Genomic DNA, 115,343 nt, shown 5'->3' with positions numbered 1-115,343 from the left:
CCGGGACAGGTCGTTCACCGGCTTACGCAGCCCCTGCAGTACCGGGCCGATCGCCACCGCGCCCGCGCTGCGCTGCACCGCCTTGTAGGTGTTGTTGCCGGTGTTCAGGTCGGGGAAGACGAAAACGGTTGCGCGACCGGCTACTTCGGAATTCGGGAGCTTCGCGCTCGCGACCGTGGGCTCGATCGCCGCGTCGTACTGAATCGGCCCCTCCACCAGCAGCTGGGGCGCGCGCTCGTGCACGAGCGCGGTCGCGGTGCGAACCTTGTCCACATCCACGCCGCTGCCGGACTCCCCCGTCGAATACGACAGCATCGCCACCCGCGGCGAGATACCGAACTGCTGGGCGGTGCGCGCCGAGGAGATCGCGATGTCGGCGAGCTGTTCGGAGGTCGGATCGGGCACCACCGCGCAGTCGCCGTAGGCCAGTACCCGGTCGGCCAGGCACATCAGGAACACACTGGATACCGTCGAGACGCCGGGCTCGGTCTTGATGATCTCGAAGGAGGGCCGGATGGTGTGCGCGGTGGTGTGCGCCGCGCCGGACACCATACCGTGGGCGATCCCCCGGTGGACCATCATCGTGCCGAAATACGAGATATCGGTGAGGTATTCGCGCGCCCGATCCTCGGTCATCCCCTTGTGCGCGCGCAGGGCCGCGTACTCCTTGGCGAATTCGTCACGCAGACTGGATGTCTCGGGATTCAGCACCTCGGCGTCGGCGATGTCGACGCCGAGTTCGGCCGCCCGCCCCCGCACCGCCGCCTCGTCACCGAGGATGGTCAGATCGGCGATCTTGCGCTGCAGCACCCGCCCCGCCGCGCGCAGAATCCGGTCGTCACCGCCCTCGGGCAGCACGATGCGCCGCCGATCCGAGCGGGCCCGCTCGATCAGCTGATATTCGAACATCTGCGGCGTCACCACCGAAGGGATCTGAACCTCGATGCGCTGCAACAGTTTCTGCGCGTCCACCCGCTGTTCCATCAGCGCCAGCGCGGTATCCACCTTGCGGATACTCGACAGCGACACCCGGCCGCGAGTGCGGGCGGCGACCGCGGTGTCGAAGGTGCCCAGCTGGGTGGTGAGAATCGGCAGTTTCGGTTTCAGGCCCGCGATCAGCCGCGCGATCGACGGGTGCGGCAGCATGCCGCCGTTCATGATGATTCCGGCCAGCGACGGAAAACCCTCGGCCTCATGGGCATTCACCAGGCTCAGCAGCGCGTCGGAGCGATCGCCCGGTACGATCACCGCGTCCCCGTCGGACAGGCGCTCGAGGATGTGTTCCGCGGTCATCCCGCCGACCATGACGTGCAACGCCTCGCGCTGCATCAATTCCGGGTCGCCGGAATATATTTCGCCGTCGATGGCCTCGCACAGCTCGGCGATGGTCGGCGCGGTCAGCAGTGGCACCTCCGGCAGCGTCCAGGACGGCACGCCGACGACCCGCAGCGCCGCGGCGACCTCGTCGAGCGCCTCGGGATCGCAGCGGTTGGCGATGATCGCGACCAGCTGGGCGTGTTCGTGACCGAGTTCGCCCGCACACACCTCGGCCAGTTCGGTGACCTGCTCGGGCGTGCGTTCGGACCCGCGCAGCACCAGCACCACGGGTGCGCCGAGATTGGCCGCGATGCGCGCGTTGTAGCGCAGTTCGCTCGGGCTGGCCACATCGGTGTAGTCGCTGCCGACGATCACCACCGCGTCGCACACCTTGGCGACGTCGTGGAAGCGCATGACGATATCGCTGATGGCCGCGTCCGGATCGGCGTGCACCTGTTCGTAGCCGACGCCGATCGCCTGCTCGTAGTCGATATCGGCGGTGCTGTGCTCGAGCAGCAGCTCGAGAATGTAGTCGCGCTGCGTGGTCGAGCGGCTGATCGGCCGGAACACCCCGACCCGTGCGGTGGTCGCGCAGAGCATCTGCAGCACCCCGAGCGCCACCGTCGACTTCCCGGTATCCCCCTCGGGGGAGGCGATGTACACGGTGGACGGTGCGATCTCGGCCATGACCGCGAGCTTAACGAGCACACGTGCCGGATTCGCCCCTCGCGCGGCAAACTACTGGAAAATCACACTCCCGCGTAGTGGAGAACTGCCTGTTCACACATTTCCGGCGTTCCGACCTGTGCAGTCGGCCTCGCCGGGTGGTTCGGCGGCTCTAGAATCCGTCCATGACCGCACCGTTTCCGGATCGCTCATGGGGTTCGCGGACCGGCCTGCTCGGCCGCACGGTGAGCGCGTTCGCGGCGACCGGCGCTGGATCCGCGCTGGTCCGCGCACTCGGCCCGCTGGACCGCAGAGTCCTCGAACGCACCGCGGGCCGGTACACGGCGCTGGGGCCGGTCGGTGCGCCCGTCCTGCTGCTCAGCACGACCGGGCGCAGATCCGGGCAGCCGCGCACCACCGCGTTGCTCTACGCACACGCCGGGGACGTGCTGTATCTGGTCGGCAGCAATTTCGGCGGCGAACGTCATCCGGCCTGGACCGCGAACCTGCTGGCCCACCCCGAAGCCGTGATAACCATTGCGGGAGAACGGATTCCGGTCCGCGCGGAAATTCTGCACGACGCCGAGCGCAAAGCCGAGGTCTACGCGCGGTTCGAGCAGATCTCCCAGGCGTACACCGCATACCGCGACCGGACCGCCCGGGAACTGCGCATCTTCGCGGTCCGCCGGCGCTGACCCCGCCCGGCTGCCGCTCGGCGGCGGCAGCCGGACCGAGCAGTTACAGCGCCCGCAACCGCGGGGCCAGGTCGCGCTCGAACAGCTCCAGGAAACGGCGCTGGTCGTGCCCGGGGGCGTGGAATACCAGGTGGTTCAGGCCCGCATCGATGTACGGCTTGATCAGCTCGACCGTCTCGTCGGGATCGCTGGCCACGATCCACCGCTTGGCGATCTGCTCGATCGGCAGGGCGTCGGCGGCGGCCTCCATCTCGATCGGATCGGTGATGTCGTGCTTCTGTTCCGCGGTCAGCGACAGCGGGGCCCAGAAACGCGTATTCTGCAGCGCCAGTTCGGGATCGGTGTCATAGGAGATCTTGATCTCGATCATCCGGTCGATGTCCTCGGCGGTGCGCCCGGCCTTGGCCGCGCCCTCGCGCACCGCGGGCATCAGCTTCTCGGTGTACAGGTCCATCCCCTTGCCCGAGGTGCAGATGAAACCGTCGCCCGCGCGACCGGCGTAGCGGGCCACCAGCGGGCCGCCCGCGGCGACGTACACCGGGATGCCGCCCTTGGGCACGTCGTAGATCGAGGCGCCCACGGTGTGGTAGTATTCGCCCTCGAAGGTGACCCGGTCACCGGTCCACAGCGCGCGCATCAGGTCGACCGACTCGCGCAGCCGCGCGAAACGCTCCTTGAACTCCGGCCATTCGCCCTTGTACCCGGTCGCGATCTCGTTCAGCGCCTCGCCCGAACCCACGCCGAGCATGATCCGGTCCGGGTACAGGCAGCCCATCGTCGCGAACGCCTGGGCGACCACCGCGGGGTTGTAGCGGAAGGTCGGGGTGAGCACCGAGGTGCCCAGTTGGATCCGCTCGGTGCGTTCACCGACCGCGGTCATCCACGCCAGCGAGAACGGCGCGTGGCCGCCCTCGTGCCGCCACGGCTGGAAGTGATCGCTCACCGTCGCGCTGTCCAAGCCGTGCTCCTCGGCCGCGACCGCCAGCTCGACCAGCTCCCGGGGGCCGAACTGTTCCGCCGACGCCTTGTATCCGAGCTTCAGATCACTCACTGCGTCCACTCCTTCACCGTTGCCGACAGTCCCGTCGACTCTGTGCAGCGCCGAACGGGTGTGCCACATTCCACAGCACCCCGTCATGTGGGGCCTTCTTCGACCATAGTCAGCTCCGAACAGGTCTGTGTGAACGGTCGCACCTTCACACAACGCCCCCACCGGAAACCTCGATAGCCCACAATGTGCTCGTGACTGCCGACGACGAACCGATCCTGTCCTACCTGACCGATATGGACGGGGTCCTGGTGCACGAGGACCACCCGATCCCCGGCGCCGACAAGTTTCTGCAAGAACTGCAGGCCAATGACATTCCCTTTCTCGTGCTCACCAATAATTCGATCCGCACTCCGCGCGATCTGCAGGCCCGGTTGCGGCACAGCGGCCTGAACATCCCGGAGGAGGCGATCTGGACCTCCGCGCTGGCCACCGCGACATTCCTGAGCGAACAGCGTCCCGGCGGCACCGCGTACGTCGTCGGCGAATCCGGCCTGACCACCGCGCTGCACGAGATCGGCTACGTGCTGACCGACAGCGATCCGGACTACGTCGTCCTCGGCGAGACCCGCACCTACTCGTTCGAGGCGATCACCACCGCGATCCGGCTGGTCGAGCGGGGTGCGCGATTCATCGCCACCAACCCCGACGCCACCGGTCCCTCGCGCGAGGGAGTGCTGCCCGCGACCGGTTCGGTGGCCGCGCTGATCACCCGCGCCACCGGACGCGATCCGTACTACGTCGGGAAACCGAATCCGCTGATGATGCGTTCTGCGCTGCGCCGGATCGGCGCGCATTCGCAATCCACAGTGATGATCGGCGACCGGATGGACACCGATGTCATCGCCGGGCTGGAGGCGGGGATGCGCACGATCCTGGTCACCTCCGGGATCTCCACCCGTGAATCGGTCGAGCAGTATCCCTATCGGCCGACCGTCGTATTCGATTCGGTCTCGGAACTGGTTGGGCGAACGGCGAATCCGTTCGCCCCCTGAGTTCGGGCCGGGTGGCGGTTCAGCCGCGCTGCGAGGCCGGGGACCAGCCCTCCTCGGCCGCCTCGGCCACGCCGCCACCGTCTTTCACGCCATAGACGATCTCCACCGCACCGGCGTCCAGCGTCCGGGAACCCTTCAGTTCCAGGCCCGTCTCGACGCTCAGCGCATCGGTCAGGCGCAGGCCGCCGCCCAGCAGGAAGGGCAGCACGACCAGGTGGAGTTCGTCCAGCGCACCGAGTTCCCGGAACGTCTCGATCGTGCGCGGACCGCCGACGAGGTGGACGTCGCCGCCGCGATTGGCCGCCCGCAACGTCTCCAGCAGGCGGACCGGATCACTGTCGACCGTCACATGCTCGGACGTACCGGCCGGACGTTCCGATGCCAGCACGAACACCCGCAGATCGGGCCACGGCCAGAAGTCGTTGCTCAGAGCGGGTTCGAAGGTGGTGTGTCCCATGAGCGCCGCCTCGCAGGACTTCAGGAATTCCGCGACGCCGTGGCTGCCGTGCCCGTGCGCGGGATCCACCACCTGCGGCGGCCAGCCGTTGGGCGTACTGACATAGCCGTCGGCGCTCATGCACAAGCGAGCCTTGATTCGCATCCGATTACCTTCCCTGCGTTGTGGTTACAGGTAGGACGATGCGCGATCGCGAAAATCATCGCCCAGCCGGGGAATCGGCGAGCAGTCCCCGGCCGCGACGCTCAGCCCAGCGCCTGATCCAGATCGCCGAGCAGATCCTCGACATCCTCGAGTCCGACGGAGATACGCAGTACGCCGTCGGTGATCCCCACGGCCGCACGGCCTTCCGCCCCCATCGCGCGGTGCGTGGTGGTCGCCGGATGGGTGATCAGCGTCTTGGCATCGCCCAGATTGTTGGAGATGTCGATGATGCGCAGCCGGTTCAGCACCTCGAACGCGCGCTTCTTCGCCTCGGCCGGGTTGGCGGCGAGTTCGAAGGTGACGACGGTACCGCCGCCGCTCATCTGCTGCCGTGCCAGCTCGTGCTGCGGATGTGATTGCAGGAAGGGGTATTTCACCCACGACACCGCCGGCCGCTGTTCCAGGAATTCGGCGATCTCGTGCGCCGCCCGCACCGAGTGACGCACCCGCAGCGGCATGGTCTCGAGTCCCTTGAGCAGCGTCCACGCGTTGAACGGGCTCAGCGCCGGACCGGTGTGCCGCATGAGATTCTTCACCGGGCCGCCGATGTACTCGGCCTCGCCGAGGATCGCACCGCCCAGCACCCGGCCCTGACCGTCGATGTGCTTGGTGCCGGAGTACACGACCACATCCGCGCCCAGGTCCAGACTCCGCTGCAGCAGCGGAGTGGCGAAGACGTTGTCCAGCACCACTTTCGCGCCCGCGGCGTGCGCGAGCTCGGAGACCCGGCGGACATCGACCAGGGTCTGCATCGGATTCGAGGGCGTCTCGAAGAAGACCGCCGCGGTCGGCACGGACAGCGCCTGCTCCCACTGGCTCAGGTCCTCACCGTCGACGAAGACCGTCTCCACGCCCCAGCGCGGCAGGATCTCGTTGCACACGACGAAGCAGGAGCCGAACAGGCTGCGCGCGGCGACCAGCCGATCGCCGTTGCCCAGCAGTGCGCCCAGCGCGGTGAACACCGCGGACATGCCGCTCGCGGTCGCGAAACAGGCCTGCGCGCCCTCGAGCAGCCGCATCCGCTCCTCGAACATGGCCACGGTCGGATTCCCGTAGCGCGAATACACGAAATGCTCGATGTCGCCGGTGAACGACGCCTCGGCCGCCTCCGCGCTGGCGTAGACGAAACCCGAGGACAGGTACAGCGCCTCGGAGGTCTCCTCGAACCCCGAGCGGCGCAGGCCGCCTCGCACGCCCAGGGTCGCCGGGCCGACTCCCTCGGGCAGCGGTTTGTCGAATGCGCCGCCGGTGATCACGACTGTCTCCAGGGCAGGCCCTCGGCGCGCCAGCCCGCGCCGCCGCGATGTCCGTCGGCGTCCAGCGGACCCTCGAAACCGGCCAGGACGTTGTAGGAGGGCGTGAATCCGGCCGCGGTCGACGCCGTCGCGGCACCGATGGACCGCTGCCCGGACCGGCACAGGAAGATCACCGGAGCATCGCTGTCGGCCGAGCGGCCGGCCAGTGCCTGCTTCAGCTGGTCGACGAACCCGGCGTTGCGCTCGCCGGCGCTGTCGACCCATTCGATCAGGGTCGTCGGCCGGTCGATCGCACTGGTGTCCGGCACCCCGACGAACCGCCATTCGGCCTCGGTGCGCACATCCACCAGAACCGCATCGGGATTGTCGCGCAACAGATCCCATGCCTGCTGGACAGTGATGTCACCCGCGTAACTCACTTGCTGAACCTCCTCGAAGAATCCGCACTTGCCACGCCTGTTCGGCGCGGCCAGGTCGTCACCCGGAGCACCCCACCGCGGAGGAGGGTTGCCGACCAGCGAGCCGGGGCCTAGCGCTGGTACTCATGACCTGGAAAAGAGATTGCCCGGCCGCACACCCGCCTGTCAAACCCCGTCCGGCAGGACGACGACCGGCCCGGCCCGGCAACGAACCCGTCGGCGGCGACGAACCAGCGAAATCGGCGACCGCCGACACGTCGACAACACCCCGTAGCGAAGCCGGAGCGGAGCGGAGGCAATCCAACACGGTTCGCGGCCCGTCTCGCCGGTCGCACGCGTGGCGGCAATCCAACACCGAGGCAATCAAGCACTGCAGACGAACCAGTCGTTGCCCGATTGGGTGAGGTTCCAGGTGGAGGTGCTCTGGTGGCCGTCCACCGAGCTGGTCACTGTGACTTTGGCGCGTGTGCCGTTCGCGGTGGGGTCGGTCATCCGGACGATCTCGATCTTCTTCCCGGCCGCGTCCGGGCCCAGCGGGGAGTGCGCGGGGTCGAAACCGCCGCATTCGGTGGCGGCGCGGCGCGCGAGGTCGGTACCGCTCTGAGCGGTGGCGAAATCTCGGATCGCGGTGGCCAGACGGTCGGAAGTTGTGACATTCTTCTCAGCCGGCCGCAGCATTCCGGCTATCACCACACCGCCGATCACCAGCAGCGCGATCACCGCGGCGGCGATGAACGGCACCGGCGAGCGGACCGCGTCGTTCTGGTCGATCCGGGTCGCGGCGGCGGTTTCCGAGTCACTCATAACTCGATCATCCCTGGTAGGGGGCGAGGTTCCCGCGCGCACCCCGGATCGGCGGCAGATGCCGGGCACATCGGCCATAGCAGTCACCGATAGAATCGCCTCCAGCCCCGGCTGCGGTCGGCGCGACGGATCCCCCGAGCGGCAATGACGCAGCATCGATCGGTATGAAGGATCGGCCGGACGATCCGGACCTACGTCAACTTAGCCTAAGCTAAGAAAGACGGCTGAGAATATGACGACACAGATTTCGACCAAAGGGTGCGCAGAAGAATGACCGAAACCAGTGCAGAGTCGAAGGGTGAGGTGGGCCCCGCCTCCGCGTCCGACGCGCGCCCGCTTCGCATCGCGATCGTCGGCGCCGGACCGGCCGGAATCTACGCCGCCGACGCCCTGATGAAGTCCGACGCCGAGGTGAGCATCGACCTGTACGAGCGCATGCCCGCGCCGTTCGGCCTGATCCGCTACGGTGTCGCGCCCGATCACCCGCGGATCAAGGGCATCGTCACCGCACTGCACAAGGTCCTGGACAAACCGCAGGTGCGCCTGCTCGGCAACATCGACTACGGCACCGACATCACCCTGGCCGACCTGCGCCGCTTCTACGACGCGGTGATCTTCTCCACCGGCGCCAACGCCGACCGCGCCCTGGGCGTCCCCGGCATCGACCTGGACGGCAGCTACGGCGCCGCGGACTTCGTGTCCTGGTACGACGGGCACCCCGACGTGCCGCGCTCCTGGCCGCTGGACGCGGAGAAGGTCGCCGTCCTGGGCGTGGGCAACGTCGCCCTGGACGTCGCGCGCGTGCTCGCCAAGACCGGTGACGAACTGCTGCCCACCGAGATCCCGCCGAATGTCTACGCGGGCCTCAAGGCCAACAAGGCCGTCGAGGTGCACGTCTTCGGCCGCCGCGGACCGGCCCAGGCCAAGTTCACCCCGCTCGAGCTGCGCGAACTGGATCACTCGCCGAATATCGAGGTCATCGTGGACCCCGAGGACATCGATTACGACGAGGGCTCCGAGGCGGCGCGGCGGCACTCCAAGCAGGTCGACATGGTCTGCAACACCATCGAGCAGTGGGCGATACGCGACGTCGGCTCGCGCCCGCACAAGCTGTTCCTGCACTTTTTCGAATCCCCCGCCGAACTCGTCGGCGAGAACGGCAAGGTCACCGGCCTGCGCACCGAGCGCACCCAGCTCGACGGCACCGGAAACGTCAAGGGCACCGGCGTATTCCGCGACTGGGACGTGCAAGCGGTGTACCGCGCCGTGGGCTACCTGTCGCAGAACATCCCGCAGCTGCCGTTCGACGACCAGGCCGGCACCGTGCCCAACGAGGCCGGCCGCGTGCTGATCGACGAGAGCGCCGACGACGGCGCGCGCTACCTGCCCGCCACCTACGTCACCGGCTGGATCAAGCGCGGCCCGGTCGGCCTCATCGGCCACACCAAGGGCGACGCCAACGAAACCATCGCCTGCCTGCTCGACGACGCCGCCGGATTCACCCCCGCCCCCGAACCCGAACTCGACGCGGTCACCGACTTCCTGGAGAGCAAGGGCATCCCGTTCACCACCTGGGCCGGCTGGTACCGCCTCGACGCCCACGAACGCGCCCTCGGCGAACCCCAGGGCCGCGAACGCGTCAAGGTCGTCGAACGCGAAGATATGCTCCGCGCCAGCGAGCCACACAAGGGCTGATGGGGCATGCTGAATCTGTGTTCGACGCCCATGTCCATCTGATCGATCCGCGGTTCCCGCTGATCGAGAACGAAGGTTACCTCCCGCCGCTGTTCACCGTCGCCGACTATCGAAAGCGTATGTCGCGCTTCGATATCGACGGCGGCGCCGTGGTGAGCGGGTCGTTCCAGGGGACCGATCAGGAGTTCCTGCGCGCCGCGCTGGCCGAGCTCGGGGACAACTGGGTCGGGGTCACCAATCTGGACCCGGGCGTCTCCGATACGGAGATCGTGGAGTTGAGCAAGGCCGGAGTGCGGGCGCTGCGGTTCAACCTCAAGCGGACCGCGGGGGATATCGTCGAGCTGACCATGCTGGCGTTGCGGGTGTACGAACTCGCGCGCTGGCATGTGGAGCTGTACATCGACGGGTCCATGCTGGGCTCGCTCGAGCCGGTGATCAGCAAGTTGCCCGCGCTGTCCATCGACCACATGGGCATGTCCGACGAATGCCTGCCGTACCTGCTCAATCTCGTCGACCGCGGCGCGAAGGTGAAGGCGTCCGGATTCGGCCGGGTGTCGATGGACGTGCGCGCGGCGCTGCACCGGATCCACACCGTCAACCCGACCGCCTTGATGTTCGGCTCGGATCTGCCCGGCACCCGCGCCGGACGCCCGTTCCGCGACAGCGATGTCGAGCTGATCGGCGAGGTCATCGGTTCCGATGTGCACTTGGTCCTGGAGGACAACGCGCGCGCGTTCTACGGACTTCCGGTCAAGTCCCGCCCGATGGAAGCCGCCCCGCCGACCAAACCCCTGCCGGCGATCCAATCCCCCACCCTGCGCCTGAAGCCGTAATTTCGGCCCTCGCTTCGCTGCGGCGGGCCGTATCTTTGGCCTCCGCTTCGCTCCGGCGGGGCCGGGGCCCTATTAACCCCGGTCCTTCCCTCCTCCGCTCAGTCGCTGCGCTCCTTCGTTCCGTCAGTCCAGGACCGGGGCGGGCCCCGGCCTTGAAGTTGGTGTTGCCCGGGGTGGGCGGAACTGGGCGATGCGAGTTCATCCGGCCGCAAGCACACGGCATGGCACGGGCTCCAGCGGGACGCTCAGTTCGGCGGATGCTGGATCAGGTGGTTCGCGGCGGCGAGGCCGACGCGGTAGGCGTTCTCGACCGAGATCGCGAAGCCGGTGTAGGTGGCGTTCAGCAGGGCGGTGACCGAACCTCCCGCCGGCGGCTGATCGAAGTCGCTGGCGGTCCGCAGGTCGACGTAGCGGTTCAGTTTTCCGGCTCGGGCCAGGGCCGCGGCGGTGGCGTTGTCCTCCATCTGGGTGGTGCAGTAATCGGCCTTACCGCCGGTTTGCAGGCCGACGATGTACGCGGTCTGGGCCGAGGACGCCGCGCCGGAGAAGAAGTTGTCGCCGGTGGCGCTGTCGCATTCGGCGACGAAGGGTTTGTCGTGGCCGGTCTGCGCCGGGTAGGCGGCCCGCACCGAGGCCAGACCGGGATCGTCGGCCAGTGCGACATCCTTGGTGCTGCGGTACACATCGTCCACGAGTGCGCCGTTCAGCTGGTACGCCTGGGTCACCGGCTTGTCCGAATCACTCAGCGGCAGATAGCCGTTGGGCGTACTCGGATCGTCCTGCGCCAGGATGTGATGTCCCAGATCGACATCGACGACCCAGTGCGCCCACGCGGCGAATCCGAGCGTTCCGGCGGCCGGCGGCGTCCCGCCGATACCCGCGGTGATGAAATACGCCTTGTCCAGGTTCAGTTCCGGGCTCGCGAGCATGGCCGAGACCGACAGCGCGGCATTGACCTTGCCCTCGCCGGTCACCATCATGCAGAGTCCGGAATCGTTGCAGCGCACCGGATTTCGAACACCGGGCAGGGCGGCTTCGCGGGTCCACCGCTGCCGGTCCAGCCACGGTTTGGCCTCCGGGCCGAACATGGTGACGACCATGGCCCGCACCGTGATCGGCTGCTCGGCATGGGATGCGCAGCCCGCCGCGGCGAGCGTGAGCGCGAGTATCGATATCAGCGTGCCGACCGTTCTGGTGATCACCCGGAGTCCCCTCGTCGAACAATGCGTGCAGACAAGAGATAGCGCATGCCCGGGGGTGGCACGTCGATATCGATGCAACACGTGTTGATCGGCACCGCGCCGGGCGCACGCGCCACCCACGTGACGCGCCCCACGGAGAGGTCTTATTGTCGGTATGTCAACATCGGCGGCCGACGCCGGTGCGAGGAACGACGAGTGAGGTAATCCGTGAGCACTTCATCCACCCCCGCACAGGGCCCGCTCGCGGGCATCCGGGTTGTCGAACTGGCCGGCATCGGCCCCGGCCCGCACGCGGCACTGCTCCTGGCCGATCTGGGCGCGGACGTGGTGCGGGTACAGCGCCCCGGCATGCTGCCCGGATTCATGGAGCGTCCGCAATGGCGCGGCCGGACCATCGTCGAGGCCAACCTCAAGGATCCCGCCGACATCGAAAAGGTGCTCGGCCTCGTCGACAAGGCCGACGTGCTGCTCGAGGGTTTCCGCCCCGGCGTCACCGAACGCATGGGCCTGGGCCCGGACGTCGCGCAGCAGCGCAATCCGCGCCTGATCTACGGCCGCATGACCGGCTGGGGCCAGTACGGCCCGATGGCCGATCGCGCCGGGCACGACATCAACTACATCTCGCTGACCGGCGTTTTGCACGCCATCGGCCACAAGGGTGAGCGGCCGGTGCCGCCGCTGAACATGGTCGGCGATTTCGGCGGTGGTTCGATGTTCCTGGTGTTCGGCGTGCTCGCCGCCCTGGTGGAACGCCAGAACTCCGGCAAGGGCCAGGTCATCGACGCCGCGATGGTCGACGGCGCACTGGCGCTGTCGCACATGATCTGGGGGATGAAGGGCGTGGGCCTGTGGTCCGACGAACGCGGCTCCAACCTGCTCGACACCGGGATGGCCTTCTACGACACCTACGAGACCTCCGACGGCAGGTACATGGCGGTCGGCTGTATCGAGCCGCAGTTCTACGCCGAATTCCTGTCCGGGCTCGGGATCGACCCCGCGGGCCTGCCCAACCAGCTCGACCCGGCCGGGCAGGACCAGCTGCGCAAGCTGTTCGCCGAGAAGTTCAAAACGCGCACCCGCGATGAGTGGACCGAGGTCTTCACCGGCACCGACGCCTGCTGCACACCCGTACTGACCATGTCCGAGGCCGAGCAGAACGAGCACATCGCCGCGCGCACCGGTCTGGTCGAGATCGACGGCGTCGTGCAGCACGCACCCGCACCCCGGTTCTCCCGCACCCCGGGCGCGGTGCCGACCCCGCCGCCGTCCGAGGGCACCCCGATCGAACAGGTGTGGGCGGACTGAGCCGCTGCCGGCGAGGCTGTCCGCACCGGACGCCCTCGCCGGGATTCCGCTGCGAAATCGCGGACCGATTCGTAGTATTCGATCGAGGTTTCCGAACTGCTTGCCGCCGTGCGGGGTTCACCCGCCACGCGCGGAATCATGAGGCACTAAAGTAAGTTCCATGGCTCGGAACTGGCCGATGATCGAGCGCGGCAGCGAATTGGAGTTGTTACGCGCCGCCCTCACCGGCACCGAATTCGTCGGAGCAGTACTCACCGGCGACGCGGGAGTCGGCAAGACCACCCTGGCCAGGCAGGTCGCCACCACGATCGGCGGCAACATCCGGTGGGTCGCCGGAACCGAGTCCGCGCGCAGCATTCCGCTCGGGGTCTTCGCGCACATGGTCGGCGTGTACACCGCGCACGATCCGGTGACGTTCATGGCCGCGGCGCGCGAGGCGCTGCTGGCCGACGGGCACACCATCATCGGCGTCGACGACGCGCATCTGCTCGATCAGCTTTCCGCGACACTGCTGCTGCAACTGGCCATCGACAAGGCCGCGCACATCGTCTGCACCGTGCGCAGCGGCGTCACCGTGCCCGACGCGGTGACCTCGCTGTGGAAGGACGGGCATCTGCTGCGAATCGACCTGTCCCCCTTCACCGAACGACAGAGCGTCGAACTGGTCGAATCCATGCTCGGCGGCCAGCTCGAGGGTTTCACCGCGAATCTGATGTGGGAGTCCTCGGGCGGTAACGCGCTGTTCCTGCGGCATCTGGTGGAGGGTGCGCTGGAGGCGGGCACGCTGCGTCAGGTCAACGGCGTGTGGCAGTTGCGCGGACGCGCGGCGGTCACCTCGGAATTGGCGGCGCTGCTGGAGGATCGGGTCGAGCAACTGCCCGACGAGGTGCTTCGGGTGCTGGAACTGCTGACCTTCTGCGAGCCGATCGACCTGGACGTGATGGCCGAGCTGACCGGCGAGGAAGCGGTGGAGAACGCCGAATCGCGCGGGGTCATCCGGATCGTCGAGAACGGCCATCAACTGCTGGTGCGGTACAACCACCCGCTGTTCGGCGAGGTCATCCGGCGGCGGCTGGGTATCGCCTCGGCGCGTCGATTACGGGGGCGGCTGTACTCCTCGCTGAAGGAGCGTCCGGTCAAATCGGCCTCCGATCGCATCCGGCTCGCCGAATTGGCCTTGGACAGCGACCGTTCCGCGGATCTGGAACTGTTCGAGGCCGCCGCCGAGGATGCCATCGGCCTGGCCAACATCCCGCTCGGCGAGCGGTTCGCGCGCGCCGCGGTGGAACGTCGCGGCGGTGTCGAGGCCGCGGACCTGCTGGCCCGCGCACTGCTGTGGCAGGGGCATCGGATCGAGGCCGAACGCACCCTGGCCAGTTTCGACGCCGATCAACTCGACGAGGTGCAGCTCGCGCGCTGGGGTAGTACGCGCGTCGCGAACCTGTTGTGGGCCATGGGCGATGCCGATCGCGCCGACGAGGTGCTGGCCCTGGTCCGGAGCAAGGTGCGCCATCCGAAGATCCAATTGACGTTGCAGGGCTTGGCTTCCGCGTGCGCGGTGAACGAGAACCGTTTGCAGGACGCGTTCGTCGACGCCGACAACGTCATGTCGACGCCGCGGGCGCCCTCGTGGGCGGTGTGGTGGTCGGCGTTCGGCGGCGGATTGTCGCTGGCGCTGATGGGTCGCGGTGAGGCCGCGCGCGCCTATGCCGCGCGGGGGCACGAGGTGGAGTCCGACATCGATGGGCTGAACCGGTTCATGTCCACTCATGCCGAGGTGCTCGCACTCACCTTGACCGGCGACCTGACGGCCGCACGCCGTTGCGCCACAGCGTATTTCGGCTATTCCGCGCCCGGCCAGTATCTCGCCTGGGGGTTGTCGAAGATCCTGCAGGGCACTGTCGACGTCGCGCAGGGCCGGTTCCTGGACGGGGTGGAGAATCTCGAGCAGGCGCTGGCCGCGTTGACCGCGGAGGGCGCGGCGGCATGGATGTTCCCGGCGAGAATCCGCCTGGCCGAAGCGTATTCGGCGTTGGGCCGGGCCGCGGAGGCCGCCGACACCATCGCCGCGGCGATCGCCCGGGGCGGGCGGCACAGCGCGGTGTACGAACCGCAGCTCGAGATCGCGCGGGCCTGGCAGGCCGCCGCCGAGGGCACCGTGACCCCGGCCGTGCGGCTGGCCATCGGTGCGGCCGACGCCGCCGCGCGATCGAATCAGCATGCGATCGAGGCGATGGCGTTGCACACCGCGGCGCGGTTCGGCGACCACAGCGTCGCGGGGCGGCTGGCCGATCTGGCCGCCCGCATCGATGGGCGGCTGGTGCAGGTGCAGGCTCGGCACGCGGTCGCGGTCGCCTCGCACGACGGGCCCGGATTGGACGCTGCCGCAGCCGAATTCGAGGAGATCGGCGCGTTGCTGTCGGCGGCCGACGCCGCCGCGCAGGCCGCCTCGGCACATGAGCGTTCCGGGGATCGGCGGCGGCTGCTGGAATCGGCCGCGGCGGCGAACCGGCTCGCCGCGGCCTGCGGCGGGGCGGGAACGCCGGCCCTGCGCCAGTCCGCGCAGCCGCTGCCGCTGACCGCACGCGAACGCGAGATCGCGAATCTGGTCGCGGCCGGACTGAGCAACCGGCAGATCGCCGATCGGCTGACCGTCTCGGTGCGGACCGTCGAAGGTCATCTCTACCGCGCCTGCATCAAGATGGATGTGACCGATCGGGAGGCGCTCGCCGACCTGATGCGCGGCGAGCCGCCGAGCGGCAAACAGCGCAATTAACCTCTCGCACCACAAACTCCGCCTGATAGATATGTTTTCCGTCGAATAATCCTCGTTTCGTGTGCGTCTGCAATTATCGATTTGCCATCGGTGGTTATCGGGAAGTTATCCTCGCCGGACATGCGACGCCGCAGGTTGTCGCCCGGATCCACACCGTTCCCGGGGGGATCCGTCGCTCGTCCGAGATATTCGAAGGTGGGGGGTGTTCGACGTGGCACGTCGTTTCGCGGTGAATTCCGGTGCTCGGCGGCGCGCGCTCGCGCTGGGGGCGATTCCGCTGGCGCTGGCGGTTGGTTGCTCGTCCGGCGGGCACGCTCCGGACCCTGGCCCGGCGGGATCCGGGCCCAGCGCGTCGAGCGGCCCGGTCGTCCCGGACCAGCTCGGGCCCGCGAACCCACCGCGGACCGGCACCCCCGATGATCTGCGCGCTCCCGTGGCGGGCAGTTCACCGCAACCCGGGGTGGTCGCTCTCGGCGCACCGGACAAACCGTCGGCCGGATCTGCGCAGCCCGGCGTGACCCTTGTTCCCATACCGCTACACGCGCTGATCGGTCCGGTCCCGCACCACGCGATCCCGCGAAACTTCCGCCCGATCCCGGATACCGAAGCGGCCCCGGCGATCGAACTCGGGACGCTGCACGCGCCGGCGCCCGTGGTTCCGGTCGCGCCGATCGCGCCACCGCCGCGCACCCTGCGCGTGGGCACGTTCAGCACCCCGGTCCCGGATGATGTTCCCGATGCCGTGCTGACCCCGGCGAACATCGTCGCCGCCGATACCGAGGCCACCATTGCGACGGGCCTGAACTCGGTCGGCGTCAACGCGAGTCGATCGGACAAGATCGCCGGTCTGACGATCGCCGGAGCCGCGGTCGGCGCGGCCGTGGGGGCCACCACCCTCGGTGTGCCCGCCGCTGTCGCCGGCGCGATACCGGGCGCGATCGCCGGGGCCGGCGTCGGCGCGGTCGCGGGCGGATTCGTCGGCGGCGCAGCCGGAACCGCCGCACCCGCCGTGGGCACTGTCGCCGGGGCGGCCGCGGGTGCGGCGATCGGCGCGGGCCTCGGCGCCGCGGCGGGTGCGGCGGCAGGGGCAGCCGCGGTCGGCGTACCGGCTGCCCTCGTCGGTGGTATCGCAGGTGGAATCGTCTGCGGCGCAGCCGGTTCCGCCTTCGGCGCGGCGGTCTGACCACACGTGCGGGCTCGGCCCGGCGGTATCGCGCACGTGGTCGCCACCGGCCGCCGCGCATCCGGAATCGGCCACATCGCAGGTTTGACGGTGGCGGACAACGGGTATGGCCCCTCGGCCGATCGCCGATTACGATGCTGTTCGGGCGACCCGCCGGTGCGTCACCCATCTGTCAGATCACTCGAAGGTGGTGTCGTGACTCGTCGTCGCAAGGTATCGATCGGTCTCGCAACCGGATTGGCCGCAGCCGCGAGTGCGGCGCTGATGGCGTTCGCCGGTATCGCCCTGGCCGAGCCGCTGAAGGTGCAGCCGGGGGTGACCGCACCCACCCCCATGGCTCCCTCGCCCCCACCGCCTTCCGCGACCGATGAACCGGCCCAATTGCATTCGGCCACACCCCAGACCCACTCCGAGGCGCCCAGTCGCCGCACCCCCAAACCCACCCAAACCCCCGCCCCGCAACCGCGCGAGGTGCATATCGGCGACCTGAACGCTCCGGTCCCGAACATCGTCCCGGACGCGGTGGTCGACGGCGTCAACCACACCAACCAGGACCTGCGGAACATCATCAAGCCCACCCCCACTCCGCAACCCCGCCACTAGGAATCCAGCCTCACCAGCCGTCCCCGGGCGAACCCGAGCGGTCGACTGCAACCACGCGGGATGCCGTTCCCCTCCCGGGCGAAAGGCGCCTACTGCCAACGAGTACCAACGCGGACCGGAAGCAGGCACCGGCCCCATCCTGGTGAGCCCGAAGCCGGTCGCGACGCCGAACGACTCTGCCCGCCGCGAATCCACACCGAAGCTCGACAAACCTTCTCGGCGACTTTCACCGAGCGGTCTACGGCGTGGAGCGGCCCCTTCCGGACCGCCGCCGGGAAAACCGCGGCGAAAGTCGCCGTAGCGGTCGTCATCCCCGGGGTCGCCCGGGCAACCTTGACCGGGGACTGGATGCGGCGTCCACGACCGCGCAGCGACCTGGGAGCCGGTGCGAGCAGCAACGGACAGCGGTGCGGGCAGCGGCGGACTCGGGCGCAGGCAGCCACGGGCTCCGCGGCCAGCAGCAGCGGGCATCGGCGCGAGCGCGGCGGCCAGCAGCAGGCAGCGGTGCAAGCGCGGCGGGCAGCGGCTTGGCCGCGGTACGAGCGCGGCGGGCAGCGGCGGACTCGGGCGCAGGCAGCCACGGGCTCCGCGGCGGGCAGCAGCGGGCATCAAGTGCGGGCGTGGCCAGCAGTGGCTGGCAAGCGGTCCGAGCGCGGCGGCCAGCAGCGCCTGGCAGCGGTGCGAGCGCAGCGGGCAGCGGTTGGCTGCGGTGCGGGCGCGGCGGGGCTGTGGAGCGAGAGCGCGGGGGTTCGTGGCCGAGGTTGGTAGCGGATCGGGCCATGGCGAGACGCATCGGTGACGAGCAGACGGAATCGCCTGGGTGGCGACTCCGAAAAGCCCTGCGGCACAACGTTTCAGAACAGTGTCGGTTCTCCGAAGCCCGGGGTGCGTTCGATTTCCAGGAGATGGGCCTTGGTGGTGATCCCGCCGGGGGCCGAGAAGCCGTGGAGGGCGTGGTCGGCGGCCAGAACGCGGTGGCAGGGGATGATCAGGGGAATGTTGTTCTGGCCCAGGGCCTGACCGACGGCCTGGGCCGCGCCGGGGGCGCCGATACGCTGGGCGACCTGGCCGTAGGTGAGCGTGTGGCCAGGGTCGATGGCCCTGGTCACGCCGTAGACCGCGCGGTGGAAATCGGGCAGGTCGGTGTGGTCCACCTCGATCCAGCGCAGATCGTCGAGGGCGCCGTCGAGGTGGGCGCGGACGGCCGCGATGACCTGGGCCGCCGTGACGTCCGGCTCGGCCTCCCGGACGCCGCCACGCAGCACTCGACCGCGGGTGACGTCCGGAGTGGCCTCGGGCAGCTGAAACCGCAGCACACCGATACCGGTCCAGGCGATGGCGCAGACACCGATAGCGGTATCGAAGAGCGCTGCCGAGGGCGAGCGGTCCGAGGCGGGCATACCGTCAGTCTGCCCGAGGGTACCGACAAGTTCCGAAATAGCAGTCCAGTTATTAGAACTGGACTGCCCGGCGAAATACGCGGCGACGACCGACGACGTGCGTCTTCGACCCTGCCCCGCACTCGCGACGTGACTCGGCCGCGACCAGATCCGCGTACTGCCGCTGATCGTCCCGGAACGACAGCGACCAGTCCGCCATCGGCGCATGCGGCCGATAACGCTCGAGCAGTCCGGCGGCACGCCCGCCACCGCGGGGTGCGAATCGATACGCGATCACCGCGAAGGCCGCGACGACCAGCACTGAGGCGAGAAAGGTGACCATGTCAGCAATGATCCGACCAGCTGGACTTGAATCAAATATCCAGAAGGCCGATACTGGACTGCATGGCAATTCGGGTGATCAGCGCCGCCACCCTGACCCGCGATCTGGGTCGCTGGCGGCACGACGAGAACGGTGACAAACGCGCGGCCCGCCCCGCGTATCTCGCTCTCGCGGAAAGTATTCGGCTGCTGATCCACGACGGTCGCGCGCCCCTGGGCGTGGCTTTGCCCAGCGAACGCGATCTGGCCACCACCCTGAGTGTGAGCAGAACCACGGTCACCTCCGCGTACGCCCTGCTGCGCGAACACGGCTACCTGATCAGCCGGCAGGGTTCGCGCAGTACGGTCGCCCTGCCGCCGAGCGTCGCGCACGACGGCGCGAAGCCCGCGCGCAGCATCCTGGCGCTGATGTCGCCGAATCAGGTGCCGACGATCGATCTGACCTATGCCGCGATGTCCGCCCCGCCCGAGATGAACGAGGCGTATTCGACCGCGCTACAAGGCATTCCGATCTATCTCGGCACACACGGCATGGATCCGGTGGGCGTTCCGCCGTTGCGCGAGGCGCTGGCCCGCCGCTACACTGAACGCGGCCTGCCCACCGAACCGGATCAGATCCTGGTCACCCTCGGCGCCCAGCACGGTCTGCGCCTGCTGCTCAACGTCCTGACCGCACCGGCCGAGCGCGTCCTGATCGATCATCCGACCTACCCCAACGCCATCGAGGCGATCCGCGATGTCGGCGCGCGCCCGGTCCCGGTGCCGCTGCTGCCGGAACATCCCGAGGCGGGCTGGGACCTGGACGGAATCCGCAGTGCCGCAAGGCAAACCGCGGCCAGCGCGGCATATCTGCTGCCCGACTTCAACAACCCGACCGGCCTGCTGATGAGCGCGGGCGACCGCGCCGAACTCGCCGCCATCGCGCGCGACACCCGGATGACGGTGATCGTCGACGAATCCATGGTGGATCTGCAGCTCGACGGCGAGAGTCCGCCTCCGGTGGCGGCATTCGCACGCGGCTCGGAGATCGTGACGATCGGTTCGGCCTCGAAATCCTTCTGGGGCGGTCTGCGCGTCGGCTGGATCCGCGCCGCGCCGTCGCTGATCACCAAACTGCTCGGCATCCGCTCCACCGTCGATCTGGGCACACCGGTGATGGATCAGCTGGCCACGGTGCATCTGCTCGACCATGCGGACACCATCCTCGAGCACCGCCGCGACCAGCTCCGCGGCCGCCGCACCACTCTACTCGACGCCATGGCCCAGGAACTGCCGGATTGGCGCGCGGTCCCCGCGACCGGCGGCATGTCGCTGTGGGTGCAGCTGCCCACACCGGTCTCCTCGGCCCTGGCCGCGGTCGCACCCAACCACGGCGTGCTGCTCGCGGCCGGACCGCGCTTCGGCGTCCAGGGCGCGTTCGAGCGCTTCCTGCGCATCCCGTTCACCCGCGACGAATCCGACCTGCGGCTCGCCGTGAAATCCATCGCGGACGCCTACTCCACACTCACCCCGCACGCCGCGGAACCGTTGGCGCCCATCACCTATTACTGACCACGCAACGAAAAACCGCACACCGTCCGGCATTTCCGGACGAAGTGCGGCTCAACGCGTGGGGGCGATCAGGATTCGCCGTTCGAGTCCTGCTCCGCGGGCTCGGGCGCGGCATGATCGGGAATGCCGGGATTGGGGTCCCGGGACAGGTCGATCAGGTGGTGGCGCTCGGCGCCCTCGGGGGCCGCGTGGCGCCCTTGGCTCTGCTGCTCCTGGCTCATCGTGTGCTCTCCCTCCAGTTTTCGGACATCAGCACCTTATCCCGGACGATTTCGGATAGGCGGAGCGCCCAATCACCCGGGCGGAGTGCCTAACTCAGGATGTCGTGCCGGACGATGGTCTCGTCCCGGCCCGGCCCGACGCCGATGCACGAGATGCGCGCACCGGACAACTCCTCGAGCCGCTCGACGTAGGCACGGGCGTTGGCGGGCAGGTCCTCGAACGTGCGCGCGTGCGAGATGTCCTCCCACCAGCCGGGCATCTGTTCGTAGATCGGCTTGGCGTGGTGGAATTCGGTCTGTGTGGTCGGCATCTGTTCCACGCGCTCGCCATCGATCTCGTAGGCGACGCAGATCGGCACCTGGTCCAGGCTCGACAGCACGTCGAGTTTGGTGAGGAAGTAGTCGGTGATGCCGTTGACCCGGGTCGCGTAACGCCCGATGACCGCGTCGAACCAGCCGGTGCGGCGCGCGCGTCCGGTGGTCACGCCGACCTCGCCACCGGTCTTGGCCAGATATTCGCCGGACTGGTCGAACAGCTCGGTCGGGAACGGTCCCGAGCCGACGCGCGTGGTGTACGCCTTGAGAATGCCCAGCACCGTGGTGATCTTGTTCGGCCCGATGCCCGAACCCACCGCCGCACCGCCCGCGGTCGGGTTCGACGACGTCACGTACGGATACGTGCCGTGGTCGACGTCCAGCAGCGTGCCCTGCGAACCTTCCAGCAGGACGGTCTGACCGCGTTCCAGCGCCTCGTTCAGCAGCAGCCGGGTATCGCTGATCCGATGTTTGAAGCCCTCGGCCTGTCCGAGCACCTCCTCGACCACCTGCTGCGGATCGAGCGCACGGCGGTTGTAGATCTTCACCAGCACCTGGTTCTTGAACTCGAGTGCGGCCTCGACCTTCTGGGTGAGGATCTTCTCGTCCAGCACGTCGGCCACCCGCACGCCCACCCGGGCGACCTTGTCCTGATAGCACGGCCCGATTCCGCGACCCGTGGTGCCGATCTTCTTGTTGCCCAGGAAGCGTTCGGTGACCTTATCGATGGCCACGTGGTACGGCATGATCAGGTGCGCGTCGGCCGAGAGCAGCAGGCGCGAGGTGTCCACGCCGCGCTCCTCGATTCCGGCCAGCTCGTCGAGCAGGACGCCCGGATCGACCACGACGCCGTTGCCGATGACATTCGTGACGCCCGGCGTCAGAATTCCCGACGGGATCAGGTGCAACGCGAAATTGTCCCCATTGGGCAGGACCACGGTGTGCCCGGCGTTGTTGCCGCCCTGGTACCGCACCACCCAGTCGACCCGGCCGCCGAGCAGATCGGTAGCTTTGCCCTTGCCCTCGTCGCCCCATTGGGCGCCGATCAGGACGATTGCCGGCATGTGGAGTCTCCTACGGTTTCGACGCGCAGCGACAACGCTGCATCCATTGGGCGATGTGGGCGGGCCCTACGTTGTTACGCAGGCTGCCGCCTCCGGGCCTGACGCACACACCGCCGGGGCTACCTGCCGTTTGTCGAGGCGGTGGCCGGGAGGACAGTCTAATGGATGGCACCCGCGCGCCCCGATGAGCACGACGCCGACTGGCACACCACACATGGAGCGGGACTATCGTTGCTCGGGAGGCGGGCTGTTCGGGGTTCGCCCGAGCGCAACGAGGTCGAGCATGGTGTCGGTTCCGAGGAGGGTGTTCCGCAGTTGAGTACCCACGTTCTCCGCTGCAACGGCGCCCCGGTTCCGATTGCGCTCGCATCTCTTCCGATGACACAGACCTCGGCCATTCCCGATCCGGCCCGCATCGATGAACTGTTGCCGGTGCTCGCCGCGGACAGTCTGCCCCGGCTGATCGTGCTCGGTGAGGACGCCGGTCTGGCCGCGGTGCTCACCCATCTGCTGCGGACCGAGCGCCTGCACGTCGAGATCGGGTACGTGCCGGTGGATCGCACCTACGGCTCGCGCGCCTACCAGACCGGCACCGGTTCCGCGGCGGCAGAGCGGGCGCTGGAGGGTAAGCCGCAGGAGACTCCGCTGATCCGCGACGACACCGGCAAGGTGCTGGTCGGCCGGGCCACCGTGACCGGACCGGGCGGATCCCGGCTGGAGGGCGAGGCGTACGCCGACGAGGTGCGGTTGTTCTCGGGAACCGTCGCGGCACTGAACATCTCGCCCACACTGGATATGCCGGGCGCCCGCGCGACGGCGGTGCGCCGATTCCGCCGGCGGCGCTGGGTGGCCGGGCGCGCGATCCAGTTGGGTACCCCGGGCGCGGTGGTGACCCGCGACGGAATCGCCGACGACCGGACCGTCCCGCGGGCGAGCTTCTACCGGCACGACGAACCCTGGCGGCTGGTCCGGTGAACCGCCCGTTCGACACCCGGCGCATGTCCGGGGCGGTCCGCCCGAGCCCGGTTTTCCTGCTGATCGTGCTGCTCACCGCGGTCGGCGGGGTGGTCGCGTGGGAGGCGCGGCTGACCTCCTGGCAGGCCAAGCTCGGCGTCTTCGTATTCGTGGTGGCGGGCTGGATCGTCAGCATGTGCCTGCACGAGTTCGGCCACGCGTATTCGGCCTGGCGGGCGGGTGATCGCGAGGTGGAGCTGCGCGGATATCTCACCCTCAACCCGCTGAAGTACGCGCATCCGATGTTGTCGATCGGGCTGCCGATGCTGTTCATCGCGCTGGGCGGATTCGCGCTGCCCGGCGGCGCGGTCTACGTGCACGCGCACAATTTCTCCCCGCGAGTGCAGCGGACGATCAGCGCGGCCGGTCCCGCGGTGAATCTGGTGTGCGCGGTGGTGCTGCTGGCGATCGTGCGCGTGGCCGGGTCCCAGACAGACCATCCCGCATTCTGGTTCGGCCTGAGCTTCCTGGCATTCCTGCAGATCACCGCGACCGTGCTGAATCTGCTGCCGATCCCGGGCACCGACGGGTACGGCATCCTGGAGCCCTCGCTGAGTTATCAGACGCGCCGGTCGATGGATCAGTTCAAGCCGTACGGACTGTTGCTGCTGCTGGCGATTCTGTGGGTGCCCGCGCTGAATCGGGTGTTCTTCACAGCGGTGGATTATTTGTTCGAACTCTCGGGCGTGTCCTCGGACTGGTCCGCGTACGGGAGCTACCTGACCCGTTTCTGGAATTCCTTCTGACCTCGGCCCGGCGAACATGGGTCGGGCCGCCCGATCCAGTCCATCGGGCGGCCCATCTTCGTACGGGCGTCAGCGCGGTCCACCCCCCTCGACCGGCGCACCGCCGAGCGATGCTCCGCGACGTCCTCCCCGGGTCGCACCTACTGGCGTGCGGACCCCGTCGCTCCGACCGCGTGACGCGCACCGCCCGTACGAAGTTCCGACCGCGCCACCCCTCGTCGACGCGGTTCGACAACGAAGTTATCGGCGGCGCGAAGGGGGTTCACGAGTAGTGCACTACCCGAACCTCGATCATCTTCGCGCGCAACCCGTTCGGCGCGTCCCGCAGTCGGCCGCGGGATTACGCAGCGGGAGAATTCGTCCGGTCCGGACGGCGCCCGAGTTGCGCTCGGTCCGAATTCCATTGCGGCGCTGATTCAGTCCTGCGGCTGAACGTAGGGACGTTCGACGGTCGGCGGGAGCAGAGCCATCGCCGACAGCCGCTGCACACCGCAGACCTGCATCAGATCCACCACGATCGAACGGAGTTGGGCGAACACCACATGCGCGGACAAACCCGCGCCGTCCACCAGATCCACCGTCGCGCCCTTGGCCACGCGGCGCAGGACACGGGTCGACTCGGCGGCGTCGGGCTGCTGCCCCGGATCGGCGAGCATGTACTGCCGCACCACTTCGACCGCCTTGCCGAGTTCCTCGACCTCCTCGATGATTCCGGGATCGAGGATCTCGTCGTCGCGGACCAGGGTCAGGGCGCGACGTAGCAGCACGCGGATGTTGCGCACGGCGTTGTCGAGCGGATCCACCGCTGCCCGAATCAGATTCAGCCGGGGGCGGGCGTTCCAGTAGAGCGGGGAGATCCGGCTGACCTCGCGACCGCCCTCGACCGCACTGCGCAGCCCGTCGATCTGCGATTGCGTCCCGCGCGCGGATTGCAGTGCGAGACGGATCTTTTCGGGGTCCTGCTCGTGCAGTCCGTCGGCGCAGTCGGTGAGCGCGCGGCCGATCACCGCGAGAATATCCGCCGCCTGCTGGCGGGCGCGGCGCACCGGATGCAGCGGGAAGACAGCCACCACCGCGACGCCGACCAGCCCGCCCACCAGCGAATCCACCACGCGCAGTGAGGCTCCCCCGCTGTGCGGCGGATACAGCGTCGCCACCAGCACCGCCGAACTCGCGGCCTGCATCGGGATCACCGCCCCGCGATCGAGAAATATCGCCGAGCCCATCGCCACCGCGACGACCAGGGCGATCTGCCACGGCCCGGTGCCCACCCAGGAGATGAACAGGTCACCGATTCCGATGCCGACGCTGACCCCCGCGACCAGCTCCACCGAACGCCGGATCCGCGCGCCGAATGCCACGCCTATGGAGATGACCGCCGCCATCGGCGCGAAATACGGCGCGGGGTGACCGACGACGCGATGCGCGACGAACCAGGCGACCGCCGCCCCCACCGAGCACTGCAGAATCGGCAGCGCGGATTTACGCAGACGTTGCCACCCGTTGCGTAACCGCTCGGCGCTGTTCTCGCGCACCGCGCTGACCGTGAAGGAATTCTCTGAAGCCATCGGGTGCCGAGAATAAACCCTGCCCGTGAGCGGGGAAGGTCAGTCGATGCCGAGTTCCGCCGCGGCGCGGGGGTCGCAGTCCTCGAGCAGGTCCAGGCAGCGGGCGTATTCGTCGGTCTCGCCGATGGCCCGGGCGGCGCGGGCCAGGGCGCCGACGCTGCGCAGGAATCCGCGGTTGGGCTCGTGGCTCCACGGCACCGGGCCGAAACCCTTCCAGCCGTTACGACGCAACAGGTCCAGGCCGCGGTGGTAGCCGGTGCGGGCGAAGGCGTAGGCGGCGATGACATCGGCGTCCACCGCGTCCGACCCGGTGGCCTCGGAGCGAGCGAGCGCGGCCTCGGCCAGATGGGCCCAGGCGATGGAGGCCGTCGGGTGCGCGGCGGCGACCTGAACCGGATCCTGTTTCTCGAGCAGTGCCGACTCCGCCTCCACATTTTCGGGCAGAAGTACCGGCTGCGGTCCGAGCAGATCACCGAAGGACGTCATGGCACACCATCCTATGGCAGCCGCAATCTGCACCGCTGTCCGAAATGCTCGTTAGGCTTGCTTGGACCGAAACCGATCCCCCGAACGAAGGGTAGCGCGTGTCCGACCCGACAGACGATAAGAAGCCGCAGCCGGACTCCCCCGGCGCCGAGCAACGTCCGTCGTCCGGCGCGCCGGGATCCGGCCCTGCCGCGCGTAATCAGTTCCTGTCCCGCGACCAACTCCCCGGCCGCGGACCGGCCGACCCCACCCGCCGCGACCAGGGCGGACCGCAACCGCGCCCGGCCGCGTCCGGCGGTCCGGCGCAGCGCGGACCCGTGGGCCGCCCGCCCACGGGCGGACCTCCGCCCGAGCGTGCCACCGGCGGATCGAAACCCGGTGCGGGGCAACCGGACTCACCGTCGTCTGCCCAGCGTCCGGCGAACGCCGGCTCCCGGCCGGCTAACGCCGCCACGCCGGGTGCAGAACGTCCGGGAAGCGCACCGAGACCACCGGCCCCCGGCCGACCCGGCGGCGGCCTTACCCCGCCCGGAGCACCCCGTCCGGGAGGACCGGCCCAGACACCGGGCCCACCCGGGCCGACTGGGCCTGGCCCGGCGCCCAGCGCACCTCGTCCGGGCGGACCGACCCCGACACCCGGCACACCCCGACCGGGCGACGGACCGACCCCGGCGTCGGACGCATCCCGGCAGAATGGCGGGCCCGCCCCGAGATCCAGCGCACCCCGCCCGGGCGGACCAACCCAGACACCCGGCACACCCCGACCGGACGACGGACCGTCGGGCGGATTCCGCCCGGGCGGCGGGCCTGCGTCGCCACCGAGCGCGCCCCGGCCCGGCAACGGCCCGACGCCACCACCCGGGGCAGCGCGTCCGGGTGGTGGGTCCGCATCCGACGAGGGACCGACGAGGAATTTCGCGGGTGGCCCGACGAGGTCACCCGGCCCCGGCAACGGACCCACCCCGCCGCAAACAGCGGGTCCGGGCGGCGAGCGAACCACGCGGTTCGTAGGTGATCCAGCCGGACAGGCGCCTTCGGGCCCCACGGCACGTCCGGGTGACGGACGCACGCCCGACGCCCCCGGCAGCGCGCGCCCGCCACAGCAGCCCGGCGGTGAGCGGACCGCGCAGTCGGCGGCCGGATCGACGTCTCCGGGGGCGGCGTCCGCGGGCGGGGGACCGACCGGGAAATTCGCGGGCTGGCCCGACCGGTCGAGGACTTCCGGCGAAGCGCCGGGCTCGAATCCGCCATCGGCACGCCCCGGCGGCGGGCCCGGCCCGGAGGCGCAGACAGCGAAGTTCGGCGCGTCGTCTCCCGGCGGCCGCGACTCGCGTTCCGCGGCACCGGGCAATCAACGTCCCGGGAGCGGACCGGTCGCGGGTTGGCTCGGAAGCCGACCGGCCCAGGGCGCGCCGGCACCGGCGAATCCCCCGGGCGGTACGGCGTCCGGTGACAGCTCCGGCGGGCGCACACCACCGCCCACCAACCCGGCCCGGCCGGGGCCGGGCCTGTTCGGCGCGTTGCGCTCCTCCCGAGACCTGAACCCGCCGGGCCGATCCGGCCCTGGCAACCCGGCCTCCGCAGGCGACCCCGCCCGGAACACGCCCGCGAATCCGCCGGGGCGCCCCGGCGCCGAAACGCCCGGAACCGCACGGCCGAGCGACTCCGCGCAGCGGCCGCCCGCGTCGGCCGATTCGACTGCGCGCTCCGGTACGGGTGCGTCTGCCGGATCGCGGCCCGGCAACGAAACCGCCGACACCACGCGATTCGGCAACGGCCCGGCACAGCGGCCACCCGCCGGTTCGACGGCACGATCCGGCGCGGAGACAGCCGCCGGATCACGCCCCGGGGGGCCTGGTCGAGACACGCCCGCCGACCAGACCACACGGCTCGGCGCAGAACCTGCCGGGAACTCGCGCCCCGGAGCACAACGGCCGTCCGAGTCGGCGGGCTCGTCAGACCGGTCCGGCGCCGAGGCGCGCACTGGGTCGCGACCCGGCGGACCGGCGCAGCGACCGCCCGCAACGGCGGATTCGACAATGCGGTCCGGCGGCGCATCCGGGAGCGCACGGCCCGGCGGCGGGCCGGCGCAGCGGCCCGCGTCCGCCGACCCGGATCGCGAGGCGAACACAACTATCGGACCGCGATTCGGCGGGAACGGTGAGGGGGTTGTGATGAATGCGAACGAACGGCCCGGGGACAACGCGTCCGGGAGGCAACGGCCCGGCGGCGGAGCGCCGGGAGGTGCGGGACAGGCACCCGCCGGCGGCGGAGGGTCGGCGGCAGCCGATTCCGGCAGCAGATCCGGCCAGGGCGCAGCCGGGAATACGGGACGGCCCGAGGCCGAGTCGTCGCGCCCGGACAACGGGCCGGCGAAGGAGAAGCCGGCCGACAATTCCGCGGCCCGGCCGAAGCCCGGGACGTCCGCGCCGAGCCCCAGCGACGGGCCGACCCGGATGATCCCCACACCGGCGAATCCAGCGGCTCGCCCCGGCGCAGGGACGCCCGCGGACTCAGCGGCTCGCCCCGGTTCGCGAACACCCGAGAACCCGGCGCGCCCCGGAGCGGGGACGCCCACAAGTCCAGCACCCCGACCCGGCTCAGGCACACCGGCGAATCCTGAAGCACGACCGGGTCCGGAAGCACCCCAGAACGGTGGCACGCGACCCGGGACAACCCGGTCCGGCTCGGCGACACCCAACAACCCCGCAACGCACCCAAGCTCGGGCACGCCCGCCAGTCCTGAACCACGACCAGGCTCGGAAGCACCCCAGAACGGTGGCACGCGACCCGGGACAACCCGGTCCGGCTCGGCGGCACCCGCCAACCCCGCAGCGCGACCCGGCTCGAGCACACCCGCGAATCCTGGCGCGCGACCTGGGGCACAACCGGAGGCAGCCCGGTCCGGCTCGGCAGCACCGGCGAATTCGGCGGCCGGAGCCGACCCGAGGACGTCCGCGAATCCGGCAGCCCCGCCCGGCTCGGGCGCAGCTGCGGGGTCAGCGGCCGGGCCCGGCTCGGGCACACCTGCGGGTTCTGGCGGACCCGCGAATCCGGCGGCGCGACCAGGCGGTGCGTCGGCGGTGCCACGGCCCGTCGGTGTTACGCCCGCGAAGCAGCCGGGCGGACCGGGTTCGGGCACACCGGCGGTATCTCTGCCGGGTGCGGCCGCCGGATCGGCGAAGGGGCCGGGTGCGTCGGAGCAGTCCGACGCCGCCACCCAGGCAATCGGCAAGGGCGGTGCGGCGAAGCCGACCGGCAATCCCGATTCCGATGCGCGAGAGACGGATTCGAAGCAGCCGGGCACACCGGGCGACAGCGGGAAGACCACGGTCATCTCGAAGTCGGATTTGCCGCGCGGAAAGGCTTTCGGCACAGCGAAATCCGAGTCGGCGAAGAACGACGAGCAGCGGGCGAAGCCGATCGACCCGAAAACCGTTGTCATTCCGATGGTCCCGGATACCTCCGACGCGAACACGACCGTACTTCCGGTCCAGCGTCAGGGCGAGCAGGCCACCGAGAAGATGCGGCTCGACAACGAATTCGGTGCCGCGCAAGGCACTTTGCGCCTGCCGGACCCCGCCGCGGCGAGCGCTCCCTCACCGGCCGACGCGCGCCCCACCGTCCCGGAACAGCCCCGGCCGCCGCAGGCCCCCATCGCCACTCCGCAGCGGATCCCCGGCGCACCGGACGAATCGGCGGGCGCGCCGAAGCGCGGCCGGCGGGGCCTGCTGATCGCGGGTGCGGCGGTCGTGTTGATCGTGGTGGTGATCGGCGTGATCATCGCCGTGGTCGGCGGCGGTGACAATTCGCCCGAGGCCAAGGTCTCCGCGGCCATCACCAGCTACACCAACGCGCTCCAGTCGGGCAGCCTGACCGATCTGCAGGCCGCGACCTGCGGTGCGCAGAACGATTTCTACAAGAGCATGGCCAAATCGCCCGACCAGTACGCGAGTGTGCACAAGCTCGCGGTCGAGCAGCGCAAGATTCCCAAGGTCGACGGCGTGAGTTCGGTCCAGATCACCGGCGACAAGGCGGTGGCGCAGGCCAACGTCTACACCGACGCCGATCCGACGCGCGCCTCGCGCACCTTCGACCTGCAGAACACCGCCGACGGCTGGAAGGTGTGTGATCTGCCGAACGCCGCGCAGTGAAGTCGCAGCCCGCAACCACGGCGTGACCAGGCGGTCCGCCGTGGGCTGTGACGCTTTCGCGTCGCCGGGCGATACCTCTCACAGACATCTGGTCGCCAGTCCGGCTCATCTGTAGAGTGGCCGAGTTGTCCGGTCGCGTCCGCCTTCGGGTGCGGCCCGCGCGTTCTCGCGCCGTACATGCGTTCTACAAAGTAAATACACACAGGGGAGCACAGGGATATGCCGCAGCTGGCACCCGAAACGTCGGCAACCACGGCACTGATCGGTCAGCACTTCCGGGTTCGCGATCACTACGATATCGGCCGCGAAAAGGTCCGGGAGTTCGCCCGCGCGGTTCAGAACAACCACCCGGCGCACCGGTTCGAGGACGAGGCGGCCAAACTCGGCTACCAGAACGTCCTCGCGCCGCCGACCTTCGCCGCCGTCATCGGCATGACGATCACACAGGCGCTGCTGGATTCGGCGCTCGCACAGTACGATCTGTCCCAAATCCTGCAGACGGACCAGCTTTTCGAGATTCACCGCCCGATCCTGGCGGGCCACCGCACGACCAGTCAGGCGAAGATCGAATCGATCCGCCAGGTGCGCGGCAACGACTTCGTCACCGTGCGGGCCACCGTGATCGACGAGGACGGCCAGGTCGCCGTCGTCGCGACGGTGACGATCGTGGCGCGGTTGGGACAGGAGGTCGATCCCGATATCGTCCGGCTGGTCGAGGGCCTGGTGATGCAGCGCCGCGAGCCCACCGACGCCGACGCCGACGTGCTCATCCCGATCACCGAGGAACAGGCCGTCACCCTCCCGACGCTGGCACAGTCGCGCGAGAACACCGAAGTGCACACGATCCCCCGGTTCGAGGAGCTGTCGGTCGGCGATGAGCTGCCGCTCGGGCGGATGCAGCTCACCCGCGGCGATCTGGTGAACTACGCCGGCGTCGCCGGGGACCCGAACCCGATCCACTTCAGCGACCGCGCCGCCGAACTCGCCGGTCTGCCCACCGTCGTCGCGCACGGCCTGCTCACCATGGGCCTGGGCGCGGAATATCTGAGCGCATGGCTGGGCGACCCGACCGCAATCGAGTCGTACAGCGTCCGCTTCGCCGCCCTGGTTCCGGTCGAGGCCACCGCCCCGGCCGAGATCGAATTCACCGCCAAGGTCAAATCCCTGGACCCCGAACGTCGCACGGCCACCCTGCTGCTCTCGGGCGCCTCCGCCGGAAAGAAACTCTTCGGCCGGGCCATCGCCCAGGTCCGATTGAGCTAGGAAAGCAGCCGGGCGTGCATCAGGTAGACGTTGTAGTCGCTCCAGGTGCTGATGGTGAAGTACAGGTCCGAACCGGTGGACCAGGGGTGGATGAAGCCGCCGTACAGTTCCGGATAACTCGAGACGCCGACCGTCGGTGCGCTCTCGGACCAGATGCCCTGGGGTGAATTCGCTTCGCGCAGAACGATTGCGCCCTTCGCGGTGTCCAGATAGCTCATCTGCCAGACGTTTCGGGCGGCGTCGTAGCGCACCGACAGCTCACCGGCAGGGCCCTGGACTATCGGTGTGGCGGAACCGGATCCGCCCACCGGCGTCCACGAACCCTCGTGCCAGTACTGGTACGCGGAAGTGTTGAGCACCTCGGATTTACGCACCCGGGCCAATCCCACCGACCCCAGCCGGGTATTGGGCGTACCGAACATGTAGACGTAGTCGCCCTGCGGAACCATCGCCGCCACTTGGAAATTCGCCAGCCCGAAGATGTCGTCCCAGTGTGCGTAGGGATCCTTGGTCCAGGTCGCGCCGTGATCGTCGGAGTAGGCGATCCCGCCGTAGTTGGTGAAGAATGTGCCCGGCGCGCTGTTCCAGGTGCGAATCGACATGTAGCTCAGGTACTGTCGCGATCCGATCGCGAAACCCGAGGTCGGGATGGTGGTGATCTCGATGTTGTCCTTCTTGCGGCTGTCCAGCACCTCGGCGGCGTGGCACCGGTCGTCGGTCACCATGCGGTCGAAGATCACACCGTGGCTCAGATCGCGATTCCTGCTGAACGCCAGCACATTACTGCGCCAGTCCTGTCCCATGCCGCCGGGCGGATGGAAGCCCACGCCGACGGTGTCGCCGAAGGCCATGGCGACCTCACCGGGCGCGCTCTCCCACGAGATCCCCAGATCGGTGCCGTACACCTGCCAGCGTTTATCGGTCCGGTTCACCGAGTTCGCGCCGGTCTCCGCGGCCACCTCGGTGACCTGGCCGATCCGCGGCGCGGCGCGCACCGGCGATTGCGGTCCGGCTTCGGTCGGCGGATGCTGCTGGACGGGCGGCGGCGGGCCGGTGTGCGGCGAAGGCCCCGGCGGCAGGGCGAGATAGAAAGGCTTGGGATTCAACAGCACATCGGGCAGGCCGAGGCGCTGCAACAGACCCGGCGGCGGTGCGGGCGTATCGGTCAGATCCGGGCACGGATCAGTGCACGGGTCGGCGGGCAACGTCATCGTGGTGCGCTTCACCGGCACCGACGGCGGCGGACCCGAATCCACGGTGACCACCGGATAGGGCACCGGAACCTCGAGGGTCTTGGGCACCAGCGAGGCGTGCGCCGGCACCGGATCGGTTACACACGGCCCGATCCCGGGCACCGGAACCGGTTCCGCGTGCACCACGGGCGGTACGCCCAGCACTCCGACGACAACCGTCCCGACGGCAGCAAACAGCCGCATACCCATGGTCCAAACCCCTCTTGCGCGTCGTCGCCCGGACCAGACCTTACTGTGTTCGATGCCTCCGCTTCGCTGCGGCGGGCCGCGGCCCCCAAGGGGCCGATTCTTCCCTCCTCCGCTCCTCCGCTTCGCTCCCCCGCTCCGTCAGTCCAGAATCGACCCGGGCCACGGCCTCGGGGTTGACATTGCCAGAGGTGAACGAGCCTGGGTGAATCTGGTCGGTCACCTGTCTCAGGAACGCGGCCTAGAGTTGAGTCGAAGCCCTTGTCCGATAGCCGCGTTCAGGATTGCCGCCATGAAGATCCCAGCATTTCGCCGCACGATTCCCGTCGTGGCCGCAGCCGCGCTGCTCGGCCTGGCCGCACCCGCCGCGGCCCTGGCCGCACCGGGGTCGGGGGCCGGTACCGGCGGCGCGAGTGCCGGTGGCAGCGGATTCACCGTGAACGATCAGGGCACGATCAGCTCGCCGCAGAACAACTCCGACGATCGGAACACCCCGGTCTGGTATCCGAACTGCGCCGCGGTGCGCGCGGCGGGCAAGGCGCCGCTGTACTCCTCGCAGCCCGGATACAGCGCACTGCTCGACCCGAAGGGCACCGGCGTGGCCTGCGGACCCGGCAGCACCACTCCCTGAGCTACTGCGCGACCGGGGCGAGCGCCGCGGTCGGCGGCGCCTCCGAGGATCCCTCGAACCGCAGGATCGTCGCCCCGATCCGCACGGTATCGCCGTCGGCGAGCACCGAACCGCTCTCGATCGGCTCCTCGTTGATGTAGATGCCGTTGGCCGAGTGCAGATCCTTGATCAGCAGACCGGCCCGGCTCGGCAGGATGTGCGCGTGGTACCGGCTGACCTTCGGGTCGTCCAGGACCAGGTCGTTGTCGGTCATGCGGCCGATCTTCAAGCCGCCCTTGGGAATCGGGACCGCCCGTCCGTCGGGGAGTCGCAGCTGTCCGGACCGCGCCCACCGCGGCGTCTCGGTGACCGTCTCGGTCATCGCCTGCGCCATCCGCTCGACCTCGGCGATCGCGGCGGTGTTCAGCGGTTCCTGCCGCAGCACCCGCTGCTCCAGCTCGCTCAGCGCCGGACCCGGATCGATTCCCAGCTCGTCGGCCAGCACCGTGCGGACCCGGCGGCACGCCTCCAGCGCGTCGGCCTGCCGCCCGGACAGGTACAGCGCGGTGATCAGCTGCACCCACAGCGGTTCGCGCAGCGGATGCTCCCCGGTCATCGCGACCAGTTCGCCGACGACGGAAGCTGCGCGGCCACAAGCGATTTCGGCGTCGATCCGGGCCGAGGCGACCAGTAGCCGCTCCTCGTCCATGGCGGTGGCGAAACTTTCGGCGAAGTGCAGGCCGGACAGATCGTCCAGCGCCTTACCGCTCCACTCGGCCAAGGCGGCGGCGAACGATTCCGACGCCCGGCGATGATCACCGGCCGCGGCCGCCTCCGAACCGGACCGGCGCGCGGCGTCGAAGCGACCCAGATCGCAACCGTCGTCCGGAATCTCGAGTCGATAGCCCGCCGATTCGGTGCGCAGCACCGCCGCCGGGTCCAGGCCCGAATTGCGCAGTGTCTTGCGGATATTCGAGACGAACACCTGCAGGCTCGCCTGATAGGAGTCCGGTGGTTCCTCGTTCCAGACGATATCGGCCAGCGCCTGCGAGGACACCGCGCGCCGCCGATTCACCGTCAGCGCGGCCAGCAATGCCCGCGGTTTGGGCCCGCCCACGGCGACGGGCGCACCATCGATCATCAATCGAACGGGCCCGAGAACCCGAACATCCAAGCTGTGTGACACTTTCTACCCCGCCTAGCCGCTAGGACGGCGCCGCCCCGTCGGAGTCACGGTACACCCGCGCCCCGACGGCCCTGCGCAACAACTGCTCTCGCAATTCACCTGGGCATCCGCATGGGCACACCCGAGACCGGACCACGCTCCCACCTGTCACCCGGAAACGCGAGCCCGGCCGCACCCACCGGCCCGATCCGCACCCGACAACCGATCTCGTCACGCACATGGGTAACTCCCCGGGCACCCAGCGACACGCTGAAGTCCCGGGGAGGCGGAGGGGCGTCCCGGGAAGGCGGGGAAGCACAACTACTTCGCGCTGACGGACTTGCCCGCGGACCTCAGGTCGTTGCAGGCCTCCACGACGCGCTCGGCCATCGAGGTCTCGGCCTTCTTCAGGTAGCTGCGCGGGTCGTAGGTCTTCTTGTTGCCGACCTCGCCGTCGATCTTCAGCACACCGTCGTAGTTGGCGAACATGTGACCCGCGATCGGGCGGGTGAACGCGTACTGGGTGTCGGTGTCGACGTTCATCTTCACCACGCCGTACTTCAGCGAATCGTCGATCTCGGACTTCAGCGAGCCCGAACCGCCGTGGAAGACGAAGTCGAACGGCTTGGCGCCGTCGGACAGGCCCAGCTTGGCCGAGGCGACCCGCTGGCCCTCGGCGAGCACCTCGGGCTTGAGCACCACGTTGCCCGGCTTGTAGACGCCGTGCACGTTGCCGAACGTCGCGGCGAGCAGGTACTTGCCGTTCTCGCCGGCGCCCAGCGCGTCGATCGTCTTCACGAAGTCTTCCGAGGAGGTGTAGAGCTTCTCGTTGATCTCGGCCTCGACACCGTCCTCCTCACCGCCGACGACGCCGATCTCGACCTCGAGGATGATGTTCGCCGCGGCGGCCTGCTTGAGCAGTTCCTTGGCGATCTCGAGGTTCTCGTCGATCGGGATGGCCGAACCGTCCCACATGTGCGACTGGAACAGCGGGTGCTGCCCGGCCTTCACCCGCTCGGAGGAGATGGCCAGCAGCGGCCGGACGAAGCCGTCCAGCTTGTCCTTGGGGCAGTGGTCGGTGTGCAGCGCGATGGTCACGTCGTACTTCGCCGCGATCACGTGCGCGAACTCCGCCAGTGCGACCGCGCCGGTGACCATATCCTTCACACCCTGACCGGAACCGAATTCGGCTCCGCCGGTGGAGAACTGGATGATGCCGTCACTGCCGGCCTCGGCGAAACCGCGGATCGCTGCGTTGATCGTCTCCGACGACGTGCAGTTGATCGCGGGGAATGCGAAGGAGTTCTCTTTGGCCCGACCGAGCATCTCGGCGTAGACCTCCGGAGTCGCGATGGGCACTGCAGTGACCTCCGTGGTGTGAAGAAACAGATCTGTCCTCTACTACCCTAGGGTGCCGGGTCACCGCACCGGAAGGTGGTACCGCCGTGCGCGCGGCGAGCCCGGGCCGTGGACCACCGCAAATTCGGCACGGCTCGGTGTGATAGCGACAGGGCCGGTACTGTGGGGGCCGTGACCGCGCTGGCCATTACCGACGTTCTCGCGAGCAGCTCCGGAATAAAGGGGCTGCTCGATCCCGTGCACCTGCTCACGGAAACCCCGCTGAAGAATGCGGTGCTCCCGGCCATCATGGTCATCGTCTTCATCGAAACGGGCCTGTTGTTCCCGGTCCTGCCCGGCGACTCGCTGCTGTTCACGGGCGGGATGCTGGCGGTGCACGATCCGCATCCGGTATCGATCTGGGTGCTGGTGCCCGCCGTCGCGCTCACCGCCATCGCGGGCGATCAGTGTGCCTACTGGATCGGGCGGGCGATCGGCCCGGCGCTGTTCCACAAGCAGGACAGTCGCTTCTTCAAACAGCGCTACGTCACCGAGACGCACGCGTTCTTCGAGAAGTACGGGCCCAAGACGATCATCCTGGGCCGGTTCGTGCCGATCGTGCGCACCTTCATGCCGGTACTGGCGGGCGTGTCCCGGATGGACTACCGCAAGTTCCTGACCTTCGACATCGTCGGCGGTATCGCGTGGGGCGGCGGCGTCACGATTCTGGGCGCGCTGCTGGGCAACGTGTCGTTCATCCGCAACCACATCGAGGCGATCTTCATCCTGATCGTCGTCGTCTCGATCCTGCCGGGCATCATCTCGGTCGCCAAGAAGCTCCGCAACCACGAGCCCGTGCTCGCCGAGACCGAACCCGACGCTGTTCCGACGAACGAATCCTTGCGCTGACACATTGCCGAACACCCCGCTCACCCTCGCACTCGGCGGTATGGAACCGCTGGATTCCGCCGGGCCGCTGCTGGTTTGGACCGTCGTACTGATCTTCGTATTCCTCGAATGCGCCCTGATCATCGGCCTGTTCCTGCCCGGTGACTCGATGCTGCTCACCGCCGGAATCGTGCTCGCCTCGCACGAGACCGGCAGCACTCAGGTGTGGGGGCTGGCGGTGGGCACGATGATCGCCGCGATCGCGGGCAATCAGGTGGGGTACGTCATCGGGCACCGCACCGGGCATCGGCTGGTGGCCCGCCGCGACGGGCGCTACATCAATACCCGCAATCTCACCCGGGTCACCGAGATGTTGCAACGGCACGGTTTCCTGGCGGTGCTGGTGGCGCGCTGGATTCCCTGGGTGCGCACGCTGTGCCCGCTGGTGGCCGGCGCCGCGCGGATGGATCACCGCCGCTACACCATCGCCAGCACGGTCGGCGCGATCATCTGGGCGCCGGTGCTGCTGCTGATCGGCTTCTACGCGGGCGGATTCCTGGGCAGGGTGTCTTGGCTCATGCCGACGGTGATCGGGACCCTGGTCGCCTGCCTGATCATCGGGACCGCGCTGGGCATCCGGCAGTATCGGGTCGAGATGGCCCGGCCGGCGGAGGAATTCGACCTCGATCGGCCCGAAACCGTATGCGTCGAGGGTGAGACCCGCTGAGCGTCCGGGCGCTTCAGAGTCCGGCGGCGGTCACCGTGTGCGCGGCCTCCATCAGCATCCAGCCCGACAGCTGCACCGACAGGTCCCGTTCCGGGATGCGCGAGGGTGTGACCGATCCGTTCGAGGTGAACTTCGCCGCGCCCGCGGTGCCGACGGGCAGTTGCGCCGGATCGGTCCAGACGTCGCCGAACAGCGGCTCACCCTCCACTTCGAGGCGATGATCCCAGGCCGCGCGGGCCGAGGCGGTCACGATCGAGGCGGCCTGCCGCCGGATCTGCGCCCGATCGGCGTCCTCGCCGGGCAGCAGTAAGGCCACCAGTGCCAGATAGCGCACCAGAATTCCGTTGAACAGCCCGCCGTCGCCGCCGCTGCCGCCGGTGACGACGCCGTGGTCGGTCATCTGCTCCGCGACCGCGGCCAGCAGCCGGCGCACCCGGTCCACGTGCACGGATTCGCCTGTGTGCAAAGCCAATTCGGTTTCCAGCCCGAGGACGACGCCCTGGCAGTAGGTGAAGACGTTGCGCTCCACCCGTTCCGAGGGCAGGTGCACGCCGTCCAGGATCAGGCCGGTCTCGTCGTCCCGCAGATTCGCCTCCAGCCAGTCGGCGATCTCCGCCGCCCGGGTGTAGCGGCCGAACCGGGCCAGGGCGATGCCGGCCGGACCGTTGGCCGGGGCGTTGTAGTAATCCGCGCCCTTGCGCCACGGGAGCGCGCCGATCCGCGGCTGCCAGCCGGTGGTCAGCGCCTTCTCCAGCGCGACGAGCCCGCTGCGCACATCGGTGACGCCGCGGATGTGCTCCGCGCGCTGCAGCGCCAGCGCCAGCCAGGCCATATCGTCGTAGTAGTTGTTCGTCCAGCCGGTGATGTTGCGCAGCCGGTGCCCGCGGGCCAGGGCCGCGACGCGGCGCACCCGGGCCGCGGTGGGCTCGCGGTTGGCGGCGTCGACCGCGCAGTCGATCAGATGCGCCTGCCACCAGTAGTTCCAGGTCAGGAACAGGCGCTCGCGCGGCAACGCGGGCCAGCCGACGACACCGAGTTCGGTTCCCGGAATGCCCCACAACCGGTGCAGATCGCGCGACACGATCGCGGACTCGGCCAGATCGGCCCGGCGAGACCATTCCGCGGCCGTCGGCTCGGCCGCCGCACCGGAGGCGCCCCGGATGCGCGGAGGTGTGGGCACATCGTCGCTGGACGCACTCATGCGATACATGTTGCCAGCCGGACGCCGTTTTTCGCGCCCGATTTGTTACCCAACCGTCTCGTATCCGCGATCGGCGCGCGGGTCACCAGGCCCGGGTCAGATCGGCGTGCTGGGCGACCCAGGTGTGCATGGCGATTCCGGCCGCGACCCCGGCGTTGATACTGCGGGTGGAGCCGAACTGGGCGATCGAGACGGTCATGGCCGCGGCGGACTTCGCCTGATCGGTGACCCCGGGCCCCTCCTGCCCGAACAGCAGCAGACAGTTGCGCGGGAGTCGCACCGTCTCCAGCGGGACCGCGCCGGGAACGTTGTCGACCGCGACCACCACCAGGCCGGCGCGTTCGGCGTATGCCAGCAGTTCGGGGATATCGGCGTGATGTTCGATGTGCTGATACCGATCGGTCACCATCGCACCCCGGCGATTCCAGCGCCGCCGCCCGACGATGTGCACCGCCGCCGCGGCGAACGCGTTGGCCGTGCGGACCACGGTGCCGATATTCGCGTCGTGCCCGAAATTCTCGATGGCGACATGGAATTCGTGCCTGCGCCGATCGATATCGGCGACGATCGCCTCCCGCGTCCAGTACCGGTACGCGTCCACGACGTTGCGCCGGTCCCCCTCGGCCAGCAACTCCGGATCCAGGCGGGCGTCCTGCGGCGGCTCGGTGCCGAACTCCCGCGCCCACGGCCCGACCCCGTGCGGATGCTCACCCCATTCGGTCGGCCCGGGGAGTTCCTGCTCGCCGGGGGCCTCGCCCGCACTCACGACGCCGACCGCACGCTGGTGGAAAACACCGATGGATGATCACACACGCCGGAAAACCTCAACGTGCCCGGTCCGCGATTCCCCGGCGGCCGCACCGGTGCGGCCGGGTGCGCCCACATTTCCTGCGCGGGATGGTACGGGAGCACTACCCTGGAAGATGGCGGTGGAGGTGGGTCGTGAACCACTCTCGGATACTTCGCGCGGTGCTCGGTGTGACCGCCGGGTACATCGTTCTTCTCTGTCTGTGGCTGGGGTGGGTGGTGCATCGCACGCCGCCTGGGACGGTGGCATTTCAGATGGTGGCGCTGGTGGGGATGTTCGGCTCCTGCGTCGGCCTGGGAATGCTCTACGCGCAGCGCCCCTCGCACAGTGACCGGAAGCTGTTGCGGCACGGGCTGGAAGGCTGGGCGGTGATCGAGGCGGTCCATCCGCTCGCGCACACCGACCATCACACCGAACTCACCGAGCTGGATCTCGAACTGAACGTGCCGGGATCGGAAACCTACCGCGGCACCATCGTTTTCGACGTCGCGCCGATCGACCGGCCGCGGATCGCGGTCGGCGAGACGATCTCGATCCGCGTCGACCCGGCGGACCGGGACCGAATCATCCTGTGCCTGTGAGCTTCACGCCCCCGCGACCGTGCGCGAACCGGCCGCTCGCCGGTGGACCCGGGAATCGGCCAGCAGCAACTGCGCCGCGGCATAGGTCCCCAGGATGACGCCCTCGCTGATCCGCCGAGCGCGCGAGGTGCGAGCGAACAGGCGGCGCAGCACGATCAGCCCGTCCGAGAGTGTGAACAACAGCGCGCCCACGCCCAGCCGGCTGCGCGGATCGGACGACGGAAGTGTCATCCCCGCAACGGTTTCCACGCCCGGAGCCAGTCCGGGATCCGAGGCGAGCACCGCGGCCGTGCCGAGCATCGCACCGTAGGCGCTCAACGGAATCGCGATCCCGGCCGCCCGGACCCGCAGCAGCGCACCGGCTCCCGCCCAGGCCGCGATCCGGGGCAGCGCCACCGCGATGCGCGGCCGCGCGCCGCGGCGCCACCACAACGCCGAATATCCCGTCTGCATCACCGCGAACGCGCTCGCGCCCGCGACCAAGCGGCGATCGTCGTCCGGATCGATCAGCAGCACATCGCCCACCGTCGCGGCGGCCAGCGAGCCGAGCAGCAATCGCCGATCGGCCGGCGCGAGCGCATCGCCCGCGCGCACGACGTCGGCGGCCAGCAGCGGCATCATCACGGGCTTGCCGATCCACTGCAACCGGTCGCGCCCGGTGACCGCACCGGCCACGGTCAGCGCGGCCGCGGCCAGGTAGGCCACCCGGAACGGCCGCATCACAAGCTCGGCTCACGCGGCGCGGGCGGCAGGGCCGGCCGACCGCCCTTGGCCCGGCCGCTGACCGACATCTCCTCCATGGCCGGCGGAATCGACGCCGCCGAGGTGTTGCCGGTGCGCTCGTAGATCCATTCCGGGGTGGAGTCGAGCATCCTGCACACCTCGGCATTGCCGACTATCCGGGTGGGCCGGTGAGCGCCGATGCGCAGCATCGCGACGTTCTGACGCCCTTCGTACACCGCAATGCTCACCACAGGCGACTCACACGACCCTTCAACCACGCTGTTCAACCGGAGACCCGCGTCAAGATTAACGCAGTGCCAACAGCGCCGGATGTGCCCGTCAGCCCAGGGCGAGATCCTTCAGGCCGAGGATCGAGCGGTATTCCAGCCCCTCCGCGGCGATCACCTGATCGGCCCCGGTCTCCCGGTCCACCACGGTCGCCACGCCGACCACCGTCGCCCCGGCCTCGCGCAGCGCGCGCACCGCGGTCAGCGGGGAATTGCCGGTCGTAGTGGTGTCCTCCACGACGAGTACCCGCTTACCGGTGATGTCCGGCCCCTCGATCTGCCGCTGCATGCCGTGCGTCTTGGCGGCTTTGCGCACCACGAAGGCGTCCACCGGACGTCCGGGCGCGTGCATCACCGCCACGGCCACCGGATCGGCGCCCATGGTGAGCCCGCCGACCGCATCGAACTCCCAGTCGGATACCAACTCGCGCAACAACTTTCCGATCAGCGGCGCGGCCTGGTGGTGTAGCGTCGCGCGCCGCAGGTCGACGTAGTAGTCGGCCTCCTTGCCCGAAGACAGGGTGACCCGGCCGTGCACGACGGCCAGTTCCCGTACCAACTCGGCCAGTCTGTCCCGGTCGGTGGTCGATTCGATCATGTTGTGTGCCGTGTCCTTTCTCGTCGACCGGCCGCTGCGGGCCTGGCCGCTCAAGTCCTACCGCGTGCGTTGAACAGGGTCCGGCTGGCGCGGACCAGCAGGGAGCGCGGGATCATCCCGGCCACCGTGGTCAGCACCTTGTACTGGGCGCCGGGCACGCTGACCACCTGGTTCGATTCCAGATCACGCAGTGAACCCGCCACAACCTGCTCGACATCGAGCCACATCGGCTTCGGCAGCGAAGACATATCGATACCGGCCCGATCGTGGAATTCGGTGTGGACGAATCCGGGGCACAGCGCCTGCACTCGAACTCCCGTTCCTGCGAGTCCGCCCGCCAGCCCTTCGCACAAGGATACGACGTAGGCCTTGGACGCCGAATACGTCGACCCGCGTCCGGGGATCAGGCCCGCGACGCTGGCGAGGTTCACGATCGCTCCCTTCGCGGCGGCGATCATCGGCGGCAGCGCCGCGCGGGTCAGTTGCATGACCGCAGTCACGTTCACGTCCAGTTGCGCCTGCAGCTGCGCCGGGTCGTTGGTCCAGAACTCGCCGGAGATGCCCAGGCCCGCACTGTTCACCAGGAACTCGACGCCCTCGGCCAGCCGTGCGGCGACCCGCTCGCGGTCTGCGGCGACCGCCAGATCCGCGCGCAGTATCTCGGAACCGGTGTCGAAACGCCTGCTCAGCTCGTCACCCAGGGCGCGAAGGCGCTGCTCGTCGCGGGCGACCAGCACCAAGTCGTAGCCGAGCGAGGCCAGGCGCGTCGCGTAGGCGTGCCCGATTCCGGACGTCGGGCCGGTGACCACGGCGACGGGCCTGCTCGCGCCGGGTAGGCGAGCGGCGGGTGTTTCGGTCATGACTTCATCATCGCGCACCCGTGCGGATCACCGTGCACCCGCGGTCCGCACGCGGCGTGCTCAGCGCGGCGCGGGACCCTGATACGGCCGGAAACCGGGATGGAACGGGCCGCCCGGCCGGTCGCTCTCCTCGGCCTCGGGCAGATCCTCGGCCGAGTCCTCGGCGAATTCGGGTTCCTCGGGCTCGTGCTCCTCGTCCTCGGGCCACTTCTCCTCGGCCGGGGGCCAGTTGCGGCGCACCCGGGTGCGCGGATCGGGCACCACGGCCAGCGCTGGACGGCGTTGCGGCGGTTCGGATTCCCCGGCGATGTCGTTGACCAGCGGGGCGTACCCGTCCCCGGCGCCCTCGGCCGGGATCTCGTAATCGCGTCGCTCGGAATCGAATTCGTCGAACTTCGCGGACGGGTGCGCGCGATCGTCCTGGTCCTCGGGGTCGTAGGCGCGCTCGTCGTAGCGGCGGTCCGCATCGGAACGTTCGGCGTACCTGCGCTCGTCGTCGTAGCGACGGTCCTGCTGGTAATCGCCGTAACCGCGTGCGCCCGAACGATCCTCGTCGTAATCCGGATCGTCCTCGGCGCGGGTGCGCGGACGCGGGCGCCCCGGATCGTGCGCGTCCGGATCGCCGGACTCGCCGCCACCGGCCACCGGCGGCAGCACGTGCAGCAGGCCGGACAGGCGCAGCACCGCGTCGATCGCCCCCTCCCATTCGCGCGAGGACAGGCCCACGGGCAGCACGCCCAGCGTCCAGTTGCCCTCGCTCCACAGCTGTTGCACGCTGCCGGAGAGGGTTTCGATGAAGGCGACCATGCGCTGATCCACCGCGTGCCGGGCGATGTCCGGATTCGTCGCGAACACCACCCGGTCGCCGATCGCGCCGAGCAGTTCCAGATCCGCGTCCTTGGGCGGGGCGGCGGTCTTCAGGCGCAGGTCGATATCGATATCGGAGCCGATCTGCCGGCGCACGGCGACCAGCGTCGCGGCATCCTCCAGATCGAACAGAACGAACTTCTCGCCCTTGCGGTTACCCGAGACCACATCGACCGCGGACAGGTACCCCAGTTTGGCCATCGCACCGCGACGCCACGTGGACGCCAGCGCCGGTTCGACCGAAACATAGGTGTAGCCCTGGGCTTTCGCCCAGACCTGACGCACGTGACCGGTCCGCTGCCGCTGGAGCCGATCGAAATACAGCAGCACGATCGCACCAACCAGTGCGATCGCCGCGAGTCCGAACCACATTGCCGTCATCGCGGATGAGTCTAGTTGGCGCGCGCACCGCACGCGGTGTGCGCACTGCGTGTTGTGTGTGGCCGCCCGGTTCGCGGGCCGCGGATCAGCGCGTGGGCGTTGGGTTCGGGGTGGCCTGCGAAGGCAGTGCGGTGCCGATGACGATCTTGGCCTGAATCGATCCGTCGGGGTTCTTGTCGCCCTGGACCACGACCATATCGCCCGGGTGCAGATCGGCGATGGTGCTCGAACCCAGTGCGATCACCTCGGTCTTGGCGTCGGTGTGCACGGTGATGCTCGAGCCGGACAGCGAATCGATGGTAAGGGTCGACCCGTCGTTGGCCTTGATGGTGCCCATCGTCGCGCCGAGGCCGTCGGCGGTCCCGCCCAGGCCGGGCAGCTGCGGCGCGCTGGTCGAGCCGGTGCCGGGGGTGTCGGGCGACTGCGGGAACATCGGCAGCCCGGTGGGAGCGGAGCGGTACGTGGTGCCCCCGGCGCTCGACGAGGACGAGGAGTCGTTGCCCAGGAACAGACCGACGGCGACCGCGCCGAGCACCACCACGGCGAAGGCAAGCAGGGTCAGCCCGACCCACATGCCGCGGCGGTCGCGATGCGGCGGTGGCTGGTCCGGCGGCAGATCGGGCGGGCCGACCAGCGTCGGCTGCGGGTCGTTCCGGCCGGGCATCGGCCGGGTCTGGCCGATCCACTGGGTGTCGTAGGTGGCCTCACCCGGGCCCGGGCCCTCGTACACGCCCCACTGGCTCTGATACGGCGGCAGCTCCCGGGTCGGATTCGGCCCGGGAGTCTGGTCGAAGTACTGGTACGGCTCGGTCGAGCCGTAGGCGTCCGAGTACTCCGTCGTACGCCTGCCCTCCGGCTCGCCCGACGCTCCGAGATGTTCGGTCGGCGCGTCGGACGAGTCCGGCCGCTGTGCCCACGGATCGCTCGGATTGGTCATACATTCCAGACTAGGGGAGACGCACGCCACATCCGAGGGTCGGCCGTTACCGCCCGGTTCACCGGCCGACTATCAGCCCGTCACCGTCCGGTGAGACGTTGACCTTCACCAGATCGCCGTCGGTGACCTCGCCTGCCAGCAGTTCCTTGGCCAGCGAATCGCCGATGGCCTGCTGGATCAGCCGGCGCAGCGGGCGGGCGCCGTAGGCCGGGTCGTACCCGCGCACGGCCAGCCAGAACCGCGCCGAAGGGCTGACATCGAGAGTGAGCCGACGCTGGGACAGACGCTTCTGCAACTGTTCCAGCTGGATTCCGACGATCTCCTCGAGCTGCTCCTCGTCGAGCGCGTGGAACATCACCACATCGTCCAGGCGGTTCAGGAATTCCGGTTTGAACGCGGAGCGCACCGCGTTCATCACGAACTCCTTGTCGCCGCCCGCGCCGAGGTTGGAGGTGAGGATGAGGATGGTGTTGCGGAAGTCGACCGTGCGGCCCTGCCCGTCGGTCAGCCGGCCCTCGTCGAGCACCTGCAGCAGGATGTCGAACACGTCCGGGTGCGCCTTCTCGATCTCGTCGAACAGCACCACCGTGTACGGCCTGCGCCGCACCGCCTCGGTGAGCTGACCGCCCTGGTCGTAGCCGACGTATCCGGGCGGCGCGCCGACCAGGCGAGCCACCGCGTGCTTCTCGGAGTACTCGCTCATATCGATCCGGATCATGGCGCGTTCGTCGTCGAACAGGAAGTCCGCCAGCGCCTTCGCCAATTCGGTCTTGCCGACGCCGGTCGGGCCGACGAACAGGAACGACCCGGTGGGCCGGTTCGGGTCCGCGACCCCGGCACGCGCCCGGCGCACCGCGTCCGACACCGCCTGCACGGCCTCGGACTGGCCCACCACGCGGCGGCCCAGCTCGTCCTCCATGCGCAGCAGCTTCTGCGTCTCGCCCTCGAGCATCCGCCCGACCGGGATTCCGGTCCACGACGAGACCACCTCGGCGATGTCGTCCGGGCCGACCTCCTCTTTGAGCATCACCTCGCCGTCCGGGCCGCTGCCGGTGGTCCCGGCCTTCTCCTCGGCCACGGCCAGCTGCTTCTCCAGCTGGGGGATGCGCCCGTAACGCAGTTCGGCGGCCTTGCCCAGATCACCGTCGCGTTCGGCGCGCTCGGATTCGCCGCGCAGCGATTCGAGTTCCTCCTTGATGCCGCGCACACTGTCGATGGCCTGCTTCTCGTTCTGCCAGCGGGCCATCAGCTGGTTGAGCTTCTCGCGGTCGTCGGCCAGTTCCTGACGCAACTTCTCCAGGCGTTGCTTGGACGCCGCGTCGGTCTCCTTGGCCAGGGCGACCTCCTCGATCTCGAGCCGGCGCACCGCGCGTTCGACCTCGTCGATCTCCACCGGACGCGAGTCGATCTCCATGCGCAGCCGCGAGGCCGACTCGTCGACCAGGTCGATCGCCTTGTCCGGCAGGAACCGGGAGGTGATGTACCGATCGGACAGCGTCGCGGCCGCCACCAGCGCGGAGTCGGTGATCCGCACACCGTGGTGCACCTCGTACCGCTCCTTGAGTCCGCGCAGGATGCCGATGGTGTCCTCCACCGAGGGCTCGCCGACCAGCACCTGCTGGAAGCGCCGCTCCAGCGCCGCGTCCTTCTCGATGTGCTGGCGGTATTCGTCCAGCGTGGTCGCGCCGACCAGACGCAGTTCGCCGCGCGCGAGCATCGGCTTGATCATGTTGCCCGCGTCCATGGCCGACTCACCGGTCGCGCCCGCGCCGACGATGGTGTGCAGCTCGTCGATGAACGTGATGATCTGCCCGGCACTCTGCTTGATCTCCTCGAGCACGGCCTTGAGCCGCTCCTCGAATTCGCCGCGGTACTTGGCCCCGGCGACCATCGCGCCCAGGTCGAGCGAGACCAATGTCTTGCCGCGCAACGACTCCGGTACGTCACCGGCGACGATGCGCTGGGCCAGACCCTCGACGATCGCGGTCTTGCCGACGCCGGGCTCACCGATCAGCACCGGATTGTTCTTGGTGCGGCGGCTCAGCACCTGCACCACGCGCCGGATCTCGGTGTCGCGGCCGATGACCGGATCGAGTTTGCCCTCGCGGGCGGCGGCGGTCAGATCGGTGGAGTACTTCTCCAGCGCCTGGTAGCTGCCCTCGGGGTCCGGGGAGGTGACGCGGGCGTTACCGCGCACCGCCGTGAACGCCTCACGCAACCCGTCCGCCGTCGCGCCGTACTTCAGCAGGAGTTGGGATACGTCGGAATCGCCGCGCGCCAGGCCGACCATCAGATGTTCGGTGGAGACGTACTCGTCACCGAGTTCGGTGGCCAGCTGCTGTGCGGCGGTGAGGGCGGCGAGGGCCTCGCGGCCGAGCTGCGGCGTGGTGGTGGCGCCGCTGGCCCGCGGCAGCCGGTCCACGATGTCCTGGGCCTCGCGCCGGACCGTGGCCGGATCGACGGCAACGGCCTCGAGCAGCGGGGCGGCGATGCCGTCGGTCTGATCCAGCAACGCCACCAGCAAGTGCGCCGGACGGATCTCCGGATTGCCCGCTGCCGAGGCGGACTGCAATGCGGCGGTCAGCGCCGCCTGGGTCTTGGTGGTGGGATTGAACGAGTCCACGGTCACCTTCCTACGTGTCGTCTGCGCAGCCTCGTCCGGCTGCTTCCGATCACTTCAACGCAGTAGAAGTTGAGTCTGTTCCGCTCAAGTTTGGTTCTTTTCCGCGGTACTCGCAACATGGCCCGGGACCGCTTCCACCACGCTAGCCCCGCGAACCGGTCGACCACGACGTTTCGCCCTCGGCGAGGTTGGGTACCGTCAAGACCTCATAACCGTGCGACCACGGTTTTTTCGGGGATACTGGAACCCGAGCCGATCCGGGCCCGCGCCCGGATCGGTGGTATGCAGAAAGGAAGCTCGAGTCGTGGATGCGCGTTCGGCTGCGCTGGTCCGCGCCAATTTCCGGTCCGTCGTCGAAGCCCCGAACGGTCCGGAACGGCTGGTCAGCGCGTTCTACGGCCATATGTTCGGCGAGAACCCTCGGCTGCGGGAGCTGTTCCCGCCCGCCATGGACATGCAGCCCAAGCGCGTGATGACCGCCGTGCAGTTCGTGCTCGACCATCTCGAGGACTGGGACCGCGCCCAGCACTTCCTCGAACAGCTCGCCCGGGACCACCGCAAGTACGGTGTCGAGGCGGCACATTACGATATCGCCGGCCGCGCGATCGTGGCCGCGTTCCGCACCTATTGCGGGATCGGCGGCTGGTCCCGCGAACTCGAGGAGGGCTGGCGCGATATCGGCATCCTCATCTCCGCCTCGATGGCCATCGGCGCGAATTCCGATACCTCCCAGCCGTTCTGGGAGGCCACGGTGGTCGGGCACCGGCAGGTGCTGGAGGATCTGGCGATCGTGCGGCTGCAGTCCGAGACGCCGATTCCGTATCAGGCCGGACAGTACGTCCCGGTGTCGGTGCCGCAGCGGCCCAAGATGTGGCGGTACCTGTCGCCCGCGATTCCGACGAATCCCTACGGGGAGATCGAATTCCACGTCCGCAAGGTGGCGAACGGCTGGGTGAGCCCGGCCATCGTCGCCGAGACCGAGGTGGGCGACGTCTGGCAGATCGCCGGCCCGCTGGGCGGACTGCACGTGGACCGCGACAGCGGCACCGATGTGCTGATGATCGGCTCGGGCACCGGTATCGCGCCGCTGCGCGCCCAGCTCATCGAAATGGGCAGGCGCACAGACAATCCGCGGGTGCACTTCTTCATGGGCGGGCAGTATCCGTGCGATCTGTACGACGTGCAGAACATGTGGCAGCTCTCGCTGAGCAATCCGTGGCTGACCGTGATTCCGGTGTGCGAGAACGCTTCCAATCCGTGGTGGTATCCGCACCCCCCGGCCGATCCGCCGTTCGGCATGCACCGGCGGCTGATCGGTAATCTGGGTGCGGTGGTGGCCAGCTTCGGCTCCTGGTCGGATCGGCAGATCCAGATCGCCGGATCGGCCCGGATGATCGCCGCGACCACGCGAGCCCTGCTGGCGGTCGGCACGCCGGAATGGGCCATCACCGCGGATCCGGTGTGATCCGCGGCCGAGCTATTCGACCGCAGCACAAGGCAGTTCGACGAACAGGGATGGTGTATGACCCTCGGCCCCGATGAGACCGGCGAAATCCACCTCGGCGCGCCCACCGAATGGGCCGCGACGGTGGTCGGCCACCACCGCCTGCGGCACGACATCGCGGTGGTGCGGTTGATCGGTGATTATGTGCCCTTCGTCGCCGGGCAGTCGGTCGAGGTGCAGATTCCGCAGCACCCCGGGGTGCGGCGGCGGTTGTCGCCCGCCCTGGCGCCCTCGCGGGACGGCAAGTTGGAGTTCCATGTCCGGACCGTGCCGGGCGGGTGGTGCAGCGGCTCGATCGTCGCGGAGACCCAGCCGGGCGACGAATGGCGGATCACCGACCCCGCGGGCTGGCTGTCGGTCGACAACGACGCCACCGACGTGGTGATGCTGGCCGGCGGCACCGGCCTGGCGCCGCTGCGTTCGATCCTGCTGGAGATCTCGCGTCGCCCGGAACCGCCGCGCACCCATCTGTTCATCGGCGGCCGCTCCCCCCGCGACCTGTACGCCTCCGACATGCTCTACCTGCTGACCGGCGAATTGCCCTGGCTGACAGTCGTTCCCGTGGTCGAGAGCCCCGACGATCCGACCTGGGAAGACCCCTGGTACGAGGCTTGCAGGGTGGATGTGGGCTTCGACGTGGACGAGATGCTGGAGGGCACCCTGGCGGACGTCGTCGGCGAGATGGGCCCCCTGGAACACCATCAGATCCTGGTCTGCGGTTCCCCCGGCATGACCACCGCCACCGTCGACCGCCTGATCCAGACCGGCACCCCGGCGGAAGCCATTCGCTACGAAGGGGTTTGAACCCGGCTCGGGCACGCGAGACACACCCGCCCGCCTGGTTCCGCCGGCGCCGCACAACGCCGGCACCAGTTCGCGGCCCGTCTCGCCGGTCGGACGCGTGGCGGTGCGAGGAACGAGTACCGACACGGGGCCGAACGGTGAGACCAGGGGGCCGCGAACCCACCGGAACGGAGCGGAGGTCAGAGGTACGGATCGTGGCGGATGTTGGCGGCCGGGGTGCCCGCGGCCATCAGCCGGAATTTGGTGGTTTGCACCATCGATGGGGAGCCCGCGATCTGCACGTCGCGATCGGCCCACGGGCCGTACCCCGCCACGACGGCGCCGATCCGGCCGGTGCGGCGCGGGTCCAGGCCCGGCAGATCCGCCGAGGGCGCGTCGGAATCGAAGTACCACCAAGGGTTCTCGTCGCTTTCGACGATCGGGGTGACCGTCAGCCATTTGCCGGCCGCCGCCAACTGGCTCAGCGTCTCGAGGTCGTACAGATCGCACGGATGGTGCCCGCCGACGAACAGGTGCACTCGCGGATTGGACCGGCGACGTGACATCGCCACGAGTTGTGCTCGCAGCGGGGCGATTCCGGTTCCGCAGCCGATCATCAGCAGTTTGCGGCGGGTGTTTCGGGGCACCCCGAGCCCGCCCATCGGCGCGCTCAACAACCACCGGTCCCCGACGGCGGTGTGACCGACCAGCGCGGGGCTGACCCAGCCGCCGGTGCGGCCGCGCACGTGGAATTCGATCTCCCCCTCGGCATTCGAGGGAACGGCCGGGGACAGATACCGCCACATCCGCAGCCGGGACGGAATCTGCACGCTCAGGTACTGCCCCGCGGCGTAGTGCATCGGCTGATCCAGCCGCACCCGCACGACCGCCAGATCGTTCAGCACCCGGCGATGTTCGATCACGGTGCCGGCCCACACCGCGGGCGTGTCCCGGTCCCCCGCGCCCACGATCATGGTTCGCGTGATCAGGTCGACGCACTCCTGCCAGGCGTGCTCCGCCTCCTCGGTCCACAGCTCGGTGCCCGCATGGGCGCGTACCGATGTAATCAGCGATTTCCCCACGCAGGGATAGTGTTCCGGCTCGATGCCGTACTTGCGGTGATCACGCCCGAGCTGCGCGAGGAACGGCAGCAGCTCATCGGGCTCGTCCAGCCGGTCCACCACGTGGGCCAGGGCCTTGACCAGGCGCTCACGCTGGGTGTCGAGGGATGCGGGAAAGTACTCGCGCAGCTGCGGTTGCGCGGTGAACAAGATCGCATAGAACGATCTCGCCAATTTCTCATGCCCCGCCTCATCCGCAGCAACCGCTTTGAACGTCGTCCTGACCAATGCGGCGGCACGCGAATCCATCTGTCTCACACCCTCATTTCGCACTCGAATACGAGTCCGGCCACGAGTGACGCACCGTCCAGAAACCCGGCAGCAGCCGATGCGATCCGAGTGTATGCGAGGTTTGCCAGTGACGGACCGAACCGACCGAACATCCCGCATGTAATTCCCGCCGAACCTGCCCGGAGCCGGTCGGGACACCTCGAAACCAACCGTTTGCCCAGTAAATTCGGTCATTCCCCAGCGAATCAGCACTGGAACAACATGATTCGTTTTGAAAGACTCGATTGTGCAGCGATCTCTCTGCAATCGATCACCGGTCGATCCGAACGCTCCCGCAGGCTCGGATCAGCCATCCGGCAACATTCTCGCCACCTCACCGGCGATTCCGTCGGCGCTCCGTGCCGCGTGATACCGCCCGCGAGCACAGCACACCTCCCGCAACCCGAATCCGCGACGAGCGAGACGACAGCGGCCGATCACGTCGTCGAGCGGGATCGGCCGCTGCCGGAGACCGCCCGCGCTCAGGGCTTCTCGGGTAGGAATTCGGCGATCTCGCCGCGCGAGGTGATCCGAAGCTTCTGGAAGATGGTGCTCATCTGAGCATCGACCGTCCGGCGCGAGGTGCCGCGCCGCGCGGCGATGACGGAATTGGTGCATCCGGCGGCGGCCAGCCGCGCGACCGCCTGTTCGGCACGGGTGAGGTCGTACCACTCCCGGGGGAGGTCACGCTGTTCACCCGGCGGCGGCGGCAGATCGTCGATCGTCGAGGCGCCCATCGCGAGCCGGTGCACTTCCTGAAGCTCCGGCCGCATTGTCGCCCCGCGCTTTTCGGCATTCTCGAAAGCGCGCCGCCCCAGCACGTCTCGCGCCACGCGGACCGCTTCCGCGGCGATGTCGTCGAACGGGCCGAGCCTGCTGATCTCGACGCCGAGCCCGGCACGAAGTGTCCGCGCGCCCCCGGCGAGCAGGGCGATCTCGGTGGCCGAGGTCATACTGTTCCGCCCGGCCGCACGCGCCGCGCCGCTGCCGGCGATCAGGCGCGCCAACGACCAGGCCCGGAACTGCACGGCCCAGAGCGCGGCCCACTGCTCGCGGGAGGCAACCACGTTCGCCAGCACCGACCGTTGCAGCTCGAGCGCCTCTTCCGCGCGGCCGAGCCGGGTGAGCACGATCGACCAGGTCAGCTCCGCCCACAGCCTGGTCCACGAAATGCCCACGGTGGCAGTGTGTTCCAGATACCTGCGGGCGAGTTCGCGCGCTTGCTCGAGCGGTCCGAGCAGAACCGCCGCGAGCGCCGCGAACTGTTCGCTGGGAATCGCGCCGGAGGTGTTCCCGGCGCGAGCGAACTTCTCCCGGGCGCGATCGAGCACCGCGACCGCGACCGGATCCTTCCGGCTCAGGAAAAGCTCTACGCCCCAGGCGAAGTCGACCACAGCGGGCAGGCCGAGATCGTGATCGGGTTCCCGGCGCCAGTCGCCGGCCGGCTCCGGCGCACATTCCCGGACGCATTCGTCGAGGAGCCGCTCGGCATCACCGGTCTGCCCCTGGCACAACAGAATCCACACCAGCAACGACATCGCGGTCACCCGCAGCTCGCCGGCCCGCGGCGAGGCGGCGGCGCCGGCGGTCGCGGCGAGCGCGCGCTCGGTCCACAGCCGCATCTCCCGGAACGAACCCTTGAAGAACGGCAACCGCAGAATCAGCAGGCCGACGCAGATCTCCAGCCCCTGCGCGGCGTCGCCGCCCGGTGCGAGGCTGCGGTCCAGCGCGATGACGATATTGTTCCAGGCTGCCATCGCCCAGGCCAGCAGCTCGCGTTCGGCCGGTCCGAAGTAGCTGGCGGCCGCGTGTAATACCTTGTCGCGGTAGTAGTTACGGTGCCGCTCGACACACCGCGCGGCTTCGTCCATACCGTGCGCCGACCGCTCGCGCAATCGTTGCTGCGCGTAGACCCGGAGATTCTCCGACAGCGAATAGGTCACCACCGCGGCACCGATGTGCCGGGACACCAGCGACTGGTCGGCCAGCCGCTCCAGCGCCGCCTCGATCTCGCCTGCGCCGAGACGGATCGGGCCGGCGTGCGATCCGGATTCCGCGGCGGGTCCGGCCGCTTCCGGATCGGCGCATACCGCGCGGATCGCCTCCAGATCCGTGCCGACGTCGAAGGTCACCGCGCTGTTCGGGGTGGTGTCGTATCCGGTGGCGAAGACGGCCATCCGGTCGAAGAGCAGCTTCTCCTTCTCCCCGCACAGATCGTAGGACCAGCTCACGACGTCGTTGATGCTGCGATGACGTGCCTCGGCGCCCAGCGCCGGGCCGGGGATCCAGTCCAACCGCCGGTCCGCACCCGAATCGGCGTCCAATTGCCGGGCGATCTGCGCCAGCGGCTGACGTACCAGCCGTCCGGCCGCGAGCCGGATGTACAGCGGGTGGTGGTCCATCTGCCGGCAGATCCGCACGGCGAGCGCGCGCTCCTCGGCACTCACGACCGGATGACCGGTCAGCTCGGCGCGGCGGCGGAACAGCTCCAGCGCCTGGTCGGCGGACAGCGGCGGCACCTCGAACCGGTACTCGTCGACCCAATCGATGGCCTCCCGGCTGGTCGCCAGGACGCGCAATCGCGGGATCGCCGTGAGCAGCCGGGTGACGACCCGCCCGACACCGGGCAGGACGTGCTCGCAGTTGTCCAGCACGAGCAGCGGCCGAGACCGGCCGCCGCGATCGGCGCCGGTCAGTGTGGCGACGAGCGCGTCCCACCGGCGCCGGCCCGAGAAGTCGGTGGTCACAACGGATCTGGCGATCTCCTCGGCCACGGTCTCCGCATCGCTGCGCGCGGGCAGATGGGCCAGCCGCGCCCAGTACACCGGCGTGTCCCGCAACCGCTCGCACGCCTCGGTGGCGAGCCTGGTCTTCCCGATTCCGCCGGGCCCGAGCAGCGTGACCAACCGGGTATTGCGCAGCAGCAGGGTGATGAGGGCGTCCACATCCGATCGGCGTCCGACGAAGTCGTCCGCCGACACCGTGGTATCGAACTCGTCGCGGGGCCGTGCCGACATGTTCACGACAATAGCCATCGACCGCGCCGATCAGCTCGGCATTCGCCGACGGCTACCCGAAACCCGAGCGCCACAACGATTATCGCGGATCACCCGGACGAGACCGGCTTCGCGGCAATGTGCCGCGCCGTCGACGGCGCGCCCGGCGCGACGCCCGTCCGGAACGGCCGGGACGGCGGAAAGACGACCGGCAGCGCGGCCAGTGCTCGATGAAAGGGACCGGGCCGCCAGGCGAGCGCGTCGGGCGCGACGCCGAGCTGGATGTCCGGCAGCGCGTCCAGCAGCTGATCCACCCCGTCCTGCGCGATCAGGTACGCCGCCTGACGCGCGGGGCAGGCGTGCGGGCCCGCGCCCCACGCGAGATGGGACCGGTTGCCGATGTGGTCGCCGCCGGCGCTGATCGACGGGTCGTTGTTGCAGGCGGCGATGCTGATCACCACCGGCTGGTGCGCGGGTAGCCAGACGTCCTCGATCAGGATCGGGTGACGCGGGTAGGTCATGCAGAAATTCGCGATCGGCGGATCGGTGAACAGCACCTCGTCCAGAGCGTCGCGGGTCGGCAGGCTACCGCCCAGGACCGCACCGAATCCCTGCTCGCCCAGGGCCGCCAGCAGGGTGTTGGCGATGAGGTTGAGCGTGGGTTCGACGCCGGCCCCGTAGAGCGGGACCAGTTGTTCGACGACCTCGCGATCGTCGAGTCCGGCGGGGTGACGGATCAATCGGGTCGTGATGTCCTCGCCCGGCTCGCGATGCTTGTGCGCGACCAGTTCGCTCAACGCCTCGATCAGCATCGCATTGCCGTGGGCGGCGTCGTTCCCCTCGAACATCGCCATGATTCCGGCCGCGACGCGCTGCCCGATGTCCGCCGAGCAGCCCAGCATGGTGTTGATCACCTGGAAGGCCAGCGGAGTCGCGTACTGACCGAGCAGGTCGGCCGTCCCGTCCTCGCAGAAGCCGTTGATCAGGGCGATGGCGATGTCCTCGACGACGGCGTGCAACCCGTGCAGATCGACGGCCGCGATGGCGGCGACATTGGCCTGGCGGTACCGCAGGTGTTCACTGCCCGCACTGCGGATGGCGTTGGGCCGCCACTCGAGCATCGGGCGTACCGGGCACCCCGCCGGGATGTTCTGCTGCCACCTGCGCGGATCGGCCGGGAAATGTTCCGGGTCGTGGAGGATGCGGACCGCCGCCCGGTAACCGATCACCAGGGTCGCGGGAACGCCCTCGGCCAGTTCCACCGGAACCAGCGGACCGTAGTTTTCGCGCATGCTCCGATAACTCGCGTGCGGATCGGCGGCGAACTCGGGCGCGTACAGCGCCACTCGCCGACCGTCGACGGCGGTCGGGGAATCGGTCATAGCGGCCTCAGTTCGATCGTGGTCCGGTCGTGCAGATCCACGACGACACGGGCGGTCCCCCGGTCGTCGGCGCGGACCTGGCGGTCGTTGGCGCCGTGCGCGGTGTAGATCCGACCCGGCTGCAGCCGGTCCAGAGCGAGCGCGAAGCGTCCGGGTCGCAGGCCGGGCCACAGCACGGCGTCCAGAGCTGCGCCGTCGGTGACCGCCCGAGCGACCACGACATCGGGATGCGGCACCTCGCGAATGCGCGGACCCGCGGACCAGCCGGCCGGGCGCGGGGTCGACAGCATATCGGTGAAGGCGAACGGGCGGCCGAGTCCGGCCAGCCCGAGCATGCCGTTGGCGTGCACCGACGCGGCGCGGAAATCCCTTACGCCGGGCCGGTTTCCGGATTCACCGAACCCCAGCTGATCGCCCGCGGCGCGCCACAGTTCCGCATGCCAGTCCGGCTCGCCGATCTCCTGGGCCAGCAACATGGCCCCGGCGAGGGATTCCGCGTTCGTCGCGGTGCGCGAACCCCAGTCCTCGGCCGTCGGGGATTCGGTACCGGCCGAACCGGGTTCGAGGTAGCGGCCGGTCTCCAGCCAATCCCTGCGCAGGATTTCCCATGCGCGCCAAGCGAGTTCGGGCAGCAGCGGCGCGAGGAACGCCGCGATGCTCGCGGTGGTGGTCGGGCCGCGGAAGCCGCGCGCGGTGAGTCCCAGGCCGGACACCAGGAAGGTGACGATATCGCCGTCGGCAGCGGTGAATTCGGCCTCGAGCGCGCGTCGCAGTCGCGGCGCGAGTTCGGCCGCGTGGCCGGTGCCGCACAGCGCGTCCGAGACCGCGACGCCGGCCGCGCTCACCGCGTTGCAGTAGGGGAAGACCAGACCCCGGGTGCGTGATCTGCCGATCGGCAGTGGTTCGCACGGCCACAGGCACAGTTCCCCGCCGAAGTTCCGCACGACGATCGCATTGATCGCGTCGCGGCCGTAGGCCACCGACCGATCCGGCGACCAGCGGAACTCCAGAGCGTCCGGGTCGCGGTAGCGCGGGTCGCCGGTGGCCTGCTCGAACATGCCGAGCTGCAGATTCAGGTATCCGGTGAACATGATGTTCTGCGGGACATCGATCGGATCCCCGCGACGGCGCCGGAAGTCCCAGTTGCCCAACAGGTTCTCCCGGTACCAGTAGCCCCAGACCTCGGGGCGCCGCATCCGGTCGAGCAGATTGCACTGGGCGAGGTGCAGCGGCCCGGCCAGGGCCGGGGTGTGCGCGTAGGTGTACATCGACAGCGCCCAGCCCAGTGCGTTCAGCTGATAACGGTACTGCTGCAGCGGGCCGGGCCCTTCCTCGTCGAAGCCGTCCCAGACCTGCGGCGGCTGCATGGCGATGCTGAGCAGGTGCCGGACCAGGGCCAGCTGGTCCGGAGTCGCCTCCGATACCGTCGGCGCCGCGCGCTCGGGACGCAACGGGACCGGGTTGGTGCGCGCCGCGGTGTGCCTCTCCCGCAGATATCGCTCCCGCTGCGCCCCGAGACGCCGGGCGGCGCGGTGCCGGACCAGTTCCCGGATCGAGCCCGCCGCGATACCGCCGAGGGCGATGCCCAGTGCGGCCCACCCGAACCAGGCCAGCGGGCCGGGCATGTCGCCGTGGTACCGGGCGAGCGCCGCGCCCACCACCGCGGCCACCACCACGATCGCGGGCAGCGTCACATAGTCCGAGCGCGCGATGCACCGGAACAGGTACGCCCAGCCGGAGGCCACCAGAACCCCGGCGAACGCCACGAGGTGTCCGGCGCCGACGACAGCGGCCGGCGCCATCGAAACCCCCAGGGCCAGTACTACTCCGAGCCCCACGACAGCCGCGGCCGCCGGTATCGGATGCCGGCGCAGCGCCCAGCCGGCGGCCGCGATCTCGGCAGCGATCAGCACGGCGTGCCCCGTGACCATGGCCGTACCGAAGTGATGATCCAGCGGCGGCATCGCGACCAGCAGCCCCGCACCGGGCACGATCAGCCCCGCCCCGAAGGCACGCCATGGCAGCGATGCCCCCAGCACCGCCGGGCCGACGGCCGCGGCCACCCACACCGCGACGGCCACGAGTACGGTGCGCACGAACCACCGCGCGGTCGCCGGACCGCGCAGACGAGAAGAAACGGCAGTGCCGTCCGTCGAGTTCACCGAGCCACCCCGCCGGGAACGATCAGATGACGCGCCACGCCGACCTCCGCTGGTACGACACGGATCGACCGAGAAGCGTTGCGGCCCCGCACCATTCGCCACACCCGCTGGGCTTCGGGTCCCAGCAGCAGCAGTCCGCCCAGTAAGAGACAACACACCACGGCAGGCGTACCTCCTCGACGGATCGGCTCATCTCGTCCGGAAGTAAGCGTGATTACCTAAGTAACCGCCCGCACATCGGTAAGCTCCACCGACCCGGCGCGATGCGCACGCCGAATGTCGCTGTGGGGTAACGGATGTCAGAAGCCGGGCACGCGCTGCCGAAGCCGGAGCACGCCTATCGGGCGGCACCGGATACGCCTGTCCGGCGCTGCCGCAACGGAATTGGAGACCGGTGCCGCACGAGAGTGTCCACACCAACCGATCGAACCTCGGCGGCGGCGCGATCGGGGGCCGCCCGGCGAGCCCGGACGGTACTCCTACACCTGCACGATGGTGTTGTAGATGTTCTGGGCGTCGGCCATGCGGGTGCCGCGAGAGGAGCCCGAGCTGCGCTCGTAGTACTGGTCGAATGCGGCGGCCGCGGCTTCCGCGGAGTTGGCGGCCTTGAGCTGGGCCAGGGCGCCGGATTCGTTGCCGTTGAGTTCGGACATCAGGAAGTCCAGCTGGGTGTTCAGATCGGAGGCCGAGGTGTGTCTGGACGCGGCGAACGCCCGCAGGGCCGACAGGCGTCCGCCTTCCCACTGGGACAGTCCCAGGGCGCCCTCGCCGGAGTTCCACGCGCTGGTGTCGAAGCTGGACTCGACCTGCATATTGCCCAGGATGCCCGCGATCTGCGCGGAGGTCAGTCCCATCTTCGTACCGGGGCCGTAGTGCTGGTAGAGGTAGTCGTAGATCTGTTTCGCGGTGGCCTTCACGCCGCCGGACAGGTCCTGAGGGTTGGCTGCGGCGACGTTCTGCGTCCAGTTGCCGGTGCGGAAGGTTCGGCTGCCGTCCGAATTGGTGGTCACCGTCGGAGGTGACTGCGCGGCGATCTGGGCGGCCTTCTTCTGGATCTGCGTATTGGCTTCCTTCAGATCCTTGTGAATCTCGTCGACCGTGTTCGCGCACGCTGTGAGCATCGGGCCCTCGAGCGCTATCAGGCTCTTCGGGTCGTCCTTGGGCAGGCTCACGTTCAGCTGGCCCTGCAACCAGTTGATCTTTTCGATGATCTTGTCGGCCGTGCTGTCGGCGATGCCCGCGGTATCTCCAGTGTGGTCGCCGACGTAGTGGTCGAAACCGGCCAGGTCCGTTTTGACCTGCTTCACCTGTTCGGAATGACTGTCGTACGCGGCGACCATCTTGGAGGTGTTCGAGGTGTCGGTCAGCGATTTGCCGTCCTTGCCCACATCGGCCCGCAGCAGCTCGGAGTAATCCGGAGCGGTGGAGGGGTCGCCGTTGCCGGTCAGATCGACACACGTCTGGGCGTACTGCCATACGGCGTCGACGGCCGCGGCCAGCCCCGGCGAGGCGTTTGCCGGCGCGGTGAGCTTGGGCACCTCACGAAAATGCTGGTCGCCCACCTCACATCACCCAGCCTTCCTGAGCACCCTTGTCCACCCTCAACTATGCCGCCCTCCCAATGCTGGGAGCACGCGTACGAAAACAGCGCCCCTGTGGTCAGGGGCGCTGTCCGGTGTTCGTATTTCGCGGTCTAACGCCGCTTGTTGCGCGGCTGCCAGACCACCAGGGCGGTACTGCGTTGCGGCGGACTCAGATCGGGGCGGTAACCCGAGCGCAGGCGTTCCACCTCTTCGGTGAGTTCGCCGACGCGCTGCTGTAACGCCTCGACCTGGTTGGTGAGCTCGATGATGCGTTTGATGCCCGCCAGGTTGACGCCCTCGTCCTGGGAGAGGCGCTGCACCTCGCGGAGCAGTTCCACATCCCGGTTCGAGTAGCGCCGGCCACCGCCCGAGGTGCGATGGGGGGTGACCAGACCCAGCCGGTCGTAGGTGCGCAGCGTCTGCGCGTGCATACCGGCCAGCTGGGCGGCAACCGAGATCACGAAGTACTCGGCGGTTGCTCCACCACGGCCGCTACCGGGTGGTTGTGGGGACGGAGCCCCTGCCTGACCGGACGTCATACTTACGCACCTGCCCATCCAGCTCGCGGGTCGAACCCACCGGCCTTCTCCGCCTCCGCGTAGCGCCGCAGCGCCTCGGAGGCCTCGTCGTCCAGCTTCGGCGGAACCGCGACCTTGACCGTCACCAGCAGATCGCCCGCACCGCCGGAGCGCTTGGGCACACCGCGCCCACGCACTCTCAGGGTACGGCCGTCGGCGGTGCCCGCGGGCACCTTCACTCCGACGCGCCCGTCCAGCGTGGGCACGGACACCGTTGTGCCCAATACCAATTCGCTGTAGCTGACCGGCAGCACCAGGGTCAGGTCGTCGCCGTTGCGGCCGAAGACCTTGTCGTTGCTGACGTGCACGGTCACGAACAGATCGCCCGCGGGAGCACCGCGCAGACCCGCCTCGCCCTGACCGGCCAAGCGAATTCGCTGACCGTCCCGCACACCAGGCGGAATCCGCACCGTGATGGTGCGGGTCCGGTTCTGGATGCCGGTACCGCGGCAGTCCACGCACGGATTGTCGATGATCGAACCCGTGCCGCGGCAGTCGTCGCACGGTTCGCTGAATCCGAACGCGCCCTGGTTCCGGCTGATCACGCCGGTTCCGTTGCAGTGCGGGCAGACTCGCGGACTCGTGCCGGGCTTCGCGCCGCTGCCGTGACACGTGGTACACGGCGACGGACTGGTCATCCGCAGCGGAACGGTGACACCCTGCGCGGCCTCACGGAAGCCGAGATTCGTCTCGGTCTCCACATCGCTGCCGCGCCGCGGCCGCGTCGAGGTGCGCGTCGCGCCGCCGGGTCCGCGGTTGAACAGGCCGCCGAGGATGTCACCCAGACCGCCGTCCGCGGAACCCGCCGCGCCGCCGAAGATGTCGCCCAGGTTGAATTCGTTGAATCCGCCCTGTCCGTAACCACCACCGGGTGAGAAGCCGCCGCGACCGAAACCGCCGTTGGCGAACAGCCGCCGGGCCTCGTCGTACTCCGCGCGCTTCTCCGGATCGGACAGCACGGCATGCGCCTCGCTGACGGCCTTGAACCGCTCCTCGGCCTTGGTATCACCCGGATTCTTGTCCGGATGCAGGTCCCGGGCCAGTTTGCGATAGGCCTTCTTGATCTCGTCCTGGGTGGCGCCGGAGGAAATACCCAGCTCCTTGTAGAAGTCCTTCTCGAGCCACTCACGATTCACCAGGCATCTCCTCCTTTCTGATCAGCTCGAATGTGCGTTTCTCAATGGTCGTCGTCATCGGTGCCAGCGTTTCCTGTCACCAGATCTGTTACCCCGTCGGTCACTCCGACAAGCGCGTGCCGCAGCACCCGGTCACCGAAGCGATACCCCTTGCGCATGACGACACCGATCACCGGATCGTGGCCCTCGCCCTCGTGCTGCACGGCCTCGTGCAACGTCGGGTCGAACGCCTCGCCCTCCGCGCCGAACTGCTCGAGTCCCTGCTTCTGCAGCGCCTCGGAAAGCTTGTCCGCCACGGACTTCAGCGGCCCGGACTCCAGGTCGCCGTGTGCGCGGGCACGATCCAGATCGTCCAGCACGCCGAGCAGTTCGGTGACCACCGACGCCTTGGCGGTATCGATCGCGGCCTTGCGGTCGCGTTCGGTGCGCCGCCGGTAGTTGGCGTACTCGGCGGTCAGACGCTGCAGATCGGCTGTGCGCTCGGCCAATTCGGCATGCACCGGGTCGGCCTGCGCGTCGGCGCCGGCCGCGGGTTCCGGCCCACCCTCGGCCGCGGCGTCCTGCGACGCCGCGGCCTGGCGAACCTCACCAGTGACCGGATCGACCTTGCGGTTGTCCACGATCGTGACCGGTTCGGATTCCGAATTGTTCTCCGTCACTTCTTCTCCGGCTCTTCCACGACCTCCGCGTCGACGACCGTGTCATCGGAGCCGGGAGCAGCACCGTCACCCGATGCCGAGGCATCGGCGGCCGACGCCTCGTAGATCGCCTGACCCAGGGCCTGCGACTCGGTGGCAAGCTTCTCCACCGCGGTCTTGATGGCCGCGATGTCGGTGCCCTTGAGCGCCTCGTTCGCGTCGGCGATGGCCGACTCGACCTTGCCCTTGACATCCGCGGGCACCTTGTCCTCGTTGTCCTTGATGAACTTCTCGGTCTGGTGCACCAGGGATTCGGCCTGGTTGCGGGTCTCGGCCTCCTCGCGACGCGCCTTGTCCTCGGCCGCGTGCGCCTCGGCGTCCTTGACCATCCGGTCGATCTCCTCCTTGGACAGGCCGGAGCCGTCCTGGATCTTGATCGTGTTCTCCTTGCCGGTGCCCTTGTCCTTCGCGGTCACGTGGACGATGCCGTTCGCGTCGATGTCGAAGGTGACCTCGATCTGCGGCACGCCGCGCGGGGCCGGCGGGATGCCGGTCAGCTCGAAGGAGCCGAGCAGCTTGTTGTGCGAGGCGATCTCGCGCTCACCCTGGAAGACCTGGATCTGCACCGAGGGCTGGTTGTCGTCCGCGGTGGTGAAGGTCTCCGACCGCTTGGTCGGGATCGTGGTGTTGCGCTCGATGAGCTTGGTCATCACGCCGCCCTTGGTCTCGATGCCCAGCGACAGCGGGGTCACATCGAGCAGCAGGACGTCCTTGACCTCACCCTTGAGCACACCGGCCTGCAGGGCGGCGCCGACGGCGACGACCTCGTCCGGGTTCACGCCCTTGTTGGGCTCCTTGCCGCCGGTCAGTTCCTTGACCAGCTCGGAGACCGCGGGCATACGGGTCGAGCCACCGACCAGCACGACGTGATCGATGTCCTTGACCGAGATCCCGGCATCCTTGATCACGGACTGGAACGGCTGACGGGTGCGGTCCAGCAGATCGGAGGTGATCTTCTGGAACTCCGAACGGGTCAGCTGCTCGTCCAGGAACAGCGGGTTCTTGTCCGCGTCGACGGTGATGTAGGGCAGGTTGATCGAGGTGCTCTGCGAGGAGCTCAGCTCGATCTTGGCCTTCTCCGCGGCCTCACGCAGCCGCTGCATCGCCATCTTGTCCTTGGTCAGGTCGATGCTGTTGCTGGACTTGAACTTGTCGACCAGCCACTGCACGACGCGCTCGTCCCAGTCGTCACCACCGAGGTGGTTGTCGCCGGACGTGGCGCGGACCTCGACGACGCCCTCGCCGATCTCCAGCAGCGAGACGTCGAAGGTGCCGCCACCGAGGTCGAAGACCAGGATGGTCTGTTCCTTGTCACCCTTGTCCAGACCGTACGCCAGCGCGGCCGCGGTGGGCTCGTTGACGATGCGCAGCACGTTCAGGCCGGCGATCTGACCGGCCTCCTTGGTGGCCTGACGCTGGGCGTCCTCGAAGTACGCCGGGACGGTGATGACCGCGTCGGTGATCTCCTCACCGAGGTAGGCCTCCGCGTCGCGCTTGAGCTTCATCAGCACGCGGGCGCTGATCTCCTGCGGGGTGTACTTCTTGCTGTCGATGTCCACGGTCCAGTCGGTGCCGATGTGGCGCTTGACCGAGCGGATGGTGCGATCGACGTTGGTGACGGCCTGGTTCTTCGCAGGCTGGCCGACCAGCACCTCACCGTTCTTCGCGAACGCGACGATCGACGGAGTGGTCCGCGATCCCTCCGAGTTGGCGACGACGACCGGTTCGCCGCCTTCGAGAACGGCGACGACAGAGTTCGTGGTCCCGAGGTCGATACCGACCGCACGAGCCATTGTGTTCCTCCTATATGACGTACCTGTATGTGGCGATGCAGGGCAGACGCCTGCCGCGGCTGCCTGGCGGCAACCACCGGACCTCACCCCGACACCGCCTGGAGCACGGTCCTCAGCAACACTGAGCGTGGTCGACTCAATCCTGCATCCACTCGGGGTCCGAGTCAACCGAGAACTTGAGTCCTGCACGCTCAACTTTGCGTCGATCAGGTCAACCAACGGCCCGTCGCATGCATTCCCGGCCGCTCGAGATTTTTTCCGTACCGGCCGATTCACCGGAACCGCCTGCTCAGCGCGGTTGTCCCGACGCTCGCGCCAGCGGGCGGCCCCGGACCTCCGGTTCGGCGACCCGGACCGGCGGACGGACCCGGACAGCGCGGAGCCCGGCCGCACGACCGCGCGACGTCGATCGTGTGGCCGGGACAACAGCGGCGCTATCCGGCCGCGGCGAGAACTTCGTCGGCGAGATCGTCGTCCAGGGTGACCCGGACCAGCGCGGCGGCGAATTCGGCGTCGTGGCCCGAGGGGCTCAGGCGATCCAGGCTCGCGGCATCACCGGGCAGGCCCAGGCGTTCGGCGCCCCGCCGGGCGCGGTCGTCGAAATGCGGCCGCACCCAGGTCCAGACGTCCTGGATCTCGCGCAGGAAGATGTCGGCTCCGGTCGGCCCGATGCCCTCGAACTGCTGCAACAGCTCGGCCAGCCGGGCCGGATCGCCGTCGGCCTCCCGGGCCAGCCGGCGCAGATCGCCGTGATATCGCTCGAGCAGCAGCCTGGCGTTGGCGCTGAGGCGGGTGGCGGTGGATTCGTCGTACCGCTTGTAGTGGCCGCGGCCGAGCGCGTCGACGAGGTCCTGCCAGCCGGCATCGGCGACGTGCTGCGGGGTGGTGTAACCGGAGGAGATCAGCTCACGGGTGGCGCCCAGCGCGATCTCCGCGGAAATGGGATGGCTCAGCAACTCCGCGAGCATCAGCAGTTGGAACAGTGGAGCGGGCTTGTCCGCCGGGGTGATCCCGGCCTGGCGCGCATAGCTGGTGCCCGCACGATCCAGCAATTCGCGCACGATATCCGTTCGGCTCATCTCGCACCTGCCTTCCTGTCGCGGGTCGGCATACCCGGTCCCCGGATGCTCACCCGTCACCCGCGCGATCAGTCGTGCGGCCGCTCCAACATCGGAAAGCGGCCCGAGTCGAGCAGGGCCGCGACCGCGTCCCGGCGCGCCTCGGGCGCGGCGTAGTCCGGATGCGCGCGGAATACGGCAGCGGCGTCGTGCAGGCGAACCATCTGCTGTTCGGCCTCCGCGGCGGTGCGACCACCCGGGGTGACCGGGTGGGCGGCCAGGGCCGGTCGGCGCGGGTCGACCCGGCCGAGTTCGACGGCCTTGCCGACCCGGCGGGCACATCGGCACGGCGCTTTCGGATTCACCACACCGCAGGTCGAGTTCAGGAACTCGCCCAGGCGTTTGCGGGCGCGCTCGACCCGCTTGCGGAACGCGGCCGGTGAGGTGCCGAGAATCCACGCCGCCTCGGCCGAGCCGAGTTCGAACACCTCGTGCAGCACGAAGGCGACGCGTTCGTCGCGGCTCAGGCACTGCAACATGCCCTGGCTGCAGGACAGCCGGACCTCGCGGGTCAGTACGGTCGCCTCCGGGCCGCGGTAATCCTGTTCGGCCAGGCCGTCGCGCAGCCCGGTGGCGAATTCGTCCAGCGAGAGCTGCACGCGCTCCTGCGGGCTGCGGCGGCGCAGATTCGTCAGATAGTTCACTCCGATGCGATACGACCAGGTCAGCAGCCTGGCCTCGGCGCGCCAGGTGCCGAGATTGCCGACGACCCGCAGCAGGATCTCCTGGGTGGCGTCCTCGGCGTCCGCCGGCCGCCCGGTCATCCGCAGCGCCAACCGGTACAGCGGGTCCTGCAGCAGCCGGATCACCTCGGTCAGCGCGGCGCGATCCCCGGTCACGGCCCGCGCGACCAGGTCCGCCTCGCCGGGGTCCGGTGTGAACGGCGCTGCCGTCGATACGATCTCCACGTCACCATGGTTCGGCGGATCGAACGGTCACGCAAGCACGCCGGACCCCGGGGCCTCGCATCACATCCGGTGCGTTCGCGAACGCACCGGCTCAATCGGCGACCTGCCCCACCGCGACGGCTTCGGACAGGCGGTGCTCGCGGAGCCATCGCGCGACGGCCTTGCCGATCGCCTCGGGTTGATCCTCGGGCGCGTGATGTCCCGCCGGGCCGATACCGACCGTCTCGATATCGGCGAATGTCCGTGCGGCCCAATCGATTGTGTCGCTCCCGCCCATACCGATGCCGTTCTCGACCGCCATCAGCAGTTTCGGCATGCCCGGGGTCTCGGCCATGGCACGGCCGTAGTCGTTCATCGCCGCGGCGACGTCCGCGGGCTCGCCGTCGAACGGAATCTCCCTGGGCCACACCAGCATCGGTCGCCGGGACTCGGGCGTCGGGTAGGGCGCGCGGTAGACGTCCAGATCGGCCGGGGTCAGGCTCTTCGCGCCGAAGGGCAGGTTGAATTCGATGAACATGTTCTCCTGCAAGACCATTCGCTCACCCTCCGGCGAACGGAAGCGGCGGAACAGGTCCGCACCCTGCTCCGGCATCTCCGCCCAGCTCAGCGGGCGCAGGAAAGTCTCGACCAAGGCGATCCCGCGGACTCGTCCGGGAAGGCGCGCCGCGCGATCCATGGCCAGCGCCCCGCCCCAGTCGTGCCCGACGAGTACGACCTGGTCCAGCCCCAGCGCGTCGAACCAGGCGTCCAGATAGCGCGCGTGGTCGGCGAACCGGTATGCGATATCGGGCTTACCCGACTCTCCCATCCCGATCAGGTCCGGAGCCAGCGCCCGCACCGCACCGCCGACATGCGGAATCACGTTGCGCCACAGGTACGAAGACGTGGGGTTGCCGTGCAGGAAAACCACCGGCGCGCCGTCGCCGGTGTCGGTGTAGTTCATGAACGAGTCGAGAACGTCGATGACAGGCATCGCGGATCCTTCCGGTAGAAGTGCTTACACCGGGTTGGACACGTCCCTCGCACCGCTGTGACAGTCCGGATCAGTGATGTACATCACATCAGAGCAGCCGGTGCGATGCCGGGCCGTTCACGGCCGAGCCTTGGCGATGTACAGCGGCTCGCCGGTGAGATCGACCATCAGATATCCGCCGTGCGCCCCCTGGGTGTAGATGGTGACCGCGGGCTGCTTCTCCTGGCCGAGCGTCGTTCGATCGATGCTGACGTGGCTGATCCGCGAGTCGGGAGCGCCGACCGACCGGGGCGCACCGGCCAGCAGTGCCGCCAGTTTCGAGACGTCCAGCTTGCCGAGATCGATCGGTTGCAGATCCGGATCCCGGCTGCTGGTCGTCCAGGTGTCGAACGTCCCTCGGTACGAGGCTCTTTCGGACTTGGAGCGATCGTGCGCGGCCGGGCGCTCGATCGACGCGCTGTCCGGCTGCAAGGTGATCTCGTCCGCGAGCAGATCGCCGAAGTGGTCGCGATAGGCGGCGATGAACGCCTCGACTCCCGCCGCGGTCGTCATATCCGGCGGCTTGTGGCTCGCGCCGAGTCCGCCGTCGCTGCTGACCCAGCCGCAGAACATGCCGATCAGCGCGGCGGCCACCACCACCGCGGTCGCCGGTATCCAGCGCCGGGAGGACCGCCGCCGGGCCGGGCTGGCGACCGGCGTGTCGACCAGGTTCGCCGGAATCTGCAGATCGTCGACGACGGCGTCCAACTCGGCGAAGGTGCGCGCCCGCATCGCCGAACGGGTGCGTTCGGCATGCTCGGCCTCGGTCAACTGACCGTCGGCCGATGCGGCGTCGAGCACCGCGCAAGCATCCACGCGATCCGAATCACGCACGCGCAGTGCGCCGTTCGCGGTTCGAGCCGACGATCCGGTGCGCCCGGACGACGCGGAACGGGAGTTCTCCATCAGCTGCGCCTAACCGCCGAAGGGATGCACGCGGATGAGCTGCCCGGCGGGCGAGACCTCGAGGTATCCGCTCTCGTTGAACTTGTTGCCGACGTAGATATCGATCGTCGGCACCTCGGTGATGCTGTCGATATCCATGATGATGTGACTGACGCCGCCGCCCTGGACCTTCGTCATCGCGACGGCGCGACCGATCAGATCCCCCAGCGCGGCAGCGTTCACCGTGGCCAGGTCGAAAACCGGTATGTCCTTGCGCCGGGAGGTAGGCGCGCTGGTGGCCAGGAATCCGCCTCGATAGTCGTAGGCGGTCATCCGGTTCGGCTCGGCGGCCGTGGTGCGCTCGATCGAGGCGAACTCCGGGAACAGACTCGCGTGGTCGACCACAGCGTCACCGAATTTCGCCTGATAGAGGCGCCGGAAATACTCGAACCCGGCGATGGTGGTCAGGTCGGGCGTCTGGATCACCAACGGCTGCACGGCCTTTGCCGCCGGAACCGATGCGGGCGGCGGTGCGGATCGATGGGTAAGCTGGAAACCGCCGACCGCCGCGACCACGGCGACGACCGCCACCGCACCCGCGAGCCAGGCCGGCCGCGACCGGGCCCGCGACCGCAGATCGATCGGCGCGGGCGCGGGCTGCTGCAGATCTTCGGTGAGTCCGGCCAGATCGCCCAGGGTCCTGGCCTCGGCGGTCAGCTCGGTGAGAGTTCGATGTTCCTCGGCCGAGAGTTGCCCGTCGGCCAGCGCCGCGTCCAGGGCTCGGCAGCTCAGATCGCGATCCTCGTCGCGGGCCCGGATGCGGCCCGGATAACAGCCGATCCGGTGCGCCGGATTCGGCGGCGGCGGTTCGGACCAGCCCGCCACGCCCGCCGGGGTCTGCAGATCCGCCACCAGCCCGCGCAGCTGCCCGATCGTCTCGGCGGTCTCGGCGCGGTCGGAGCGGTCGTGATATTCCGCGGCCCCGAGCTGGCCCTCCTCGTACGCGGCGTCCAGCAGGCCGCGGGCGCGCACCCGATCCATATCGCGAGCTCGCATACTCTCGGCGGCCGTCTTCGATGTTTCCGGTATATCGGACGATCGCGAGCTCACCCCTGGATGTTAGAACGTCGACGACCTGCACCGGGGCGGGTTCGACCGGCTCGGAGGATTCCGACGAACACCGGTCCCGCACCGGCCGCGCGCCGGTCACCGGACGGCAACCCAGGACGCGGCGTCGCTCGAGGGTGGCGGGCGTCCCGCGGGCGAAGCAGCGGGATCGAGCGGCTCCGAGGATTCCGACGAACACCGGTCCCGCACCGGCCGCGCGCCGGTCACCGGACGGCAACCCGGGACGCGGCGTCGCTCGAGGGTGGCGGGCGTCCCGCGGGCGAGGCAGCGGGATCGAGCGGCTCCCAGCATTCCGACTGACACCGGTCACCGGACGGCGCCCCGGGACGCGCGATCGCTCGAGGTGAGGCGGCGTCCCGAGGCATCCGGCCACCCGCTGCAAGCGCCCGAGTGTGCCGACGGGTGCGGCGAAGTCGATGCCGCCCTCGGTGACCGCGCGGTACGGTTCGGGTATGAAGGCGGTGGTCTGTTCCGAGGGCGAGCTCGAAGTCGCCGAAGTGCCCGCACCCGAACCCGGTCCGGGCCAGGCGCTGATCGCGGTGCGGCGATGCGGCATCTGCGGATCGGATCTGCACGCGCGGGTGCACTGCGACGAACTCGCGGATCTGGCCGTCGCCACCGGATACGACGGGTTCATGCGGTCCGATCAGCGAGTCGTGCTCGGGCACGAATTCTGCGGGGAGATAGTCGATTACGGGCGCGGCTGCCGCAAACGCTGGCGGCCCGGCACCCGGGTGGTCGCGCTGCCGATCCTGCGCACCGGCCGGCAGCCGCAACTGACCGGACTGTCCGAGGCCGCGCCCGGCGGTTATGCCGAACAGGTCCTGGTGCAGGAATCGATGACGTTCCCGGTGCCGGACGGCCTCTCCGACGAGTTGGCCGCGCTCACCGAACCCATGGCAGTGGCCTGGCACGCGGTGCGCCGCAGCCGCATCGGCAGGAAGCAGACCGCATTCGTGATCGGTTGCGGCCCAATCGGTCTCGCGGTTATCTCGATGCTGAAGGCGGCGGGCGTGCGAACCGTCGTCGCGAGCGATTTCTCCCCGCGCCGCCGCGAGCTGGCCGCGCGCTGCGGAGCGGACGCGGTGGTCGATCCCGCCCTCGAACAGCCCTGGACCGCGGGTCCGCGCACCGGCCGGATCGAGGGCGTCACCGATATCCTCAACCTCGGTTTCGACGCCATGGAGAAATTGCGCCGCGTCCCGAATCTGCCCTGGTGGTACCTGTTCCGGATGTCGCACACCCTGGGCCTGGACCCCGCCGGTCCGGTGGTGTTCGAATGCGTCGGCGTGCCGGGCATGATCGAGCAGATCGTCACGGCCGCACCGCCGCGCTCGCGGATCGTCGTCGTCGGTGTCTGCATGCAGACCGACCACTTCCGCCCCGCCATGGCCATCAACAAGGAACTCGACCTGCGCTTCGCCTTCGGCTACGACCCCGGTGAATTCCGCGACACGCTGCACATGATCGCCGAGGGCAAGGTCGATCCCGCACCCCTGATCACCGGGACCGTCGGCCTGGACGGCGTCGAGGGCGCGTTCGCCGCTCTCGCCCACCCGGACGAGCACGCCAAGATCCTGATCGACCCCAGCGCTTCGTGAGCGTGTTCGGAACGTTCTCCCGCCGACCAGACGAAACAACGCTCGGCACATGCGAGTTGCGCGCCCGACACAGCACCCGACCGCGCCGATCGGCGCTCGCGGGCGCGCGAGCGGTACGCCCGGTAGGGCTGGCAGTTCACTGGGGTAGCGCGATGCGTATCCGGTGCGCGCATCGCCCGGTGAACCGACGAAACACTGCTCAGCACACGCGAGTTGCTCGTCCAACCCGGGTCGGACACACCCCGACCACGCCCACCAGCGCTCGCGGGCCCTGCGAATTGCGGGCCCGGTTGAGCCGCTGATTCACCGGGGTAGCGATACGTATGCGGTGCACGCATCGCCCGGTGACGCGACGAAATAGTGCTCGACACAAGCCAGTTGCGCGCTCGACACCGAATCGGACATCAGCCGACCGCGCCGATCGGCGCTCGCGGGCGTGCGAGTGGTACGCCCGGTAGGGCGGGTGGTTCAGCGGGGTGGAGCGATTCGGGCGAAGGGAGTGGTGGGCGGGTCCTGGAGCAGGTCGAGGAGGCCCTCGGCGCTTCGGGTCGCGGTGCGGCAGGCGTTGGCGGTGAATTGGTCCGACAGGGGATGGGCGGCGCGGGCGCGCCATTTGCGGATAGCGGACAGGGCTCGGTCGCGCAGTTGGGCGGCGGTCGCGTCCGGGCCGAGGCCGAGGCGAAGGTGAGCGGCGACGCCGGTGCCGCCGATCAGGCGGTGCAATTCGGTGAGATCGTCTGGGGACAAAGGCAATTCGTCGGTACGGAGGTGGCCGAGGAGACGCAGTTCGGCGAAGCCGTGGACGTCCGCGAGCAGCGTGCGGACGCGCGGCAGGAGTTGATCGGCCGCCGTGCCGGAGTGGGCGGTCAGCACGCGAGCCAGTCCGGTGAGGGCCGAATGCGCCTTCAATTGGTCTGCGCGCTGGGCGAATTGGACGTCCAGCACGGTGCGCAGTTCGTCCAGGCCACTTCGCGCGGTCAATTCCGTTGCCAAAGTGGAGGAGTCGCGCACCCCGAGTCGAATCAGGGTGACCGCCAGCCGAATCCCGAACAATCCGAATCGTGCGGCCAGATGGGCACGCAGCGCGGGCGCCACGGGTAGCGGCAGGTCGGGGCGGGCGAATCGGTCCGCGGACAGCAGGGCGAGGCCGAGATCGTCCACCGGAACGGCGGCCAATGCCTCGAAGGCGTCGAATTCGCGCTGGCGCAGCGTGGCCGCGGCGAACGCGAGCAGCCCGGCGACCGGAATGACCTCCTGGCACAAGCCCGTTCGCTCCAGCTCACCGGCGAATCGGGACGCCACGTCGCGCGCGGAGTGCAGGGCATCGATGCGGCCGGATCCGATCTCGTCGGCGCGCGAGACAACGCCGATCACGCCGAGCGGGCCGTGTTCACCCGTGCCGATCTGCTCCAGGAAACCGATATCCGCGGCGTCGAGGCGGCGCAGCAGATAGACCACGGCGTCCGCGGCGGGCAGCGCGTCGTCGGCCGGCTCGTCGGCGAGCAGCCGCTCGGTGCGGCGCGAGACCGCTCGCGACAGCGAGGAGATGCCCGGCGTGTCGATGATCGTCGTGCGTGCCAGCGTCGCGGCGGGCCACTCGACCGCGAGATGGTCGACCTCGCGACGCGCGCCGCCGGGCCAGCGCAGCGCGGACAGGTCGAAGGTCAGGCCGTGCGCACCCGGCAGCCCGTCCGCGCCCGGCAGGCGGCGCACCACGACATCGGCACGGGCGCCGTCGGCCGACACCGCGTTAACCCGGGGCGGGGAACCGTGCCGGTACCACGTGACCATGCGCGTGCACTCGGTCGCGTCGGTCGGCGCGATGTCCTGTCCCACCAGGGCATTGAGCAACGTCGACTTGCCCGCCTTCAACTGGCCCGCCAACGCCACCCGCAACGGCTGGTCCAGCCGCCGCGCACAATCCTCGAGCAGCCCGGCCGGCCGCGGCTGCCCCGCGAACTCCCGTCGCGCGGCCGCGAGCAATGCCCTCGCCTCCGCCACGATGCCCTGCCGCGCGTCTCCGACCTCGTCGTTCACGCGGTCACAGTAACCAAGGCCGCTGTGAATTCGCTGCGACCCCGGCCGATCGTCCCGATCGGCAGCCCGGTGACGCGGCGTTCCACCTGGCCGGCGGCCCGCGGCTCGGGCTCTCACCCGACCGGCAGCATCGCGTCCGCGTACCGGCGCAGTTGCGCGACGGTTCGCAGTTGCTGTTCCAGTTCGGTGCAGCGGGCGGCGCGGCGGGCGTCCTCCATGCCGGCCGCGTCCTGGGCGGCCTGGAGTGAGTCGTTGATCGAGCGGAGGCTGCGATCGGCGATGCCGGTGAAATGGTCGCGCAGCAGGCGGTGGATGCGGTGCAGGCGGTCGCGGGACTGCTTACCGGCCTCGAAACTCACATCGTCGAGATAGCGGCGCACGGCCACCTTCGCCTCGCCCCGGCGGCGGGTCAGGCGTTCGCGCTTGTCATCGCGAAAAGCCTTGCCGCCCAATAGCACACCCGCTCCCAGTGAGAACGGATTGATCAGCGCGAGCCCGGCGACCGTACTGGCCAGGCCGATCATCACCATACCGCCGTAGGAGCCGCGCATGCCGACCAGGAGTTTGTGCACCGGTCCCAGATCGGGTTCCAGATCGGCGAGCGTCACCGATCCCGATCCCGTGTCCGCGAGGCTCGAGCCCTGGCGCAGAGCGGGCAGTTCCACGCTGCCGAATTCGAGGAAGTGCTCACCGACCCGCTCGGCCAGCTGGACCGCCCGCGCATGTGTCCACAGCAGGTTGTCGCCGATGGCGGTATCGGTCGTGGCGGTCAGCCACTCCTCGATACGGTCCCAGTGCCGCGCCGGATCGTTCTCATCGATCCAGTCCTCGGCGGTGCGGCCGATACTCCGGAGACGATCGCGCAGGTCGTGATCGATATCGCCGGTCAGATCGGTGATGCCGTCACCCAGGGTCTGCTGCCAGGAGGCGGTGCGCCGGTACAGTTCCTCGGCCTGGGCCCTGGCCGTACGCAGTTCGCGCACGGCCAGTTCGCCGCGTTCGGGATCCTTCAGCGCGACCAGTTCGCTGCCCAGGGTGAGTGCCAGATGTTCCGCGGCGGAGGAGATGTCGAGCGCGACGGCGCGACGGGTCGCCTCCTGTCCGCGCGCGACGACCTGTTCGCGCAGGAAATCGTAGAGTTCGCCGAAACCCGATTCGCGGCCGAGCTGTTCGTCCCGCAGCCGCAGGGCGTGGGTTCGCAACAGCGCGGACACTGGGAGGATCGGCACCTCGATCTCGTTGCGCCGCAGATGTTCCCGATCCGCGTCGAGCACCTGCCGCCAGTGCGGATACAGATCGGTCTTGCTCAGCAGCAGGGCCGTGGCCGGGCACAGTTCGGCGATCTGCCGCAGCAGATCGGCCTCGGGCTCGGTGAGTTCGGTGGACGCGTCCGAGATGACCAGCACCGCATCGGCCGCGGGCACCATCGCCAGAACCGCTGCCGCGCCGGAGATTCCGTGTCCTCCGGCGGCAGGGGTGTCCACCAGCACGATGCCCTCGGCGAGCAGCGGATTCGGCGTCCGAACCTCGATCCTTGCCGCGCGGCCGTGCGAATGCGGGGTGACAGCGTGGATTTCCGCGAGCGGCACCGGAACGCGCTGTTCCTGCGCTCTCCCGTCCGGACCGGCCAGAACGACCTCCGCCTGCGGCTGCGGTCCGTCGGCGAACACCAGCGGAACCGTGGTGGTGGCGTCGTCGCCCACCGGACTGATCTCGAGATTCAGCAGGGCGTTGACGAACTGGCTCTTGCCCTGATTCCCCATGCCCGCCACCACGATTCGGCGCCGCGGATCGCGCACCCGCTCGGCCAGCGTCTCCAGCCGGCCGACCAGGTCACCCCGATCCGCGGCCCGCGCGGCCGCGATCGTCTCAGCCAGCAGTGTCGGCAATGCCATCGCCGTTGCGCCGGACGACGATTCGTCCACCACCACAGTTCCCATCTCCGCTGTCCCTCTCCTCACCGAATTCCGCTCAGTGCAGCAATCCGCCGGTGATATCCGCGCCCGGATGCGTCTCGGTGGTCGTCGCGGCGGTGGTATCGCCGAACAGGCCCGCTCCGGTATGCGCCGTGGTGTCCAGCCCACCACCGAGCGAACCGTTCGCCCCGGCATGCAGTGTGCTGTCGATGGTGCTGTGCGTCGCGGTGTTCAGCGTCGAGTCCACACCGTTTCCGAAAGCATGCGAAACGTCCACGCTCGCCCACGGATTCGCAGCCGCTGCCGGCATCGTCCCGCCGAGTTCGCCACCGACCCCGAGCGCACTGTGCGCCGCGCTGTCCGTCACTCCGCCCACATTCGCCCCGAGCCCGGTACCCGCGTGCAGCTCGGTCCCCGCCGAATTCATCCCGGACGACACAGCTGTGGACAGATCACTGCCAGCATGCACAGCCGACTCGGTTCCGATCGAAAGCGTTGTGGACAAACCACTTCCAGCGTGCGCGGCGGAATCCACACCGGACGACAACGTCGTGGACAAACCGTTCCCGGCGTGCAGCGCCGTGTCGGCCCCCGTCGACAACGTCGTCGACAGACCGTTTCCAGCGTGCGCCACCGAATCCGCACCGGACGTCAACGTCGTGGACAGCCCGCCTCCCGCATGCGCCACCGAATCCGCACCGGACGACAACGTCGTGGACAAACCATCGCCAACATGCAGCGCCGAATCCGCACCGGACGACAACGTTGTGGACAAACCGCTCCCCACCTGCGCAGCCGAATTCGCACCGCCCGCCAACGTTGTGGACAGACCGCTGCCGACCTGTGCAGCCGTATCGGCTCCGGCCGACAGCGTTGTGGACAAACCGTTTCCGGCCTGCACGGTGGAATTCAGTCCGGAGGACAAGGCCGTGGAGAGCCCGTCGCCGATCTGCAAGGCCGAATCCGCGCCCGTGGTCAACGTTGTGGACAGACCGCTCCCCACCTGCGCCACCGAGTCCGCGGCCGTGGAAAGGCCCGCACCCGCGGCGACTGCCGACTCCGCGCCGGCCGACACAGCTGTGGACAGATCGCCCCCGGCTGCAGCCGCCGAATTCAGCCCGGCGGACAATGCCGTGGACAACCCGGCCCCCGTCTGCGCGGCAGCATCCACACCGGTCGACAGGCTCGTGGACAAACCCGTCCCGGCCGACAACGCCGACTCCGCACTGGACGACAAGGTTGTGGACAGATCACTCCCGGCGTTCACGACGCCACCGAGCTGCGACGAGATACCACTCGTCAACCCCGTCCCGACCTGCGCACCGGCCCCGGCAAGATCGGCCACCGCCGAGGTCGAACCGGCAACCGCAGCCACCGCCGACTCCACCCCTGCGCCCGCACCAGCAGCCGCATCCAGCCCGGTGCCCAGCTCGGCCCCCAACCCCGCGGCAGACTGCACGCCGGCATCGAGCCCTGCGCTCAACCCAGCGGCGGACTGCAGGCCAGTGCCCAGTTCACTGCTCAACTCGGTCCCCAGGCCAGCAGCCGATTCCAGGCCGGTGCCCACCTGGCCGGCCAACTCCGTCCCCAGCCCGGCAGCCGACTGCACCCCAGCACCGAGCCCCGCAGCCACCTCGGTCGCCGACTGCACACCAGTGCCCAGTTCAGTACTCAGCTCACCACCCAAACCGGCAGCTGACTCCAGACCCGCACCCAGCTCACCACCTACGTTCGCGACCGACCCCACACCAGCACCCAACTCGGCACCCAGATTCGCAGCCGACTGCAAACCGTCACCGATCCCGGCAGCCAGCCCAGCGGCAGAGCCCAAACCCGCACCCAACTCAGTGCCCAGGTTCGCGGCCGATCCCAAATCCGCGCCCAATTCCGCACCGACGTTGGTGGCCGCACCGAGACCAGCCCCCAAATTGGCAGCCGATTCCAGGCCCGCACCCAACTCGGTACCCACGTTCGCGGCCGAGTTCAAACCAGCGCCCAACTCACCGCCCAGATTCGCGACCGACTCCAGACCCGCACCGAGCCCCGTCGTCAGCCCAGCGGCAGAGTCCAGACCCGCACCCAACTCGGTACCGAGGTTCACAGCCGACTCCAGGTCCGCACCCAGTTCGCCACCGATGTCGGTGGCCGCACCCAGATTCGCGGCCGACTCCAAGCCCGCACCCAACTCAGCACCCAAATTCGCAGCCGACCCCAGACCCGCACCCAACTCAGCACCCAAATTCGCAGCCGAATTCAAACCAGCGCCCACCTCGGCACCAAGACCGGCCACCGAACCCAGACCGGCACCCAGCTCAGCACCCAAATTCGCAGCCGAATTCAAACCAGCGCCCACCTCGGCACCAAGACCGGCCACCGAACCCAGACCGGCACCCAGCTCAGCGCCCAGATTCGCGGCCGACCCCAGACCCGTACCCAACTCAGCACCCAAATTCGCAGCCGATTCCAGGCCCGCACCCAACTCAGCGCCCAAACTCGCAGCCGAATTCAAACCAGCGCCCACCTCGGCACCGAGACCGGCCACCGAACCCAGACCGGCACCCAGCTCAGCGCCCAGATCGTTGGCCGATTCGAGACCAGCCCCCAGGCCCGCGCCCAGCTCACCACCCAGGTTCGCGGCCGTTTGGAGGCCGGTGTCGAGGGCTGTGTTCACGGTTCCGGTGAGGTTGGTGGCCGCGGTCAGGTCGGTTGCCGCTTGCGCGCCGAGTTCGGCCGCGGTGTCCAGGGCTGTGTTCGCGCCGAGTTGCAGGGCGGCGGTGGACTGTGCGGCGGTGTTCGCGGCGGCTGTGGCCCCCAGGCCGAGGTCGGCGGCCACCGCGGTCAGGGCTGCGCCCGCGGCTTCGAGCCCGGCGGCGGCGCCGGCCCCGAGACCGGCCCCGGCACCGAGTCCAGCGGCAAGATCGGTGGCCAGACCCGCCGCGGCACCGAGCCCGGCCGCGGCACCGGCTCCGAGTGCCGCGCCGACTTCGGCGCCGAGGCCGCCCGCGACATCCCCGCCGAGCCCGATACCGCCGCCCGCACCGAGACCGGCGCCGAGACCCGCACCGATGTCCGCACCGGTGCCGATAGCCCCACCCAATCCAGCGCCGACCCCGATACCGCCACCAGCACCGGCACCAGCACCAGCACCGGCACCGGCACCGGCACCGAGGCTCCCACCGGCCTGCGCACCGGAACCCGCCGCGACGATCGCCGCGAGCTGATCACCGCCGGAGACCAGGGCCGATTCCGCGACCATGGGCGCGACGGCGGCGATGTCCTCGGGAGTGACCGCGCCGAGACCGGCATTGCTCAGGGCCTCGGTGGGGTTGATGCAGTAGCCCGTCGCGGCCTCGTGGTCACGCAGCAGGGCGAGGATGAATTCGAGAATGGCGTTCGGGGTCATCGCGTCTCCTGGATCGGCGGACCCTTGCGATCCGCGGTAGTCGAATTGCCTTCGACGCTAGAAACCCGCAGGACAACGCGAAACGGGGTGAAACCCCCTGCTGTCGCGACCGGTCGCGTTGGGGGGTTGTCGCGGATTAGGGGAATTTCCCCGCAATCACCCGGACACCGGTAACGGGTGCTCCCCAGCAACCGAAAGGCTCGTTAGTCGGCAGCCCGCCGAACTCGCCGATCCACCGCACCGCGTGTCCAGAACGACAGGGGTTCTCGAATGACCAAGGACCTGACGCTCGGCATCACCGCCGGGTCGTCGCAGACGGTCGCCGTGACCACGGCGGATTCCGGCCGGACGAGCCGGCTCGCCGTCCGCGTCCGGCCGACCGCGCCCGGTTTGGCGCCGGATCTGGCCCGGACCCTGCCCGCGCGGGTCGGGGATCCGGTGGACATCCGCACCGACGACGGCCGGGCGCTGGCGCCCGCCGATCTGCTCGCCGAGGCCATCGCCGCGGCGGTGCGCGACATCGAACCCGCGAGCACAGTGGCGGCATTTCCGGCGTGGTGGTCCTCGCACGCGGTGCAAACGCAGCGGGACGCACTCGATCGGGCGGGGCTCGGCGATGTCGTCCTGGTCCCGGAGCCGACGGCAGCGGTGCGCTGGCTCGAAACCACACACGAGATCGCCGATGGCACGACCGTGGTGGTGTACGACCTGGGCGCGACCGGCCTGACCGTCTCGGTGACCGGGACCGGCCACGGGAGCGGGCTACAGGGCGAATCGCTGCGCTCCACCACGATCGCCGGTGACGAATTCGATCTGCTGATCATGCGCTACGTGCTGGCAAATGCCGTGGGCGACTATGATTTCGACCCGTTCGATCCGGCCGCCGAGCAGGAATTGGCCGTTATCCGGCAGCGCAGCACGAACGCCAAGGAAGTACTGTCCGGAAATACCGCCACATCGATCCCGGTCCGTTTGCCGGGTATCGCCCGCGACGTCCGGCTGGTCCGCGACGAACTCGAGGATCTGCTCCGCGACCCTCTGCTGAGTTCGCTGGAACTGATCCACGAGGCGATGCGCCGGGCCGGAGTGTCCCGCGACTCGGTCGGCCGCATCCTGCTGACCGGCGGGGGCGCATCGATTCCCTTGGTCACCGAGCTGATCTCGACCGAATTCGGCATTCCGGTCGTCGCCGCCGACGATCCGGCGCACACCAGCGCGGCGGGCGCGGCGCTGCTGGCCGCCGAAGTGCTCGCCGGGTCGGCGGCCCGCAACGCCGTCGCGCTCACCGCGGGCGATGCGGTCGCGCGACCCGCCCGAGAGGTTCCGGCCCGGTCCGGAGCCTCCGATGCCGTCCCGGATCTCCCGGCCGCATCGAGAACCCCTGTGCTACCGGAACTTCCACAGGACACCACCCCCGACCGATCCAGCTCGCGGCGGCGGGTGATCCTGATCGCCGCCGCGGCGATCGCGGGCGCGGCGCTGGCCACCGGGACGCTGGCCCTGGGCACCACCACCCCGACGACGAATTCCCCTGCGGCCGGGACCAGTACGACCACCAACGCCTCCTCGGGCAGCTCGGCGGCCGGCGCGGCACCGGGCGGAGCAGTCGCATCCGGGGCGCCGGCGGCGAACTCGATCACGACGCGCAACGCGGGCGCGCCCACGGCCGCGAGCGGCGCACCCGCGGCGGGTACGGCGGCATCCCGGGCGCAAACGCCCGCGGCCCCGGCCAATTCGTCACAGTCGCCGAATACGACAGCGCAGCAGCCGGTCACGGTGATCACCGTCCCTGCGATTCAGCCGCCCGCCGCTCCGACGGTTCCCGCCGCGCCCACCGTTCCCAGTGCGCCACTGGGCAATTCCGGCACCAACCCGCTGAACCAGGCGGGCAACACCCTGGGCACCGTATTGCAGGCGCCGGGGCGGATACTCCCGCAGACGGGCAAGTGAGGTGGCGCCGGTGGCCGCAAACTCCCCCATCGCCGTCGAATCGCTGCCCGGAGCGCGAGATATCCTGCGCGAACTGGAATCCGACGGCGACGAGACGTTCGTGCACCTGATCCGCGGACGCGCGGCAACGGGTAAATCCACTCTGCTCGGCGCCGTGCGCGCCCGGCTGCGGGCCCGCGGCATTCCCACCTGCGACACCGTCGCGGAGGCGCTGGCGCCGGGCTCACGGCCCGTGCTGATCCTGGACGACGCCCATGAGCTCGATCCAGTCGAACTGGAAAAGCTCAGCACCGCAATCGGTTCCGACTGCGGCACGATCATCGTCGCGACCCGCCCGCGCCCGCACGACGGCGCCCTGCGCGCACTCACCGACGCGGTGTCCCGCCGCGGCCGGGTGACCGATCTGCGCCCGCTGGGCGTGAGCGATATCGCCCCCTTCGCCCGCGAACTGGGCATGATGGCCCCGCGCGCGATCGTCGAACACGTCCACCGCCGGACCGGCGGCATCCACGGCGGCGTGGTCGCCACCCTGTCCGCGGCCAGCGCCGCCCGGCTCGACGCCGGCATCGCCGCGGTCGACCGGGCCGCGACCACCTGGGCCCGCTCGATGCTCGAGGACGCCGATCCGGACCTGCTGGACGTCTTCGTCGTCGCCACCAGCGGCACCGGCCTGGACCCCGACGAACTCACCGAGATCCTGGGCACGGACTACTCCACCGCACGGGATCTCATCGATCGGGCCCGCGCGACGGCCCTGGTGACCGACGCCGATCTGCTGCTGGCCGCCGCGGAGTCCCCACTGCGCACGCTGGTCGGCGACCGCCGCTTCCTGGCCGTGCAGCGACGGCTGCTGCATGCCCGCCTGGACGCCGGACTGCTGCGCGATCACACCGCCCTGCTGCTCGCCGAATCCGGGGTACACGACGTCCGTCTCACCGAATTCCTCTGCGCCGCAGCGGAAAAGGCGGGCAACGAGGCGGTCCGCTACTACGCCGCGGCCGAGCACAGCGGCGCGGATCGGCGATCGATCGCGATTCGATGGGCCGAGGCCGCCGCCCGCACCGGCGACGGTGACACCGCGCTGCGGCTGGTCGAACCGATCCTCGGCGATCCGGCCGCGCCGAACCCGGATCTGGCCGCGGCCGTGCGGATCTGCGCCGGAGTGTGGACCCGGCGCGGGCTCGCCGCACGCGCCGCGCGGCTGTACACCTGGCTCGGGCCGGACCGGGTCGGCGCCGACTGGGCCCTGGGCGCGAGCGTGCTGTACTTGTCCGGCCACCCCGAATCCGCCGCCGCGCTCTCGGCTTCGGCGGACCTGTGGCCGCCGACCGAGGCCACCGCGCGCTCCGCCTCGATCGCCGACGCCCTGTCCCGCACGGTCGGCGAATCCGGCCGCGCCGCAGCGGTTTCCGCCGCATCGGCACTGATCCAGGCGGCCCGCGCCGACAACGCCGCCCCCGACCCGGGCCGCTTCGTCCCCTATCCCGCGACCGCCATCGCGACCCTGCTGTGCCTGAGCATGGGCGAACCGAATCGCGCGGCGGACGCGCTGCGGAGCAGTTCCGCCCGGACGCTGCCCGGTGATACCGCTCGATACCCCGTGCTGGCGGCCTGGACCGCGATGCTCGGCGGCGACGAACACACCGCCGCGTCGCTCGTCGCGGATCTGGACTTCGCCGCCCTGCCCCCGCGTGAACGCCTGCTCGCACACGGCGTCCGGGTCGGCCTGGCCCGCCGCGGCGGCGACCACACCGCCCTGGCTCTGGCCTGGCAGGCGGCCCACCCGCTGTTCGACGACGTCGGCGCGGATCTGCCGGCGCTGCTGCCGATCGGCGAACTGTGGCTGGCCGGCATCCGGCTGAACGACGAGGGCCGGATCGCCGCACTGGTCGAGGCGGCCCGGGAGTTGTTGTGCCGCTTGAACAATCCGCCCGCGTGGGCGAATGCGTTCCACTGGTACGCGATTCAGGCGGCGATCGCGCGCAGCTGTCCCGACGAATTGCTGCCGCCGGCGCATCGGCTCAAGGCCGCCGCCGAGACCGGCGACCCGCACGCTGCGGTCCTGGCCGACGCGGGCCGCACCTGGATCCTGGTGCTGCGCGGCGAGGTCGACCGCGACCGGGTCACCGCCGCGGTGCGCAGACTCGCCGAGATCGGATTGAGCTGGGATGCCGCCCGGCTGGCCAGCGAGGCGGCGCTGGCGGGCGAGGACCCGGCGGATTCGACCGCACTGCTGAAACTGGCCCGCACCATCCGGGCCGACGCCCGGCCGCCGCAACGCTCCGCCGACCCGGCTGCCCCGGCACAGCCCGAACGCCCCGAACCCGCCCCAGCGCCGGGCTCGGTGCTGAGCGACCGCGAGCGCGAGGTCGCGGAGCTGGTGCTGCTCGGGATGACCTACCGGGAGATCGGCGCCCGGCTGTACATCTCGGCGAAGACGGTGGAGCATCATGTCGCGCGCATCCGGCGTCGGATCGGAGCCGGGTCGCGTTCGGAGCTATTGTCGATGCTTCGCGCCATGGGGCACGGTTCGCTGCTCGTGTAGGCGGTGCGAACACGTACCCGAGGACCGGAGCGAGGTAACCAGGATGGCCACAGGGGTGGGCCTGCGAATCGCCGACGACGAATGCCTGGCGGCAATCGTCACCGGCGGAGGCGGCGAACCCGGAGAAGAGTCGTCCGAGCCGTATTTCGTCGTGCGTGACGCGGTTCTGCACATGTCCGACGACGGCGATACCGCACTGGGCGGGGATCCCCCGCCCGGACCGTCGCATTCCATCACCGGATTCACCGCGGCCGTCGGCGACCCGGCGGGCATCAGCGTCGACGAGGGCGAGGCCTATCGGGGCGAGGACCTGATGGCCACGGCCGTGTTCTGCCTGATCGATCTGGCCGCCGAACATCTCAGCGGTCCCGCCGAGTTCTACGCCGTCCATCCCGCGGAGTGGCCGGCCGCGCAGGTCCTGGCACTGCGCGATGCCCTGGACTACCTGGGGCTGCGATCGGTGGTGCTGATCAGCGAGGCCATTCTGCCCGGCGCGCGGACGGGCCGGGAGATCGCCGCCGCGGCCGCGCAGGGCGCGCTGACCGCGGTGCTGGCCACACCGGCGGGCACCACTCCGCCGGATCCCAGTCACGCGGAGAACCCGCTAGAGGCCACCGACGTACTGCCCGCGATCCGCGACGCCGAACCGGTGGCGCAGGCCTATTCCGCGGCCATCCCGATCAACCGGCCGAGCGCCGCCGAAACGGAACCCCCGCCCCCGCCCCCGCCCGCGCCCGCCGCCGAGCCGACCGCGACCAAGCTGGCGCCGGCCGTCGTCACGCCTCCCGCCGCCGGCGCCCGGCGCACCCCGCTGCTGATCGCGGCGGCCGCGGCGATCGGCCTGCTGCTCGGCGGTATCGCGGTGGCGTTGCTGCTGGGCGGCGGCAATGCGGCACCCGCGCCGTCGGAACCCGACGCGCGTTCCGGCACCACGACGAGCGCTCCCACCACGACGCCGCGGCCGGTCGGCACCTCGCGCGTCCCGATCACGGCGACCCCGCGCACGCCGGTCCGGCGCACCGTGGTCCCGCCGCCGATCACCACCCCGCCGCCCGCGAAGACGACCCCGCCCGGATCCACTCCGTCCACCACGACAACCACCGAGCCGAGCGGCACGACCGACCCGGACGGCTCCTGGGGCACCTCACCGAACCAATCGCCGTACTTTCCATATACTTTCGACCCCTACCCGACCTTCCCGATGCCGCCGACCTACGGTTTCCCCTCCGCGAACATTCCCTGATCGGTTCGTAGCGAACTTCACGCGTTTGTGCCTTAAAGTGATGCGCTGACCGTAATGTTCCGGCGCCGGCCGGACGGCGCGGTCGACAGCAGAGCGAGGGCCGTTGTCGCGCAACGAAACACGGCACTCGGATCTACCGGCACAATCGGGTGCCCTACGAAGGGACTTCATGCGCAAGTTGACGGGCCGTCGCGCAACGGTCAAAGCTTCCACCGTCGCATTCGCCTCGACCCTGTTCCTGAGTCCCCTGCTCGGTACCGCACCCGCCAGCGCCGCGCCCGCTCCCACGCAAGCGCAGCTGAAGGCCGATCAGTTGCCGCCCTCGCTGGTGCAGGCCATCGCCCGCGACCTGAAGATGACGCCGGCGCAGTATCTCGACCGCGCCGCCAAGGCCCAGCAGCTGCGCGACTACGCCCGCGAGTTCCGGTCCGCGCATCCGGAGCAGTTCGCCGGAGCCTGGATGACGCGCGACGGCAAACCGACCATGGCCGTCACCTCGCTCGAGGCGGCCAAGACCGCGTCCTCGGCCGGATTCCAGACCCGGCTGGCCCCGATCTCGGCGGACAAACTGGAGAGCTCGCTCGATCAGCTCACCCAGTGGATCAACACCCTGCCCCGGCAGGTCTCCTCGGCGATCAACTCGGTGGCGATCGACTTCCTGAACAGTCAGCTGGTGCTCACCGTCGCCAACACACCGGCCGGACATCTGCTGAACCTGCCGACGCTGATCGCCAATGTGAAGGTGATCCTGTCCCCCGACAACGGCGGCCCGGTCGATCACCACCCGATGGGCGGGGACACCTACATCAGCGCGCCCACCTCGCTGAACGACTCCGCACTCAAGACCGTGGATGTGTGCTCGTTCGGCTTCAACAGCGTCGACTCGCACGGCACCGCGCTGAACATCAGTGCGGGACACTGCGATCCGAATCTGGGCAAGGGCAATCAGCAGGCCGGGGTGTGGGTGCCCGATCCGCGCAATCTCAAGTCGAGCCCGCAGGCGGGTTCGTTCGTGAACGCCCAGCTGGGCGGCGCGAACGGCCTGGACTACTCGGTGATCAAGCTGACCGACCGCGCGGTGAAGGCCGGTATGGACAAGCCCTCGGTGCGCGGCGCGAACGGCACCACCCTGACCCTCACCGGCACCGCCGAGCCGGTGACCGGCGCACCGGTGTGCAAATCCGGTCAATCCTCGACGTTCACCTGCGGTTTCGTCGTCGCGGACCGGGTGGAGACGCAGCTGTACACCGCGGAGGGCGAATCCAAGACCGTGCGCGGTTTCGCCAGTTCGGCGTGCACCCTGGGCGGTGACAGCGGTGGCGCGATCGTGACCGGAACGCTCGCCCTGGGCATCACCAGCGGTTCGAACGCGGCCGATGCGCCGGACTGCAAGGAGGCCAACATCGACCTCGCGCAGTACGGCGGCACGGCCTCGCTGGGCATCCCGATCCGGTCGATCCTCGCCGACATCGACGCCAAGTCCGGCGGTGGGCTCGGTTCGGGCATCTCGGTCCGAGTACGCCCGAACGCCGGATGAGTGTGGATTGTCCGTGAATTCTTTCCGAACGATTTCGGTGCGCGCCGTGCGCGTGTCCGGTTACCTGACGTGATAAGTAGGCATCAGAGTGCGAAACCCATATAGTCGGCACATGCTCCTGCCACGCCACTTGCCCTCGCGCGCTGCCCGACGCGGCTCGCGCAACCGTTTCCGCAACGCAGCGGTCGCCGCCTCGGCGGCGATGTTGGTCCTGGGCCCGCTAGCGGCGACGGCGTCCGCGGATCCGGCCAAGGCTCCCACGCCGAACCTGCCGGTCGATCTGGCCACCGCGGTGCATCGTGATCTGAAGATCTCGCCGCAGGAGTACCTGCGCCGGGCCGATCTGGCTCAGCACGTGAGCGCCTTCGCCACCACCGCGGAGCGGCAGTACCCGCAGACCTTCGCCGGCGCGTGGCTCGACGACGCCGGTAAGGCCGTGGTCGCGCTGGCTCCCGGCGCCGGTCACGACGATGCGGGCAAGGCAGCCGCCAAGGCCGGATACCAGGTCAAGCAGGTCGCCAAGACCGAGACGGCGCTGCGCAGCGAGAAGAACGCCTTCCAGCAGTGGCTGGCCGGACAGCCGAAGTCGGTGTCGGAGCAGGTGCGCGGCGCGGTGATCGACACCGTGAACAACGCGCTCGCGGTCCGCGTCGACAAGGCCGGACTGCCGATGCCCGGCTTCGTCGACCCGGCCCGGGTCATCGTGATGGCCGCCGCGCCGGCCGGCCCGCAGCAGTCCGACATCGCCAAGGCTTCGGCCGTCGCGGGGCAGGTGCGCAACACCCCGGTCGCCGCTGGTGACGCGTACGCCTCGGTCGCGGGCAAGATGCAGCTGATCTGCTCCTCGGGCTTCAACGGCACCGACAGCCGCGGCAACGTGGTCAACATCACCGCTGGTCACTGCGACCCCAACATCCCCGCCGCCGGCACCGCGAACGCCCCGGGCATGTTCGAGGTCGCGCCGGGCGAGCACCTGGGCGCGCAGCTGGGCACCTTCCAGAAGTCGGTGCTCGGCGCGCAGGACTACTCGATCGTCGCGATCAACAGCGCGGCGCGAGGCCGTTTCAGCAACAATCTGGTCCGCGTTCCGGGGCAGGCGCCGCTGGCCATCACCGGCGTGGCGGAGCCGGTCGTCGGCGCACCGGTCTGCAAGTCGGGCTCGCGCACCGGTTTCAGCTGCGGTGTGGTGAACGCGGTCGACCAGGAGGTCCAGGTCGGCGATCACAACCTGGAGCACTCGTTCTCGGCGACCATCTGCGCGCTGCCCGGCGACTCCGGCGGTCCGCTGGTGTCCGGCACGAAGGCGCTGGGCGTGTCCAGCGCGTCGTCGGTGGCCGACTACCCGATCTGCGAAATCCCCAACCTCATCGGCGCCCTCACCGGCAACGCTCCCCAGCTGTTCGCTCAGCCCTTGAGCGCGGTGCTGTCCGCCAACCCGGGCCTGCGCCTGCGCACCAACTGATTTACCCGCCGAAAGGGCCGACGGCATTGCGCTGTCGGCCCTTTCGCATGCCGTGGTCCGCAGATCGGCAGTTCAATGGCGGTAATGAATGGTTACCTTCGCGGGTGGGCGTCCGGCATCCTGGAGGTAGGCGGCCGCCACCCCGCACATTGCACGCCCGGACGGAGACCGAGGACCGTCGGGACACCTGAGTTTCGCCCCGAGAACAGCCGATTCCGGGGCCCGGAGCGCCAGGAGCGAAGCGGGGCGGCGGCAGGAGGGAAGACCGGGGGCGAAGCGGAGGCGGAAGATAGTGTGTCTGGTTTTGACAGGGTGGCGAGCGCACCCGGAGTATCGGCTGATCGTGGCGGCCAACCGGGACGAGTTCTATATCCGGCCCACCGAATCCATGCGGTGGTGGCCCGAGGTGGCGGGGCTGCTGGCGGGGCGCGATCTGGGCGCGCGGGGGCCGGTTCCGGGGACGTGGCTGGGCCTGATGAGCGGGGCGCACCGGTTCGCGGCGGTGACCAATGTGCGCGGACCGGGCGAGGATCGCGTCGAGGTGCGTTCGCGCGGTGCGCTGCTGATGGATTTCCTGCGCGGCGACGCCGCCCCGAAGAAGTTCCTCACCGCGGTCGCGGCGGCTCCGGACGACTACAACGGGTACAACCTGATCGCCTCGGATCTACAGACGCTGTGGTGGCACAGCAACCGCAGCGCGCACACCCCGCTGGAACTGCCGCCGGGTTTGCACGGACTGTCCAACGGCGCGCTGCTGGGCTCGGTGGATCCCCTGCGCGACACCATGATTCGCACCGACACCGGCGCACCGGCCTGGCCGAAGGTGCGCCAGGGACTGCGCGGCCTCGGCGCGGTCATCGGATGCGATCCCGCCGACGTCGACGGCTATCTGGCCGTCCTGGCCGATCGCACCATCGCATCCGACGACGAATTACCTTCCACCGGACTGACTCTCGAACGCGAGCGGACCGTCTCTGCCCGCTTCATTCCCAGCAGTGACCACGGGACACGTTGCAGCACAGTGCTCCTGGTGCGCGAGGACGGCGAATTCACCGTCACCGAGCGGTCTTTCGCCGCTTTCGGACGCGATCTGGGTGAGGCCCGCTTCAGCGGCCGCGTCGAACTACCGGACTGACCGGACTACCGGCCCGAGCCGAAAGCGCTCACCGGCCACCCGGATTCGCCCATTGAGTGGTGCCGTCCTTGGCCTTCCACGTGTTCTGCAGGTCGATGACCGACTGATTCAGCGCCGGACCGCCCGCCATGATCGTGCCCAGTACTCCGCCGCCGATACCGCCAAGGATGAGGCCCGGAATGCAGACGATCCAGAACGTCAGCACGCAACCGACCAGTCCGCCGATCACCGCGCCGATCAGACCGCCGACCGCGAAGGCGAGTCCGGCTTTGGTCGCGACATCGTTGAAGGCCCGCTGATTCTCCACCGCCGAGGCGACGGGCTGGGCACGCAGCGGCTTGCCGTCGACCGTCGCGCCGATCAGCCGGGGGGCGATCGGCTTGCTCAGGTCCACTCCGGCGGGGCGGACCGGGGTCACATCCAGCTCGCGACCGTCCGCGCGCAGCACCGGGGTGACCGGTATCCGTACCCCGGACACGCGGAAGTCCAGCGGCAGTTCCAGGGCGACCGCCCCGGCCGAATCCTTGACGTCCACGACCCGCCGGATCTGCCCGGGCGCCTCACCGGGCTTGTCGACCAGCTGGAACGTCCCGTTCTTCAGCTTGGTGACGACCGTCTTGCCGACCTTCGCGGCCGAATACTCGATCTGCGTCCGGGCGGGTGCGGGATCGGCGTGCGCGGTACCCAGCGCGACGGTCATCGACCCGATGACCACGGCCGCCGCCGCAGCGCTTCTGCGGAACGTCATTCGGTATTCCAATCCTCATCGGTTTCGGGCGTGATCTTAGCCGAACCGCCCATACCGGGCCGGGCTTCCTCGGCTCTCGGCCCCGAACCACACCGGCCCGCCCTCCGAAGAAGAGCGGGCCGGTCCGGGTAAGAGTCGGTCAGTGGTGCGACACGGCCTGCTTCCACTTGGTGGTGTAGGGCTTGGCCTGCAGCGTGCTGATCAGATCCATACCCGCCGCGACCAGGGTCGGACCGCCGGCGGCGACGGTGCCGATGATGCCGCCGAGGGTCGCGCCGATCGGAATACCGGCGATGCAGCCGACACCGAACAGCGGCAGGCCGAAGATGCAGCCGACCACAGCGCCGATGGCCAGGCCGACGAAGCTACCGATACCTGTCGCGAGGCCGAACTTCGTCGCGAAATCGGTCATCGCGGCGTTGTCCTCCTCCGGCGAGGCGATCGGCGTCGCGACGACGGTCTGCTTGGAGATTTCCACGCCGGTCGGCTTCTGCGGGGTCAGCTGCAGAACCCTTCCGTTATCTTTGACGACCGGCGCAACCGGAATCTGCTTGCCGGAGATGCGGTAATCCACCGGCATTTCCATGGCGATTTTCCCGGCCTTGTCTTTCACATCGATAATTTGTTGCGGCTTGGCCTGCGGCGTGGCGCCGGGCTTCTGGACCACCTGGAAGGTTCCCCCCTGCAGCGTGGCCACTACCGCCTTGTCGACCAGCTTGACCGAGTAGTCGATCACGTCCCCGGCCGGCTTCGGTGCGGGAGCGGGAGCGGCGTACGCGGTACCGAGAGTTGCGGTCATCGCACCGATGACCAGTGCGGCACCCGCGGTAGCGGTGCGGAACTTCATTCCGTTTTCCAATCATCAACAGGTACTGCCGTGCGCCTTCGCTTTGCGAGAGCTCGCGCATCCTTGGTGTCGCTGCCACATCGGCACGGCCGATGGGCGCGGCCTACAGGAACCCTCCCCGAGCAGCACGAAGATTTACACGGCAAGCAGGACGCGCTGAGCCTAATCGAATGACCCCCCGGAAGCGACATCCATTTCCCACCAATGGAGTAAGTGCGTCCTTGCCGGAGCGCGAAATTGCCGGGATTTACCGTTATGAACATTCACAGCACTGCAAACGCCCAGCTCGTTACGTGAGCCGACTCACACCCGGCGGCGATCCGGCCCGGCAAGCTGGGGTATACCAAGGTGCGATCATAGAGTGGACAGATAAGTTACCGGCGAGTAACTTACTGGCAGTTAGTATGCGAGTCAACCCTGGTGGCAACAGCCCTGCCGCCGAATGCTCGTTGAACCGAAGGAAGGTCGCGACATGAATGCCCTGACGATCACGTTGGGCACGATCGGTGTCCTCGTCAGCATCCCCTGTTGGGCCGTGTTCGTCTGGGCCGTCTGGAAGATCGTTCGCACGATTCGCCTCGGACAGCCCGCCCCGGACCGCTGGCAACCTTTCGTCCCGCGCCTCGGCACCATGATCAAGGAGTTCGTGGCGCACACTCGGATGGTCAAGTTCCGGACCGTCGGCTGGGCGCACTGGCTGGTGATGGTCGGCTTCCTCCTCGGTTTCATCCTGGTGTTCCAGGCGTACGGGCAGATCTTCAGTCCGACGTTCACCTGGCCGTGGCTGGGCCACACCCTCGTCTACCACTTGGCGGACGAGTTGCTGGGCATCGCGACGATCGTCGGCGGCCTGGTGCTGATGACGATCCGCCAGCTCAACCACCCGCGCGTCCCCGCGCGCATGTCCCGCTTCAGCGGGTCCAACTTCCTCGCCGCCTACTTCGTCGAGGCGGTCGTGCTCATCGAGGGCCTCGGCATGGTAGGCGTGAAGGCCGCGGTCATCAGCTACACCGATGAATCGAACGCGGTGAGCGACTTCCTCACCATGAACATCGCGAAGGCGCTGCCCGCCAGCGCCGCGCTGGTCTCGGTCTTCGCCTTCATCAAGCTGATGTCCGCCCTGGTCTGGCTGGCCGTGGTGAGCCGGAACATCAACTGGGGTGTGGCGTGGCACCGGTTCGCGGCCTTCTTCAACATCTACTTCAAGCGCGAGAACGACGGCGGCGTCGCGCTGGGCGCGGTCAAGCCGATGACGTCCAAGGGCAAGGCCCTGCTGGACATGGAGGAGATCGATCCGGACAACGACACCCTGGGCGTCGGCAAGGTCGAGGACTTCTCCTGGAAGGGCTGGCTGGACTTCACCACCTGCACCGAGTGCGGCCGGTGCCAGTCGCAGTGCCCGGCGTGGAACACCGGTAAGCCGTTGTCCCCCAAGCTGTTGATCATGTCGCTGCGCGACCACGGCCAGGCCAAGGCGCCGTATCTGCTGGCCGGCGGCCGCAAGGATATGGGCGGGGACGAGGTCGGCCTGGTCGACGCCGAGGGCAAGCCGGACGAGGCCGCGCTGGCGAAGATCTCCGAGGCCGCGCGCACCGAGGCCGAGCGGCCGCTGGTCGGCGCGGAGGACGTCAACGGCATCATCGATCCCGAGGTGCTGTGGAGCTGCACCACCTGCGGTGCGTGCGTCGAGCAGTGCCCGGTGGATATCGAGCACGTCGACCACATCATCGATATGCGCCGCTACCAGGTGCTGATCGAATCGGAGTTCCCGTCCGAGCTGGCGGGCCTGTTCAAGAACCTGGAGAACAAGGGCAACCCCTGGGGCCAGAACGCCAAGGACCGGCTCAACTGGATCTCCGAGCTGGACTTCGACATTCCGGTCTTCGGCCGGGACGCGGACAGCTTCGACGGCTATGAATATCTGTTCTGGGTCGGCTGCGCCGGCGCCTACGAGGACCGTGCGAAGAAGACCACCAAGGCGGTCGCCGAACTGCTGGCCACCGCGGGCGTGAAGTTCATGGTGCTCGGTCAGGAGGAGACCTGCACCGGCGATTCGGCGCGGCGCGCGGGTAACGAATTCCTCTTCCAGCAGTTGGCGATGCAGAACATCGAGACGTTCAACTCGGTGTTCGAGGGTGTCGAGCCGTCCAAGCGCAAGATCGTCGTCACCTGTGCGCACTGCTTCAACGCGCTGAACAATGAATATCCGCAGGTGGGCGGCACTTACGAGGTCGTGCACCACACCCAGTTGCTGAACCGCCTGGTGCGCGGCAAGCAGTTGGTGCAGGTCAAGCCGGTGTCGGAGAAGGTCACCTATCACGACCCGTGCTACCTGGGCCGGCACAACAAGATCTACAACGCGCCGCGCGAGCTGATGGGCGCCTCGGGCGCGACGGTGACCGAGATGCCGCGGCACGGCGAACGTTCCATGTGCTGTGGCGCCGGTGGCGCGCGCATGTGGATGGAGGAGCAGCTCGGCAAGCGCATCAACCTGGACCGGGTGGACGAGGCGCTGTCGACGCTGGACGGCGGCAACTCCCCCTCGATGATCGCGACCGGCTGCCCGTTCTGCCGCGTGATGCTCACCGATGGCGTGACCGCGCGCAAGGATTCGGGCGAGGTCGGCCAGGGCGTCGAGGTGGTCGACGTGGCGCAGCTGATGTTGCAGTCCATCGACCGGGTCGAACCGGCGAAGCTGTCGGAGAACCTGAAGGTGATCCAGCAGCCGAAGGCCGAGCCCGAGCCCGAGCCTGCCGCTCCGGCCGCCGAGGCCGCACCGGCGGCGGCCGAACCCGCGGCCGCCGCGGAGCCGAAACCCGCTCCGGCCAAGGGTCTCGCGATGAAGGGCGGCGGCAAGGCGCCCGGTGGCGGACTGGCCATGAAGGGCGCCGCCAAAGCCCCCGGCGCGAAAGCCGCACCGGCCGCCGAGGAGCCGGCCGAAGCTCCGGCCGCTCCCGCGCCCGCCAAGGGTCTGTCCATGAAGGGTGCGGCGAAAGCGCCCGGCGGCAAGGGCCTTTCGATGAAGGGCGGGGCGAAAGCCCCTGGCGCCAAGGCGGCTCCCGCTCCGGAGACTGCCGAAAGCGCGCCCGCCGAATCCGCCGCGGAAGCTCCCGTCGCCCCTGCGGCCAAGCCCGGCGGCCTGTCGATGAAGGGTGCCGCGAAGGCTCCCGGCAAAGGCCTGGCCATGAAGGGCGGAGCCAAGGCTCCGGGCGCCAAGCCCGCCGGAAGCGATTCCGGCGCAGCCGAATCCGCACCCGCAGCCGAATCGGGCACGGCGGCCGAGCAAACTGCCTCCGCCGCAACCGAAACGGCTCCCGCCGCGGCGGAATCCAAGCCGACGGTCGCGGCCAAGGGTCTGGCGATGAAGTCCGGATTCAAGCGCCCCGGCCCGAAGGCCCCCGGTTCGCCCGCCCCGGCGAGCGAACCCGCCCCGGCCACCGATTCGGACGCAACGCCTGAGCAATCCGCCTCCGCCGCAACCGAATCGGCCCCTGCCGCGACGGAATCCAAACCGACCGTGGCGGCCAAGGGTCTGGCGATGAAGTCCGGATTCAAACGCCCCGGCCCGAAGGCCCCGGGTGCGGCGAAACCGGCCGCGCAGGCCTCCTCTGCTCGCGCAGCCGAGTCCGCCGATCCGGCCGCGAACGCCGCACCGGCAACGGAGGCCGGAGTCAGCGAATCCACCTCGCCGGCAGCGGAATCCGCATCGGCCGAAGCGGACTCGTCCGGCAACGGCGCCCCGAAGCCCCCCACCGCCAAGCCGGGCGGCCTGGGCTTCAAGTCCGGCGCGAAGGCTCCCGGCCGCAAGAACTAGCCAACTCCCCACAAGCGAAGGGGCGTAGCCGATCTCGGCTACGCCCCTTCGCCATTCCGCACCCTCTCCCGGGACGCACCTCTTCTCGAACACCCCCGCGCGGAACCGGCCTCCGATTTATCCACACCCATCCACAGCCGTAAAGACCAGGTGTGGTGTCCCCGGTTCGGTTGTCGCGTCCGCTGTTTCGTCCGTGGCGTTCTTCGCCCAGTACCCAAACCTGAAGGAGTGCAATGCGACGCTTGAAACTACAGCCAGAGATTCAGTGCCATCCAGTCTGGATTTATCAGAATGGGGCGTACGACGACGTTCCTGCGGCGTCATTGAATGTCTCGAACGGCCTCGCTGCCGCGTTGGACGCATGGGCGGAACGCTGGACGCGACTTACGATCTCGTCAACGATCCCGCCAACCCGCACTTCAGCTCACCGGACACCGAACAGCAGTTCTGGGCAGACGGTAGGCACCTCGCGATTCGCCTTCGAGCAGAACTGAATCATGACCGGACCGTCTACTTTGCTCCCGAGAACCTGAACAAGGCCAGTGAATGATCAGGTCCCGATCGCAGGACGACGCCTCCCAGTGACGTCCGACATTCACTGAGCAAGGGGCGGGTCCGAATCGAATCCGGGCGGCGCGCGGTGGAACTCATCGCAGTGCTGGTGCGATTCGAACACACTGCGGCAGAATGATTTTCGGGATTCCGAGGGACGAGCGGGCCGCACAGCCGGGCCCGCCCCGTCGACTGCCGGGTGAAATGGGGGCGGACCCGGTGCGGGCGGCGAGGACTGGTCTGCGGTCAGTCCTCGCCGCCACCCACCGCCAACGCTGTCGTGACGACGGCCGACAGGGGTGGGAGTGTGAGGTGGTCGCCGGTGGGCGGGACCACCCAGTGGCAGCCCTCCCTGGTCCAGCGACCGAGGCCGGTCGGCAGCATGATCGCGCTGCCGATGGCCGGAATGCCGATGTCGAGACGGTTGAGCACGTCCAGCACCTTCGGCGCGGGCGGATCGTCCGGAGTGACCAGGAAACTCCAGCGTGCCCGGCGAGCCAGGACCGGGGCGGACATGCCTTGTGCGGCGCAGGAATCGCCGACCCGTTCCGCGCGACCGGTGGGTAGATGCAGAACGCCGATGCGGCTCGTGATCGGCAACATGACATATCCGGCACGCTCGATCACCGGCAATGCGAACTCGTACCGGTACAACGCGACCCAATCCTCAGCGGTCCTGAGTTTTTCGACGTTCACGGCGAACTCCCTCGGTCCCTCCAAGGTTCCCGCGCACCTACCCCGCGGGGTAACGTCCGCTCACCAGCCTTGCGCTGCCCTTCCGCTGCCTTTGGCACGCGACCTGCTGTTTCCCTGATACCAGCTCGATTTCGGCTGTGGCCGTGATCACTTCACGCTCGTACTCTGGAGTTCTGAGTTCGTGTGGAAAGGGTGACATCGTGGTCCGGCAGTGGTCTGGCAGGGAAGCCCGTGCCCTCCGCGACGCCAAGCGGATGAGTATCCGGGAGTTCGCTGCCCATTTGGGTGTGCACGAACGACTGGTCTCGAAATGGGAGGCCGGGGGCACACGTGTCCACCCCCGGCCGGTCAACCAGGCCGCACTGGACACCTCCCTGGCCAGGTCCGACGAAGTCGTGCGGGCACGGTTCGCGGCCATGATCGATCAGCCCCTCATCGATCGGCCCGCACCTGAATTCGATGCGCGGCCGGATGATTCGGCGCGCGCCCAGTATTCGAGCGACGCGGAACTGCTGACACTCGTCGACAACGGTGCGATGAGAGGTGATGCGTTGGGAACGATTTCGGAGAGGGATCTGATCATGGCGGCCGCCCACGAAGCCAGCGAGCATGCCGGACGCGCCGAGTCCACCAATATCGGCGCCACCACACTCGAGCAGTTCGACGCCGATGTCACCCGCATCGCCAACGACTACGTCCACGCCTCACCGGTCCCGATGATGATCGAGATGCTGCGCGTGCGGCGGCGGGTGTACCGATTCCTGGAGGGGCATCAGAGTCCCGCGGACACCGGCCATCTGTATCTGCTGGCCGGAACCCTGTCCGGGCTGCTCGCCAATGCCAGCACCGATCTGGGTTATCACGACGCCGCGGGCGAGCAGGCCCGCGCGGCCTGGGCCTATGCGGAACTGTGCGGCCACAACGGATTACGCGCCTGGACCCGCGGCATGCAGGCGCTGATCGAATACTGGTCCGAACGTCCGCGCCGCGCGGTGCAACTCGCCCAGAGCGGGCAGCAGTACGCGGATTCGGTGACCGCGCGGGTGCGGCTGCTCAATATCGAGGCGCGCATCTGGTCCAAACTCGGGTCGATCAGCGATACCGAGCGCTGTATCCGGGCCGCCGACGTGGCCCGCTCCGGAACCGGCGCCGACGAGCTGCACGACGAGATGGGCGGCGTGTTCGGTTTCGACGAACCCAAGAGCCACTATTACGCCGGGGCAACCTATATCCATCTGGGCCAGGCCGAACCGGCCCTGATCGCGACCGATCGCGCCATCGACCTGTACGCCAACGGCCCGCAGGAGCAACGCTCCTACGGCGCCGAGGCGCTGGCGCGGGTGGACAACGCGGCCGCGCACCTGATCAACGGCAGTCTCGACGGCGCCGCCGATTCGGTGCGCCCGGTCCTGGAACTGGCCGAGGACAAACGCATCGCCCAACTCGAGGAACGCCTGACCGGCCTGCGGCACCGCATCGCCGGCCCGCGCTTCCGCGCCGCGGTCGAGGCCCGCACGCTGGACGAGCGCATCGAGGAATTCTGCGGAGCCAATGCGGCCCGCGGCATGCTGCCCATCGATCCAGCGCTCTGACCTGCTCCACTGTCCGCGGCAAGCCTCAAGAGCCGCGACCGAACGCCGAGACCCCCGGGGCCGCGAACAGCCGGAGCGAAGCGGAGGCAATCCAACACGGTTCGCGGCCCGTCTCGCCGGTCGGACGCGTGGCGGGTGCGAGGAACGAGTGCCCGACACGGGGCCGAACGGTGAGACTTCGGGGGCCGCGAACAGCTGGAGCGAAGCGGAGGCAATCCAACACAGCATGGCACCATGGGACGGGTGAGTCCTACCAGCCAGTCACCGCGGCGCCCGCGTCCGCTGGAGCAGTCGCGCAAGCTCCAGAACGTCCTGTACGAGATCCGGGGCCCGGTACACGCACATGCGGCACGGCTGAAGGCCGAGGGGCATCGCATTCTCGAACTCAACATCGGCAATCCCGCGCCGTTCGGTTTCGACGCGCCCGATGTGATCATGCGCGACATGATCGCCGCGCTGCCGGTCGCGCAGGGCTATTCCGAGTCCAAGGGCATCCTGCCCGCGCGGCGCGCGATCGTGACCCGCTACGAGCTGGTCTCCGGATTCCCCGAATTCGACGTCGACGACGTCTACCTGGGCAACGGCGTATCCGAGCTGATCACGATGACCATGCAGGCCCTGCTGAACAACGGTGACGAGGTGCTCATCCCGGCGCCGGACTATCCGCTGTGGACCGCGATGACCAGCCTGGCCGGTGGCACGCCGGTGCACTATCTGTGCGACGAGTCCAACGGCTGGCAGCCCGATGTAGCCGATATCGAGTCCAAGATCACCGATCGGACCAAGGCGCTGCTGATCATCAATCCGAACAATCCGACGGGTGCGGTGTACTCGGCCGAGGTGTTGCAGCAGGTGGTCGACCTGGCCCGCAAACATCAGCTGCTGCTGCTGGCCGATGAGATCTACGACAAGATCCTGTACGACGACGCCAAGCACACCTCGCTGGCCACCCTCGCGCCCGACCTGCTCTGTTTGACCTTCAACGGCCTGTCCAAGGCGTACCGGGTGGCCGGATACCGCTCCGGCTGGGTCGTGATCACCGGTCCGAAGGAGCACGCGAGCGGATTCCTGGAGGGTATCGATCTGCTGGCCTCCACCCGCCTGTGCCCGAATGTGCCTGCGCAGCATGCGATTCAGGTCGCCCTCGGCGGCCATCAGAGCATCGAGGATCTGATCCTGCCGGGCGGGCGGCTGCTCGAACAGCGCGATATCGCCTGGCAGAAGCTCAACACCATTCCGGGAGTGTCCTGTGTGCAGCCCAAGGGTGCGCTGTACGCGTTCCCGCGGCTGGATCCCGAGGTGCACGAGATCCACGACGACGCTAAGCTCGTCCTGGACCTGCTGTTGCAGGAGAAGATCCTGATGGTGCAGGGCACCGGTTTCAACTGGCCGCAGCACGATCATCTGCGGATCGTGACGTTGCCGTGGGCGCGCGATCTGGCGGTGGCGATCGAGCGGTTCGGCAACTTCCTGGCGAGCTACCGGCAGTAGGGCCGACCTCCCGCAAAACAAACCGGAAGTACGAGAAGTCTGGTTTTTGAAGACTTAGCTAGCGCAAAGATCGCCGGTTTGTGTACAGTGGTTTTCGGCACCGAAAGTGCCCCGGCCGAGCCGCCTACCCCCCTGGGCCGCTCGGCCCCGGGTTCAGCCGCCTACCCCCCTGGGCCGCTGAGACCCCGGGCGGCGGAGACATCCCCCTGCTCTCCGCCGCCCCCTCCACATTCTTCGTATCTCGCCGGATTCCGTTGGTATGTCCGGTTTTTCGGCATGCCCGGGGCGAACGCCCGGAAGCACTGCCGGTGCCGGTCGCGGCCTCATCCTTTACGCTCGCCCGGTGAGCGACCACCATCACCACCACGACCACTCCGGTCCGATCGCCATCGGGGCCACCGCGGCCCGCATCGTCGTCGGACTGCTGACCGGCATCGGCGTGCTCGTGGTGATCGGCGCGGTGGTGTTGTGGCCGAGTCATCAGCACATCGATATCCCGCTGCCGATGCAGAACGGCGGCGGCGGCGCGGTGCAGACCGAGGCCGGCACGGTGACCATGCAGGACACCGGCCCCTGCGGCAGTCCGTCGAACGGCAAGGCGTTCGCCGATACGCCCGAGCCGCCGCCCGGCAACAGTTACAACTGCGCGCGCAGCCTGGTCTCCATCGAATCCGGACCGGCCGCGGGCAAGCACACCCTGCTGGAGATCGCACCCGGTCCCGGGCAGCCCGTCCTGCATCAGGGCGATCACATCCGGATGATGCGGCAGAACGATCCGAGCGGCCAGCCCACCTATTCCTTCGAGGACTATTCCCGCGGCTTCCCGCTGACGCTGGTGGTGCTGATCTTCGCGACGGTGGTCGTCGTGGTGGCCCGCTGGCGCGGGCTGCGCGCGGTGCTCGGGCTCGTCTTCGCCTTCGCGGTGGTGGTCATGTTCATGCTGCCCGCGCTACTGGACGGCAAACCCGCGCTGCCGGTCGCGGTGGTGGCGGGGGCGATCATTCTCTACGCGGTGCTGTATCTGGCCCACGGGGTGAATCTGCGCACGAGTTCGGCCCTGCTGGGCACGTTGAGCGCGATGTTGCTGGCGACGGTGCTGTCCTGGGCGGCACTGAAACTCACCCATGTGACCGGGCTGTCGCAGGAGGACAACACCAATGTCGCCACTTACGTGCAGCATGTGAGCATCACCGGACTGCTGCTGGCGGGATTCATCATCGGCTCGCTCGGTGTGCTCAACGACGTCACCATCACCCAGGCATCGGCGGCTTTCGAACTCGCCGCAATCGACGAGAAGGCAACGCGCCGTGAGGTTTTCGCCGCGGCAATGCGGGTGGGACGGGACCATATCGCCAGTACGGTGTACACGCTGGTGCTGGCCTACGCCGGCGGGGCGCTGCCACTGCTGCTGATGTTCTCGGTGGCGGGGCGGTCGTTGAGCGATGTGATCACCGGCGATTCGGTGGCCATCGAGATCGTGCGATCCGCCGTCGGCGGTATCTGCCTGGCGTTGTCGGTGCCGCTGACCACCGCCATCGCGGTGCTGCTCGCGCGGCCGTTCGCGCTGAAGTCCGAGCCCGAACCGCCGCCCCGGCGCACCCTTTCCGCGAAAGGCGTTGCGGGCGAACGGGCCTCGCGCCGCGAGCCGGGCGCCCGGTCGCCGCGGCGCCCGGCCGAACCGCAGCGCCGGGCGGCGGCCGAAGCCGCGCCGGAGGACGATGACGACGAGAACTATCTGCACAGCCTCGCCCAGGAGGAGTACCGGCCCGCGCGGCCGGGGCGGTCCGAGCCGCGCCGGAATACCGAAACCGATTCGGCGAGTGGCGGTTTCGCCGCGACGGAAGATGCCCCCGATGCGTACCGAAACCGGTCCGGCGAGCCGTATCCGCGCCACCGCGCGAGCGATCCAGCGGCGAATCAGCAAGCCGCCGAACCATATTCGGGTGAACAGCCGGTCGCGCCCCGGCAGCGCCTGAGCGCGGAACCGCCGCACACGGGGTCGCAACCCTACGTACCGAGCGCCGACCCGTACTCGAACCAGTGGGCGGACCGGGCCGAAACCGGTTATTCCGCGCCCGATCCGACCGGCGCCGAGCACTGGCCGCACCGGGCGAATCGCATGCCCGCCGAACCGTCGCCGAACTACGAAACCGGCTACGCCGCGAATTCCGCCTACGACAGCGGTGCGAATTCCTCGCCCGACTGGTTCGCCGACGCGACACCGGATCGCCATTCCGCCGAGCCGTACCGGGAACCATGGCCGGCCGACCCCTATGCGAGCGATACCTATTCCAGCGGGGGCTATTCGAACCAATGGACCGGCGAACAGTATCCGGGCAACGCCCCGGCCGACCCTCCGCGCCGACCCAGGCCTCGCCTGCCCGGCCTGCCCGAGAACACCGATACCTCCGGCCGCCATTACCGCCGGGACCTGCCGGACGACGAATGACTACCGATGCGGCCCCGGCGGGAGCAGCTGCGGCAGGGTCGGCACCACGATGGCGGGCAGACCCGGAACGACGATGATCGTATTCGGCCCGGGCGGCGTGGGAGCCGGATTCGAGGTGTGTTGACGGTACGCCGGAGCCGGGGCCACCGAGGCATTGGTGGAATCGACGGGCGGGGGTGTGACCGTCGTTGCGGGCGCGACCGGGCGCGGGACGCTGGTCGGCACCGCGCTCGGGGTCGATTTCGTGCTCTGCGAATCACCCTGCAGTACCTGCGGGCCCCAGCCCAGGGCCATACCCAGCGCCGCGACGACGACCAGCGCGCCCACCGCGATCCCCGCGACGCTCAGATCGCGTTTGCCCCCGGGCGGGCGGAGCGTACCCGAGGGGAATTCGCGTCCCACGGGCCGCGACCCGCGGCCGCCCAGCATCAACCGCCGCCTGACGCGCCGCGACCGGCCGCCACCGGGCACCGCCCGGCCGGGTCCGATGACCGGGAGTATCTCGGTCTCGGCCTCGAAGGCCGCGCGGGCCTGTGCGGCGGCCCGGGAAGGGCGAGCCAGCAACGCGGCGCCGCGGGCGATCACCGTCTCCGGATGCGCCGGCGCCAGCACCGGAACGCCCAGCCACCGTTCGAGCACCTTCGCCACCTGCGGAATCTGCGCGCAGCCGCCGATCGCGACGACGGCCTGCACCGACCGCTCGGAGCGGGTGATCACATCGCGCGTCATCCGGGCCGAGGACTCCACGGCCAGCATGATCAGCGCGTCGAAGTTCTCCTGCGACAGCAGCACCAGCCCGTATTCCGATGGCATGGCGACCGCGGTGCTGCCGGTCAGCTGCTCCTTGGCCGAGCGGCACAGCTGATCGAGCAACTCCAGCCCCTCGGGATCCGGCGGATGGGCGATCCGGCCGGAGGCGATCTGCTGTTCGCGGATCAGCGCGTCCAGATAGTCGCCGCTGATATCGCTGGTGCGCTCGCTGTAGTGGATCTGGCGGGTGGCGATATCGACCACGCTGATCGACAGGCCCGCACCGCCCAGATCGTAGACCGCGATCGTGGTCTTCCCCCGCAGATCCCCGCCGGCCTGCAGGAATTCGACCGCCGCGGCCACCTCGGGCACCAGTTCGTAGTTGATGATCTGTCGGCGCGCGAGGGCCGCGCGCACCGCCCGCGCATGCGGTTCGCTGCGATAGGCGATCGCGGTGGCGCTGATCTCGGGACCGAGTGCCGCGACGATCGCCTCGACGGCGGCATCTTCCACGGGTTGGTCTTCGACCGCGACGGCCCGGACATCGAAACTGTCCGGCGCGAAATGTTCGGCGGAATTACCGGTTCGAGGACGCGCAATGCGAATGGCGCTCGCCCCCACCGATATTCCCAATACCGAACTCATCTGCTGCCCATCTCGTCTCACACCTTACGACGTGCGCGCGGGCCGCTACGCGAGCTGGGTTCTACGCAAGCTCCAGCCGTTGTCGCTCACGTCGCGCTATGGGCCACTGTACCTTGCCCCTGCGGACAGGCTACGGCGTGCCGAGGCCCGCGTACACCCATCCGGCCGCACGCCACCTGGCGCGTTCGAGACAGTTGCGGCCGTCGATGATCGACCGGGAACGAACCACCGGATTCAGATCCTCGGGACGTAATGCGGTGAATTCCTTCCATTCGGTAAGCACCAGAACGACATCCGCGCGATCGCAGGCATCCGCAACGGAGGTAGCGTAATTCAATGTCGGAAATACTCGGCGTGAATTCTCCAGCGCCTTGGGATCATAGACACTGACCACCGCGCCGTGCAGTTGAATCATTCCCGCGACATTGAGTGCCGGTGAATCGCGAACGTCGTCGGATTCGGGTTTGAATGCGGCGCCGAGAACGGCGACGTTCGCCCCGAGCAGCGACCCGCCGCAGGCCTGCGCGGCCATGTCGACCACCTTGGTGCGGCGGCGCATGTTGATGTTGTCGACCTCGCGCAGGAACGCCACGGCGTGATCCGCGCCGAGTTCACCGGCGCGGGCCATGAACGCGCGGATGTCCTTGGGCAGGCAGCCGCCACCGAATCCCAAGCCCGCGTTGAGGAATCGCCGACCGATGCGGGCGTCGTAGCCCAGCGCGTCGGCCAGCACCGTGACGTCCGCGCCGGTCGCCTCGCACACTTCCGAGACCGCGTTGATGAACGAGATCTTCGTAGCCAGAAAGGCATTCGCCGATACTTTCACCAATTCGGCTGTGGCCAAGTCGGTTTGCAGGAACGGCACCTCGGCCTCGAGCAGATCCGCGTAGACCTCACGCACCAGTCCGGCCACCCAGCCGGCTCGCTCGCGCGCGGAGTCCAGGCCGAGTACCAGCCGGTCCGGGCGCAGCGTGTCCTGGACCGCGAAGCCCTCGCGCAGGAATTCCGGATTCCACGCCACCTCGACCTCGGCGGTCGCCGCGGCCCGGGCCCGGACGCCGAGTTCGGCCGCGGTACCCACCGGGACGGTGGATTTGCCGATGATCACCGCGGGGCGCTCGATCAGCGGTGCGAGCGAATCCACCACGGCGTGAACATATTTCAGGTCCGCGGCGTATTCCCCCTTCTTCTGCGGGGTGCCCACGCCGAGGAAGTGCACGTCGGCGTGGTCGGCCGCCTCCGGATAGGAGGTGGTGAAGCGCAGCCGCCCGGCGTCGAGGTTGCGGCGCAGCACCTGCTCGAGTCCCGGCTCGTAGAAGGGCGTCACCCCGTCCGAGAGCTTGGCGACCTTGCCCGGATCGACATCGACGCCGAGCACGTCGTGCCCCAGTTCGGCCATGCACGCGGCATGTGTGGCCCCCAGATACCCAGTCCCGAAAACCGTGAGACGCATATTCCATTGGTAAGCGCCCCTCGTGGCCGGGCCGCATCGCCGAGGCAAGTGCCCGGGCAACATCAGATGTACAGGCGGAAACCACCAGCTCACCGCACGCTGCGCGGTAACCCGGGTGGACACCGCACGCCCAAACCCGGAAACAACCGCCCCGATCCGGGTCGCGGCGAACCGGGTGGCGCAGATCGCAGGTTGCGCTACGCTGGAGCCCTGTCGCGAGGGGGGATCCGAAATGACAGCGCTCCTTCGCATTTCGTGTGAACGGAGAATCCGCCGATGCCCGATGTCGCCGTAACCGCACTACCCGGGAGTGCGCGGACCGCGCCGGCCGGAGTCGAAATACTCGGCCCGGTCGATCCGGCCACGACCGTCGAATTCACGGTGGTGCTGCGCCGCCGCGCCGAACTGCCCGCCGATCTGGTCGCCGGCCCGCGCGCGGTGTCGGGCCCGGAGCTCACCGAACAGTTCGGGGCCGACCCCACCGATCTGGAACTGGTCGTCTCGACGCTGGAATCGGCCGGCGCCACGATCCTCGAGCAGCATCCCGGATCGCGCCGGGTGCTGGCGAGCGCACCGGCGTCGGTGGCGCAGCGGCTGTTCGGCACCGAGTTGCTGCGGGTGAGCGCACCGCATCCGATCGCCGGGGAGCGCGTCGAACACCGCATGCGCGCGGGCGGGCTTTCCACTCCGGCAGACTTGGCGGGCGTGGTCACGGCCGTGCTCGGCCTCGACGATCGCCCGCAACTGCGGCCACATCTGCGCGCTGCCGATACGGCCACCGTCGACACCGAGCAGTACACCCCGACCGGCCTCGCGGAGATCTACCGCTTCCCCGACGCGCAGGGGCAGCTGCAAAGCGCGGCGATCCTCGAATTCGAGGGCGGCTTCGATCCCGCGGACATCACCGCCTACTTCGAGGAACTCGGCATCGCGGAGCCGAAGATCACCGAGGTGTCGGTCGACGGAATATCGAACGGCGGCAACGCCGCACCGGCCGCCGGTGAGACCGCACTGGACATCGAGGTGCTTGGCGCGGTGGCGCCGGGGGCCGAATTGCGGGTGTACTTCTCGACGTGGTCGGACCGGGGCATCGTCGACGCGCTGGCCGCGGCGACGTTCGCCGAAGTGACCCCGACGGTCATCAGCATCAGTTACGGACTGCCCGAAGAGTCGTGGACCGGGCAGGCGCTGGCCGCGATCGACGCCGCGCTGGCCGACGCGGCGGCGCTGGGCATCACCGTCTGCGTGTCCTCCGGTGACGACGGCAGCCGGTCCCAGGACCCCGCGCCCGGCCCGCACGTCAGTTTCCCGGCGTCGAGCCCGCACGTTCTGGCGGTCGGCGGCACCACGCTGTACGCCGACCGGCACACCCGAGTCGTCGACAGCGAATCGGTCTGGCACGGCCCCGGATTCCGCAACGCCGGAGGCGGCGGGATCAGCGCGACCTTCGGACTGCCCGCCTGGCAGGCGCGGGCCGGTGTGCCGCCGCGCGACGGCCGCACCGGACGCGGCCTCCCCGACGTCGCGGCCGTGGCCGATCCGGCAACCGGCTATATCGTCCGGTTCGCCGGCCAGAACGCGGTATTCGGCGGAACCAGCGCCTCGGCCCCGCTGTGGGCCGGGCTGATCTGCCGGATCGCCGACCTGTTGCAGACCCGGGTCGGGCTGCTTGCGCCCGCGCTGTACCGGGATGTGGCCGCCGGGCAGGTCGCGGCCGGTTTCCGGGATATCACCGAGGGCACCAACGGGCTGTATCGCGCCGGTTCGGGCTGGGACGCGTGCACCGGGCTCGGCGTCCCGCAGGGTGCGGAGCTGCTCGAAGTCGTGCGGCAGTACCTGATCTACGGGGCGAGCTGACCACGCTGGTTACGATCGGCGGATGTCACAGCGGCACGGCGGAGCCGGAACGAGGCGGGCCGTGCTCGTCGTGCTCGTAGCCGTGGTGGTAGCGGTGGCCGCGCTGTGGCCGGTTTATGTTCGGCCGCAAGTGGATTCGCCCGCGCGTGCCGACGCGATCCTGGTCCTCGGCGGTGCGCACGACGGGCGCGAGGAACTGGGGTTGCGGCTGGCGCGGCAGGGTTACGCGCCGCTGGTGCTGTTCTCGGACCCGTACGAGCACAGCCCGCTGATGAACCGGATCTGTCACGGCGGGTACCGGGTCGAGGTGGACTGCTTCGACCCGGACCCGCGCACCACGCTCGGCGAGGGCCGCGCGCTGGCCGAGCGGGCGCGGGCGGGACACTGGCGGCGGGTGATCGTGGTGACGTTCACCCCGCACATCTCGCGGGCTCGCTATGTGCTCGGAAAATGCTGGGGCGGGGAAATTCTCGTGGTCGACGCGCATCCGCCCATCTCGTTGTGGCGGTGGGCGTACAACTTCCTGTATCAATCGGTCGGATATGTGAAGGCCGTCACCGAGAATTGCTGAGCCCAGCCGAATCGGCCGTTACGGGTGTGAAGTAACCCATCCGTAACGGCCCGGCAAACGCGCCCGCACATTGGCGAATCACGCTCTGCCCAGAGCCTGCTCACACAGGCCGGGATCGAGGGAGTTCACGTGGTCGAGGTCGAGGATCGCCGGGTGCAAGCCACCGCGACGAAGGAAACACTGGAAGACTACACGTTGCGGTTCGCGCCGCGCAGCTATCGGAAATGGAGTCCGGCCGTGGTCGGGGTCTCGGCCCTGGGCGGCATCGCCTACCTGGCCGATTTCTCCATCGGTGCCAATGTCGGCATCGCGAACGGCACCGGGAACGCGCTGCTCGGCATCGGTATCTTCGCGGTCGTCATCATGCTGACCGGATTTCCGCTGGCCTACTATGCCGCGCGCTACAACATCGATCTGGATCTGATCACCCGCGGCAGCGGATTCGGATACTACGGGTCGGTGATCACCAATCTGGTGTTCGCGTCGTTCACGTTCATCTTCTTCGCCACCGAAGGCTCGATCATGGCGCAGGGATTGCAACTGGGACTCCATATTCCGCTGTGGCTGGGATATCTGGCCTCCACCCTGCTGATCTTCCCGCTGGTGATCTACGGCATGAACACCCTGGCCAAACTGCAGGTGTGGACGACGCCGCTGTGGCTGCTGCTGATGGTGTTGCCGTTCGTATTTCTCCTTGTGCGGCACCCGGATTCGGTGCGCAGCTTCTTCGCCTACGGCGGCAAGGACGGCGGCGGAGTGAGTCTCACCGGCGCGTTGCTGGCCGCGGGGGTATGCCTGTCGCTGATCGCGCAGATCGCCGAGCAGATCGACTATCTACGTTTCATGCCGCCGAAAACACCGGAGAACAAAGGTAAATGGTGGGGCTGGATGCTGCTCGCCGGACCCGGCTGGGTGTTCTTCGGCGCGGTCAAGCAGATCGTGGGCCTTTTCCTCGCGGTGTACCTGATCGCGAATCTTCCCGGTGCGCAATCGATCGCCAATCAGCCGGTACATCAGTTCCTGGAGATCTACCGCGATATGGTGCCGGGCTGGCTGGCCATGACGCTGGCGGTGGTGCTCGTGGTCATCAGTCAGATCAAAATCAATGTGACCAACGCGTATTCGGGCTCGCTGGCGTGGACGAACTCCTTCACCCGGGTCACCAAGACATACCCGGGCCGTCTGGTATTCCTCGGCGTCAATCTGGCGATCGCACTGATTCTCATGGAAGCCAACATGTTCGACTTCCTGAACAATATCCTCGGCTTCTACGCCAACTGCGGCATCGCCTGGATCGTCACCGTCGCAACGGATATCGCGGTCAACAAGTATCTGCTGAAGATCTCGCCGAAGCAGCCGGAATTCCGGCGCGGCATGCTGTACAACTTCAACCCGGTGGGCCTGGTCGGATTCGGCGCGGCGGCGGTGCTGTCCATCCTGACCTTCTTCGGCGCGTTCGGCGGCACCCTGAAACCGTATTCGCCGATCGTCGCGGTGGTGCTGGCCTTCGTGCTGACCCCGCTGACCGCGGTGCTCACCAAGGGCCGTTACTACCTGCGGCGCACGGACGACGGCATCGATCTGCCGATGTTCGACGAGCACGGCAACCCGTCCGGGCAGACCCTCACCTGCCACGTCACCGGGGTCGAGTTCGAACGCCCGGACATGATCGCCTCCGCGGTTCCCGGCCCGGAGGGCGAGATCCAGTACATCAGCTCCTTGGCGCTGTCCACCGACAAGTCCGGCGAACACGTCCTGCCCGGGCACTGATTCGCAAAGCGCCGACGCACCTCGCCCGGAGCCGCCTCGCGCGGACTCGCGGCCGGGGTGCGTCCGCGTTCAGGCGGTCGCCGAGGGCTTGGGCAGCGGGAAGTTCAGGTAGGCCCGCGAGGGGGTCGGACCACGCTGACCCTGATATTTGGATCCGGCCGCACTGCTTCCGTAGGGGTTCTCCGCGGGGCTGGTCAGGCGCAGCAGGCAGAGCTGGCCGATCTTCATCCCCGGCCACAGCGTGATCGGCAGATTCGCGACGTTGGACAACTCCAGGGTGATGTGCCCGGAGAATCCCGGATCGATGAATCCGGCCGTGGAGTGCGTGAGCAGGCCAAGCCTGCCCAGACTCGACTTACCCTCGAGCCGCCCGGCCAGATCGTCCGGCAGGGTGCACACCTCGAGCGTCGAGCCGAGCACGAATTCGCCCGGGTGCAGGACGAACGGCTCGCCCTCGGTGGGCTCGACCAGACTGGTCAGCTCGTCCTGGCGCTGCGCCGGATCGATGTGGGTGTAGCGAGTGTTGTTGAACACCCGGAACATCCGGTCCAGCCGCACATCGATACTCGACGGCTGCACCAGCCTCTCCTCGAACGGCTCCAGCCCCAGCCGGCCACTGGCCAGCTCGGCACGAATGTCGCGATCGGAAAGCAGCACGCTGGAATCCTAGTCGCGACGTACCGCGCCTGGATCGAGGGTGGTGGAGACCGCCGCGCGGCGCAGCGCGGCCGTGGCGAGGTAATCACCGAGCTCGGAGCGCAGCACCCGGTCCAGGGACTGGGCCAGACTGGTGTGCACCGCGGTGACGCCCAGTTCGCGCAGGTGGTTGAGCATCTGGGTGGTCTCGGCGATCTCCGCGTTGGTCTCGGGCAGCCAGCCGGGGCCGTGCTCGGCGACCAGGTGGTCCTTGGCCGCGGTGACCATGAGTTCGGCGATATCGTCCACCCGGCTGATCACCGCCGAGTACAGATCCAGCAACCTGCGCAGGCCGATACCGTATCCGTGCAGCTCGGCGAAGGTGGTGAGCAATTCTGGTTCGGTGAATTCGACGGTCTCCTCGTGCAGCCGGACCAGGCCGAGTTCGCTGAGACGGGCCAGCAGGTCCGGATCGGGCATTCCGGTGTCCTGCTCGCCGAGCACGGTGGAGACCAGCTCGCGCGGCACCTCGAGCGTCTCGCCCTTACCCCACGTCGCGGTCACCGCGTGTTGCAGGCCGAGGATCTCGGTCAGATCCTTACCGGTCTCCCAGCTGGTGATGAAATCGGCGATGTGCGCGATGGTGAACCCGCGCTGCAGCAGCGCGTCGATGATCTTCAGCCGCTCGAGATGCGAATCGTCGTAGATGAAGGCGCGGCCGCTGCGTTTGACCGGCACCGGGAGCAGCCCGCGCTCCTGGTAGGCGCGCACGTTGCGGGAGGTGGTCCCGGCGGCTCGGGCGAGATCGTCGATGCGGTATTCCGCCATTCGAGGATCTCCATTCCCTTCGCTGTCGGGCACCGGAATACCCGGCCGCCGGGCGCGGCGCGGGCGTCGTACTTCGTCGAGTCTAACCGGTGGCCGTGGTCACCGGCCGCCGCTCGCCGGGCGCGTGGGCCGGCGTCAGGACGAAGTCTTCCGGGTTCACCCGCGCCAGCTCCCGCGTGTACTGGCTGCCGAAGCCCGGGTACATGGTGGCGTTGAACCCGTCCTCGGTGAGATACCAACTGCGACAACCGGAATTCCACGTGGTGCCGGCCAGCCGGCGTTGCAGCCGGGCGTTGTAGCGGTCCTGCCGGTCCCGGCGCACTTCGAGGGCGCGCAGATCCCGGTCCAGGATCAGGCCGATGGCATCGGTCAGGTAATCGATCTGGGCCTCCATGTAGACCAGCGCCGAGTTGTGTCCGGGTCCGGAGTTGGGGCCGAAGGTGAGGAACAGATTCGGATAACCCGCGACCGTCACGCTCTTGTACGCGTATGCGCCCCTGCGCCATTCGTCCGCCAGCAGCCGCCCGTCCCGGCCGGTGACGGGTACCGGCGAACCGGTCTTGGACACCTCGAAACCGGTGGCGAACACGATGCAGTCGAAACGGTGCTCGATGCCCTCGGCGGTGCGGATACCACGCGGGCTGATCGCGGCGATCGGCCAGGTCACCAGCGTGCAGTTGTCCCGCTGCAACGCCGGATAGTAGTCGCTGCTCATCAGCAGGCGTTTGCACCCGGCCCGGAAGTCCGGGGTCAGCTGACGCCGCAGCCAAGGGTCGCGCACCTGAGTTCGCAAGTGCAGCAGGGCAACCGATTCGACCACCCGGGTCAGTGGGGTGTTCCACACCACGCCCAGCGCGACGGACTCGTGCCCCCAGAACCACGCCTCGCGGGCCAGCGACTGGGTGATCGGCAACTGCCGGTAGAGGCGCCTGGTCAGCGCGTTCGTCTCCCGGTTCACGCGCGGCAACACCCAGCCGGGCGTGCGCTGGAACACCTTGACCGATCCGGCCCGCCGGACGAGTTCCGGAATGATCTGCACCGCACTGGCGCCCGTGCCCACCACGGCCACCCGCTTGCCGGTGAAGTCGTAGTCGTGATCCCAACGGGCACTGTGGATCTTGTGACCCTCGAAGGTCTCGATCCCCTCGATCGCGGGCAGGCTCGCATTCGCCAGCGGGCCGGAGGCGAGAACGACGCTGCGCGCCTTGACTTTTCGCCGTCGTCCACCGAAGGAGAGCGTCCAGGTGCCGTCGGCCTCGTCGTAATCGACCCCGGCCACGTTGTGACCGAAACGGATTCGCGGCGCGATCCCGAATTCCCGGACCATGGTGTCGATGTACCCGAGAATTTCCGCACTGCCGGAATAGGTCCGCGACCAGTTCGGATTGGGCGCGAAACTGTAGGAGTACAACCGCGAGGGGATATCGCAGGCCGCGCCCGGATAGGTGTTGTCCCGCCAGGTGCCGCCGGCCCGGTCACCCCGCTCGAAGATCGCGAAGTTGCCGATTCCCTTCTGCCGCAACCTGATCGCGGTGCCGATTCCGGCGAAACCCGCTCCGATGATCGCCACGTCCAGCATCTGCGTCTCGCCCCGCGACGCCCCGCTCGGCCCGCTCACGCGACCGGCTCGTAGGTCAGTTCCTTCGACCACGTCGGCTGTGGCCGCAGCAGCGCCTTGGGATAGTGCGCGGTCAGCTTCACCATGGCGTCGGCGAACAGGTGGTACGGGTGGTCGCGATGCACGACCCAGTTGCTGTGCAGCTTGACGAACTGGAACATCGGCAGCCGCCGCACGAACTCGCTGCGCTCGCCCACACTCGCGTACCGGCGCATCGCGCCGTACAACTTCTCCTCGCTGACGCCCATCGCGACGATGTTGTCGCGCATCTTGTTCAGCAGCGGAATGTAGCTCAGCGTGCCGACGATGAGCGAGGGCTTGCACCAGCCGCCGACCATATCGATCGCGAGTTTGCGCAGCGGCGCGTGGCCGAGCAGATCCATCACCGCGTAATCGGTTGCCAGGTGGCGGGATTCGTCGTTGTTGATCCTCTTGAACACCTCCTGGGCGACCGGATCGGCGACCTCGTCGGTGATGAATTTGATCAGCGCGCCGTCCAGGGCCACCTCGAGCATCGGGATCACGGTGCCCAGGAAGGACAGCGACATCCCGTCGGAATACTTGTCCAGGAAATCGATCACCAGCTTGACGTTGACGTTCGGCTCCGGAATCTCGTCACCGTCGAGCATGCCCCAGCGCCGCATCAGGGCGAGTTCGGCGTTGGCGTGCCGCTGCTCCTCGGCGTGGAAGTACCGGTAGATCTCCTTCAGTGTTTCGGTCGGAGCCTTCTTTGCCATGGCCGCGAAACCCCGTGCGCCGACGTTCTCGATCCACATCAGATCGGCCATGAAGGGCTGCAACCGGGCATGCAGGTCGGGTTCGATCAGCTCGGCTCCCGGTGCGTCCCAATCGATGTCGGCCAGCGCCCACTGCCGGGACTTGATCTTGGCCAGCATATCGTCGAAGTCGAAGGACATCTCAGACTCCTGTCTTCGTATCGTTGCCCTCCGCCGCCTCGATCGATGCCGGAGCATCGTGCGGCAGAAGGTGGTTCAGCACGCCCAGGGCGTGTGTGTAGAGGGCGGGGAAGTGGCGCTTGAGGTGCCAGATCACCTGCGCGTCCAGCTGCGGCAGCACGTACAGCCGGCCGCGGTCGTTGGCGTCGAGGGTGGTGCGCGCCACCTGCTCCGGCGTGAAACCGGTCCAGCGCATGAGGGTTTCGGCCAACTGCTGGGAGGCGGCGGTGATGCGGCCGTCCCTGGCGACATTGGTGCGCACGAAGGTCGGGCACAGCACCGTCACCGCGACGCCGCTGCCGGACAGTTCCGCGGCCATGGTCTCGGACAGTGAGATGACCGCGGCCTTGGATACGTTGTACGGGCCCATCGAGGGCGCGGCGGCGAATCCGGCCGCCGAGGCCACGTTGATGACACCGCCGCGCCCGGCCGCGCGCAGCCTGGGCACGAAGATCTCACTGCCGTGCACCACGCCCCACATGTTGATGCCCAGGGCCCAGTCCCAGTCCTCGAAGCCGATCTCCCCCACGGGTTTTCCGCCGATGCCCACACCCGCGTTGTTGACCACCAGGGTGGGCGGTCCGGCGAAGATCAGCTCCGCGTGCATGGCCAGGCTCTGCACGTCCTCACGCCGGGAGACGTCGCAGACGACCGCGTGCGCGTCGCGGCCGTGGACGCGCCGGATCATTCGGACCGTTTCCTGCGCACGCGCCTCGACGATATCGGCGCACACCACTTCGCCACCGCGCGCGGACAATTCGAGGGCGAACGCGCGTCCGATACCACTGCCCGCACCGGTCACCACCGCCTTGGCGCCGTGCGAGCGGCGATTGCCGCCGAATGCGGCCAGCAGGTCGTCGAGTATCCGCATGATCAGCTCACCCGTTCCCGGACAGAGGTTTCCGCGAGTGCGGAGCGGACGAATTTCGCGGTGCGGCGCAGTGCGAGCCCGGCTTCGGGCACCAGCAACGGCAACGCCTGGAAGACGTGAATGCGGCCGGGCCACATTTCGAGCTCGCAGCGGGCGCCGGCCGCGACGGCCATCTCGTACAGCCGCCGCGCGTCATCGGACAGCATCTCCTCGGCGCTGGCCTGCACGAACAGCGGCGGCAGCGGGGTACCGGGCGCGATGTCCAGGCGCAGTCGCGGCGAGGCCGGGCACTGTCCGCGGGTGTACAGCTGCACGAGCCGGCGACCGGCCCGCGCGGGAGCCATCGGATCCGGGCGCCGCCGATCCCGCTGTTCGGCGAGCGTGAGGGTGAGATCCATCAGCGGCGAGAACATGAACGCTCCCGCGGGCTGCGCGATACCCGTGCGGCCGTTGTGCAGCAAAAGATCCAGCGCCAGATGCCCACCCGCGGAATCACCGCCGATCACCAGATCGCCTGCCCGGTAGCCTTTTTCGAGCAGCCACCGATAACCGGCCGCGACATCGTCGGCGGCCGCCGGGAATCGGTGTTCGGGTGCGAGTCGATAGTCGACGAGGAACACCGGCAGCCCGGTGGCCTTCGACAGCCGCGAGGCCAGCCCGCGGTGCGTGCGCGCCGAACCCACCACATATCCGCTGCCGTGGATGTAGTAGATCGCCCGCTCGCCGTGTTCCACCCCGGCCGCACGCACCCATTCCCCGCCCAGGTGGCCGGAGCGAACCTCGACCACCGCGGTGCCCGGCAGCGGCGGCCCGAATGCCGCCATCACCGCGGCAATCAGCCCGCGTCCCGCCCAGATGCCCGCCCGGTTCGCCGGTAGCAGCCCATTGACCTGCCGCAACCCGGCCACCGAAGCCACCGCCGCGACCTGCGCCCGCAACGACGCGGCCCTCGGCAGCCCGGCGTCAGGGGTCACCGTTGACCCTGTACTCGTCATGCTCCGAGCATCACAGCGAATGTGCCAGTTGTCAATGGCACATTCAATTCTGCAATTTTTGCGCCCGCTGATCGTTGTGCCGACGGTCGGCCGTCGTGCTCGCGCGGCCGATCGCGATCGCCAGCGACCACCTGCGGGCCACCAGCCGCGCGATCAGGCGGCCGACAACAGCGCGGATCGGCGTCGCCGCTGTCGAACTGAAAATATCTGCACGGCAACATGTTTCGCCGTCCCAGGCATCGACGTCAGGCCACCCGGATATCAGCTCCTATGCGGCCGAAACAGGCTGGGGGGCAACGTGATCCGTTCACCCGAAGCCTACCGGGCGGTCGGTTCACCCGAGCATCGCGCGCAACCGGCTCGGGGCCAGATCACGCGGCTCGCGACGATCGCGGGCGTATTCGGTGACCAGTCGCTGCAGCAGGTCGTTGATCGGGGTCGGCACCCCGTGCAGGCGTCCGAGCAGTGCGATCTCGCCGTTGAGGTAGTCGACCTCGGCCGAGCCGGTCGCGCGGGCCAGGCTCTGCCAGGTCGAGCCGCCCAGCCGGGGGACGCCCTCGATCTGCTGCAACCGCATCCGATCGCCTTGTACCTCTTGACGTTCCGCCTCGTCGGTGTAGGGGATCCCGGCCGCGGCCAGCACCGCCTCGCCCTCGGCGCGGGCGCCCTGCCACAGGTCCTGCGCCGGTTCGCCACTGTCGTCGAGCAGGGCCATCAGGGCGTTGCCGAGGTTGTTGAGCAGTTTGCCGTATTTCCAGCGCATGACGTCCTCGACGACCGGGGCAAGGAACGCCGTCGACGCCAGATGCTTACCGAATTCCGTTATCGTGGAATCACTTCCGCGCGGATAGCGGCCGAGTGTCAGGATGCCGCTCATGGGAGCGGTATGCGAGACCACCACGCCCGGTTCCAGGTGCGTCGCGGGCAACCAGACGCACATCCCGTACACGGTGCGGAAGATCCGCTGCGCGACCCGCTCGTTCTCGACGCCGTTCTGGGCGCACACCAGCGCGAGCCGGTCCGCGGCGGTCCCGCCGCCCGCCACCGGCGCGGCGGCCCACTGGGTCAGGGCCGCGCCGGTGTCCTGCGATTTGACCGCCAGCACCAGCACGTCGTCGGCCCGCAGCTCGCCGAGTTCGGCGTGATCCGTCACGGCGCGCACCGGCAGCGTCTCGGCGCCTTCGACGGTGACCAGGCGTAGCCCGTTGTCCCGCAGGGCCGCCAGATGCGCACCGCGGGCGACCAGCACCACGTCGTTGCCGCCCTGAATCAGTCGCGCGCCGATGACACCGCCGACCGCACCCGCCCCGATGATGATGTATCGCATATCGGCGATGCTAGGTGCGATCGAGCACGCGCACACGACCAGCGCTCATCCTGATCCTGACCGCGGTCCGCGCATCGCGGTCGCCGATTCACCGGCCACTCGCCGGAGCCTCGGCGAGCCGCCGCAACGCGGCCAGGCCCGGAGCCGGATCCGCGGGGACGTCCGGCCCTGCGATACCGGACAATTCGTCGTGGCCGAAGCCGGTCAACCCGCGCAGCGCCTCGGTGGCGGGTTGTCCGGCGCGGTAGGCATCGCTCAGACGCATCCGCCACAGGCCCGCCGCGATCTCACCGGCGCGTCCGGCCCGCGCGCACGGCAGGTAGCCGGCCGCGTCGTCGGAGACCGCGGCCCAGACATAGCCCACCACATCCGAATTCAGCCGGACCGGCAGATATCGGACCGGCGCGCCGGTCGTGTCGGCGTAGCTCTCCAGCGGAACGCTCACCAGCGGACCCCAGCCCTGCTCCCGGTCCACCGGCGTGCCGTCGGGATATGCGCCGTCCTGGATCAGCGGCCCCTCGCCCAGGGGCGGCCCGTCCGGATTGAGCTGCTCCCACAACCAGGTCAGGCTCGGCGACTCGGCGGTAACACTCTGCGGCGGAACGATTCCGGCGACCGCGTCCTCGGGTGCGCCGATCCATCGCTCGATCGCGGCACGCGGCGTCAGCCCGGCCGCGGCCGCCTCGTTCAGCCTGGCCTCCCAGGCGATCAGGCAGTCCAGATCAGCGCCCGCCACCGCGAGCCGGCGCTCGAAACCCGCGGCGTGCTGATTCGGGGATGCCCACAGACAGCCGATCAACGTGCCGCGCCGGTAAACGGGCAGGTAGCCGACAGGCAGGCGGGTCCAGTGCTGATAGCCGGTAGGTGTGCCGGGGGTCATGAGTACTCCGAACCTGTTGTGTCCCTTGTCTGTATCGCGCCGGTCAGATCCGGAAGTTCGCTCGCCGCGGCCGCTGTCCGGTGGCGCGCTCCAGCTCGAACGCCCACGTCACCGCGTGCGCGCAGATGTCGTGGATCGTCGCGGTATCGGTGCTGTAACGATAGGTCCCCGGGTCGATCGTCAGCACGGGAACACCTCGTCCGGTACGCGAGAACCTGCTCCCCGGTTCCGCAATTCACTTCGAATTCTCCTGCTGCTCAACATGATCCGAGGCCGGCGCCACGCAGCCCACCATCGTCACAAAAGGACGGTACCCCGACTCCGACCCCGCCTCCACCCCGCCGCCCACCGAACGTGATCCGCCCCAGCCACCCTCTTGATCAGCCGGATTGCCCCCACCGCCCCCCGATCTGCTATCGTTCCCCCAGCCCCTCGCGGCAACGCCGGTGTAGTTTAGTGGTAGAACATCAGCTTCCCAAGCTGAGAGTGCGGGTTCGATTCCCGTCACCGGCTCTCC

Annotated in this window: 87 protein-coding genes, 1 tRNA gene, 3 pseudogenes and 1 riboswitch (1 of these 92 running past the window's edge); of the genes and pseudogenes, 35 read left to right on the top strand and 56 right to left on the bottom strand. The window is 68.9% G+C overall.

Features of this window, described 5'->3' with window-relative positions; translation table 11 throughout:
- Nucleotides 1–2,004 carry the 5' portion of a phosphate acetyltransferase gene (gene pta, locus AC5WS7_RS36995; protein ID WP_495959300.1) on the bottom strand. 72 nt of this gene lie to the left of the window's left edge, so only the first 2,004 of its 2,076 coding nucleotides appear in the window; it begins with the start codon at nt 2,002–2,004; its stop codon lies off the left edge, out of view.
- 164 nt (nt 2,005–2,168) lie between these two features.
- Here pta and AC5WS7_RS36990 point away from each other — a divergent pair, with 164 nt between their 5' ends.
- Nucleotides 2,169–2,678, top strand: a complete 510-nt coding sequence (locus AC5WS7_RS36990) for a nitroreductase/quinone reductase family protein (protein WP_495959299.1) — start codon at nt 2,169–2,171, stop codon at nt 2,676–2,678.
- Between the two features lie 43 nt (nt 2,679–2,721).
- On the opposite strand, the gene fgd is transcribed toward AC5WS7_RS36990, so the two are convergent.
- The gene (gene fgd, locus AC5WS7_RS36985; RefSeq protein WP_495959298.1) at nt 2,722–3,729 is read right to left on the bottom strand and encodes a glucose-6-phosphate dehydrogenase (coenzyme-F420); all 1,008 of its coding nucleotides are present in this window, start codon (nt 3,727–3,729) and stop codon (nt 2,722–2,724) included.
- Between the two features lie 233 nt (nt 3,730–3,962).
- On the opposite strand from fgd, the gene AC5WS7_RS36980 reads away from it, so the two are divergent.
- Nucleotides 3,963–4,721: an HAD-IIA family hydrolase gene (locus AC5WS7_RS36980; protein ID WP_495959360.1), complete on the top strand. Its 759-nt coding sequence runs from the start codon at nt 3,963–3,965 to the stop codon at nt 4,719–4,721.
- 19 nt (nt 4,722–4,740) lie between these two features.
- On the opposite strand, the gene AC5WS7_RS36975 is transcribed toward AC5WS7_RS36980, so the two are convergent.
- The 4 genes from AC5WS7_RS36975 to AC5WS7_RS36960 all read right to left on the bottom strand — a co-directional run bounded on the left by AC5WS7_RS36975 (nt 4,741) and on the right by AC5WS7_RS36960 (nt 7,861).
- Entirely contained in the window at nt 4,741–5,322 is a 582-nt protein-coding gene (locus AC5WS7_RS36975; RefSeq protein WP_495959297.1) for a dihydrofolate reductase family protein, read from the bottom strand.
- 101 nt (nt 5,323–5,423) lie between these two features.
- Complete coding sequence (locus AC5WS7_RS36970; protein WP_495959296.1) at nt 5,424–6,638, bottom strand: O-succinylhomoserine sulfhydrylase; 1,215 nt, start codon at nt 6,636–6,638, stop codon at nt 5,424–5,426.
- Complete coding sequence (locus AC5WS7_RS36965; RefSeq protein ID WP_495959295.1) at nt 6,635–7,057, bottom strand: rhodanese-like domain-containing protein; 423 nt, start codon at nt 7,055–7,057, stop codon at nt 6,635–6,637. The genes AC5WS7_RS36970 and AC5WS7_RS36965 overlap by 4 nt, the downstream gene beginning before the upstream one ends.
- Before the next feature lie 19 nt (nt 7,058–7,076).
- Nucleotides 7,077–7,188, bottom strand: a riboswitch (SAM riboswitch).
- 232 nt (nt 7,189–7,420) lie between these two features.
- Nucleotides 7,421–7,861, bottom strand: coding sequence for an Rv0361 family membrane protein (locus AC5WS7_RS36960; protein ID WP_495959294.1), 441 nt, complete (start codon nt 7,859–7,861; stop codon nt 7,421–7,423).
- Nucleotides 7,862–8,131: 270 nt separating this feature from the next.
- Here AC5WS7_RS36960 and AC5WS7_RS36955 point away from each other — a divergent pair, with 270 nt between their 5' ends.
- Together AC5WS7_RS36955 and AC5WS7_RS36950 are read left to right on the top strand one after the other, a co-directional pair.
- The gene (locus tag AC5WS7_RS36955; RefSeq protein ID WP_495959293.1) at nt 8,132–9,556 is read left to right on the top strand and encodes an FAD-dependent oxidoreductase; all 1,425 of its coding nucleotides are present in this window, start codon (nt 8,132–8,134) and stop codon (nt 9,554–9,556) included.
- Between the two features lie 17 nt (nt 9,557–9,573).
- The gene (locus AC5WS7_RS36950) at nt 9,574–10,389 is read left to right on the top strand and encodes an amidohydrolase family protein (protein WP_495959292.1); all 816 of its coding nucleotides are present in this window, start codon (nt 9,574–9,576) and stop codon (nt 10,387–10,389) included.
- Between the two features lie 245 nt (nt 10,390–10,634).
- On the opposite strand, the gene AC5WS7_RS36945 is transcribed toward AC5WS7_RS36950, so the two are convergent.
- A complete protein-coding gene (locus AC5WS7_RS36945; RefSeq protein WP_495959291.1) occupies nt 10,635–11,591 on the bottom strand; it encodes a purine-nucleoside phosphorylase in 957 nt (318 codons plus the stop codon).
- A gap of 207 nt (nt 11,592–11,798) precedes the next feature.
- On the opposite strand from AC5WS7_RS36945, the gene AC5WS7_RS36940 reads away from it, so the two are divergent.
- The 4 genes from AC5WS7_RS36940 (at nt 11,799) to AC5WS7_RS36925 (ending at nt 17,458) form a co-directional block, all read left to right on the top strand.
- The gene (locus tag AC5WS7_RS36940; RefSeq protein WP_495959290.1) at nt 11,799–12,896 is read left to right on the top strand and encodes a CaiB/BaiF CoA transferase family protein; all 1,098 of its coding nucleotides are present in this window, start codon (nt 11,799–11,801) and stop codon (nt 12,894–12,896) included.
- 160 nt (nt 12,897–13,056) lie between these two features.
- Nucleotides 13,057–15,672 (top strand): helix-turn-helix transcriptional regulator, encoded by a 2,616-nt coding sequence (locus AC5WS7_RS36935; protein WP_495959289.1) that lies wholly within the window; start codon nt 13,057–13,059, stop codon nt 15,670–15,672.
- A gap of 202 nt (nt 15,673–15,874) precedes the next feature.
- Nucleotides 15,875–16,855 (top strand): hypothetical protein, encoded by a 981-nt coding sequence (locus tag AC5WS7_RS36930; protein WP_495959288.1) that lies wholly within the window; start codon nt 15,875–15,877, stop codon nt 16,853–16,855.
- 195 nt (nt 16,856–17,050) lie between these two features.
- Nucleotides 17,051–17,458 (top strand): hypothetical protein, encoded by a 408-nt coding sequence (locus AC5WS7_RS36925; protein WP_495959287.1) that lies wholly within the window; start codon nt 17,051–17,053, stop codon nt 17,456–17,458.
- 854 nt (nt 17,459–18,312) lie between these two features.
- Here AC5WS7_RS36925 and AC5WS7_RS36920 read toward each other — a convergent pair.
- Together AC5WS7_RS36920 and AC5WS7_RS36915 are read right to left on the bottom strand one after the other, a co-directional pair.
- Nucleotides 18,313–18,858 carry a methylated-DNA--[protein]-cysteine S-methyltransferase gene (locus AC5WS7_RS36920; RefSeq protein ID WP_495959286.1) on the bottom strand — a complete coding sequence of 182 codons (546 nt, stop codon included), beginning with the start codon at nt 18,856–18,858 and terminating at the stop codon, nt 18,313–18,315.
- Nucleotides 18,859–18,910: 52 nt separating this feature from the next.
- The gene (locus AC5WS7_RS36915) at nt 18,911–19,180 is read right to left on the bottom strand and encodes a hypothetical protein (RefSeq protein ID WP_495959285.1); all 270 of its coding nucleotides are present in this window, start codon (nt 19,178–19,180) and stop codon (nt 18,911–18,913) included.
- Nucleotides 19,181–19,242: 62 nt separating this feature from the next.
- On the opposite strand from AC5WS7_RS36915, the gene yczR reads away from it, so the two are divergent.
- Entirely contained in the window at nt 19,243–20,730 is a 1,488-nt protein-coding gene (gene yczR / locus AC5WS7_RS36910) for a MocR-like transcription factor YczR (protein WP_495959284.1), read from the top strand.
- A gap of 68 nt (nt 20,731–20,798) precedes the next feature.
- Here the strand turns inward: yczR and AC5WS7_RS36905 are convergent, their stop codons facing one another.
- Both AC5WS7_RS36905 and AC5WS7_RS36900 read right to left on the bottom strand, forming a co-directional pair.
- Nucleotides 20,799–20,951, bottom strand: a complete 153-nt coding sequence (locus AC5WS7_RS36905; RefSeq protein ID WP_495959366.1) for a hypothetical protein — start codon at nt 20,949–20,951, stop codon at nt 20,799–20,801.
- Between the two features lie 89 nt (nt 20,952–21,040).
- Nucleotides 21,041–22,330: an adenylosuccinate synthase gene (locus AC5WS7_RS36900; protein WP_495959283.1), complete on the bottom strand. Its 1,290-nt coding sequence runs from the start codon at nt 22,328–22,330 to the stop codon at nt 21,041–21,043.
- 378 nt (nt 22,331–22,708) lie between these two features.
- On the opposite strand from AC5WS7_RS36900, the gene AC5WS7_RS36895 reads away from it, so the two are divergent.
- Together AC5WS7_RS36895 and AC5WS7_RS36890 are read left to right on the top strand one after the other, a co-directional pair.
- Nucleotides 22,709–23,305 (top strand): hypothetical protein, encoded by a 597-nt coding sequence (locus tag AC5WS7_RS36895; RefSeq protein WP_495959282.1) that lies wholly within the window; start codon nt 22,709–22,711, stop codon nt 23,303–23,305.
- Between the two features lie 23 nt (nt 23,306–23,328).
- Nucleotides 23,329–24,090 carry a site-2 protease family protein gene (locus AC5WS7_RS36890; protein ID WP_495959359.1) on the top strand — a complete coding sequence of 254 codons (762 nt, stop codon included), beginning with the start codon at nt 23,329–23,331 and terminating at the stop codon, nt 24,088–24,090.
- A gap of 416 nt (nt 24,091–24,506) precedes the next feature.
- On the opposite strand, the gene AC5WS7_RS36885 is transcribed toward AC5WS7_RS36890, so the two are convergent.
- Nucleotides 24,507–25,658 carry an FUSC family protein gene (locus tag AC5WS7_RS36885; RefSeq protein ID WP_495959281.1) on the bottom strand — a complete coding sequence of 384 codons (1,152 nt, stop codon included), beginning with the start codon at nt 25,656–25,658 and terminating at the stop codon, nt 24,507–24,509.
- A 39-nt stretch (nt 25,659–25,697) separates the two neighbouring features.
- On the bottom strand, nt 25,698–26,144 hold the full coding sequence (locus tag AC5WS7_RS36880; protein WP_495959280.1) for a DUF3151 domain-containing protein: 447 nt from the start codon (nt 26,142–26,144) through the stop codon (nt 25,698–25,700).
- Nucleotides 26,145–29,227: 3,083 nt separating this feature from the next.
- Between AC5WS7_RS36880 and AC5WS7_RS36875 the strand changes: the two genes are divergently transcribed.
- Nucleotides 29,228–30,298, top strand: coding sequence for an Rv0361 family membrane protein (locus AC5WS7_RS36875; RefSeq protein WP_495959279.1), 1,071 nt, complete (start codon nt 29,228–29,230; stop codon nt 30,296–30,298).
- Between the two features lie 219 nt (nt 30,299–30,517).
- Nucleotides 30,518–31,561, top strand: coding sequence for a fused (3R)-hydroxyacyl-ACP dehydratase subunits HadA/HadB (locus tag AC5WS7_RS36870; protein ID WP_495959278.1), 1,044 nt, complete (start codon nt 30,518–30,520; stop codon nt 31,559–31,561).
- Here the strand turns inward: AC5WS7_RS36870 and AC5WS7_RS36865 are convergent.
- On the bottom strand, nt 31,558–33,003 hold the full coding sequence (locus AC5WS7_RS36865) for a glycoside hydrolase family 183 protein (protein WP_495959277.1): 1,446 nt from the start codon (nt 33,001–33,003) through the stop codon (nt 31,558–31,560). The genes AC5WS7_RS36870 and AC5WS7_RS36865 overlap by 4 nt on opposite strands.
- A 289-nt stretch (nt 33,004–33,292) precedes the next feature.
- Here AC5WS7_RS36865 and AC5WS7_RS36860 point away from each other — a divergent pair, with 289 nt between their 5' ends.
- Entirely contained in the window at nt 33,293–33,631 is a 339-nt protein-coding gene (locus tag AC5WS7_RS36860; protein ID WP_495959276.1) for an excalibur calcium-binding domain-containing protein, read from the top strand.
- Between the two features lies 1 nt (nt 33,632).
- On the opposite strand, the gene AC5WS7_RS36855 is transcribed toward AC5WS7_RS36860, so the two are convergent.
- Both AC5WS7_RS36855 and fbaA read right to left on the bottom strand, forming a co-directional pair.
- Nucleotides 33,633–34,751: a BTAD domain-containing putative transcriptional regulator gene (locus tag AC5WS7_RS36855; RefSeq protein WP_495959275.1), complete on the bottom strand. Its 1,119-nt coding sequence runs from the start codon at nt 34,749–34,751 to the stop codon at nt 33,633–33,635.
- 345 nt (nt 34,752–35,096) lie between these two features.
- A complete protein-coding gene (fbaA, locus tag AC5WS7_RS36850) occupies nt 35,097–36,164 on the bottom strand; it encodes a class II fructose-bisphosphate aldolase (protein ID WP_495959358.1) in 1,068 nt (355 codons plus the stop codon).
- A 141-nt stretch (nt 36,165–36,305) separates the two neighbouring features.
- Here fbaA and AC5WS7_RS36845 point away from each other — a divergent pair, with 141 nt between their 5' ends.
- Both AC5WS7_RS36845 and AC5WS7_RS36840 read left to right on the top strand, forming a co-directional pair.
- Nucleotides 36,306–37,022, top strand: a complete 717-nt coding sequence (locus tag AC5WS7_RS36845) for a DedA family protein (protein WP_495959274.1) — start codon at nt 36,306–36,308, stop codon at nt 37,020–37,022.
- 40 nt (nt 37,023–37,062) lie between these two features.
- Nucleotides 37,063–37,728, top strand: a complete 666-nt coding sequence (locus AC5WS7_RS36840) for a DedA family protein (RefSeq protein ID WP_495959357.1) — start codon at nt 37,063–37,065, stop codon at nt 37,726–37,728.
- Between the two features lie 13 nt (nt 37,729–37,741).
- Here the strand turns inward: AC5WS7_RS36840 and AC5WS7_RS36835 are convergent, their stop codons facing one another.
- A complete protein-coding gene (locus AC5WS7_RS36835) occupies nt 37,742–38,929 on the bottom strand; it encodes a glycoside hydrolase family 76 protein (protein ID WP_495959273.1) in 1,188 nt (395 codons plus the stop codon).
- Nucleotides 38,930–39,011: 82 nt separating this feature from the next.
- On the bottom strand, nt 39,012–39,695 hold the full coding sequence (locus AC5WS7_RS36830; protein ID WP_495959272.1) for a TrmH family RNA methyltransferase: 684 nt from the start codon (nt 39,693–39,695) through the stop codon (nt 39,012–39,014).
- Nucleotides 39,696–39,898: 203 nt separating this feature from the next.
- Here AC5WS7_RS36830 and AC5WS7_RS36825 point away from each other — a divergent pair, with 203 nt between their 5' ends.
- A complete protein-coding gene (locus AC5WS7_RS36825; protein ID WP_495959271.1) occupies nt 39,899–40,318 on the top strand; it encodes a hypothetical protein in 420 nt (139 codons plus the stop codon).
- Between the two features lie 3 nt (nt 40,319–40,321).
- Here the strand turns inward: AC5WS7_RS36825 and AC5WS7_RS36820 are convergent, their stop codons facing one another.
- The 7 genes and pseudogenes from AC5WS7_RS36820 to clpB all read right to left on the bottom strand — a co-directional run bounded on the left by AC5WS7_RS36820 (nt 40,322) and on the right by clpB (nt 47,594).
- Nucleotides 40,322–41,038, bottom strand: a complete 717-nt coding sequence (locus AC5WS7_RS36820) for a lysoplasmalogenase (RefSeq protein ID WP_495959270.1) — start codon at nt 41,036–41,038, stop codon at nt 40,322–40,324.
- Nucleotides 41,038–41,160 (bottom strand): annotated as a pseudogene (locus AC5WS7_RS36815) (3-oxoacyl-ACP synthase); the annotation flags it as partial. The gene AC5WS7_RS36820 and the pseudogene AC5WS7_RS36815, both read right to left, overlap by 1 nt.
- A 220-nt stretch (nt 41,161–41,380) precedes the next feature.
- A complete protein-coding gene (gene pyrE, locus AC5WS7_RS36810) occupies nt 41,381–41,926 on the bottom strand; it encodes an orotate phosphoribosyltransferase (protein WP_067884303.1) in 546 nt (181 codons plus the stop codon).
- Between the two features lie 50 nt (nt 41,927–41,976).
- A complete protein-coding gene (locus AC5WS7_RS36805; RefSeq protein ID WP_495959269.1) occupies nt 41,977–42,786 on the bottom strand; it encodes an SDR family NAD(P)-dependent oxidoreductase in 810 nt (269 codons plus the stop codon).
- A gap of 60 nt (nt 42,787–42,846) precedes the next feature.
- Complete coding sequence (locus AC5WS7_RS36800; RefSeq protein WP_495959268.1) at nt 42,847–44,034, bottom strand: TtfA family protein; 1,188 nt, start codon at nt 44,032–44,034, stop codon at nt 42,847–42,849.
- Between the two features lie 85 nt (nt 44,035–44,119).
- Nucleotides 44,120–44,971 carry a DUF5666 domain-containing protein gene (locus tag AC5WS7_RS36795; RefSeq protein WP_495959267.1) on the bottom strand — a complete coding sequence of 284 codons (852 nt, stop codon included), beginning with the start codon at nt 44,969–44,971 and terminating at the stop codon, nt 44,120–44,122.
- 58 nt (nt 44,972–45,029) lie between these two features.
- On the bottom strand, nt 45,030–47,594 hold the full coding sequence (clpB, locus tag AC5WS7_RS36790; RefSeq protein WP_495959266.1) for an ATP-dependent chaperone ClpB: 2,565 nt from the start codon (nt 47,592–47,594) through the stop codon (nt 45,030–45,032).
- Nucleotides 47,595–47,898: 304 nt separating this feature from the next.
- Here clpB and AC5WS7_RS36785 point away from each other — a divergent pair, with 304 nt between their 5' ends.
- Both AC5WS7_RS36785 and AC5WS7_RS36780 read left to right on the top strand, forming a co-directional pair.
- A complete protein-coding gene (locus AC5WS7_RS36785; protein WP_495959265.1) occupies nt 47,899–49,059 on the top strand; it encodes an FAD-binding oxidoreductase in 1,161 nt (386 codons plus the stop codon).
- Between the two features lie 57 nt (nt 49,060–49,116).
- Nucleotides 49,117–49,902 (top strand): FAD-binding oxidoreductase, encoded by a 786-nt coding sequence (locus AC5WS7_RS36780; RefSeq protein WP_495959264.1) that lies wholly within the window; start codon nt 49,117–49,119, stop codon nt 49,900–49,902.
- A 179-nt stretch (nt 49,903–50,081) separates the two neighbouring features.
- Here the strand turns inward: AC5WS7_RS36780 and AC5WS7_RS36775 are convergent, their stop codons facing one another.
- The 14 genes from AC5WS7_RS36775 to AC5WS7_RS36710 form a co-directional block, all read right to left on the bottom strand.
- Entirely contained in the window at nt 50,082–51,251 is a 1,170-nt protein-coding gene (locus AC5WS7_RS36775; protein WP_495959263.1) for a globin domain-containing protein, read from the bottom strand.
- Between the two features lie 503 nt (nt 51,252–51,754).
- Nucleotides 51,755–54,289, bottom strand: coding sequence for an ATP-binding protein (locus AC5WS7_RS36770; RefSeq protein WP_495959262.1), 2,535 nt, complete (start codon nt 54,287–54,289; stop codon nt 51,755–51,757).
- 89 nt (nt 54,290–54,378) lie between these two features.
- On the bottom strand, nt 54,379–55,650 hold the full coding sequence (locus AC5WS7_RS36765; RefSeq protein ID WP_495959261.1) for a cytochrome P450 family protein: 1,272 nt from the start codon (nt 55,648–55,650) through the stop codon (nt 54,379–54,381).
- Entirely contained in the window at nt 55,647–57,812 is a 2,166-nt protein-coding gene (locus AC5WS7_RS36760) for a linalool dehydratase/isomerase domain-containing protein (RefSeq protein WP_495959260.1), read from the bottom strand. Before AC5WS7_RS36760 ends, AC5WS7_RS36765 begins: the two co-directional genes overlap by 4 nt.
- Before the next feature lie 479 nt (nt 57,813–58,291).
- The gene (locus AC5WS7_RS36755) at nt 58,292–59,374 is read right to left on the bottom strand and encodes a phage tail tip lysozyme (RefSeq protein WP_495959259.1); all 1,083 of its coding nucleotides are present in this window, start codon (nt 59,372–59,374) and stop codon (nt 58,292–58,294) included.
- Nucleotides 59,375–59,505: 131 nt separating this feature from the next.
- Entirely contained in the window at nt 59,506–59,952 is a 447-nt protein-coding gene (locus AC5WS7_RS36750) for a heat shock protein transcriptional repressor HspR (RefSeq protein ID WP_495959258.1), read from the bottom strand.
- A complete protein-coding gene (gene dnaJ / locus AC5WS7_RS36745) occupies nt 59,937–61,112 on the bottom strand; it encodes a molecular chaperone DnaJ (protein ID WP_495959356.1) in 1,176 nt (391 codons plus the stop codon). The genes AC5WS7_RS36750 and dnaJ overlap by 16 nt, the downstream gene beginning before the upstream one ends.
- 38 nt (nt 61,113–61,150) lie before the next feature.
- Nucleotides 61,151–61,768, bottom strand: coding sequence for a nucleotide exchange factor GrpE (gene grpE, locus AC5WS7_RS36740; protein ID WP_495959257.1), 618 nt, complete (start codon nt 61,766–61,768; stop codon nt 61,151–61,153).
- Nucleotides 61,765–63,600 (bottom strand): molecular chaperone DnaK, encoded by a 1,836-nt coding sequence (dnaK, locus tag AC5WS7_RS36735; protein WP_495959256.1) that lies wholly within the window; start codon nt 63,598–63,600, stop codon nt 61,765–61,767. Before dnaK ends, grpE begins: the two co-directional genes overlap by 4 nt.
- A 434-nt stretch (nt 63,601–64,034) precedes the next feature.
- Nucleotides 64,035–64,679: an HhH-GDP family DNA glycosylase gene (locus AC5WS7_RS36730; RefSeq protein ID WP_495959255.1), complete on the bottom strand. Its 645-nt coding sequence runs from the start codon at nt 64,677–64,679 to the stop codon at nt 64,035–64,037.
- A gap of 68 nt (nt 64,680–64,747) precedes the next feature.
- A complete protein-coding gene (locus tag AC5WS7_RS36725; protein ID WP_495959254.1) occupies nt 64,748–65,626 on the bottom strand; it encodes an RNA polymerase sigma factor in 879 nt (292 codons plus the stop codon).
- Between the two features lie 91 nt (nt 65,627–65,717).
- Entirely contained in the window at nt 65,718–66,599 is an 882-nt protein-coding gene (locus AC5WS7_RS36720) for a haloalkane dehalogenase (RefSeq protein WP_495959253.1), read from the bottom strand.
- Nucleotides 66,600–66,716: 117 nt separating this feature from the next.
- Nucleotides 66,717–67,544 carry a DUF1707 SHOCT-like domain-containing protein gene (locus tag AC5WS7_RS36715; protein ID WP_495959252.1) on the bottom strand — a complete coding sequence of 276 codons (828 nt, stop codon included), beginning with the start codon at nt 67,542–67,544 and terminating at the stop codon, nt 66,717–66,719.
- A gap of 9 nt (nt 67,545–67,553) precedes the next feature.
- Nucleotides 67,554–68,633, bottom strand: a complete 1,080-nt coding sequence (locus AC5WS7_RS36710; protein ID WP_495959251.1) for a DUF1707 SHOCT-like domain-containing protein — start codon at nt 68,631–68,633, stop codon at nt 67,554–67,556.
- Between the two features lie 470 nt (nt 68,634–69,103).
- Between AC5WS7_RS36710 and AC5WS7_RS36705 the strand changes: the two genes are divergently transcribed.
- Nucleotides 69,104–70,252 carry a zinc-binding dehydrogenase gene (locus tag AC5WS7_RS36705; protein ID WP_495959250.1) on the top strand — a complete coding sequence of 383 codons (1,149 nt, stop codon included), beginning with the start codon at nt 69,104–69,106 and terminating at the stop codon, nt 70,250–70,252.
- Between the two features lie 468 nt (nt 70,253–70,720).
- On the opposite strand, the gene AC5WS7_RS36700 is transcribed toward AC5WS7_RS36705, so the two are convergent.
- The 3 genes from AC5WS7_RS36700 to AC5WS7_RS36690 all read right to left on the bottom strand — a co-directional run bounded on the left by AC5WS7_RS36700 (nt 70,721) and on the right by AC5WS7_RS36690 (nt 77,608).
- Entirely contained in the window at nt 70,721–72,289 is a 1,569-nt protein-coding gene (locus AC5WS7_RS36700) for a dynamin family protein (protein WP_495959249.1), read from the bottom strand.
- A gap of 113 nt (nt 72,290–72,402) precedes the next feature.
- Nucleotides 72,403–74,229, bottom strand: coding sequence for a dynamin family protein (locus tag AC5WS7_RS36695; protein ID WP_495959248.1), 1,827 nt, complete (start codon nt 74,227–74,229; stop codon nt 72,403–72,405).
- Nucleotides 74,230–74,260: 31 nt separating this feature from the next.
- On the bottom strand, nt 74,261–77,608 hold the full coding sequence (locus tag AC5WS7_RS36690) for an IniB N-terminal domain-containing protein (protein ID WP_495959247.1): 3,348 nt from the start codon (nt 77,606–77,608) through the stop codon (nt 74,261–74,263).
- Between the two features lie 270 nt (nt 77,609–77,878).
- Here AC5WS7_RS36690 and AC5WS7_RS36685 point away from each other — a divergent pair, with 270 nt between their 5' ends.
- From AC5WS7_RS36685 to AC5WS7_RS36660, 6 genes are all read left to right on the top strand, one after another.
- Nucleotides 77,879–79,558, top strand: coding sequence for an Hsp70 family protein (locus tag AC5WS7_RS36685; protein WP_495959246.1), 1,680 nt, complete (start codon nt 77,879–77,881; stop codon nt 79,556–79,558).
- Between the two features lie 10 nt (nt 79,559–79,568).
- Entirely contained in the window at nt 79,569–82,103 is a 2,535-nt protein-coding gene (locus AC5WS7_RS36680; RefSeq protein ID WP_495959245.1) for a LuxR C-terminal-related transcriptional regulator, read from the top strand.
- Nucleotides 82,104–82,146: 43 nt separating this feature from the next.
- The gene (locus tag AC5WS7_RS36675) at nt 82,147–83,346 is read left to right on the top strand and encodes a hypothetical protein (RefSeq protein ID WP_495959244.1); all 1,200 of its coding nucleotides are present in this window, start codon (nt 82,147–82,149) and stop codon (nt 83,344–83,346) included.
- A 169-nt stretch (nt 83,347–83,515) separates the two neighbouring features.
- Nucleotides 83,516–84,883 (top strand): S1 family peptidase, encoded by a 1,368-nt coding sequence (locus AC5WS7_RS36670; RefSeq protein WP_495959243.1) that lies wholly within the window; start codon nt 83,516–83,518, stop codon nt 84,881–84,883.
- 112 nt (nt 84,884–84,995) lie between these two features.
- Nucleotides 84,996–86,345: a S1 family peptidase gene (locus AC5WS7_RS36665; protein WP_495959242.1), complete on the top strand. Its 1,350-nt coding sequence runs from the start codon at nt 84,996–84,998 to the stop codon at nt 86,343–86,345.
- A 304-nt stretch (nt 86,346–86,649) separates the two neighbouring features.
- On the top strand, nt 86,650–87,480 hold the full coding sequence (locus AC5WS7_RS36660; protein WP_495959241.1) for an NRDE family protein: 831 nt from the start codon (nt 86,650–86,652) through the stop codon (nt 87,478–87,480).
- A gap of 28 nt (nt 87,481–87,508) precedes the next feature.
- Here AC5WS7_RS36660 and AC5WS7_RS36655 read toward each other — a convergent pair whose 3' ends face one another.
- Together AC5WS7_RS36655 and AC5WS7_RS36650 are read right to left on the bottom strand one after the other, a co-directional pair.
- Nucleotides 87,509–88,228, bottom strand: a complete 720-nt coding sequence (locus tag AC5WS7_RS36655) for a DUF8020 domain-containing protein (RefSeq protein WP_495959240.1) — start codon at nt 88,226–88,228, stop codon at nt 87,509–87,511.
- Between the two features lie 139 nt (nt 88,229–88,367).
- Nucleotides 88,368–88,964, bottom strand: a complete 597-nt coding sequence (locus AC5WS7_RS36650) for a DUF8020 domain-containing protein (RefSeq protein ID WP_495959239.1) — start codon at nt 88,962–88,964, stop codon at nt 88,368–88,370.
- A 583-nt stretch (nt 88,965–89,547) separates the two neighbouring features.
- On the opposite strand from AC5WS7_RS36650, the gene AC5WS7_RS36645 reads away from it, so the two are divergent.
- Entirely contained in the window at nt 89,548–92,889 is a 3,342-nt protein-coding gene (locus tag AC5WS7_RS36645) for a (Fe-S)-binding protein (protein WP_495959238.1), read from the top strand.
- 233 nt (nt 92,890–93,122) lie between these two features.
- Nucleotides 93,123–93,439, top strand: a pseudogene (locus AC5WS7_RS36640) (immunity protein CdiI family protein).
- 248 nt (nt 93,440–93,687) lie between these two features.
- Here the strand turns inward: AC5WS7_RS36640 and AC5WS7_RS36635 are convergent.
- Nucleotides 93,688–94,137: a hypothetical protein gene (locus AC5WS7_RS36635; RefSeq protein WP_495959237.1), complete on the bottom strand. Its 450-nt coding sequence runs from the start codon at nt 94,135–94,137 to the stop codon at nt 93,688–93,690.
- 254 nt (nt 94,138–94,391) lie between these two features.
- Between AC5WS7_RS36635 and AC5WS7_RS36630 the strand changes: the two genes are divergently transcribed.
- From AC5WS7_RS36630 to AC5WS7_RS36620, 3 genes and pseudogenes are all read left to right on the top strand, one after another.
- A complete protein-coding gene (locus tag AC5WS7_RS36630; RefSeq protein ID WP_495959236.1) occupies nt 94,392–95,729 on the top strand; it encodes a helix-turn-helix domain-containing protein in 1,338 nt (445 codons plus the stop codon).
- 234 nt (nt 95,730–95,963) lie between these two features.
- Nucleotides 95,964–97,220, top strand: a complete 1,257-nt coding sequence (locus tag AC5WS7_RS36625; protein WP_495959235.1) for a pyridoxal phosphate-dependent aminotransferase — start codon at nt 95,964–95,966, stop codon at nt 97,218–97,220.
- Nucleotides 97,221–97,563: 343 nt separating this feature from the next.
- A pseudogene (locus tag AC5WS7_RS36620) lies at nt 97,564–98,832 on the top strand (YibE/F family protein); the annotation flags it as partial.
- An 837-nt stretch (nt 98,833–99,669) separates the two neighbouring features.
- Here AC5WS7_RS36620 and AC5WS7_RS36615 read toward each other — a convergent pair.
- Together AC5WS7_RS36615 and AC5WS7_RS36610 are read right to left on the bottom strand one after the other, a co-directional pair.
- Entirely contained in the window at nt 99,670–101,064 is a 1,395-nt protein-coding gene (locus AC5WS7_RS36615; RefSeq protein WP_495959234.1) for a DUF7159 family protein, read from the bottom strand.
- A gap of 130 nt (nt 101,065–101,194) precedes the next feature.
- Complete coding sequence (locus tag AC5WS7_RS36610) at nt 101,195–102,517, bottom strand: UDP-glucose dehydrogenase family protein (protein WP_495959233.1); 1,323 nt, start codon at nt 102,515–102,517, stop codon at nt 101,195–101,197.
- Between the two features lie 276 nt (nt 102,518–102,793).
- Here AC5WS7_RS36610 and AC5WS7_RS36605 point away from each other — a divergent pair, with 276 nt between their 5' ends.
- The 3 genes from AC5WS7_RS36605 (at nt 102,794) to AC5WS7_RS36595 (ending at nt 106,715) form a co-directional block, all read left to right on the top strand.
- Nucleotides 102,794–104,374, top strand: coding sequence for a S53 family peptidase (locus AC5WS7_RS36605; RefSeq protein ID WP_495959232.1), 1,581 nt, complete (start codon nt 102,794–102,796; stop codon nt 104,372–104,374).
- Nucleotides 104,375–104,396: 22 nt separating this feature from the next.
- Entirely contained in the window at nt 104,397–104,945 is a 549-nt protein-coding gene (locus tag AC5WS7_RS36600; protein WP_495959231.1) for a YdcF family protein, read from the top strand.
- A gap of 129 nt (nt 104,946–105,074) precedes the next feature.
- Complete coding sequence (locus AC5WS7_RS36595; protein WP_495959230.1) at nt 105,075–106,715, top strand: purine-cytosine permease family protein; 1,641 nt, start codon at nt 105,075–105,077, stop codon at nt 106,713–106,715.
- A gap of 69 nt (nt 106,716–106,784) precedes the next feature.
- On the opposite strand, the gene dcd is transcribed toward AC5WS7_RS36595, so the two are convergent.
- The 9 genes from dcd to AC5WS7_RS36550 all read right to left on the bottom strand — a co-directional run bounded on the left by dcd (nt 106,785) and on the right by AC5WS7_RS36550 (nt 115,013).
- Nucleotides 106,785–107,372 carry a dCTP deaminase gene (dcd, locus tag AC5WS7_RS36590; RefSeq protein WP_495959229.1) on the bottom strand — a complete coding sequence of 196 codons (588 nt, stop codon included), beginning with the start codon at nt 107,370–107,372 and terminating at the stop codon, nt 106,785–106,787.
- Nucleotides 107,373–107,381: 9 nt separating this feature from the next.
- Nucleotides 107,382–108,179: a MerR family transcriptional regulator gene (locus AC5WS7_RS36585; RefSeq protein ID WP_495959228.1), complete on the bottom strand. Its 798-nt coding sequence runs from the start codon at nt 108,177–108,179 to the stop codon at nt 107,382–107,384.
- A gap of 82 nt (nt 108,180–108,261) precedes the next feature.
- A complete protein-coding gene (locus AC5WS7_RS36580; protein ID WP_495959355.1) occupies nt 108,262–109,758 on the bottom strand; it encodes a flavin-containing monooxygenase in 1,497 nt (498 codons plus the stop codon).
- Between the two features lie 35 nt (nt 109,759–109,793).
- Nucleotides 109,794–110,714, bottom strand: coding sequence for a ferritin-like domain-containing protein (locus AC5WS7_RS36575; RefSeq protein WP_495959227.1), 921 nt, complete (start codon nt 110,712–110,714; stop codon nt 109,794–109,796).
- 1 nt (nt 110,715) lies between these two features.
- Nucleotides 110,716–111,624: an SDR family NAD(P)-dependent oxidoreductase gene (locus tag AC5WS7_RS36570; RefSeq protein ID WP_495959226.1), complete on the bottom strand. Its 909-nt coding sequence runs from the start codon at nt 111,622–111,624 to the stop codon at nt 110,716–110,718.
- A 2-nt stretch (nt 111,625–111,626) separates the two neighbouring features.
- Nucleotides 111,627–112,619 carry an alpha/beta hydrolase gene (locus AC5WS7_RS36565; RefSeq protein ID WP_495959225.1) on the bottom strand — a complete coding sequence of 331 codons (993 nt, stop codon included), beginning with the start codon at nt 112,617–112,619 and terminating at the stop codon, nt 111,627–111,629.
- Nucleotides 112,620–112,953: 334 nt separating this feature from the next.
- Nucleotides 112,954–113,946 (bottom strand): ketopantoate reductase family protein, encoded by a 993-nt coding sequence (locus AC5WS7_RS36560; protein WP_495959224.1) that lies wholly within the window; start codon nt 113,944–113,946, stop codon nt 112,954–112,956.
- An 88-nt stretch (nt 113,947–114,034) separates the two neighbouring features.
- Nucleotides 114,035–114,826: a hypothetical protein gene (locus AC5WS7_RS36555; RefSeq protein WP_495959223.1), complete on the bottom strand. Its 792-nt coding sequence runs from the start codon at nt 114,824–114,826 to the stop codon at nt 114,035–114,037.
- Between the two features lie 43 nt (nt 114,827–114,869).
- Nucleotides 114,870–115,013 carry a hypothetical protein gene (locus AC5WS7_RS36550; RefSeq protein ID WP_495959222.1) on the bottom strand — a complete coding sequence of 48 codons (144 nt, stop codon included), beginning with the start codon at nt 115,011–115,013 and terminating at the stop codon, nt 114,870–114,872.
- Between the two features lie 255 nt (nt 115,014–115,268).
- On the opposite strand from AC5WS7_RS36550, the gene AC5WS7_RS36545 reads away from it, so the two are divergent.
- Nucleotides 115,269–115,339, top strand: a tRNA-Gly gene (locus tag AC5WS7_RS36545).
- Nucleotides 115,340–115,343 lie beyond the last annotated feature (4 nt).

This window comes from Nocardia sp. PLKS1-43 (assembly GCF_059510335.1).
Note: the sequence above shows the minus strand (reverse complement) of the source record. Positions and strands in the feature narration are given on the sequence as shown.

Bases quoted from the DNA above. Each gene is read 5' to 3' on its own strand.
- AC5WS7_RS36880 (WP_495959280.1), bottom strand. From the start codon at position 26,144: ATGACGTCCTTCGGTGATCTGCTCGGACCGCAGCCGGTACTTCTGCCC.
- AC5WS7_RS36955 (WP_495959293.1), top strand. From the start codon at position 8,132: ATGACCGAAACCAGTGCAGAGTCGAAGGGTGAGGTGGGCCCCGCCTCC.
- AC5WS7_RS36685 (WP_495959246.1), top strand. From the start codon at position 77,879: ATGACCAAGGACCTGACGCTCGGCATCACCGCCGGGTCGTCGCAGACG.
- AC5WS7_RS36555 (WP_495959223.1), bottom strand. From the start codon at position 114,826: ATGACCCCCGGCACACCTACCGGCTATCAGCACTGGACCCGCCTGCCT.
- AC5WS7_RS36905 (WP_495959366.1), bottom strand. From the start codon at position 20,951: ATGAGCCAGGAGCAGCAGAGCCAAGGGCGCCACGCGGCCCCCGAGGGC.
- AC5WS7_RS36805 (WP_495959269.1), bottom strand. From the start codon at position 42,786: ATGACCGAAACACCCGCCGCTCGCCTACCCGGCGCGAGCAGGCCCGTC.
- AC5WS7_RS36855 (WP_495959275.1), bottom strand. From the start codon at position 34,751: ATGATCGATGGTGCGCCCGTCGCCGTGGGCGGGCCCAAACCGCGGGCA.
- AC5WS7_RS36560 (WP_495959224.1), bottom strand. From the start codon at position 113,946: ATGCGATACATCATCATCGGGGCGGGTGCGGTCGGCGGTGTCATCGGC.
- AC5WS7_RS36795 (WP_495959267.1), bottom strand. From the start codon at position 44,971: ATGACCAATCCGAGCGATCCGTGGGCACAGCGGCCGGACTCGTCCGAC.
- AC5WS7_RS36565 (WP_495959225.1), bottom strand. From the start codon at position 112,619: ATGACGAGTACAGGGTCAACGGTGACCCCTGACGCCGGGCTGCCGAGG.
- AC5WS7_RS36690 (WP_495959247.1), bottom strand. From the start codon at position 77,608: ATGACCCCGAACGCCATTCTCGAATTCATCCTCGCCCTGCTGCGTGAC.
- AC5WS7_RS36605 (WP_495959232.1), top strand. From the start codon at position 102,794: ATGCCCGATGTCGCCGTAACCGCACTACCCGGGAGTGCGCGGACCGCG.
- yczR (WP_495959284.1), top strand. From the start codon at position 19,243: ATGGCAATTCGGGTGATCAGCGCCGCCACCCTGACCCGCGATCTGGGT.
- AC5WS7_RS36720 (WP_495959253.1), bottom strand. From the start codon at position 66,599: ATGCCTGTCATCGACGTTCTCGACTCGTTCATGAACTACACCGACACC.
- AC5WS7_RS36920 (WP_495959286.1), bottom strand. From the start codon at position 18,858: ATGCCCGCCTCGGACCGCTCGCCCTCGGCAGCGCTCTTCGATACCGCT.
- AC5WS7_RS36570 (WP_495959226.1), bottom strand. From the start codon at position 111,624: ATGCGGATACTCGACGACCTGCTGGCCGCATTCGGCGGCAATCGCCGC.
- AC5WS7_RS36900 (WP_495959283.1), bottom strand. From the start codon at position 22,330: ATGCCGGCAATCGTCCTGATCGGCGCCCAATGGGGCGACGAGGGCAAG.
- AC5WS7_RS36695 (WP_495959248.1), bottom strand. From the start codon at position 74,229: ATGGGAACTGTGGTGGTGGACGAATCGTCGTCCGGCGCAACGGCGATG.
- AC5WS7_RS36800 (WP_495959268.1), bottom strand. From the start codon at position 44,034: ATGACGGCAATGTGGTTCGGACTCGCGGCGATCGCACTGGTTGGTGCG.
- AC5WS7_RS36775 (WP_495959263.1), bottom strand. From the start codon at position 51,251: ATGGATTCGCGTGCCGCCGCATTGGTCAGGACGACGTTCAAAGCGGTT.
- AC5WS7_RS36750 (WP_495959258.1), bottom strand. From the start codon at position 59,952: ATGGGCAGGTGCGTAAGTATGACGTCCGGTCAGGCAGGGGCTCCGTCC.
- AC5WS7_RS36665 (WP_495959242.1), top strand. From the start codon at position 84,996: ATGCTCCTGCCACGCCACTTGCCCTCGCGCGCTGCCCGACGCGGCTCG.
- AC5WS7_RS36730 (WP_495959255.1), bottom strand. From the start codon at position 64,679: ATGAGCCGAACGGATATCGTGCGCGAATTGCTGGATCGTGCGGGCACC.
- AC5WS7_RS36630 (WP_495959236.1), top strand. From the start codon at position 94,392: ATGAGTATCCGGGAGTTCGCTGCCCATTTGGGTGTGCACGAACGACTG.
- AC5WS7_RS36705 (WP_495959250.1), top strand. From the start codon at position 69,104: ATGAAGGCGGTGGTCTGTTCCGAGGGCGAGCTCGAAGTCGCCGAAGTG.
- AC5WS7_RS36935 (WP_495959289.1), top strand. From the start codon at position 13,057: ATGGCTCGGAACTGGCCGATGATCGAGCGCGGCAGCGAATTGGAGTTG.
- AC5WS7_RS36655 (WP_495959240.1), bottom strand. From the start codon at position 88,228: ATGACGTTCCGCAGAAGCGCTGCGGCGGCGGCCGTGGTCATCGGGTCG.
- AC5WS7_RS36860 (WP_495959276.1), top strand. From the start codon at position 33,293: ATGAAGATCCCAGCATTTCGCCGCACGATTCCCGTCGTGGCCGCAGCC.
- AC5WS7_RS36990 (WP_495959299.1), top strand. From the start codon at position 2,169: ATGACCGCACCGTTTCCGGATCGCTCATGGGGTTCGCGGACCGGCCTG.
- AC5WS7_RS36870 (WP_495959278.1), top strand. From the start codon at position 30,518: ATGCCGCAGCTGGCACCCGAAACGTCGGCAACCACGGCACTGATCGGT.
- AC5WS7_RS36840 (WP_495959357.1), top strand. From the start codon at position 37,063: ATGGAACCGCTGGATTCCGCCGGGCCGCTGCTGGTTTGGACCGTCGTA.
- AC5WS7_RS36580 (WP_495959355.1), bottom strand. From the start codon at position 109,758: ATGCTGGACGTGGCGATCATCGGAGCGGGTTTCGCCGGAATCGGCACC.
- AC5WS7_RS36915 (WP_495959285.1), bottom strand. From the start codon at position 19,180: ATGGTCACCTTTCTCGCCTCAGTGCTGGTCGTCGCGGCCTTCGCGGTG.
- AC5WS7_RS36820 (WP_495959270.1), bottom strand. From the start codon at position 41,038: ATGCGGCCGTTCCGGGTGGCCTACCTGGCCGCGGCCGCGCTGACCGTG.
- AC5WS7_RS36600 (WP_495959231.1), top strand. From the start codon at position 104,397: ATGTCACAGCGGCACGGCGGAGCCGGAACGAGGCGGGCCGTGCTCGTC.
- AC5WS7_RS36770 (WP_495959262.1), bottom strand. From the start codon at position 54,289: ATGTCGGCACGGCCCCGCGACGAGTTCGATACCACGGTGTCGGCGGAC.
- AC5WS7_RS36670 (WP_495959243.1), top strand. From the start codon at position 83,516: ATGCGCAAGTTGACGGGCCGTCGCGCAACGGTCAAAGCTTCCACCGTC.
- AC5WS7_RS36895 (WP_495959282.1), top strand. From the start codon at position 22,709: ATGACACAGACCTCGGCCATTCCCGATCCGGCCCGCATCGATGAACTG.
- AC5WS7_RS36890 (WP_495959359.1), top strand. From the start codon at position 23,329: ATGTCCGGGGCGGTCCGCCCGAGCCCGGTTTTCCTGCTGATCGTGCTG.
- AC5WS7_RS36835 (WP_495959273.1), bottom strand. From the start codon at position 38,929: ATGAGTGCGTCCAGCGACGATGTGCCCACACCTCCGCGCATCCGGGGC.
- dnaK (WP_495959256.1), bottom strand. From the start codon at position 63,600: ATGGCTCGTGCGGTCGGTATCGACCTCGGGACCACGAACTCTGTCGTC.
- AC5WS7_RS36780 (WP_495959264.1), top strand. From the start codon at position 49,117: ATGACCCTCGGCCCCGATGAGACCGGCGAAATCCACCTCGGCGCGCCC.
- pyrE (WP_067884303.1), bottom strand. From the start codon at position 41,926: ATGATCGAATCGACCACCGACCGGGACAGACTGGCCGAGTTGGTACGG.
- AC5WS7_RS36675 (WP_495959244.1), top strand. From the start codon at position 82,147: ATGGCCACAGGGGTGGGCCTGCGAATCGCCGACGACGAATGCCTGGCG.
- AC5WS7_RS36585 (WP_495959228.1), bottom strand. From the start codon at position 108,179: ATGGCGGAATACCGCATCGACGATCTCGCCCGAGCCGCCGGGACCACC.
- AC5WS7_RS36615 (WP_495959234.1), bottom strand. From the start codon at position 101,064: ATGAGTTCGGTATTGGGAATATCGGTGGGGGCGAGCGCCATTCGCATT.
- AC5WS7_RS36975 (WP_495959297.1), bottom strand. From the start codon at position 5,322: ATGCGAATCAAGGCTCGCTTGTGCATGAGCGCCGACGGCTATGTCAGT.
- AC5WS7_RS36575 (WP_495959227.1), bottom strand. From the start codon at position 110,714: ATGTCCTTCGACTTCGACGATATGCTGGCCAAGATCAAGTCCCGGCAG.
- AC5WS7_RS36865 (WP_495959277.1), bottom strand. From the start codon at position 33,003: ATGGGTATGCGGCTGTTTGCTGCCGTCGGGACGGTTGTCGTCGGAGTG.
- AC5WS7_RS36715 (WP_495959252.1), bottom strand. From the start codon at position 67,544: ATGGAGAACTCCCGTTCCGCGTCGTCCGGGCGCACCGGATCGTCGGCT.
- AC5WS7_RS36625 (WP_495959235.1), top strand. From the start codon at position 95,964: ATGGGACGGGTGAGTCCTACCAGCCAGTCACCGCGGCGCCCGCGTCCG.
- AC5WS7_RS36645 (WP_495959238.1), top strand. From the start codon at position 89,548: ATGAATGCCCTGACGATCACGTTGGGCACGATCGGTGTCCTCGTCAGC.
- AC5WS7_RS36960 (WP_495959294.1), bottom strand. From the start codon at position 7,861: ATGAGTGACTCGGAAACCGCCGCCGCGACCCGGATCGACCAGAACGAC.
- AC5WS7_RS36885 (WP_495959281.1), bottom strand. From the start codon at position 25,658: ATGGCTTCAGAGAATTCCTTCACGGTCAGCGCGGTGCGCGAGAACAGC.
- AC5WS7_RS36610 (WP_495959233.1), bottom strand. From the start codon at position 102,517: ATGCGTCTCACGGTTTTCGGGACTGGGTATCTGGGGGCCACACATGCC.
- AC5WS7_RS36765 (WP_495959261.1), bottom strand. From the start codon at position 55,650: ATGACCGATTCCCCGACCGCCGTCGACGGTCGGCGAGTGGCGCTGTAC.
- AC5WS7_RS36980 (WP_495959360.1), top strand. From the start codon at position 3,963: ATGGACGGGGTCCTGGTGCACGAGGACCACCCGATCCCCGGCGCCGAC.